Here is a 113,777-nt window from a genome sequence, read left to right as displayed (position 1 = left end):
GATGATCGACGTGGCGTTGTTCCGCAAGCCCGCGTTCAGCGGTGCGGTGGGCTCCAGCATGATCGCGATCTTCGCGCTGACCGGCCTGGTGTTCTTCCTGTCGCAGTACTTCCAGAACGTGCTGGGCTACTCACCGCTGGAGGCAGGCCTGCGCGAGCTGCCGCTGGGCCTCGCCGGGGTGCTCGTGGTCGCGGCCATCGGTCCCGTCGTCCGCCTGCTCGGCACCGGGCGCGCGATCGCGCTCGGTCTGCTGGTCAGCGCGGGTGGGTTGACCATCGTCGGTTTCTCGTCGGGCTATGGCGGGATCGCGGTGGCGCTGGTGGTCCTCGGCGCCGGTGTTGGCCTCGCGCTGACGCTCACGACGGACGCGGTGGTGTCAGCCGTGCCCGCGGACAAGGCGGGCGCGGCGTCGGCCGTGTCGGAGACGGCCTACGAACTGGGTGCGGCGCTGGGCATCGCGGTGCTCGGGACCGTGCTCTCGGCATGGGCGGCCACCGGCACGTTCACCGAGGCCATGCAGGGCACGGCGTTGCTGGCGGCCGGACTGCTGGCCGTCGCGTCGTTCGTGGCCTACCGGCTCATCCCGTCCCAGCACACCAAGGAGGTTGCACCCTCCACAGTGGACGCGTGAGGTCAGTCCTTGCGCGAGGACTCGGCCAGGCGTTCGTGCAGGCGCTCCCGGATCTGGTCCGGGGTGTAGGCGGCACGGCGGCGCTGGTTGCGGGCCACGACCACGCCGCTCGTCGCGACACCGGCGAACGCGGCCAGCCCGATCAGCTTCCAGAGCTTCATGTGCCTAGGCTACTGGGCCATGGCGACAACACTCGACAAAGCCGTGGAGATGACCCGCACCGGTGACGTGTGGGTGTTCCGCGGGCGCAGTGCGGCGGACCGGGCGATCCAGGCCATGACGAACAGCCCGGTCAACCACGTCGGCATGGCGATCGTGGTGGACGACCTGCCGCCGCTGATGTGGCACGCGGAGCTCGGCAAGTCCCTCAAGGACATGTGGAGCGGCACCCATCAGCGCGGGGCCCAGCTGCACGACCTGCGCGACGCCGTGGTGACGTGGCACGACAAGTACGGGCAGCGGGCGTGGCTGCGGCAGCTCGACCACGAGGTGACGCGGGAGATGGAGGACGCGGCGCTGCGGACGGTCGCGCGGCTGGACGGCACGCCGTTCCCCTCGACGGCCAAGCTCGCCTCGCGGTGGCTGCGCGGGCGGGTTCCGCTGGGCCCCAAGGGGGACGCGACCATCGAGAGCGCGTTCTGCGCGGAGATCGTGGCCGTGACGTACGAGGAGATGGGGCTGCTGCCCAAGCGCAGGCCCAACTGGTACGACCCGGGCAAGTTCTGGAGCGGCGACGACCTCGACCTGCTGAACGGCGCCAAGCTGGGCAGGGAGATCGAGATCGTCGTCATGTGAAAAGACTGTCCGCAAGAGGACTGATAACTATCAGCCACTTGACCGGGAACAGACGGCCCCCACACGATGGGAGCGGTCTCACCCCGGGAGCTGACAACGATGTCACGACTGCTCGTTCTGGTGCTCGCCCTGCTGTTGCCCGCCGTGCCCGCCGTCGCCGCCCCGGCCGGCTGGACCGTCACCGGTCCAGGCCAGGTCACCGCGGAAGTGGCCCTGAGCAGCGGAAATCTGACACTCGCCGTGCGCAGGCAGGGCAGAACGGTGCTTCAGCCCGCTGCCGTCGGCCTCACGACGACCACTGCGGATCTCACCAAAGAACTGACTTTCACCGGACGCAGTGACCGCGTTGTCATCGAGCGGTACACGATGACGACCGGCAAACGGTTGCAGCGCACGAGCCGCATGACCGAGACCAGGCTGGGCTTCCGGAACGCCTCGGGCGCCTTCGACCTGGTCGTGCGGGCCGCGGCGGACGGCGTCGCGTACCGGTACGTGCTGCCGGGAGCCACGGCGGTCACGTCCGAGGCGTCGAGCTTCAGCCTGCCGGCCGAGTCGAAGGCGTGGCTGCTCCCCTACAACGCCTGGTACGAGGCCAATCGCGTGCGGACGACCGCGGGTGAGGCCACCGGCGAGTTCGGGTACCCGTCGCTGTTCCAGAACGGCCAGGACTTCGCGCTGCTCACCGAGTCCGATGTGGACGGCCGGTACGCGGGCAGCAGGTTGCGCAAGAGCGGCAACGGTTTCCAGGTCGCGCTCGCCGACGCACAGGTGGCGTCGACCGGCACGACCCCGTGGCGCACTGCGATCGTCGGCGACCTCGGCACGGTCAGCACCTCCACGCTCGTGGACGACCTCTCCAGTCCCGCGAAGTACACCGACACGTCGTGGATCAAGCCCGGCAAGGTCGCGTGGTCGTGGCTGAGCGAGCACTCCAGTCCGAGCGATTTCGCGCGGCAGAAGCAGTACGTGGACTTCGCCGCCCGCAACGGCTGGGAGTACGCGCTGGTCGACGAGGGCTGGAGCGCCGCGTGGGTGCCCGAGCTCATCCGGTACGCCCGCGCGCAGGGCGTGGAGATCCTGCTGTGGCTGCACTGGAGCGACCTCGACACGCAGCAGGAACGCGACACCGTGCTGCCCAGGATCAAGCAGTGGGGCGCGAAGGGCGTGAAGCTCGACTTCATGGAGTCCGACTCGCAGGACCGTTATCGCTGGTACGACGCGGTGCTGCAGAAGACGGCCGACCTGAAGCTGATGGTCAACTTCCACGGCTCCACCATCCCGCACGGCCTCGCCCGCACCTGGCCGCACGTGCTCACGATGGAGGCCGTGCGCGGCGCCGAGAACTACCCGCCCGCCGCCAACAACCCCGTGCAGTACTTCACCCGCAACGTCGCCGGCTCGATGGACTACACGCCCGTGTCGCTCGAAACCGGCACGAAGGAGGCGTCGATCGCGCACGAGGTCGCGCTGCCGGTCGTGTACGAGTCGGGCTGGACGCACTTCGCGGACAAACCCGAGGCGTACGAACGGCATCCGCAGGCGTTGCGCTACCTCGACCAGATCCCGACGGTCTGGGACGAGTCCCGGCTGCTCGACGGCGATCCGGACTCGCACGCCGTCGTGGCGCGCCGCAACGGTGACCGGTGGTTCGTCGGCGGCATCGCCACCCAGGAGCGCACTCTCCGGGCACCGCTGGGGTTCCTCGGTGGCGGGCAGTGGCTGGTCGAGACCGTCCGCGACCCCGCCATCAGGGCCGACGTCGTCCGCGACACCCAGATCCTGCGCAACACCGACACCCTCGCCGTGCCCGCCCAGCGCAACGGCGGTTTCGCGGCGGTGATCTGCCGCTACCGGCCGGGTCTGCGGACGTGCGACCAGCCGATCCGCCAGGTCCCGAAGACCACGCTGACCGTGACGCCCACCGGACAGGTGGACACCCCGGCAGGTTCGACCGTCGAGGTGGCCGGCACGTTCACCAACGGCGACGAGGAGATCCGCGACGTCCGGCTGACGGCGACCGCGCCGGAGGGCTGGTCGGTGTCGGGTCCCGCGATCACGCGCGCCAGGCTCGCTCCCGGTGAGTCGATCAGCGGCCGCTGGCAGCTCCGGGCGGGCACGCAGGCCGGCCCGGTGGACGTGCCGATCGTCGCCACCTTCGGCGGTGTGCACGTCGAGCAGGCCGTCAAGGCGTTCGTGCCTCCCCCGACGCCGGCGAACGGCGCGCAGGTCAGCGACCTGCCGTTCATGAGCGAGACCAACGGCTGGGGCCCGGTGGAACGCGACAGGTCCAACGGCGAGAACACCGGCGGTGACGGCAACACGCTGACCATCGGCGGTGTCACCTACGCCAAGGGACTCGGCACGCACGCACCGTCCGAGCTCTCGGTCTACCTCGGCCGCGGCTGCGAGCGCCTCACCGCGAAGATCGGCCTCGACGACGAGACCGAGCAGCCGGGCTCCGTCGCGTTCCAGGTCTTCGGCGACGACAAACCGTTGTACGACGGCGGAATCATCCGCGGCAAGGGCGCGGCGGTGCCGATCGACGTCGACGTGACCGACGTCCGGATGCTCAGCCTCCGCGTCACCGACGGCGGCGACGGCCGCAACTTCGACCACGCCGACTGGGCGGAGGCCGCGCTGACGTGCTGATCAACCGCAGGACGTTCCTGGTCGCCACGGGTGTGCTGGCGGTCGCGCCGAAGGTCTCGGTCGCCCAGCTGAACGACACCTACTACGAGGTGCTGCTCAGGCACACGAGGTGGGCAGAGACGCAGTACGACGCCACGGCAGGACGGTACCGGCGCACGGACTTCGGGTTCGCGGTCGTGCTCGGCAACGCCGTCCTGCTCACCAGGGGCAGCTACGACGCGGCGCCGGCGGGCGTCGAGAAGGACGTCCTGCGCGAGCACACCCTCGCCACGATCAAGCACTTCGCGGCGAGCAACGTCCTGGCGGGCGGCACGGAGTGGGGCAAGACCCTCTTCTGGGACACCACGTTCCAGTCCTACTTCGTGCTGGCCGCCCGCCTGCTCTGGCCCGACCTCGACGCGGCGACCCGCGCGAACGTCGAGGCGATCGCCCGCGGCCAGGCCGACTACACGACCTCGCTCGGCACCGGGAACGACCCGCGGTCCGGCAGCTGGACACCGAACGGCCTCACCGGCGGGCACCGGGGCGACACCAAGCTGGAGGAGATGGGCGTCTACGCCCAGGCGCTCGCACCGGGACTGGCCTGGCACGGCGACGGGCCGGGCTGGCGCGAGGCGTTCGGCCGCTGGAGCCGCAACGAGGCAGGCCTGCCCGCCGCCGACCTCGCCAACCCCTCCACAGTGGACGGTGTGGCGATCTCCGCCAACACCGCGACGAACCTGCACGACACGTTCGTCGTCGAGAACCACGGCTCGTTCGGCCCGCACTACCAGGAGGAGCTCTGGCGCACCTCCGGCCGCAACGCCGTGCACTTCCTGCTCGCCGGACGGCCGCTGCCCGAGGTGCTGACCAAGCAGCCCAACGGGGAACTGTTGTGGCGCACCATCCTCGCCACCATGAGCGACGCCGGCGAGCCGTTGATGCCGATGGTCAACGACCGCGAGCACCTCTACGGCCGTGACGTCATCCCGCTGGCCTTCCGCTCCACCGTGCTGCGCGACCCGATGGCCGCCCGCGCCGAGGCCGCGCTCGCGTCCCGGCTGCTCGCCTACCAGGCGCACCCGCCGGTCCACCGGCTGGCGAAGTTCTCCGGCGAGGCCAAGTACGAGCCGGAGGCACGCGCGGAACTAGCGATCAGCTACCTGTTGCACGAGCTGCGCCCCGCCCCGGAACCCGTGTCCGAACAGGAGTTCTTCACCCGCGCGGCGATCACGATCGACCACGGCGCCGACCCCGGTCTGCTGACCCACCAGTCGGTGGCCGCGTGGGCGGGCACGGTGACCAAGCCGGGCTTCACGAAGCTCGCCTGGCAGCCGTCGCACGACGACTGGTTGTTCAAGATCAGCGGCTCGACCCCGATGCTGCTCCCGTCCGCAGCCGTCACCGGACGCAATGTCGTCGCCTACCAACAGGTTCGCGACGGCTTCGAAGCGACGGCGAGCCTGCTGCGGTTCGCGGACGGGTTCGCCGGCACCGCCACCCTGCCGACGGGCACGATCGTGTGCGCACTCCCCCGCCCAGGCCGGGTCGACGTGCACAACCTGGCGCTGGCCGGGATCCTCACCGGTGCGCGCACCTACACGGGCTCGGCGGGCCGCGTCACGGTCCAGGCGCGCGAAGGATTTCGGGTCGACGAGCTGACGTTCCCGGCGACTTCCGCCCGTCACGTCCGCATGGTCGGCATCACCCCGCACCCGACCTACGGCTACTCGTTGTTCGACTTCGAGGTGGGCCCAGGGGTGACGACGGCGTCGTCGTTCGATCCCGGCTACGAACCGGCGAAGGCCACGGACGGCGATCCGGCCACGCGCTGGGCCGTCGCCCGAGCCGAACGCGGCCGCGCGGACAGCTGGATCGCGGTCGACCTGGGCACCGCCACGACCGTGCAACGCGCGCGTTTGCGTTGGGAGACAGCAGCTGCAGGCGCGTACCGCGTCGAGACGTCACTGGACGGCGCCACGTGGACGACGGTGGCCACCTACCCGCGTCCGGACCTCAGCACGCCGGGCTGGCTCGACGTGGACGGCAAGGCGGGGTTCGTCGCGCGCTCCGCCGAGCCGATCACGGTGCAGGGCGACACGATCACCGTCCCCGCCGGGCTGGTGGAGGGGTACGTTCGCGCTGATCTGCGCAAGATCGCGGCGGAACCCGTCCCCGAGTGCCCTCCGGGAGTGCGGGCGAGCACCGCGGACGGGTTCCTCAGCCTCTTCAACCTGTCCGGCGCCGACGTCACCGGAACCGTCCGTCTGCGCGGCACCAGGCTCTACCGCGGCACGCAGGTCACCACCCGCGACGGCACCGACTACGCCCTCACCCTGCCCGCCGCCACCGCGCGGGTCGAGGCACCGTGGTTCACCGCCCGCGGCATCCCACCCGGCATCACCGCCGTCGTGCACAACGCGCAGCGCGTCACCTTCCGCGGCGGCCCGGCCATGTTCGTGCTGGTCCACCGCGACGGCCGCAGCCTGCCGGTCGTGCTGGGCAAGGCCGAGCGCACGGTGAGCATGCCGCTGGCCACACCGTTCCCGATCGACGACCTGGCGCTCGGCCGCGTCACGTTCCCGAACTCCGTGCTCCCTGCGGGCATGGGCGATCCGGCAGCCGCGGTCGACGGCCGGCTGCACACCGCGTGGAAACCGGGACGGGACGGCCGCATGGTGGTGGACCTCGGGTCGGTGCACGACGTCCAGGTCGCTCTCAAGTGGACGGCCGGGGCGGTGCCGCCGCACACCGTCACGTACAGCGTGGACGGCAGGACCTACGGCTCGGCCACGGTCGCGCGGTACGTCGCCGTGTCGACCGGCTGGCGTCCGGGGCAGGCCTCGCTGCAGAGCGTCGTGGTGCAGGCCCGCTCGACCTGACCGCGGTCAACGCCCCAGAAGCGGGATCACCCGATCCGGCGACCTCACGTCCTGCCCAGGCGTGCCGCCTCGTCCGATGTGGACACAGCGGGCAGGCTGTCAGCACGTCATCGCCGAAGCACGGGGAAGGAACGACGAGCGGATGATCCGAATCGTGCCTGCCAAGGATCAGCACGTGCGGGTGACCTGGGCGCTGCCCCGCCACGAGCCGCCGGGACCGGTGAGCGTGGTCGGCGACTTCAACGGCTGGACGCCGGGGGCGACCGAGCTCCGGGCCCGTTCCAACGGCCGCCGCACCGCCGCGGTCGTCGTTCCCCGTGGCACGACGCTGCGCTTCCGCTACCTCGGCTCGGACGGCCACTGGTTCGACGACTCGGACGCGGCGGCGCAGGACGACCACGGCTGTGTGATTACCGTCTGAGGTGGTTACAGCGCTTTGAGGCGCTTGCGGTTGACCGTCAGGACCTCGTCGGACAGTGCGGGGTCCGCGTCGGCCACCGCGCGGGCGACCATCATCGACCCGACCATCTGGCTGAACAGCGCGATGGCGCGTTCGCGGGCCTCGGCGGGTGTGAGCTCGGCGCCGGTCTGGCGCGCCCGCTCTTGCAGCATCTCGGTGATGGCGGCGAAGTAGCCGTCGAGTCCGCGCTTGTACTCGGCCTGGGCCTCGGTGCCGTGGCGGCCCACGTCGGAGACGAGGGCGGCTGAGGCGCACCCGATCTCCGGGTGGTCGCGGTGGTCTGGGCTGACGTAGCTGTCGAGCATGTCGTGCAGGGCCGCTCGCGCCGAGCGCGGGTGCGACTTGCGGATGGCGTCCAGGGACGCGAGCGAGTCGGTGAAACCCTGGTGGAGGACGGCCAGAGCGAGGTCGTCCTTCGAGGCGAAGTGGTTGTAGAAGCCGCCGTGGGTCATGCCGGCGGACTTCATCAGCTCCTCGATGCCGATGCCGTCGATGCCGCGCAGCCGGAAGCCCTCGCCGGCCGCGCCGACGATCTTCTCGCGGTTGAGCCGTTTCTGCTCCTGTGTGATGCGGGGCACCTCGACCACCTCCCTGGCTGGGCGCGGCACCTCGTGACCTGGGCCGACCTCCGCCTGACTGCGATGTTACCCATCATCAAAACGGGTGTCCACGGACGACCGCGCCTTGACAAGGCAACGATGTCGAGCATCATCATTCTTATTAATGTCGCTCGTCATCAATAAGCGGAGGGAGCTCGTCGTGCGCTTCGGAACGATCGGCGCGGGGACGGTCGCGCAGGCCATCGCCGGTCACCTCGTCACAGCCGGGCACGAGGTGGTGCTCAGCAACAGCCGCGGCCCGGAGACGTTGCTCGACGTCGTGTCCCGGCTCGGCCCGCTCGCCCGCGCGGGCACGGTCGAGGAGGCCGCCGCGGCCGACATGGTGTTCCTCACCGTGACGTGGCCGCAGGTCGGCGACGCGCTGGCGGGTCTGTCCCCGTGGGACGGACGGATCCTCGTCGACACCACCAACTCCGGCTTCGCCCCGCCCGCGGTGGAGGACCTCGGGGTGGAGACCTCCAGCGAGTTCGTCGCCCAGCGCGCTCCGGGTGCGCGGGTGGTCAAGGCGTTCAACACCCTCTACGCCCAGTACATCGCCGCCGATCCCCGGCACGCGGAAGGCAGGCAGCTGCTGTTCCACGCAGGCGACGACGATGCGGCCAAGGCCGAGTTCCGTGCGGTCTTCGAAGGCATCGGCTTCGCCCCGGTCGACGCCGGGTCATTGCGCGAGGGCGGGCGGCTGATGCAGCTGGGCGCCGTGCTCTCCGCACTGCACGCCGTGAAGCTGGACTGAGCATGAAGGCTCTCGCCTACGAGCTGGCTCATCCGCTCGACGCGTTCGCCATCGAACTGGTCGACGTCGCGGAGCCGCGGCCGCGTGACGGTGACGTCGTGGTCGAGGTCGCCGCGATCGGCATCAACCCCGGTGAGGCCGCGATCCGGAGGATGCGCAGCGCCGCGCCCGGTGGCCGGGTCGTCCTCGGCTGGGAGTTCGCCGGGGTGGTTGTCGCCACGGGCAAGAGCGCCACCGGTTTCGCGATCGGTGACCGTGTCACGGGGACCGGCGACGTCACCCGAGACGGGGCCTGGGCGGAGCGCGTCGCGGTCGACCACCGGGTCGTCGCGAAGATCCCGGACGAACTGTCGTTCACCGACGCCGCCTCTCTGCCCATCGGTGTGCTCACGGCGTGGGAGGCGTTGTTCCGCGATCAGGACTCCCTGCCCGCGGGCGTCGACCGCGTGCTCGTCATCGGAGCGGCGGGAGGCGTCGGGTCCATGGCGACCCAGCTGCTGAAGGCGAGGTCCGCGTTCGTGATCAGCACGGCATCACGGCCCGAGTCGGCGCGGTGGGTCACGGCGATGGGCGCCGATCTGGTCGTCGACCATCACGGTGACCTGCCGGGGCAGCTTCGCGCGGCGGGCATCGGCTCGGTCGACGCGGTGCTCTCCACCGCGGGGACCGGCGGTCACCTGGGATCCATCGCGGAGGTGCTGCGGCCGTTCGGCCACCTGGCCTTCGTCGACGCCGCCGGGCCCGTCGACCTCGGCGCGTTCACGGGCAAATCCCTGTCGCTGCACACCGAAATGGTGTTCAGCAAGATCACCGCCGGCGGCGATCCGAGCAGCCAGGGCCGGATCCTCGCCCACGTGGCGCAGGAAGTCGTCGCGGGCCGCATGCGCCCGATCGTCACGACAACGCTGCACGGGCTGACCGCGGAGACCATGCGGACCGCCCACACGCTCGCCGAAAGCGGCCGGACGGTCGGCAAGACCGTGCTCGTTACCCCCAACTGAACCACCACCGGAAGGACTGCTCCCCCATGGGAAAGCTTCTCGTCACCGGCGCCACGGGCAACCTCGGGCGCCTGACCCTGCAAGCCCTGCTCACCCAGGTGCCGCCCGACCGCCTCGCGGGACTCGTCCGTGACCCGTCCCGCGCCGCCGACCTGGCCGAGCAGGGCGTGGACATCCGCAAGGGCGACTACTTCGACCACGACTCGCTCGTCGAGGCGTTCGCCGGTGTGGACCGGCTGCTGCTGGTGTCCGCGGAGGCCTTCACCGACCGCGACACCCAGCACGCCAACGTGATCACGGCGGCGAAGCAGGCAGGCGTCCAGCACGTGATCTTCACCGCCGTCCAGCGCCGCGAGGACTCCGACGCCCGCCAGGTCGGCGTCACCGACGGCGACATCTTCGCCGAGAACGCGCTGAAGAACTCGGGCCTGACCTACACGATCCTCCGCCACCCGGTGTTCACGGAGGTCCTCGGCGGCCACCTCGGCGCCGACCCCTACGACAACGGTGTGCGAGTCCCCGAAGGTGACGGCACGGTGGCACCGGCGACCCGGCACGACCTCGCCGCCGCGAACGTCGCCGTGCTCACCCAGGACGGCCACGAGAACGCCACCTACACCCTCGGCGGCAGCGAGGCGGCCTCGTTCCGCGACATCGCGAACGCGCTGACGGAGATCCACGGCTCCGAAGTGCCGTACGTGCCCATCACCGCCGAGGAGTACTCCGAAAGCTATCTGGCACAAGGTGTTCCGCGCGAGGTCGCGGAGTTCCTGACCGCCTGGGTCACCGCGATCGCCGATGGCGCGTTCAGCGAGAACACCGGGGATCTCGAACGGCTGATCGGCTACCGGCCCACGAGCTACCGGGAGTTCCTCGCCCAGAACCATCCGCGGCTCACCCAGGAGGAAACCCCCTGATGCCGCAAGGGCCATGCGCCTAGACGCCGGTGTCGCCGAGGAAGTTCAGGATCGCGGCGAGGGTCTGCTGGGGGAACTGGACGTGCGGGTAGTGGCCTGCCCCGTCGATCATCTCCAGGGTGCCCAGTCCGGCGGGCAGGCCGGCGATGATCGCCTCGCCCTCCGCGCGCGGTGAGGCCCAGTCGGGGTCGAGGGTGCCCTGCACGACCAGGACCGGGCGGGTGACGCGGGCCAGGTGCTCACCGGCGTCGGCGGGCGAGATCTTGCCCATGGCCTGCAGGACCTTCATCCGGCCCGGCTCCTCCAGCTTCGCGGTGATCTGGCGCAGGCGGGCGTCCCAGTCCGCGGGCTTGGGGCCGGGGTAGGCGACGTCCAGGTACTTGGCCCACTGGCGGGTGCTGCCGAGGATCGCGGTGCCCATCAGGTGGGTCATGCCGCGACGGAACGCGGACACGCGCAGGTCGCCGAGGCTCATCTGCTGCTTGCGGGTGAAGGGCGCGAGCTCGACCACCGCGGTGACCAGCTCAGGGGACTTGGCGGCGGCGATCGTGACCGCACCACCGGAGATCGAGTGGCCGACGAGCACTGCCGGTCCGCCGAGGTGCTTCACCAGGGCGATCAGGTCACCCGCGAGGTCGGTGCGGGTGTAGTCCGGCCACTCGACGCTGGACTCGCCGTGGCCGCGCAGGTCGACGGCGGCGACCCGGTACCCGGCCTGCACCAGGCCCGGAGCCAGGAACCGGTAGGCCTCGCGGCTGTCGCCCATGCCGTGGGCGAGCACGACGAGCGGGCCCTCGGTCCCGGTCACCTCGTAGGCGAGGGTTCCCCCGTCGACACTCAGGAACTCGGTCATCTCACTGCCTCCAGGCGACGTTAGCTAATCGGGTTAGCCAAAAGCTATCACCTTTAGCTAATCCGTCAAACCCCTTAGCCAACACGTTGCACCCGGTGGCTAACTCCACTAGCTTGAAGCTACTGAAGTTAGCTATCTCGAGGTGAGCCATGAACCGACACAGGACGCCGAGTGCCTAGGGCCGGGCTCACCGCCGCCGCGGTCACCGAGGCCGGGGCCGCGCTCGCGGACGAGATCGGGCTCGCGCAGCTCAACATGGGTCTGGTCGCCGAACGACTGGGCGTGAAGACCCCCTCGCTCTACAAGCACGTCACCGGTCAGGCCGACCTCCTGCACCGCATCGCGATCCAGACGGCCAACGAGATGGCCGACACCCTCCGCGACGCGACCCAGGGCCGCGCCGGCGGTGACGCGCTCACCGCGGGCGCGCACGCGATGCGCGCCTACGTCAAGGAACACCCAGGCCGGTACGCGGCGGGCAACGCCGCACGCCCGTCCGGTCCCGACGACCCGCTCGCCGCCGCGGCAGGCCGGGTGCTCGAGTCCTGGACGGCGATGCTGCGCGGCTACCGGATCGGTGCCGGCGAGGAGATCCACGCCCTGCGGATGGTGCGCAGCGTGCTGCACGGGTTCGCGACGCTGGAGGCGAACGGCGGGTTCCAGATGGACACCCCCGTCGAGGACAGCTTCACCTGGATGATCGACTTCATCGACCACGGCCTGCGGTCGCTGGAGAGCGCGCCGGTCGACGAGTGACGCGCACCTCGACGATCAGCGGGTGACAGGCACGATCCGGGCGTCGAGCAGCACGCCGTCCTCGATCTCCAGCAGCCCGAGGGTGCCCTGCGGCTGACGCCGCTTGTCGGTGGGCGAGCCGGGGTTGAACACCCGGACCCCGTCCTCCTGCTCGTCCCACGGGATGTGCGAGTGCCCGAACACGACGAGGCGGGCGGCGGGGAACCGGCGGCGCATCCTCGCCATCCGGCCGGCCTTCTGGCCGCTGTCGTGGATCATCGCGAACGGCAGCCCGCCGATCTCGGCCTCGACCACCTCCGGCGCGCCCCACGCCACCACGTCGGGCCCGTCGTTGTTGCCGCACACGGCGATGACGGGCGCGTACTGCGCCAACTCGTCCAGCACCGGCGCCACACAGACGTCTCCCCCGTGCAGGATCAGGTCCGCCGACCGCAGATGTGACGCCACAGCAGCAGGACACCGCTTCCAGAACCGCGGCGCGTGCGTGTCGGACAGCACGACGACTCTCACGGCTCCGACCGTAGCAACCCCCGACACATATCTGTATCGATAGAAATATCGTCGACATCTAGCGATAGGTATCTAGATACACGTATGGTCCGACCCCATGAAGTCACGTGAGGTCGAAGAGGACCTGCTGGACGCGGCGCTGACCACCGCACACGCCGGGCTGGTCACGGCGTTCGGGCACGTGTCGGCGCTCGCCGGCGAGCGGGTGCTGATCACGCCGCCCCAGCCGCTGGGATCGCTCACCGGCCGTCCGGTCCCGCTCGACCTCGGCGCGGACGACCTGCCGGAGGGCACGCCCAAGGAGGCGTGGATCCACCTCGCGATCTACCGCGCGCGGCCGGACGTGCGGGCCGTCTGCCGGGCCCAGCCCGAGACCGCCACCGCGCTGGCCTCGGCGGGCGTGCCGATCAGGCCGTTGCACGGGCAGGGCGCCTTCCTCGGGCCCGAGGTGCCGGTGTTCGACGACCCGCGGCTGGTCCGGGACCGGGAACGCGCCGGGGAACTCGCCAAGGCACTCGGCCAGGCGCCCGCGGTGCTGATGCGGGGCAACGGCGCGATCACCGTCGGCGCCGACCTCGGTCAGGCCGTGGCGCGGATGTGGCTTCTCGAGGTCTCGGCGCGGATCAACGCGCAGGCTGCCGCCGCCGGGCGCCCCCGCGCGTTGTCCGCGGACGAGCAGGCGGCCTGGCTCGCCGCCGAGACCGAACTGCTGAGCCGGCTCTGGGCACACCTGCGTGCCGACCGAAGGGGACAGTCATGATCACGTTGCACGACATCGCGTACGTGCGTTCCGGTACGGCGGACAGCGACGCGGCGGTGGCGTTCGCCGTCGACGTCGTCGGCATGGAACTGGTCGCGCAGGAGGACGGGGTCTCCTACCTCCGCGCGGACCAACGGCACCACTGCCTGGCGTTCGAGGAGGGCGAGGCGGGGGTGCTCGCCTCCGGGTTCAGCCTCCGAGGTCACGACGAGCTCGAAGCAGCAGAGAAGGAACTCGAAGCGGCGGGCGTGCGAGTCGCGCGGGGCACGCCGAAGCAGGCGCGGAGCCGGCGCGTCGAGGACTTCATCGCGTTCGACGACCCGTTCGGCAACCGCGTCGAGCTCGTGCACGGCCAGGTCCAGCTCGCCCGTCCGGTCCACTTCGGACGTCCGGCGGGCATCACCGAGTTCGGCCACCTCTGCTTCGACGCCCCGGACGTCAAACAGGCGTACGCGTTCTGGTCGAAGCTGTTCAACGTCAAGGTGTCCGACTGGATCGGCGACTGGGCGTGCCTGATGCGGTTCGACCCGGTGCACCACAAGCTCGCGGTGTTCCGCGGCAGCGAACCGGGTCTGTGCCACATCAACTTCCAGGTCGACTCGCTCGACGACGTGATGCGCAACTGGCGGTTCCTGCAGGCGCGCGGCGTGGAGATCGAGATGGGGCCGGGCAGGCACCCGCAGTCGACCGCGATCTTCGTCTACTTCAAGGGGCCGGAGGGCCTCACCTACGAGTACTCCTACGGCGTCCGGAACCTCGACGACGACTGGGTTCCGCGGGTCTTCGACCCCTCCGAGCCGGACGCGATCGACCTGTGGCACGGACCGACCCGGCGCGTGCAGACCCAGCCCCAGCTCCGCCGTCCCCTCACCGCCTAAGGAAGCGCCATGCGTTCGCTGATCATCGTTTTATGTGGTCTCGCCCTCGCGTTCGACGGTTATGACCTCGTGGTCTACGGCACCACCATCAAGGCGTTGCGCGAGGAGTGGGGCATCAGCGCGGCGCAGGCGGGCACGATCGGCAGCGCCGCGCTGGTCGGCATGCTGGTCGGTGCGTTGCTCGTCGGGACGCTGACCGACCGCTGGGGCAGGCGCAGGACGTTCCTGTTCAGCGTCGCGTGGTTCTCGGTGCTGATGGCGGCCTGTGCGGCTGCCACGTCCCCCGACATGTTCCTTGCGCTGCGGTTCCTCGCGGGCATCGGGCTCGGCGGGCTCATGCCGACCGCCGCCACGCTGACGATCGAGTACGCGGCCGAGAAGCACCGCGCTTTCACTTACGCCGCAATGCAGTCCGGGTACGCGATCGGTGGCATCATGGCCGCGACGCTGGCGATCCCGTTGCTGCCCACGGCGGGCTGGCGGGTGATGTACCTGATCGGTGCCGCGCCGCTGGTCGTCGTTCTCCCCCTGGCGTTCCGCTACCTGCCGGAGTCGTTGGAGTACCTGGTCTCGCGCGGCCGCCACGACGAGGCGAAGGCTCTCGCCGCACGGATCGGCGTGCCGGTCCCGGCTCCGTCCGAACAACCGAGCAGCGGTGTCCGCACGCTTATCCAGCGGCCCTACCTGCGTCGCACGATCCTGTTCTGGGTGGCGTCGTTCTGCGGGCTGCTGCTGGTCTACGGCCTCAACACGTGGCTGCCGGAGATCATGCGGGCGTCCGGGTACCCGCTGGGTTCGGCGCTGAGCTTCCTGCTGGTGTTCAACCTCGGCTCGGTCGTCGGCGCGCTGGTGGGCGGGCGCCTTTCCGACAAGCACGGCGCGAAGCCGGTCATCCTCGGTTCGTTCGCCCTCGCGGCGATCTGCGCGGCGGCACTGAGCACGAACCCCGGCCAGGTCGCGATCTACGTCCTGATCGCCATCGCCGGCTACGGCACGATCGGCACGATGCACCTGATCAACGCCCACGTGACCAGGTCGTACCCGACCGGCGTGCGGGCGACGGGCATCGGCTGGGCGCTCGGGGTCGGCCGTCTCGGCGCGATCCTCGGCCCCGCGGTCGGCGGCCTGATCATCGACTCGAGTCTCGGTGCTGGCTGGAACTTCTACTTCTTCGCCGTGGTAGCCGTGCTGGGCGCGGCCGCCGTCGCCGCCTTCCCCCGCACCCGTGAACTCGCTGGAGCCCCCGCGTGAACTGGACTGTCGAGAGCGCCGCGGCGGAACTGCTGCGGCGCGAGGAAGAACGCACCGACGGCGAGCCGTTGAGCGACACCTGGCCCGAACTGGACCTGGACACCGCCTACGCGATCCAGGACGAGACGCTGCGGCTCAGGCTGGAGCGCGGCGAGACCCTGATCGGCGTGAAGCTCGGCCTGACCTCGCGGGCCAAGCAGCAGCGGATGAACGTCGACTCACCTCTCGTGGCGTGGCTGACCGACGCGATGGTGCTGCCGCAGGGGGTTCCGGTGCCGGAGCTCATCCACCCGCGGGTCGAGCCCGAGATCGCCTTCGTGATGGGCCGGACGCTCTCCGGCCCTGGTGTCACGGCGGCGACGGCGATCTGCGCGGTCGAGAAGGTGTTCGCGGGACTGGAGATCATCGACAGCCGGTACCGGGACTTCCGCTTCACGCTGCCGGACGTCGTGGCGGACAACGCTTCCTCAGGCGCGTTCGTGATGGGAGGCGTCGGCCGCTCCCCCGACTTCGACCTCGCGTTGGAGGGCTGTGTGCTCTCGTCCGGCGGGTCGGTGGTCTACACGGCGACCGGTGCGGCCGTGCAGGGTCACCCCGCGGAAGCGCTGGCGTTGGCGGCGAACACGGTGGCACGCCGGGGAAAGCGGATAGAGGCCGGCTGGATCGTGCTGACCGGCGGTGTCACGGACGCGGTGCCTTTGGAGTCGTCGGTGTCCGTGGAGTTCACCAACCTCGGCCGGCTGACGGTGGGGAGCTGACATGCCGATCGTGCGCATCGAGGTGGCGCAGGGCCGCGATCCCGAGACGTTGCGCAAGGCGCTGCGGACCGTGCACGAGGCGGTCCGCGACGGCTTCGGCGTCCGGGACGAGCAGGTCCGCGTGCTGCTGACCGAGATCCCGCCGCAGCACTGGAGCGCGGGCGGGAAAACGTTGCTGGAACGGGAGTGGGAGCGATGAAGAGCATCAAGCACGTCATCGGGGGCGTCGAGACCGGCTCCGCGGACGGGGCGACGTTCGAGGACGTCGACCCGTACACCCAGGAGGCCTACGCGACCGTTTCGCTGGGCGGCGCAAGGGAAGCGGACGACGCCGTGCGGGCCGCGCGCAAAGCGTTCGACGAGGGTCCGTGGCCGCGGATGTCGTTCGAGGAACGCGGAAAGCTCCTCCACCGGCTCGCCGACCTGATGGACGAGCACACCGAGGACCTCGCGCTGGCCGACACCCGTGACATGGGCAAGCCGATCACCGCGGCGAAGTCCAAGGACGTGCCGCGCTCGGCGCTCAACTTCCGCTTCTTCGCCGACCACGCCAGGCTTTCCGAGTCGCAGCACCTGCCGTCGGCGACCGGCCACCACACCTACGTCCAGCACGCGCCGGCCGGTGTCGTCGCCGCGATCGCGCCGTGGAACTACCCGCTGATGCTGGAGACGTGGAAGGTCGCGCCGGCGCTGGCGTGGGGCAACACGGTGGTGCTCAAGCCGGCCGAGGACACCCCGCACTCCGCCTACCTGCTCGCGAAACTCGCTTTGGAGGCGGGGATCCCGGACGGCGTGTTCAACGTCGTGCACGGTTTCGGGCCCGGTTCGGCGGGCGAGGCACTCACGGTCAACCCCGCCGTCGACCGCATCACGTTCACCGGCGAGTCCGGTACCGGCAAGGCGATCGCGCGGGCGGCGTCGGCGAACCTGACCCCGGTGAGCTTCGAACTGGGCGGCAAGGGCTGCAACCTGGTCTTCGACGACGCCGACCTGGACGGCGCGGTGTCGTGGGCGGTCGAGGCGGCGTTCGGCAACGCGGGCCAGGTGTGCCTGGCGGGCTCACGGCTTTACGTCCAGCAGGGCGTGCACGACGAGTTCGTCGACCGTTTCGCCCAGGCCGCAACGGCTTTGCGGCTCGGCGACCCGAAGGACCCCGCCACCCGGATGGGCCCGCTGGCGAGCCAGGAGCACTACCGCAAGGTCACCGGCTACCTCGACGCCGAGGCCACCGGCCACGCCAAGGTGCTCGGCGGCGGCACCGCGCCGGGCTGGTTCGTCCGGCCCACGATCGTCCTCGACCCGCCCGCGCACGCCCCGGTGCTGCGCGAGGAGATCTTCGGCCCGGTGGTGACGATCACGCCGTTCACCACCGAGGACGAGGCGATCAGGCTCGCCAACGACACCCCGTACGGGCTCTCCGCGATGCTCTTCACCGGGGGCCTGCACCGCGCCCACCGCGTCGCGGGCAGCCTGAACAGCGGAAACGTGTGGGTGAACTGCTTCTTCGTGCGCGATCTGCGGGCACCGTTCGGCGGCTTCGGCCACTCCGGCATCGGCCGCGAGGGTGGTGTGCACAGCAAGGAGTTCTTCACCGAGGCCAGGACCGTCACCATGCGCATCGCCGCGGGGTGAGACCGGGAACGTTAACATCGATACATGTCTCTTCCTCACGTCCTGCTGGGCGTCCTCGAAGCGCGGCCGATGAGCGGGTACGAGCTCACGCAGCTCTTCGGCGCCTCGACGCGGTGGGTGTGGTCGGCTCCGCAGAGCCAGATCTACCCGGCGCTCAAGAAGATGGAGGAGAACGGCCTGATCGAGGGCGAGGAACAGCAACGTGGCACGCGGATGACCCGCACGGTCTACGCGATCACCGCCGCGGGCATGGCGGAGCTGCGGGAGTGGATCGGCACGCCGCTGCCGATCCCTCCCTCGCGCGACGCCCTGGAGGTGCAGGCGCTGTACTTCGACCTGGTGCCGGCCGAGTCGGCGAAACGGGTGCTGAAGGAGTTCATCAGCGAGCAGGAGGACGCGCTGGAGCACGCCGAGGCGCACCGGGCCCGGCTGCTGGCCAAGGACACCGAGCTGCTCAGGGAACGCATGAGCAAGCGGCCGGTGGCCGAGCACGACCGGATGGCGAAGCTGAAGGCGCACGTGTTCGCCGGGCACGCGGCCGTGGCCAGGACGCGCATCGCGTGGGCGCAGGAGGGGCTGCGGCTGCTCGACGAGTAACCGGAGCCGCTGGTGGGTACCTGACCTGCATGGCAAGGGCGATCTGGAGCGGTTCGGTCAGTTTCGGGCTCGTGAGCATCCCGGTGGAGCTGTACAGCGCCACCGAGGACCACACCGTGCACTTCAACCAGTTCCAGCGCGGCACGTCCGACCGCATCCGCTACAAGCGCGTCAACGAGCGCACCGGCCGTGAGGTGCCCTACGACAAGATCGTGAAGGGGCACGAGGTCGACAGCGGCGAGTACGTGGTCCTGGAGCCGGAGGAACTGGACGAGATCGCACCGGGCCGCAGCCGCACGCTCGACATCGAGGCGTTCGTGGACATCGACGAGATCGACCCGGTGCACTTCCAGAAGACGTACTGGCTCGGTCCGGCCAAGCCCGAGTTCTCCCGCCCGTACCTGCTCCTCGCGCAGGCGATGAAGAAGACGAACCGGGCGGGCATCGCGCTGTTCGTCATGCGCGGCAAGCAGTACCTCACGGCGCTGAAGGAGGACAAGGGCATCCTCGCCGTGCACACGCTGTTCTTCGCCGACGAGATCCGCAAGCCGAAGGACGTCCTGGACGTGCCGCCGGAGGGCAGGGCGCCGCGCGGCAAGGAGCTCGACATGGCGGTCTCGCTGGTCGAGTCCATGGCCGACGACTGGCGGCCCAAGGACTACCGCGACACCTACACCGAGCGCGTCAACAAACTGATCAAGGCCAAGCAGAAGGGCCGCAAGGTCAAGGTCGAGGACGAGCCGGCGGAGGCCACCGGGGTCATGGACCTCATGGAGGCCCTGCAGCGCAGCGTCGAGGCCAGCAAGAAGAAGCGGAAGGTCAGCTGACCACGAGCGCCGTCGCGTTGTCGGTGCCGCGCGCGTACAGAGCCGCGCGCACCAAACGCTCCGCCGAGGCGTGCCCGGACATGATCGCCTCGATCCCGTTGTGCCCCAACGGCCCGTAGACGCCGTCGGAGACGAGGGCGAGCCGCGGCGCACGAGTCGTCGCACGGCCGATGTTCTCGGAAGTGGCGTGGCGCACGGTGTTCGTCACGACGTGCTCCATCCGCGGCTCGGCCTTGATGCCGCGCTCACGGAAGTACTCGGCGACCGTGTGGTCGCTGGTGAGCTGCACGAGGTCCGAGTCGTTCGAGGCGTACGCGCGGGCGTCGCCTGCCCACGCCACGTCGAAGCCGCCGTCAAGGCGGGCCGTGGCGACGACGATCACCGCGTCGCCTGAGTGGATCTGGAGGGCGTCGTGGGCGGCGAGGATCGCGGCGACCGGGTCGGTGAGCAGGGCGGCGGCGCGTGCGGCTGCCCAGGCGGCCTCGGCGGCGGACGCCGAGTCGCCCACTCCGTCGGCGACCACGAAGGTGCGACGGTGGTGCGCGAACGCGTCCGCGTTGTACTTGCGCGGTCCACGGTCCGACGCGCAGGTCACGGTCAGCGCGGTGCCCTGCGGCACGACGGCTAGCGGCACGGTGTGATCGATCAGCATGGCGGACCTCCCTGACCTCCACTAAGCCCTGTGCGCCTAGGAGTCTGCTGTCAGGACCCTGAGAAATTCTCTAGAACTTCGCCGCCCGGCGAAACCGGTCCGCCGCCTGCAGCAGCGCCGTGGACAGTTCCGGCGGGGAGACGACCTCGAACTCCACCGTGATGCTCGCGAGCATGAACACCACGTCGTCCATCGTCTCGCCTCCGACGCGCACATGGCACGACGTTTCGTCCACAGCTGAAACCTCGCCGTAGCTGTGCCACTCCACGGCCTCCGACGCGGGCACGCTCAGTCGCACAACGCCTTGCACGGGCCACCGGTCGGCGACACGCGCTGCCACGAACGCCCCCGCGTCACCGCCCGGAATCTCACGGGGCGTGAAGCGGGCGCCGAACGGGGTGCGCACAGTCATCCGATCGAGTCGAAAAGTCCGCCAGTCCTCCCGAAGCACGTCCCAGGCGACCAGATACCAGCGCCGGCCCCACGTCACGAGCCGGTGCGGCTCGACCTCGCGCTCCGACTCCTCCCCCGAGTGCCCGACGTACGCGAACCGGATCCGCTGCCGGTCGCGGCAGGCCGTCCCGACGAGCGTCAGCAGCGAGGCGTCCACGACCGGCCCCGAGCCCGTGTGCGGCACCGTCGCGATCTCCAGCGCCGCGACCCGGTGCCGCAGCGCCGAGGGCAGCACCTGCTCGACCTTCAGCAACGCGCGCACGGCGGTCTCACCGATGTTCTCGATGCCGCTCGCGGTCCGCAGCCCGACGGCCACGGCGACCGCCTCGTCGTCGTCCAGCAGCAACGGCGGCAACCGCGCGCCGGACCCGAGCCGATAGCCGCCACCGGACGTGCCCATCGACGCGTGCACCGGGTAGTCCAGCGAACGAAGCCGGTCGACGTCACGGCGGACCGTGCGCGTGGTGACGCCCAACCGTTCCGCGAGCTCCGCGCCGGACCACTCACGGCGCGCCTGCAGCAGGCCGAGCAACTTCAGCAAACGAGCAGAGGCCACTGTAGGACCATAACTGTCCTACAGCCCTCTTAGCGTTGCTGGCATGAAGCCGTTCGAGATCGCCATCCCCCAGTCCGACATCGACGACCTGCACCGCCGCCTCGACCAGACCCGCTGGCCCGTCGACCCGGTGGGCTCGAGCTGGGCCCAGGGCACCCCGCAGGAACGCCTCAGGGAGCTCGTGGGCCAGTGGCGGAGCTTCGACTGGCGCGAGCAGGAGCGGCGGCTCAACAAGATCCCGCAGTTCATCACCGAGATCGACGGCGCACAGGTGCACTTCCTCCACGTCCGCAGCGCCAACCCGGACGCCGAACCGCTGCTGCTGTCCCACGGCTGGCCGACGACGGGCTTCGCGTTCGAGGAGATGATCGAACCTCTCAGCCGCGACTTCCACCTGGTGGTCCCGTCGGTGCCGGGCTTCGGGTTCTCCGGTCCCACCCGGGAGCTCGGCTGGACCATCCCCCGCGTGGCGAACGTCGTCGCGGAGCTCATGCGGCGCCTGGGCTACGACAGCTACCTCGCGCACGGCTACGACTTCGGCGCCATGCTCACCCGTCAACTGGGGCTGCGGGACGAGGTGAAGGCCGTCCACCTCAACCAGATCTTCTCCGCCGGTGTCACCCAGGAGACGGCCGACATGGAGGTCGAGGCCGAGCGCAGGTCAGTGGAAAAAGCTTTCCAGTACGAGTTCGAGCAGTTCGGTTACGTGTCGATGCAGAGCACTCGGCCGCAGTCGGTGGCACACGCGCTCACCGACTCGCCGGTCGCGCAGCTCGAGTGGATCGACTGGGCGTTCCACACGTGGAGCGACCCGGAGATCGGGGTCCCCCTCGAAGCGCTGCTGACGAACGTCTCGATCTTCTGGTTCACCAGGACCGCGGGCTCGTCGGCGCGCTACTACCAGGAGGGGGACGAGACGTGGGGCGAGCTGGAGCCGATGTCCGCGACACCGACGTCGGTCGCGGTGTTCCCGCACGACGTGGGGGTGCCGATCCGGCGGATGGCCGAACGCAACCACACCATCGTGCGGTGGACGGAAATGCCTCGCGGCGGCCACTTCGCGGCTCTGGAGGTGCCGGAGCTGATGGCCGGGGAACTGCGTGAGGCGTTCCTTTTGTGAGGTCCCAGCGGGGCGACTACGGTGATCACCGTGCGGTTCACGGTCTTCGGCGGGGTCTCGGCACGCACGGGCGACCGCACGACCGAGTTCGGCCCGACCAGGCTGGGGGCCCTGCTCGGCGTCCTGCTCGTCGACGCGGGCCGCGTGGTGAGCGCCGAGGACCTGGTCGAACGCGTCCTGGGTGACGCGCCGCCACCCCGTGCCCGCGCGATGATGCAGACGTGGCTGACCCGGCTGCGGCACTCGCTGCCGGGCCTGGTCGAACGCGACGGAGCCGGCTACCGGGTGCGGGTCGATCCGCTGGAGATCGACCTGCACCTGTTCCGGCACCTCGTGCGCACCGGGAGGACGGCGGACGCGCTGGCGCTCGCACGGGCCGATCTTCTGTCCACACTGGACACTCCGTGGGCGAGGCAGCTGCGCGCGGACTTCGCGGCCGAGCTGCTCGCGGCCCGGCTCGACCACGTCGACGAGCGGCTGGCCCAGGGCGAGCACTCGGCGCTGGTCCCCCAACTGCACGCCCTCGCGGCCGAACGCCCGCTGGACGAACGGGTCGCCGCGCAGCTGATCGAGGCGTTGCACGGCAGCGGACGCACCGCGGAGGCGTTGCGGCACTTCGAGATCGTGCGCGCCCGGCTCGCCGGTGAGCTCGGCGCCGAACCGTCACGGCATCTCGCGACCACACACCGGCGGCTGCAGGCGGCCTCGGCCCCTCGGCAGCTGCCGGCCGCGCCCAAGCCGTTCACCGGCAGGGCCCTGGAGCTCGCGGAGCTCGACCAGGCGCCGACCGGGGTCGTGGTGATCACCGGTACCGGCGGCGTCGGCAAGACCTCGCTCGCCGTGCACTGGGCGCACCGGGCCATGGACCGGTTCCCGGACGGCCAGCTCTACGTGAACCTGCACGGCTTCGGCCCGAGCGGCGCGGCGGTGAGCCCCGGCGACGCCCTGCTGCGGTTCCTGTCCGCCCTCGACGTGCCGCGCGCCCAGGTGCCGCACGACCTCGCGGGCCAGTCGGCGTTGCTGCGGGACGCGCTCGCGGACAAGCGGGTGCTCATGCTGCTGGACAACGCGACGGACGCCGACCAGATCGAGCCGTTGCTGCCGCGCACGCCGAACGCGCACGTGGTGATCACGAGCCGCACCACGCTGAAACCCGCGCGCTCCCACGCGTTGCCGCTCGGATTGCTGCCGCCAGACGACGCCCGCGAACTGCTGGCCGCCCGCATCGGGCACGACCGCGCGCGGGCAGAACCGGACGCCGTCGACACCGTGGTCCGCCGCTGCGCCCGTCTGCCGCTGGCGCTCGCGGTGGCCGGTGCCCGTGCGGCCACACAGCCGGAGTTCCCGCTGGCCGCACTGGCGGACGAGCTGGCCGACCTCGACGCGTTCGCCGACGACGATGACGTCACGGCGGACCTGCGGTCGGTGTTCTCCCACTCCTGCAAGGCGTTGAGCCCCGCGGCGCTGCGGCTGTTCCGGCTGCTCGGGCTGATGCCGGGCCCCGACATCAGCCTCGCAGGCGCCGCCTCGCTCGCCGGACTGGACCTGTCGCAGACTGACGTGCTGCTCGCGGACCTGGCGGCGGCGAACCTGATCGACCAGCCGGAACCGGGCCGGTTCACCTGCCACGACCTGCTGCGCGACTACGCGGCCGAACTGGCGCTGGACAGCGAACGGGACGAGGCGCTGCACCGGTTGCTCGACCACCTCGCGCTGACGGGCGTCGAGGCCGGCGTCGTGTACACGCCCAGCCGCCACCGCCCGGCCACGCACGAACCGGCCGCGGGCACGGTTGTCCAGCGGTTCGCCACGCACGAGGACGCGCTGGCGTGGCTGATGGCCGAGCACCCGACGCTGATGGCCGCGATGCCGCACGGCACGGCGGCGCAGACGTGGCTCATGGGCTGGTCGCTCGCCGACGCACTCGACCGCCAGGCGCGCTACCGCGATCTGCTGACGTCGCAACAACTCGCGGTCGCCGCGGTCGCGCAGCTCGACGACGCCGACGGCCTGGGCCGCACGCTGATCAACCTCGGCCGCAGCCTGAGCCGCATGGGCAGGCCGGAGGAGTCCACCGCCGCGCTGCACCGGGCGTTCGACGTCTACGAGGGCAACCCGGCGGGCCAGGCAGGGGTGCTGCTGAACATCGCGATGCTGACCCCGGACGACCGGATCGGCGAGGCCATGGAGACCACCCGGCGCGGGCTCGCGTTGTTCGAGGAGTGCGGTGACTCCTACGGCCAGGCCAACGCGCTGACCGGGCTCGCGTGGGGGCACGGCAAGCTCGGCGAGTACGCGGAGGCCGTCGAGTACGGCGAGCGCGCGATGCGGATGTGGCAGGCGATGGACCACCTGATCGGCCAGGCCGAGGCGTGGGACAACCTGGGCACCGGCCACCTCGGGCTGGGCGAGCACGCGAAGGCCGCCGAGGCGTTCACCCGGTCCTCCGAGATGTTCCGGCTCGGCGGTGACCTCCCGCTGGAAGCCGGTGCGTACGAACAGCTCGGCGACACCCATGCGGACGCGGGTGACGCCGAGCTGGCTCGCCAGGCCTGGCAGAAGGCCGTCGCACTGCGCACGGAGGCGGGCCTTCCGACCGACGGCGTGCGCGCGAAACTACAGGCCGAAGGCCAGCAGCACTGATCCGTTGGGGTTCGTGAACTCCGGGTAGTAGCCGGACTGCACGTACACCATCCCGTCCGACACCACCGCTCCCGTGCCGGGCCCGGACATCGTGCCGCCGCGCCCGATCAGCCCGTTGACACCGCGAACGTCCTGCACGGTGTCGTAGGTCCAGATGATCCGGCCGGTTTTTGCTTCGTACGCGCGGAACTTGCCGTCAGCGGCACCGAGCCACACCACGCCGGGCGTGCTGGACACCGGCAGACCGTGCGCCCGCGCGCAGCTCGGCTGGCCCGCCGCCCCGCCCGTGGTGCAGCCGTCCTCCGGCGCCGGGGTCTCCCACAGCACCTGGCCGGTGCCGGGGTCCACCGCGAACAGCTTGCCGGGCTCGGCGTAGTAGGTCGCGATGTAGAGCCGCTTGCCGTCGTAGCTCGATCCCCACTGGATGCCGGAGACACCACCGCTGGGCAGCGGCACGCCGAGCTGACGACGCCACACGACCTGGCCCGTGGCGGCGTCGAACACGTGGTACACACCGGACTTCTGGCCGACACCGACGAGCTGACGGCCGCCCACGGAGAACAGGTTCGGCGTGGCACCGATGTCGTAGTCGAGGTTGGTGCCGTCCTTGAGCCCAGGGCAGTAGCCCTCGGCGTCAGGCGTGTTGCACGCGTCGCGCCAGGTGTCGGCGTCGGTGACCTGGTGGGTCCACCTCACCGCGCCGGTGCGGGCGTTGAGCGCGAGCAACGAGTCGAACTCGCCGCCCTTGCCGGTGTAGTTCTGGCCGGTGCCGACGTAGAGCGTGCCGGTCCTGCGGTCGATCACCGGCGAGCTCCACACCCCGGCACCCGACGGCTCGAACCGCTTGGCGCCGTTGGGCCACGTGCCGACCTCGACGGGTTCCGGCACCGTGTAGTGGCGCCACACCAGCGCACCCGTGTCGATGTCGTAGGCGTCGATGTGGCCGCGGAACGTGCAGCAGGCGTGCGAGATCGGCAGCGTGTTCTCCGCGCTGGACGTGCCGACGTACAGCAGTCCGTTGTGGACGATCGGCGAGCTGGTGGTGGTCGACGCGATGCCGTCGTCCATCTGCACCTGCCACCGCAGGCGGCCGGTGCGCTGGTCGAGCGCGTAGAGGCGACTCGCGTTGTCACCGAAGAACACCTTGCCCTCTGCGACCGTCGGTCCGTCGGAGTTGTAGGTGTAGTGGCCGGCCGCCGGGATCGCGAACTCCCACTTCGCCCTGCCTGTGCGCGCGTCCCTCGCGTAGAACTTCTTGTCGGGGCCACCGAAGTAGATGGTGTCCCCGACCACCGCCGGCTGGCTGCGGACGCCGTTGAACTCGCCCTTGGGATAGGCGAACGCCCACTTCAGCTTGAGCTTGCCCGCGTTGCCGGCGTTGAGCCGCCACTCCGCGGCGTTGTGCCGGGATCCGTTGAGGTCCTTCTGCCACCCCGCCCAGTCGCCGCCGGCGTGAGCCGTCGCGGGTGACGCGGTGAGCACTACTAGCGCCGTGGTGAGCAGCGCTGTGGTCTTGAGCATGAGTTTCCCCCTTCCACCAGCAACCCTGACAGCGGAGGAAGGGGGAAACACCCAAAGAAGGTCTGTTTGAAATTAGCCGATCGGTTGATGCGTCACGACGCTCACGCCGGGAAAGCCCTTGCCGACGATCGGGTTCTGCCTTCCGTTCAGGTACTGCCGGAAGAACGCCGGGATGTAGGTGGTGGCGACCCTGCGCTGCTGTTCAGGCGTCAGCGCGGTGGCCGGGCAGCTGCTGTCGTTGTCGTAGGACCATTCGGTATTGAAGTAGTTGTGGTTCGCGTTCTTCGGTGTGACGGCGTGAATCGGGACGACGTTGCGGCCCTTGGCGTTGTCGATGTACGAACCGCCGCTGACCGCGCCGTCACAGCTGCCGGTCATCACCGCGAACGGGGTCTTCGTGATGCGGTAGTCGAGGTTCTCCGGCGCTTCCGGGTCCGACGCGTAGTAGTCGGCGGGCGCGAGCGGGAGCACCGCCTTGATCCGCACACCGGCCGGCAGTTCGGCGGCGTGCTTGTCCGACGCCTGGTAGACCGCGCCACGGCCACCGCGCGAGTGCCCGAGCGTGCCGACGTTGGTCAGGTCGACGTGCCCGCGGAACCCCGGCAGCTTCAACGGCCCCTTGCCGTCGTCGAGATCGCGCCACAGCTCCAGGTGTTTGCTCATCACGGCCGCCCTGGCAACGTCCGCGATCTCGCCCATCTCCCCCGCGTTGACGCCGTTCACGCTCACCGACACGACCACGAAACCCTGCCGCGCCAGCTCCTCGGCGAGGTAGTCGTACCCGCGGTAGCTCGGGAACGCGTCCCCGGCCGGACACGGCCACTTCCACTGGTCGTCGGCACACGGCTTCCAGTAACCGTGCGCGAGCAGCACCAGCGGGCGCTTGCCGACGAGCGTGCGCGGCGCATGCACGACCGCGGTGAGTTCGAGATCGGCGACGGGGCCGTCCGGTCCGGTGTGAAAGCCGGGCACTTGAAAGGCCCGGTCACCGAGCGAGTACTCGACCTTCCTCACGCCGGAGCCGTGGTCGGCTGCGGAACTGGTCGGCGCGGCCAGCACCATCGCCATCACGACGGCGGCCGCTGCTTTTCCGATAACCATGTGCAGATCTCACCCGGAACTTGTGGTCGTCCTGTGAGGGAGCTGTCACGGTTCTGCCACAGCGAGATGGCCCGTGAACCCGCCGAACCGCAGCGCCAGCGGACCCTTGCCCACCCTGAGGTCGCGCCACAGCTCACGATGTTGTTCCAGCGCGGAGGGATCGCCGACCTGCACCACGACGATCCCCCGCCGGGCCAGGTCCTGCGCGTACGCGTCGGAACCGAGGACGTTGAACACCACGGGCCGCACGCCGACGAGCGTCCGCGGCGCGTGCACCACACCGGTCAGCTCACCGGCGTCGTAGCGCATGGTCATGATCGCGGGCCGGTAGTCGTCCTGCGAGGGTGCGGCCGCCGTGCTTTGCGCCGTCAGCATCAGGGCGCACGCCACGGCAACAAGGACTCTGCCGATTGCCATGGACACGATCTCATCGAGTCCGTGTGCGCTGAACGTCCGGACTATGTCACGGTTTTGCTACAGCGCGCTCAACACCGTCGAGCAACACTTTCAATCCGCCGCGAAAGTTCTCCACGGCGTCGTTCTCCAGATAAGGCAGTTCCGGATCAGCCGGATCGGATCTGGCAGGCTCTCGATCGTTCTCCAGCACGTGCAGCATCGGGAACTTCTTCGCGAGGTCGGGCTCGATCTCCGTCAGCACGGCCGACCGCGCGTACCACCACTCCTCGTCCGCCTCGCCGGTCGCGCCGCCCGCGGCCCGCGCCTCGGCGACGGTCTGGGCAGCGCCGCGCACGAAGTAGTTGATGGCGCCGACGATGCCGCGCAGCTCCCTGCCGGGCAGGCCGGTGGACACCATGATCGCGGCCAGCGCCTCGATCACCGCGAACTCGTGCGGGCCCAGCACCGGACGTGCCTGCGACACCTGCAGCATCCACGGGTGACGGCTGTAGAACTCCCACATGTCCTGCGCCCACGCGGTGACGGCGGGCCGCCAGCCGTCGTCGAGCGGGTAGGACACCGGCAGCTCGGCCATCGCGCGGTCGTACATCAGGTCGACCAGCTCGTTCTTGCCCGGCACGTACGTGTAGAGCGCCATGGCCGTGCGCCCGAGCCGCTCCCCCACCGCGCGCATCGAGAACGCCATGCCGTGCTCGTCGGCGACCGCGATGGCCGCATCGACGATCGCGTCCACGCTCAGTCCCGGCTTCGGCCCGGAACGCTTCTCCGCGACCGACGCCCGCCAGAGCAGTTCGATGGAACGGCGCGGGTCGCCCTGACCTGCGTAGACGACCACGGTTGCGACTCCTTACGACGTAAAGTACCCTCGTTGGTCGATACTTTACGCCATAAAGAATCAACGGGGGAAGCAGCCTTGAACGCTGTCGCAGACAGCCATGACGTGATCCAGGTCCGCGGAGCGAGGGAGAACAACCTCGCGGACGTGTCACTCGACGTCCCCAAGCGCCGCCTGACCGTCTTCACCGGCGTGTCCGGCTCCGGCAAGTCCTCGCTGGTCTTCGGCACGATCGCGGCCGAGTCCCAGCGCATGATCAACGAGACCTACACCGCGTTCCTGCAGTCCTTCATGCCGTCGATCGGCCGCCCGGACGTCGACTCGCTGCACAACCTGAGCGCGGCGATCATCGTCGACCAGGAACGCATGGGCGCGAACTCCCGCTCCACCGTCGGCACCGCCACCGACGCCCACACCATGCTCCGGATCGTCTTCAGCCGCCTCGGCCGGCCGCACGTCGGCACGTCCGGCGCGTTCAGCTTCAACCTGCCGGAAGGCATGTGCCAGACCTGCGAGGGCCTGGGCAAGGTCACCACCATCGACGTGGACGCCATCGTCGACCGGAGCAAGTCGCTCAACGACGGCGCGATCGACGCCCCGAACTACGGCGTCGGCACCTGGTACTGGCAGGTGCTCGCGAACTCCGGCCTCTACCCCGCCGACCAGCCGATCTCGACGTTCACCGAGCAGCAGCTCGACGACTTCCTCTACAAGCCGACGACGAAGCTGAACATCAACGGCACCAAGGTCACCTACGACGGCCTGATCTCCAAGCTGCAGCGCACGATCCTGTCCAAGGACCGCGAGTCCATGCAGCCGCACGCCCGCGCGTTCGTCGACAGGGCGGTCACCTTCGCGACCTGCCACGACTGCCAGGGCGCCCGGCTCAACCAGGCCGCGTTGAACTCGAGGATCCGCGGCGCGAACATCGCGGACTGCTGCGCGATGCAGATCAGCGACCTGGCGAAGTTCGTGCACGCCATCGACGACCCGTCCGTCGCGCCCCTGCTCGCCACCCTGCGCGGCACGCTCGACTCGCTGGTCGAGATCGGCCTCGGCTACCTGTCGCTCGACCGCGAGTCCGGCACGCTGTCCGGCGGCGAGTCGCAGCGCGTGAAGATGGTGCGGCACCTGGGTTCCTCGCTCACCGACATCACCTACGTGTTCGACGAACCGACCGTCGGCCTGCACCCGCACGACATCCAGCGGATGAACAACCTCCTGCTCCTGCTGCGGGACAAGGGCAACACCGTCCTCGTCGTGGAGCACAAGCCGGAGACCATCGAGATCGCCGACCACGTCGTCGACCTCGGCCCCGGCGCGGGCGTCAACGGCGGCCACCTCTGCTACTCCGGCGACGTGGCGGGCCTGCGCGCGTCCGGCACGCTGACCGGCCGCCACCTCGACCACCGGGCCAAGCTGCGGCCGGAGTTCCGCTCCCCCAAGGGGTTCCTGACGATCACCGGCGCCCGCACCAACAACCTCAAGGACGTGTCGGTCGACCTCCCGCTCGGCGTGCTGACCGTGGTCACCGGCGTCGCGGGCTCCGGCAAGTCGTCGCTGATCCACGGATCGCTGCGCGCGCGGCCGGGCGTCGTGACGGTCGACCAGTCGCCGATCCGCGGCTCGCGCCGGTCCAACCCCGCCACCTACACCGGCCTGCTCGACTCGGTGCGCACGGCCTTCGCCAAGGCCAACGGCGTCAAGGCGGCTCTGTTCAGCGCGAACTCCGAGGGCGCGTGCGAGAAGTGCAAGGGCATCGGGCTCGTCTACACCGACCTCGCGATGATGGCCGGCGTCGCCACGGTCTGCGAGAAGTGCGAGGGCAAGCGGTTCACTCCCGAGGTACTGCGCTACACGTTGCGGGGCAAGAACATCAGCGAGGTGCTCGGCATGTCCGTCGCCGGGGCCCGCGACTTCTTCCCGTCCGGCCAGGCGCACGCGGTGCTCAGCCGCCTGCACGACGTCGGCCTGTCGTACCTCTCGCTCGGCCAGCCGCTCACGACGCTGTCCGGCGGTGAGCGGCAACGACTGAAGCTCGCGATCCACATGGCGGAGAAAGCCTCCACGTACGTGCTGGACGAACCGACCTCCGGCCTGCACCTCGCGGACGTCGACCAGCTGCTCGGCCTGCTGGACCAGCTGATCGACGCCGGCAACACGGTGATCGTGATCGAGCACCACCTCGCCGTGATGGCGCACGCCGACTGGATCGTCGACATGGGCCCCGGCGCGGGTCACGACGGCGGCCAGGTCGTCTTCTCCGGCACCCCCGGCGAGCTCGTGTCCACTTCGGACACCCTGACCGCCCGGCACCTGAAGGGATACCTGTCTTGAGCCTGCTGACGGTGACCTCGGTCCAGCCGCTGACCCCGCGCATGACCCGCCTGACGTTCGGCGGCCCCGGGCTCGGTGACATCGGCACCTGGCCGGACCAGCAACTCAAGCTGCTCTTCCCCCGGCCAGGCGGATCAGCGCACGTGTCGGACGCCCCCGACGTCGGCACCTGGTACCAGGCCTACCTCGGGATGCCCGAGCCCGAACGGCCGTGGATGCGCAGCTTCACCGTCCGGTCGCTGGCCGACGGCGTGCTGACCGTCGACTTCGTGCTGCACGGCGACAGCGGACCAGCATCGCGCTGGGCTGCCACGGCCCAGGTCGGTGACGTCATCGGGCGGTTCGGGCCCTCGGCCGACTACGCCCGCCCGCTCGGCACCGCCGACCTGCTGGTGTTCGCGGGCGACGAGACCGCGTTGCCCGCGATCGGCTCGTTGCTGGAACTGCTGCCCGCGTCCCAGCAACGACTGGTGTTCGTCGAGGTCGCGGACCCGTTGGAGGAGCAGGACGTCCCCGGCGTGCGATGGGTGCACCGCAGTGCCGGGGAGGACCTGGTCTCGGTGGTGACCGCGGCCGAAGTGCCGTCGTCGGTGTGGGTGTGGCTCGGCGGCGAGGCCTCCGCGGTCCGCACGCTGCGCAGGCACTTCGTCGGCCTCGGAGTGTCCAAGAAGGACATCGAGTTCGCCGGTTACTGGCGGCGCGCGCTCACCCAGGACGACGCGCCCACCGCCGACGACCTCGCCGAGGTCCAGGAACGGATCGCCGCGCTCAGCGAGTGAACTCCAGCAGGCTGCGGCCGGGGGTCACCTGAGTCACGGACGCGAGTTTGAGTCCGTGCGCCGCCGCCAGCCGTTCGAAGTCGTGGAGCCCTCGGTCGCGCCCCCCGAAGTGCACGAGCATGACGAGGTCGAACTCCGTGCTCTCGCCGAGGGACTCCACGACGAGGACCCGCCCGTCCGGCGCCGCCTCGACGCAGCGCGCCAGGATCCGGTGCGCCTGCTCGTCGTCCCAGTCGTGCAGGATGTCGAACAGCAGGTAGGCGTCCGCCCCGGCGGGCAACGGGTCGAAGAAGCTGCCTCCGGTCACCTCTGTGCGGTCGCCGAGGCCGTACAGGCCGAGCACCGCACGTGCACCCTCCGCGGTGTCCTCCAGGTCGACGAGGTGGCCGCGCATCGCCGGGTTCGCCTCGAGGATCGCGGCGAGCAGGCTGCCATGCCCGCCACCGACGTCGACGAGCGTGCCGAACCGCGACCAGTCGTAGTTCCTGACGACCTGCGGCACCCAGTCCCGCATGCGGTCGGTCATCTGCCGGTCGAACGCGTCCCGAAGATGCCGCTGCTCGGCCAGGTCGGTCCAGAAGTCCTGCCCGTAGCGGACGGGGTAGGCGGGCCCGCCGGTGCGGACGCTGTGGATCAGGTCGATGAACGCCAGGTCGGCGCGCCCGGCGGCGGAGTCCTGGTGCAGCAGGTTGTTCAGGTTGTTGTCCGCGTCCACGCAGAGCAGTGCGCCGAAGGGCGTGGTGCGGTAGCCGGCGCCCATGGGTTCGGCCACACCGAGGGTCACCAGGTGGTCGAGGAGCAGGTCGAGAGCGAGCGGATCGACCTCGAGTTCGGGTGCGAGTTCGTGGGCGGTCGCGGGGCGATCACGCAGGCGGTCCGGCAGCCCCAGGGTCACGGCGACCCGGAGTGCCATCGGCGTGACCAGCCCGGACATCTGTCGGAGCCGTTGTACGTCGGTGTCCACGTAGACCCACCCTGCCACCACGTGCAACTTAATTTCGGTCAACACTGAAGCAATAGTGTTAACACGTTCTCAGCCAGTGGACGTGGACGATTCACTCACTCGATCGGCTTACTGTGCGGCGCGACAGATCAACACGCCCGAGAAGCAGGTCATGCAGTTGTCCACTCCCGTCGCGCGGTCCGTGCCCGCCGCGATCAGATCGGTGCTCGCCCGCGACCGCTGGGCGCTCGCCGGCACCGTCACCGTCCTGGTGATCGGCCTGGTCGCGATCTTCGCGGACGTCCTCACCGCCATCGAGGGCCACGACCCGTACACCTACGACGCCACCGCGCTCGATCGCGAGACCGGGCTGCCCGCCGGAGCGTTCGGCGGGGTGAGCACCGAGCACTGGTTCGGGGTCGAGCCGCTGACCGGGCGGGACCTGTTCGCGATCGTCGTGCACGGCGCGCGGACGTCGTTCCTGATCGGCCTCGCGGCCACGCTGGTCTCGATCGGGCTCGGGGTGCTGATCGGCGCGGCCGCCGGCTACCTCGGCGGCTGGGTCGACCGGATCATCACCTGGGGCGCCGACGTGTTCCTGGGCTTCCCGTACCTGGTGTTCATGATCGCGATCGGGGCGGTGGTGCCGGTCGAGTTCCCGCGGGCGCTGCTGCTGATCGTGGTGATCGGGTTCTTCGGCTGGCCGTCGACCGCGCGGATCGTGCGGGCGCAGGTGCTCACGTTGAAGGAACGCAACTTCGTGAAGGCCGCCCGCGTGCTCGGCGCCTCGCCGTGGCAGGTGTTCCGCACCGAGCTGCTGCCGAACCTCTGGGGTCCCGTGCTCGTCATGGCAACGTTGTCGGTGCCGGGCAAGATCGGGCTGGAGGCCGCGCTGTCGTTCCTCGGCGTCGGGGTGCTGCCGCCCACGCCGAGCTGGGGCCGTTCCATCAGCGCCGCGATCGACTGGGTGCGGGTCGACCCCGCGTACCTGCTGTTCCCCGGCCTGGCGCTGTTCGCGGTCACGTGGGCGTTCAACGCGGTCGGCGACGGCCTGCGGGACGCGCTCGACCCGAGGTCGGTGACCAGGTGAGGACGCTCAGGTACGCCTCGGCGCGGCTGGGCGGCATGCTGCTCGTGCTGCTGATCGTCGCCTTCTGCACGTTCGTCGTGTTCTACCTGGTGCCGTCGGATCCGGCCCTGCTGGCGTGCGGCAAGCCGTGCACGCCGGAGAACCTCGCGCTGGCGCGGGAGTTCATGGGCTTCGACGAGCCGTGGTGGCAGCAGTTCCTCACGTTCCTCGGCGGGATCTTCACCGGGCGGACGTTCGGCACCGGCGCGACGGCGATCCACTGCGCCGCACCGTGTTTCGGCTACTCGTTCCGGCAGAACGCCGACGTGCTGGAGCTGATCGGCGACCGGCTGCCGGTGACGTTCTCGCTCGCGATCGGCGCCGCGATCCTGTGGGTCGGGCTGGGCGTCGCGATCGGCGTGTACGCCGCGCTGCGCAAGGACTCCTGGTTCGACCGGGCCGCGCTCGCGGGGTCCGTGATCGGCGTGTCCGCGCCCGTGTACCTGGTGGGGCTGCTCGGGATCCTCGTGCTCGGCTTCCAGCTCAACGTCGTGCCGGTCGGCAACTACACCGCGTTCAGCGAGGACCCGGTGCGCTGGGCGTGGGGTCTGGTGCTGCCCTGGTGCGTGCTGGCGTTCGCGCACGGCGCCCACTACGTGAAGCTCACTCGCTCGCAGATGCTCGAGACGATGAGCGAGGACTTCATCCGCACGGCCCGCGCGAAGGGCGTGCCGGAACGGACCGTCGTCGGCAAACACGCGCTGCGCAACGTGTTGCTGCCCGTCGTGACGCTGACCGGCATCGAGTTCGGCTCGCTGCTCGGCGGCGCCGTGATCACCGAGCGGGTGTTCAGCCTGCCGGGCCTGGGCGGCCTGCTGATCGAGGCGGTGCACGCCCGCGACCTGCCGACCCTGCTCGGCTGCACCTTGTTCGCAGGTTTTCTCGTAGTCGTCGCCAACGCCGTCGTCGACCTGTCCTACGGCGTGCTCGATCCGCGAGCACGACTCACCTGAGGGGGAAAGTCCGTTGTCCAGCAAGAAACTTCTAACGATCGCGCTCGCGGGAGCCCTGGCGGTGTCGGCGTGCGGCGCGAACGACCAGAAGCCCTCCGGTGACGCCGCGGCCAAGCCGGAGAAGGGCGGCACGCTGCGCATCCTGTCCGAGTCGCGCACGCTCAACCTCGACCCGGCCAAGTCGCAGAGCCTCGCGATCACCTCGCTCGGCCTGGTGCACCGCAGGCTGACCGGCTGGCAGAACGCCGTCGGCCAGCCCGCCAAGGTCGTCCCCGACCTCTCCGACACCGGCAAGACCAGCGACGGTGGCAAGACCTGGACGTTCGTGCTGCAGGACGGCCTGAAGTTCAGCGACGGCACGCCGATCACGTCCGCGGACGTGAAGTGGGGCGTCGAGCGGTCGTACGCACCGGCGTTCGGCGGCGGCCTCGGCTACCACAAGGACCTGCTGGGCGGCGGAGACTACCAGGGCCCGTTCGAGGGCAAGGAGCTCGACTCCATCAAGACCCCGGACGAGAAGACCATCGTCTTCACGCTGACCCGCCCGTACGGCGACTGGCCGTGGATCGCCTCCACGCCGGCGTTCGCACCGGTGCCGAAGGGCAAGGGCGCGGAGGCCGACTACCACGAGCACGCGGTCGCGTCCGGCCCGTACGAGGTCGAGACCTACACCAAGGGCGTCGAGGTCAAGCTCAAGCGCAACACGAACTGGGAGCCCGCGAAGGACCAGGTCCGCGCAGGACTGCCCGACAGCGTGGTGTTCCAGCTGGGCCAGGAGGCCTCGGTCGTCTCGCAGCGCCTCGCCGCCGACTCCGGTGACGACCAGACCGCGTTCGCGTCGTCGTTCGTCTCCCCCGCCCAGCTCGCGCAGCTGCAGGGCAACCCGTCGGCGAAGTCCCGCGTGGTGACCTCGAAGTCGGGCGCCGTCGCCTACCTCGCGCTGAACACGCAGAAGGCACCGCTGAACAACGTCAAGGTGCGGCAGGCGTTCCAGTACGCGGTGAACAAGGCCGCCTACCAGGTGGCGTCCGCCGGCAACGCCCAGCTCGCCGGTGACACCGCCTCCACGCTGATCACGCAGGGCATCGAGGGCCGCGAGCAGTTCGACCTCTACCCCAGCAAGCCCGAGGGCGACCCGGACAAGGCCAAGGCGCTGCTCGCCGAGGCCGGTTTCCCGAACGGCCTCGACAACCTGTCGCTGGTGCTGAACAAGTCCAACAACCAGACCGACAAGGCCGAGGCGATCCAGGCGGCGCTGGCCCGCGCCGGCATCAAGGTGAACATCCGTTCCCTGGAGGAGGACGCGTTCCAGACCGAGACGAACCTCTCGGACAACCCGTCCTACGACCTCACCCTGTCGTCGTGGCAGCCGGACTTCCCCAGCGCGAACTCGAACATCCAGCCGCTGTTCGCGACCTCGGAGATCGGCAAGGGCGGTTACAACACCTCGCGCTACTCCAACGCGGACGTGGACAAGCTGATCGAGGAGGCGCAGTCCACCGTGGACCCGGCGGAGGCCGGGAAGAAGTGGGCCGCGATCGACAAGCGGATCCTGCAGGACTCGCCGGTCGTGCCGCTGATCTACACCCGCAACTCGTTCATCCGCGGCTCGAAGGTCGGCAACTTCTTCATCGCAGACTTCCCCGCCTACCCGAACTACCTGCAGGTGGGTATCACGAAGTGAGTGAAGTGCTGCTGTCGGTCGAGGACGTCTCGGTGGACTTCGGCTCCGGCTCCCCCGCGGTCAGCGAGGTCTCGTTCTCGCTGACCGCCGGGGAGGTCCTCGCCGTGGTCGGCGAGTCCGGCTCCGGCAAGACCGTGACCGCGATGTCGTTGCTGGGGCTCCTGCCCGCCACGGCGTTGGTGTCGGGACGGGCCCTGCTCGGCGGGCGGGACCTGTACTCGTTGACCGCCACCGAACTGCGTGAGGTGCGGGGCAATGACGTCGGCATGGTGTTCCAGGAACCCATGAGCGCTCTCAACCCCGTCTTCACCATCGGCAGCCAGATCGTCGAGGCCGTGCGGGTGCACCGCGCGGTCTCGCGATCCGAGGCTCGCGCAGGGGCGTTGGAACTGCTGCGGCTCGTCGGGCTGCCTCCCGAACGGTTCAAGGCCTATCCGCACGAGATGTCCGGCGGTCAGCTGCAACGCGTGGTGATCGCGATGGCGGTGGCGAACGAGCCGTCGCTGCTGATCGCCGACGAGCCGACGACCGCGCTGGACGTGACCGTGCAGGCCGAGATCCTCGGGTTGCTGCGGGACCTGCGCGACCGGCTCGGTGTCGCGATCCTGCTGATCACGCACGACATGGGCGTGGTCGCGGACCTGGCGGACCGGGTGGTCGTGATGAACGCGGGCCGGGTCGTGGAGACCGGTCCCGTGCGGCAGGTCTTCCAGGAGCCGGCGCAGGAGTACACGCGGACGTTGCTCGACTCGGTGCTGCGGCTGGACTCCCGCGAACTGGCCTCGCGTGCCGTGGAGGAACCGGTGCTGAGTCTCGCCGGCGTCTCCGTCACCTACGGCAAGTTCCGCGCGGTCTCCGAGGTGTCGCTGGAGATCGGCCGGGGCGAGACCCTCGGCCTGGTCGGCGAGTCCGGTTCCGGCAAGTCGTCCCTCGCCGGCGCGATCACCGGGCTCACCCGCTACACCGGGCGGATCACGGTGTCCGGCAAGGAGGTCTCGGCGCTGCGCAAGGCCGACCGCGGCCGGATCGGGCTGGTGTTCCAGGACCCGCTGTCGTCGCTGAACCCGCGCGCCACGATCGCGAAGTCGATCGCGCAGCCGTTGCTGCTGCACACCTCGCTGCGCGGCGCGGAACTGGCCGCGAAGGTCGACTCGCTGCTCGACGCCGTGCAGCTCACCGCCTCCCTGCGCGACCGCTACCCGCACGAGCTGTCCGGCGGCCAGCGCCAGCGGGTCGGCATCGCCCGCGCCATCGCGCTGGACCCCGACCTGCTCGTCGCCGACGAGCCGACGTCCGCGCTGGACGTGACCGTGCAGGCGAAGGTGCTGGACCTGGTCCGCTCACTGCAGCGCGACCTGCGGTTCGCGTGCCTGTTCATCAGCCACGACCTGGCCGTCGTCCAGCACCTCGCGGACCGCGTCGCGGTGCTCCACCACGGCCGCGTGGTGGAGGAGGGAACGTCGGTGTTCGCCGCGCCGCAGGACCCCTACACACAACGATTGCTGGCATCGGCGCTTACCGTGTCCGTATGAGCACCAACTGGGCGGGCAACGTCACGTTCACCGCGGCCCAGGTCGTCGCCCCGGCTTCAGCCGACGACCTGCGCGCGCTCGTGCGCGGTTCATCGGCCGTGCACGTCCTGGGCACTGGGCACTCGTTCAGCACGATCGCCGACACGACCGGCACGCTGGTGTCGCTGTCGGCCATGCCCGAGGTCTTCGAGGTGTCCGGCCACACGGTCCGGGTGAGCGCCGGCATGACGCTCGCCGACCTGTCCGTCCGGCTGGAGGCGGCGGGCCTGGCGCTGCACACGCTGCCGTCGTTGCCGCACATCACGGTGGCCGGCGCGGTCGCCACCGCCACCCACGGCTCCGGTTCCCGGTCGCTGGCCGGTGCCGTGCGGACCGTCGAGGTGATGCGCGGGGACGGCTCGGTCGTCGAGCTGACCTCCGCCGGTGCGGCCGTGTCGCTGGGCGGCCTGGGTGTCGTCACGACGCTGACCCTGGACGTGGTGCCGTCGTTCCAGGTCGCGCAGACGGTCTACGAGGACGTCGCCTGGACGACCCTGCTCGTCAAGCTGGAGCAGATCTTCGACGGCGCGTACAGCGTCAGCGCGTTCGTCGACTGGCAGGGCGGCGCGACGCTGTGGACGAAGCACCGCGTGGGCGACCCCGAGTTCGCCTTCCCTGGGCGTGCGGCGTCCGCGCCGGCGCATCCGGTTCCCGGCCAGCCCGCCGACCGCTGCACGGTGCAGGGCGGTGTGCCCGGCCCGTGGCACGAGCGGCTGCCGCACTTCCGCGCCGAGTTCACGCCGTCGGTCGGCGAGGAGCTGCAGACCGAGTACTTCGTGCCCCGCACCCGCGCGGTGACGGCGTTGCGGGCGCTGGCCGAGATGTCGACGGTGATCTCGCCGCTGGTGCAGACCTGCGAGATCCGCACGATCGACGCCGAACCGCAGTGGCTCAGCCCCGCCTTCGACCGCGACAGCATCGCGATCCACTTCACCTGGGTGCCGGACACCCCCGGCGTGCTCAGGATCCTCCCCCGGCTGGAGGAGGCCATCGCGCCGCGGCCGCACTGGGGCAAGCTCTTCACCGTGCCGCCGGCGTTGCTGGCCGCCCGCTACCCGCAGTGGGACGCCTTCCGGGCGCTGCTCGGCGAGCACGACCCGAAAGGCGTCTTCCGCAACGACTTCCTGACCCGCTACTTCGGGTCGGCCGGGCCCCTCTGACGCAGCGCCTCCAGCTCGGCGCCGGAGAACCCGTAGGTCGTCACGATGGTCATCTTCGAGCTGGTGATCACCAGTCCGGGGCCGAACTCCTCGACCACGACGCCGCGCTGGTTCGCCGACTCGAAGAACGGCTTGCCGTCCACGCCGAGGTCGACCTCGGACGGCCAGAAGATCGTGCGGCGCTGCTGCCCGGGGTGGTACTCGTGCGCGAACTTCAGCTGGTGCAGGAACGAGATCCAGCCCTCGGTGATGTCCTCGTAGTAGTCGTCCCACTCGGGTGAGGTGCCCTTGGGCGCGCGCGTCAGCACGACGCGGGTGCCCTCGGGGACGGCGCTCAGCGCGAACGTGTCGTGGCCGTGGACGATCAGCGTGGTGCCGTCCTCCTCGGCGTTCGTGAAGTAGATGTGGTCGATCTCCGCGTCGAGCTCGGGGATGTCCCAGCCGTGCCAGTGGCGCAGCTTCTCCTTGTCGCGGAACGACTGCCACACCTCCTCGACCGGCGCGGCCACGGTGATCTCGATCTGGATGCCCTCGTCACTCATCTGCCGCTCCGGGGTGGCCCATGGCGACCACCCGGTACGGGCGGCCTGACTCGGTGTCGTACTTCAGAGCGATCTGCCGCACCGCTTCGGCCAGGTCGCTGGTGAACTCGTGGACGTCGCCGGGCGCGCCGAAGCGGACCGTCGTCTCCACCGTGAACGTGAGCAAGCGCTTTCCCGCGTCGGCCGCCGCGTTCGACATCCGCTCGACGCCGCGCGCCGTGTCCTGCGCGACCGACACCAGGTGCGTCGCCGCGAACTGGTCCTGGACGCCGGCGGCGATCTCCCTGCCCGGCTTCGCGCGCAGCACGCGTTCGACGCAGCCGCGCCGCTGACGTTCCTCGACGAGCTCGACCAGTCCTGCCTGCTCCAGGGCTCTGACGTGGTAGTTCACCCGCTGCCGCGGCAGCTCGAGGGCCGCCGCGAGCTGCGTCGCCGAGGCCGGTGAGCGCAGCAGCTCCAGCAGCGATCGACGCAACGGGGACAGCTCCACGCCTAGCACGGTCTCATTTGACAAAATCATTTGTCAATACCGGAACACGACCGGAAACAGTTAGGTTCGTTGACGGTTGCAACAAACCACCCCCACCCTGTGACCCGTGAGAACCCCCCTGCTGGTGGCAGCGTTGGCAGCAGCGGCGATCGTTCCTGTGTGGACGGTCGCGGCGCAGGCCGACGTGGTGCCCGGAACCGCTTATCAAGTGACGAACGTCGGCAGCGGAAAGTGCGTGGAGTCGCTGGGAACGGCCAACGGCGCACAGCTCCGCCAACAAGGATGCTCAGGACAGACCTGGACCTTCACGCCCACGAGCGACGGCTACTACACGGTCGGCGACGGCCAGGTCTGGGACGTCTCGAACGTCTCCACCGCGGACAACGCGGCCGTCCACATGTGGCAGTCGTTCAACGCGAACAACCAGCAATGGCGCGCTGAGGCCGTCGGCACGGACACCTACCGGTTCGTGAACCGCAACAGCGCCAAGTGCCTCGACGTACCCGGCGCGTCGACCGGTGACGTCCAGTTGGTCCAGTACACCTGCAACGGGACCAACGCACAGCTCTTCCGCCTCACCGGCGGCACGCAGCAGCCGGGCCAGCCCGACTTCGGCCCGAACGTGCTGATCTTCGACCCGTCGATGTCCTCCGCCACGATCCAGGCGCGGCTCAACGACGTCTTCCGTCAGCAGGAAGAGGGTCAGTACGACGCGCGCCGGTACGCGATCATGTTCAAGCCCGGCAACTACAACGTCGACGTCAACATCGGCTTCTTCACCCAGGTCCTCGGCCTGGGCCTGCTGCCGGACGGCGTGACGATCAACGGCCAGGTGCACGTCGAGGCCGACTGGTTCGAGGGCAACGCGACGCACAACTTCTGGCGTGGCGCGGAGAACCTCGCGGTGCGGCCGCCGTCGGGCACGAACACGTGGGCCGTCTCGCAGGCCTCCGCGATGCGCCGCACGAAGATCTACGGCAACATGCAGCTCGACGACAACGGCTGGTCGAGCGGTGGTTTCCTCGCCGACTCCGTGGTGACGGGCCAGGTACGCTCCGGTTCGCAGCAGCAGTGGCTGTCGCGCAACACCGAGTGGGGCTCCTGGACCGGTGAGAACTGGAACATGGTGTTCGTCGGTGCCCGCAACGCACCGCAGAACACGTTCCCGGAGCCGCCGTACACCACCGTCGCGCAGACCCCCGTCGTGCGGGAGAAGCCGTTCCTGAACGTCGACGGCAGCGGCAACTACAACGTGTTCGTCCCGGCGCTGCGCTCCAACACCAGCGGCACCACCTGGGCCTCCGGTAACCAGCAGGGCACGAACATCCCGCTGTCGCAGTTCTACATCGCGAAGCCGGGCACCTCGGCCGCCACGATGAACGCGCAGCTCGCGGCCGGCAAGCACCTGCTGCTCACGCCGGGCATCCACCAGGTCTCGGAGCCGATCCGCGTCACCCGCCCCGACACCGTCGTGATGGGCCTCGGTCTCGCGACCGTCATGCCCACCAACGGCAACCTGGCGCTCGACGTGGCCGATGTGGACGGTGTGAAGATCGCCGGCCTGCTCCTCGACGCGGCCCCGACCAACTCGCCGCTGCTCGCGCAGATCGGCGCACCGGGCAGCAACGCCAACCACTCGGCCAACCCGACGTCGCTGCACGACTTCTACGTGCGCATCGGCGGTTCGGCCATCGGGCGGGCCACGACCTCGTTGGTGGTCAACAGCCACAACGTGATCGGCGACCACCTGTGGCTGTGGCGAGGTGACCACTCCATCGGCGTCGGCTGGGACGTCAACCGCGCGGACACCGGCCTGATCGTCAACGGCAACAACGTGACGATGTACGGCCTGTTCGTCGAGCACTACCAGAAGTACCAGACCATCTGGAACGGCCAGGGCGGCCGGACGTACTTCTACCAGAACGAGATGCCGTACGAGGCGCCCAACCAGGCGGCGTGGATGAACGGCTCGACCCGCGGCTACGCGGCGTACAAGGTCGCCAACAACGTCACGACGCACGAGGCGTGGGGCCTGGGCAGCTACATCTTCGCCAACGCCAACCCGAGCGTGGTGGCCGACCGGGCGTTCGAGGTGCCGAACACCCCGGGCGTCAAGTTCCACAGCATGGTGACGATCTCGTTGGGCGGCAAGGGAACCATCGAGCGCATCATCAACAACTCGGGTGGACGGGTGACCGCCGGGTCCACCGAGGCCTACCTGGCCAACTACCCGTGATGTTTCCCCAAGAATTGATGTTCCACTGAGTGGTTTTGAGTTACGCATCCCCATGCTCCGGTCCGCATAGACTGGAGCATGGGGATTCTTTCTGAGCAGTTGCGGATCATTTCCGCTTTGAACCCGGTCTACAACGCGTTGACCTCGGTGTTCGACGTTGAGAGCGAGCCTGTCGGGCCACTCGCCGGAGTCACGTTCTCGGTCAAGGACAACATCGACGTGGCGGGCGCTGCCACGACACACGGCCTGAAGTCGCTGGCGGACAACGTGAAATCCGCGGACGCGCCCATAGTGGCGCGGCTGAGAGCCGCCGGGGCAACACCGATCGGGCACGCCAACATGCCGACGTTGAACGCCCGTGGCATGCACACGTACAGCGAACTGGCCGGGCACACCATCAACCCGTGGGACAGCACGAAGTCACCTGGTGGCAGCTCCGGCGGTGACGCGGTCGCGGTGGCCACGGGCATGGTGCATCTCGGGATCGGCAACGACAGCGGCGGCTCGCTGCGGCTACCGGCGTTCCTGAACGGCGTCTGTGCCCTGAAGCCGAGCCACGGCCGCTACCCGCAGGGCAGCGTGCTCGGCCAGCCCGACCCGTCGTTCCCCACCCAGGTCATGACCGTCGAGGGCCCTCTCGCCCGCACCGTCGCCGACCTGCGGCTGGTGCACGACCTGCTGTGCGGCGCGGATCCGGCCGATCCCCGCACCGTGCCGGTACCGGCCATCGGCCCGCCTGCTCCTCGGGTGGCCGGGTTCGTGCCGGGCGACCCGGTCGTCGAGGAGGCGGCCCGGCGCCTGGCCGAGGCCGGGCACGAGGTCGAGGCCGTCGAGGTGCCCCGGCTGGACGAGGCCGCTGACCTGTCGCTGCGGATGATCGCCACGCCGATCGCGCTGGGCTTCGAGCAGTTCGCCGCGTTCGCCGGGGAGGAGGTCGCGTTGTTCTCCCGCCACCTGCTGGAGGTGCGGCCCGGTCTCGACCTCGCGGAGTTCCTCGCGCTCACCGGCACCCGGCTGGCGATCCAGCGGGAGTGGGCGCAACTGCTCGACCGCTACCCGGTGCTGGTCGGGCCGGTATCCACCATTCCGTCGTTCGAGCCGGACCAGGACCGGCGCAGTCCTGAAGCGCTCGCCGAGTACTTCGACGCGCTGAAGCTGTGCGAGGCGAGCAGTTTCGTGGGCGTGCCGTCGGTAGCGGTGCCGACGGGGCTGCGGGACGGTCTGCCGACCGGCGTCCAGGTGATCTCCCGGAGGTACCGGGAGGACCTGGCCCTGGACGCCGCCGCGGTCCTGGAAACCCCGCTCAGCCCAGCCGTTTCGGCCGGTTGACCTTCATCTCGTCCATGTCCGTGACCTTGGCCTTCAGGCCCTGGAAGTCGACGCCGAGCGAGTCGAGGGCGGTGGCCGCCCGCCGCAGCCCCGCCTCGTCCGGCTTCTCGGCGGCGGTCAGGATCACGCGGTAGCTGAAGAAGTCGAGCTTCTCGTCGTAGGTGAGCGCGCCCTCCTCGCTGAAGCCGGCGTCGCGCAGGAAGTCGAAGCCCTTCAGGCGGTCCTGCAAGGAGACGCGCTGTTCGGAGGTGAGGTCGGCGAACCGGCCGCGGACGAGTACTCGGTAGGTGTGTTCAGCCACGAGCGAAGATGCTCCCCGAACGTCCCGTGGTCTGGCGAACGATTTCCCGAGTGCGAAAGAATCTGGACCATGAACGCAAAAGAGCTGGTCACGCGCATCCGAACGGAGCTGCACCCCGGTGAGCACGACAACCTCGTGGTCAAACTGATCGAAACCGGACAGGCCCCGCGCGCTGTGATCGCCACGTTCGCCGCCGAGGAGAACCACATCGTCTCGTCGGACTGGCGAACATTCCTGGCACTGGCGGCGAAGGCCGGGGAGCCGAACGCGCGGGCGTTCTTCACGTTGCTCGCGGGCGGTGAGGAGCTCGTGCTGCCGATGCTGGAGCCGCTCGCGAAGGCCGCGGGCATGTCCGCCGAGGACTTCCACTCCTACGAGCCGTTCCCCGGCTGCCAGTCCTACCCCGCCTACCAGGCGTGGATGGCGCTCAACGGCGAGACGACGGACGTGATCCTCGCGATCCTGGCGAACTTCACCGCGTGGGGCGGCTACTGCGCGCGGATGGCCAAGGGGCTGCGCGAGCACTACGGGTTCGACGACGAGGCGTGCGCGTTCGTGGACTTCTTCGCCACGCCCGCACCGCAGCTCGAGGACCGGGCGGTCGCCGCGATCCAGGCCGCGCTCGACGCCGGCTGGCAGCCGAAGCACGCGTGGCGCTACGGCCGCCTGCTGCAGGCGTACGAACTGCAGTTCTGGTCCACGCTGGCCTGACAGAGACGGGGGCGGCTCGGGAAAGCCGCCCCCGACCCGTTATCGGGGCAGGTAAGCCCGGTGGGCCTTGGAGAACTCGTAGTTGTTGTACTTGTCCCAGTTGATCGACCACGTCATGAGGCCGCGCAGGTTCGGGTAGACGCCCTTCGGCTTGTAGCTGCCGCAGCGCGTGCCCTTGGTGAGGCAGTCCAGCGCGGTCTGGACGTCCGCGACGGACGTGAACCCGTTGCCCGCGTACTGCGCGGCGGGCAGGCCGATCGCGACCTGGTCCTGGCGCAGGCCCGCGAAGAACTTCGACGCGTCACCGCGCACCGGGAACCCGGCGAGCACCATGTCGGTCATCGCCACGTGGAAGTCCGCGCCACCCATGTTGTGGTACTGGTTGTCCAGCCCCATCACGGGTCCCGAGTTGTAGTCCTGCACGTGCAGCAACGTCAGGTCGTTGCGCATGGCCTCGATCACCGGCAGGTACGCGCCCGTGCGCGCGTCGCCGGTGCCCGTGCCGCCGTAGAACTGGTAGCCGACCTGCACGAAGAACGTCTCCGGTGCCATGGTGAGCACGAAGTTGGCTCCGTAGCGGGACTTCAGCTGCCGCAGCGCCGAGATCAGGTTCACGACCACGGGGGTGGTCGGGTTCTTGAAGTCGAGGTCACCGGGGTTCAGCGACAGCGAGTGGCCCTCGAAGTCGACGTCGAGACCGTTGAGGCCGTACTTGTCGATGATGCCGCCGACCGTGCGCACGAACGCGTCGCGCGCCGCCGTGGTCTCCAGCCGCACCTGGCCGTTCTGGCCGCCGATGGAGATGTTGACCTTCTTGCCCTTGGCCTGCTGGGCCCGGATGCCGGCGATGAACTCGGCCTCGGACTCGACGTTCGGGCACTCCGCGACCGGGCACTGGCTGAACCGCAGGTCACCGGACGTGGCGCTGGTGGGCTCGGCGAACGAGAGGTTGATGACGTCCCACTCGTCCGGCACGTCCTTCATGCGGATGTAGCCGGAGCCGTTGGCGAAGCTGGCGTGCAGGTAGCCGACGAGCACCTTGCGCGGCAGCTGACCCGTGGGCGGCTGACCGGTCGTGGTCGTCGTCGTGGTGGTGGTTGTAGTCGTCGTGGTCGTGGTGGTCGAACTGGTGGTCGGTCCCGTGCCACCCGTGCACGCCGCACCGTTGATCGTGCAGTTCGCCGGGTCGGCGGTGCCGGCGGCGTTGAAGCCGAACGTGACGCTGGCGCCGGGCGCGACCGTGCCGTTGTACTCCCGGTTGACGAACGCGTGGTGGTTGCCGCTCTTGGTGAGCAGCGAGTCCCAGTAGGCACCGACGGTGGTCGAGGCCGGGTAGTCGAACTCGACCTTCCAGGAGCTGATCGCCGCGCTGGTCTCGTTCTTGATCGTCACCGTCGCGGTGTACCCGGTGTCCCAGCCGTTCTTGGAGAACGTCGCCGTGACTCCGGCGGCGCTGGCGGGGGCGAGGCTCACGATCACGGTGCCGAGCACCAGTGCGGCCACCGCGGATATTCGTGCGAACAACAGCATGGGTTCCATCCCTCACGCGTTGGCGGCCGGCAGGGGGTCACCCCGAATTGGACTAGACCATCTATCGGGAAGTCAAGGTTCTAGACTTCTCGCCGTGCCCCACGCTCGTGCCGCCGACGGAACCGGTCTCTTCTACTCGGTCGAGGGCTCCGGGCCTCCGCTGCTGCTCATCGCGGGCCAGGCGAACTCGTCGAAGTGGTGGTCACAGGTCCGCGAGGACTTCTCCGCGCGGTTCACGACGATCGTCACCGACCACCGCGGAACCGGTTCCAGCGACAAGCCGGACGTCCCGTACAGCACGCGGATGTTCGCCGAGGACTGCGTGGCGATCCTGGCCGACGCGGGCATCGACCGGGCCCACGTCTACGGCACCTCGATGGGCGGCCGGATCGCGCAGTGGCTCGCGGCCTCGTCCGGCGACCACGTGGACCGCCTCGTGCTCGGCTGCACCTCCCCCGGCGGCCCGCACGGCATCGAACGCAGCGCCGAGGTGCGCAAGTCACTGGCCCAGGTCGACGCGATGAAGGCGCGCAGGGCGTTGGAAGAGCTGATGTACACACCGGCCTACCGCGGCCCGTACAACACGCTCGGCGACCCGCAGATGCCGCCCTACGCGCGCAAGCGCCACCTCTTCGCCAGCGCCGAACACGACGCATGGGACGTGCTGCCGTCGATCACCGCACCGACCCTCGTGGTGCACGGCACGGAGGACATCTTCAACCCCACGGCCAACGCACCCCTGATCACCGAACGGATCCCGGGCGCACGCATGCACCTCATCGAAGGCGCGCGCCACGGCTACTTCGAGGAGTTCCGCACCGTGGCGTCGCCTCTGGTGATGGACTTCCTCAGCCCGTGACCCACCGAAGGCCGCGCATCAACGCATGCCCCGCGAACCGCACGCCGGTGGCCTCCGCGATCGGCAGGTAGGGCAGCCCCAGCGGAATCCGCGCCCACGCCGGCAACGTGGCGACCGCGGTGGCGCTCAAGATCGCGTACGGCCCGCGCGCCAGCACCGGCAACGGAGCCTTGAACAGCAGGAACCGGGCCGCCTGCCGCGCCTCGTGCGTCCCTTTCAGCTCGACCCGGTAGGAGTCCAGCTTCGCTTCGAGCTCGGCTGTGGTGCGCGGCGGGTCGGGAATGCCCATCTCGTCGGCGATGACGGCCATGTCGGCGACGTACCCGTCGTAGTCGTCGAGCGGCTTCTCGCCGTAGCGCTGGTGGCAGCGCAGGAAGCTGTCGACCTCCGCGACATGCACCCAGCCCAGCAGATGCGGATCGTCGGCACGGTACTGCCGGCCATCGGGCGCGGTGCCGTGGATGTGCTGATGCACGCGCCCCAGCCGTTCAACGGCCTTGCGCGCATCCACGGCCGTGCCATAAGTGGTGACGCCGACGAACAGGCTCGTGCGATGCAACCGGCCCCACGGATCGTTGCGGTAGTCGGAGTGCTGCGCGACGGCCGCCATCGCCAGCGGATGCAACGACTGCAACAACAACGCCCGCAGCCCGCCGATGAACATGGCGTGGTCGGCGTGCACGTGCCGGATCGGCCGGTCCGCCGAGAACAGGCGAGGGCCGGGCGCGTCGTGGATCCGGCGGGCGTGTTTCTCCCGCTCCGGACCCGCGACCTTCTCGAAGAGTCCCTCGCTCAGCTGACGCCGCAATGCCTCCAGCATCGCTCCATCATGCGTCTCAACTGGTGGGTTCGGGAAGACGCAGCCACAGATCAGGTGCGGTGAACGGCTTGTCGTTGCGAGGGCGCACGCCCACGTACGCACAGCAGTAGGCAACGGCCTTGCTCACGTACAGGTGCGACAGCAGCACCTCCGCCGTGGAGTCCTCCTCGTGAGGCCCGCCGCCGGGATGCAGATCCCACCCGATGATCTCGCCGTCGCGGTGGATCGCGCCCTGGTTACCGCTCTTGGGGTTCGCGTACATGGTGTAGGCGACGGTGCCCGCGGACAGCAGCCTGCCCACCGCGGGCGTCTTCAGCGCGTAGCTCCAGGGCTGCATCAGGACGCAGCCGCCAGGCACATCGGTGACGCCGACGGTGCGCTCGGTGTGCTCGCCGAACGGACCTTGCCACCACTCCCCCGTCATCACCGAGTCCGGGACCTCATCCTCGGGCACTACCTCGGCGTTCAGCCTCCGGACGGCCTCGGCCGCGTCGACGTCCGCGACACAGGCCAGGCTGAAGCCGTCGTAGTCGGGGAACCCGTTCAGCGCGGCCGTCAACCTGCCGCTCTCCGCTGCCGCCGCCCACTCGTCCGCGGTCAGCACCTCGTCCGACGGGATCACGTGCGCCGTGGTGAGGCTGAGACGGGCGGGCGACCAGCCGGACATCATGGGGCGCACCGGATCCGCGCCCGCGGCGAGCAGCACCTGGACGCTGTCGGCCTTGCCCTTGTGCACGGCCCGCCACAGCGCGGTGCGGCCCTCGACGACCTGGTCCAAGTCGGCGACGCGGGCTGCCACCTCCGCCACGACCTCGGCCGTGCCCCGTTCCGCCGCCAGGTGCAGCGGTGTCATCCAGACCGTGCCGCCGTCCGGGTCCGCACCCGCGTCGAGTCGCGCGCGCACGACGGCGAGGTTCTTCCAGTCGTGGTACGAGATTCCTTGCCAAGCACGTTCCCCCATGGACGGCACCCTACCGAGGCAAGATGCCGTCCCACCTGGAGATCAGCCGATCGCGATCTGGTCCAGATCAGGCGCACCCGCCGTGTCGTTGCCGAACCTGATGGTGTTGGCACCGGCGTTCAACGCCACCGGAATCTCGGCCACATAAGGCGTGTTGTTGCCGATCCCGTCGAGTTTGACCTCGACCGCCGCACCACCGTTGACCGAGACGAAGTACGACCGCGGCCCGTTCACCGTGAACTGGATGAACAGCCGGTAGGACCGCGTCTCGGGCACCGTCACGTTCGGGAAAGTCACCGCCGCACCAGCGCTGCCGCCGATGTTGCGCACCTTCTCCGCGCCGGAGCACGCCCCACAGCCCGTCAGTCCGGTGCTGCCGAACTGGTTCGCCGAGTCCTCCGCCTCGCGCACGAACACGCGGTCGGCGGGCCGGGTGCGCACCGGCACCGTGCCCGAGACCTTGCGGCCGGTGCCGAGCAGCTCGAACGACGCCGTCACCGGGATGCTCACCGAACCCACGTCCGCGGGCGAGGTGGCAGTCCAGGTGCCTTCCAGCAGCCCGGCCAGGCGCATCGACGCGCGGGTGGCCGGCGCTCCGGTCAGCGTCCAGCCGGCGGGCAGCACCGGGGCGAGCGAGACGTCGTCGATCTGGTCGTCGGCGTCGAGCCGCAGCCGTGCGGTGATCTTCACGGACTGCTGGCCAGGCCCGACCCATTGCACGCCATGGGGTTCCACGGTCAGGGTCGTCTTCGGTGTGTAGGTCGAGGGAGGCAGGCCGCCCACCGAGATCCGGTCCAGGCCGAGCCGGCTGCCGGACACCTTCACCGTGTTGCGGCCCGCGTTCAACGGCACGGCGACGAACGCCGGTGCCGGCACGTCCGCGCGATCACGAGGTACGGCAACGGAAATCGGCGCCGCGTCGTTCACGGAGACCGAGACGCTGGACGCCTCGGCGGACGTCATGTCGAGCTGCAGGCGGTAAGTGCCTGCCGCGCCAACGGAAACATCGCGGAACGTCACGCCGCCGAGCCCGGTCACCTGCCGAGTTCCCGAACAGGCCGCGCAGAACTCGCTGCGCGCCGAACCCGACCGGACCGCGTCCTCGGCTTCCAGCGCGTTGGACCGGAGACCGCGCGGATAGCTGTGGCCGACCCGGATCTCGTCGATCCGCAGCTCCTTGAAGTAGACGGGAGCCTGCGGCCCGCCCCAGGTGTTCAGCACGGTCAGCTTCAGGAACCGCGCGGACTGCGAGCCGATGTCGATGAACTGGGTCCCGCGCGCCGACGGCAACGCGCCGCTGCGGACGTGCCACCAGTTCCGGCCGTCGACGGAGGCCGTCACCTGGTAGTCCTTGATGCGCGAGGAGTCCTCCGGCCTGCCGAACGACACGCGGGCGTGCGTCGGCGACGACTCGCGCTGGTTGACGGCGAGGAACGCTGCCTCCTTGCGGCGGCCGAGGTCGAGCGAGATCGAGACGGGCTGAGCGGCGCCGGCGTCCCAGAAACTCTCGTAGCTGCCATCGGTCAGGTTGGAAGCCGGGAACCCAGCGGCCGAAGATGTCGCCGAGGCCTTCACGCCGGTGTAGAAGCCTTGCTGCCCAGCGGTTTCCACGGCGAACACCGTGTCGTACTCGTCCCACTGAGTAACACCCTGGATCGTCAGGTGCCCGGCCGACTGCGCGAACCGCATCCGTTCCCCGGTGCGCAGATCACGAACACCGGTGACCCGGTACCCGTTGTCCCGCAGGCGAACGAAGTCGGCGCGCGGACGAGAGACCACGTGCACGTACTGCTTGCCGGACCGGGGGTTGATCGTGATCACGCCGTGCGCGCCGTCGTTCCAGAACCCCGGCTGCATGCCGCCGTACAGGTACCCGGCGCCCTCGACGCCCTGGATCGACTCGCGGATCGGCGGCACCCACGAGGCCATGAAGTTGTTGTAGGCCTCTTGTTGTGCGGGCATCCGGCCGTTCACCATCGGTGTCTCGGCCATCAGCGACTTGATCGACGAACCCGCGTTGGTGATGTAGCGGCCGGTGTTCAGGCGGGTGTCGACGGCGTGGTTCCCGCCGTCGTACCACCAGTCGCCGGTGGTCGGCAGCTTGTAGCAGGCCTCGGACAGGCGCGGCATCGGCGTGAACGTCGCCGCCGGGTAGTCGTAGGACGGGACCATGCCGGTCTTCTGCTCGTTCGAGACCGTGTCCATGATCGGTGTGTCCTCGTTGTTGTTGCTCAGCAACCACGTCGGGCGCAGCTGCCGGATCTGTTCGTAGAGCTTGTTGCGCTCCCAGTACTCGTTGTCGTTGTCGATCCAGAAGCCCGCGAGGTCGTCGTAGTTCTTCATGACCTCGAAGAAGAGGTCGTAGCTGTACTTGCCGAAGCCCTCGCGCGTGGTGAGGTCGACCTGCTCGCCGCGGTAGGCCGAGTAGGCGGCCGAGTCGAGCATCTGCACGCCCTGCTCGCTGTGCCACTGCGGGTCGTCGGTCATGTAGAGGATCACCTTGACGCCCTTGGCCTTGCCCGATCGGACGAGCTCGCCGAGCAGGTCGCGTTCGGTGGCACAGCTTCCGGGGACCTTCGACGGCCACGGCCGCGCGTAGCCCAGCCGCGAGTGGAACGTCGCCAGCACGACGTAGGAGGCGCCGAGCTTGCGGGCCTCGTCGATCCAGTAGTCCGGTGTCCAGCCGCCACCGGTGACGTCGCGCTCCCACTCGGCGCAGTTCAGGTGCTTCGGGGCGGTGAACATGCCCCAGTGCAGGAACAGCCCTGCGGTCGACTGGCGCAGCCACTCCTGGCGAGGATGCGTCACCTCGGCCTGAGCGGTTCCTTGAGTCATCACGAGCAGACTTGCGAACAACGCGGCCACCACGGCCAGACACCAACTGCGCTGTCTCATGACCATCGCCTTCTCGTCGAGGGCGGCGGCGAGAAGATCCGATGATTGCAACCGGAACACGTGGGGTCAAGCCCCGGAAAGGCCAGAAACAGGAGGACTCATCGGATCATTCGGTTTCAAGATCGCCAGCGTGGTAATCAAGGCCCGTCACGATCAACTTGCCGCACGAGGGGAGAGAGAAGCGGATGGACGAGACGCACCTGCCCGGCTTCTACCACGACGCGGAGGCGGTCTCCCGGCTCGGACAGCGGCTCACGCTGCTGTTCAGCCGCGTGAGGCTGATCGGCGCGGTGGTCGCGGCGGTGGGCGGTGCGTTCAAGTGGCAGATCGGCGGCAGCGGCGTCGACGTCTGGGCGTGGGTGGCGCTGGGCGGGTTCCTCATCGCCCTGTTCGGCGAGCTGCTGCTGTGGGTGATCCACCCGGAGCTGAAGTGGAACGCGGGCAGGACCGTCGCCGAACGCGTGAAGTCGCTGGCGTGGCGCTACGCCGTGGCGGGCGACCCGTTCCACGGCGGTGCCCCCGACCCGCGCAAGGACCTGGACCTCGCCATCGCCGACGCGATCAAGGACCACCGCAGGGAGGTCATGCTCACCAGCGCGAACGCAGAGGGCGAGCAGTTCATGACCGAGCTGCGAGCCAGACCGTTCGACGAGCGCAGGACCATCTACCGCGACTCCCGCGTCCAGCCGCAGCTGCAGTGGTACCGCGAGAGGTCCGCGATGAACGAGACCCGCGCCAACGTCTTCCGCGTCCTGCTGATCGCGGGTGAGCTCGTCGCGATCCTCTTCGCCATCCTGCGGATCAACGGCGTCTGGGACGTAGACCTGTCCGGCGTCATGGCCGCGGCCGTCGCGGGCGGCGCGGCGTGGATCGGGCTGCGCCAGTACGAGAACCTCAGGGTCTCCTACGCGGCGGCGGCCGGCGAGCTCGCGGACATCTACCACCGCCTCCCCTACGCGCGGGAGAGCGACTGGGCCGCCACCGTCGCCGAGACCGAGGCCGTGATCAGCAAGGAGCACACCGCCTGGCTCGCGTCACGCCCCAGCGCGACCTGAGCCAGGCCGGCGTTCGCTCAGGCCAGTGCCTCGACGACCTTCGTGACCATCGCCCGTTCCGCCGCGGCCACCTCGCCGTCCGCGCCCGCGACCGAGCGGCACATCTCCGACACGGCGGCGCGGAAGATCGCCACGTCCCGCGGCTCGTGCGCGTTGATGATCGCCACGGACTCCCGCAGCGCGGCCAGGACACCGGACTCCACATCGGACGCGGAGCCCTTCGGCAACGAGGGCGGCGCCGCGGCGATGATGGCGCGCAGGTCGTCCGTGAGCAGGGTGATGGCCCTGACGCCCGCCTGGCTCTCCTCGTCGACCGAGCCGGGGTCCGCCGTGGACACCAGCACCATGGCACCGAAAACGGCCGTGCGGAGGGTCTGCCCCTCCGCCTCCGTGTACGCAGTCATGGGCGCAAGCCTATGCAACGATCAGTGGCTATGAGTGCGGGTCAGGTGCTTGGCGCCAACATCAGGGCGTTCCGCGAGCGACGCGGGTTGTCGCTGTCGGAGCTCGCGCGGCGGTCGTCCATCGCCAAGGGCACGCTGTCGCAGCTGGAGAGTGGCGCGGGCAACCCGACGATCGACACAGTGTTCAGTTTGTCGAACGCTCTGGACGTGCCAGTGTCGGAACTGGTGACCGAGCGGACGCCGCCGGACGTCGTGCTGGTGCGGGCCCGCGACGTGGAGGTGCTCAGCAGCAACGCCGTCGACCTGAGGCTGATGCGGCGGATGGACATCGGGGACACCGTGCTGGAGATCTACGACCAGCGCGTCCGGCCCGGCGCGACCCAGACCAGCGAAGGTCATCCTGGCAAGGAGCACGTGCTGGTCACGAGCGGCCGGCTGCGGGTGGGCCCGGCGGACGAGCCGTACGAGCTGGGACCGGGCGACTACGTGTGCTTCCCCGGCTCGACGCCGCACTCGTACGAGACCGTCGACGGTGAGGTCAGTTCGGTACTGGTGCTGGAGTATCCGAAGCACTAACGTTCATTCTAATGAACGGAGGTGGCGATGAACCCGGACGTCGTGGTCATGGGCGCGGGCATCATCGGGGCCGCGTGCGCCCAGGCCCTGCGGGCGCGCGGGCTCCACGTCGTCGTCCTCGACCGGCACGGACCGGCGTCGGGCACCAGCGCGGCCGGTGAGGGCAACGTCCTGGTCAGCGACAAGGAACCCGGCCCGGAACTCGACCTCGCCCTGGCGAGTCGCGACCTGTGGCCGGAGCTCGCGGAAAACGCCGAATGGGAGGAAAAGGGCGGACTGGTCGTCGCCACGACCCCCGAGGCCGTCGAGCCGCTCCACGCCTTCGCCGCGAAACAACGGGCCGCGGGCATCGACGCCTGCGAGATCACCACGGCGGACGCGCTGAGCTTCGAGCCGCACCTCAACCCCGGGATCACCGCCGCCGTCCACTACCTCCAGGACGCTCAGCTCAACCCGGTCAAGGCCACCCGCGCCCTGCTGCGCGGCATCGAGGTCCGGCGCGCCGAGGTGTCCACAACGGACGGGCGTTCGGTCACCACGTCCGACGGCGTCATCAGCTGCGGCGCGGTCGTCAACGCCACCGGACCGTGGGCGCGGAGCTTCGGCGTCAACGTGCTGCCCCGGCGCGGCGTGGTGCTCGTGACCACCCCGATCCCCGGCACGATCCGGCACAAGGTCTACGACGCGGACTACGTCGGCGCGGTCGCGAGCGGCGACGCGGACCTGCAGACGTCCGGCGTGGTCGAGTCGACGCAGGCCGGCACGGTGCTGATCGGGTCGAGCCGCCAGCGCAGGGGCTTCGACGACACGATCGAGAGCCGCGTGCTGAAAGCGTTGGCGCTCAAGGCGATCGCGCTCTTCCCGATGCTGACGAACGTCCCGGTCATGCGCGCGTACGGCGGCTTCCGCCCGTACGCGCCGGACCACCTGCCGATCATCGGCGAGGACCCGCGCACGCCGGGCCTGTGGCACGCCACCGGGCACGAGGGCGCGGGTGTGGGGCTCGCGCCGGCGACCGGACGCCTGCTCGCCCAGCTCCTCACGGGCGACAGCCCGCTCGTGGATCCCCATCCGTTCCGCGTCGACCGGCCCGAGGTGATGGTGTGAAGGTGACGTTCAACGGGCTGCAGCGCGACGTCGCGCACGTCGCGGAGTTGTTGCCCGGCAGGTTCTTCTGCGGCATCGGCGTGTGCTTCGGCTGCGTCGCGGAGATCAACGGCGTGCCCGAGGTCCGCGCGTGCCGCCACCCGTTGCGCGACGGCGACGTGATCAGGACGACGTCATGAGGGTCGTGGTCGTGGGGGCGGGACCGGCCGGGATGGCCGCCGCGCGCACCGCCGCCGACGCGGGCGCCGAGGTGGTGATGGTCGACTCGGAACCGGACGCGGGTGGGCAGTACCTGCGCGGCCGCGTCAAGTTCAGCCATGCCGGGGTCACACACCTCAAGAACACCGAGGTGTGGATGGTGGAGGGAAACACCCTTCATCTACGCGGGCCGCAGCAACTGCGGTTCGACTCGCTGGTCATCGCGACCGGCGCCTACGACCGGCCGCTCCCCTTCCCCGGCTGGGACGGCCCCGGCGTGATCACCGCGGGCGCCGCCCAAGCGCTCGCCAAGCAGGGCGTGACGCTGGCCGAACGCGTGATCATCGCGGGCACCGGCCCGTTCCTGCTGCCCGTCGCGACCGCGTTGCAGGACCTCGGCGCCACGCTCGTCGGCGTCTACGAGGCCTCCTCCCCTGCCCGGTGGCTGCGCGAAGGCAAGGCGATCGCCGCGAACCGGCACAAGATCGGTGAGCTCGCGAGCTACCGGAAGGTGCTGCCGCGCCTGGAGACCCGCACCGCCGTGATCGCCAAGCACGGTGATCGGGTGACCGTCGCGAAGCTCGACAGCCGGTGGCGCCCGGTCAGCCACCGCACCGAGCGGGCCGACCTCGTCTGCATCGGCTACGGCTTCCTCCCGCGCACCGACCTCCTGCCGAACGCCAGTCGCACCAACGACTTCTACGACGTCGACGAACACCAGCGGACCTCGGTCGAGCACGTCTACGCGGCCGGTGAGGTCACCGGCATCGGCGGCGCCGACCTCGCCGAGGCCGAGGGCGTCATCGCCGGTGCCGCCGCGGCCGGGCAGAAACCTCCGCAGAAGGCCGTGGAAGCCGTGCGCAAGGGCCGTTTGTTCGCCCAGGCCCTCGCCAGAGCGCATGCCGTGCAACCGGGCTGGCAGACGTGGCTGGATCCGGACACCACCGTGTGCCGCTGCGAGAAGGTCAGTCTCGAAGACCTGGCCGACGCGACCAGCATGCGCGAGCTCAAGCTCACCTGCCGCGTCGCGATGGGCCGCTGCCAGGGCCGCATCTGCGGCCGCAACGCCAGCGAACTGACCGGTGTCCCGTTCGACGGCCAGCGCCGCGTGATCGCGGTCCCGATCCCCCTAGGCGAACTCGCCACGCTCCCAGAGGAGATGTCATGACCGAACGCCTCGACGGCGTCATCGTCGCCACCGCGCTCCCCTACGCGGAGGATCCCAGCGCACCGGCCGGACTGCGCCCCGACCTGGAGAAGTTCGCCGAGCACTGCCGGTGGGTCGTCGAGAACGGCTGCCGCGGCGTCGGCCCGAACGGCTCGCTGGGCGAGTACTCGTCGCTGACCGACGCGGAACGCCGCGAGGTCGCCCAGACCGCCATCGCGGCGGTCAAGGGCAGGGGCATCGCCGTCATCGGCGTGCACGGCGTGGGCGCGCACCAGGCCCGGCACTGGGCCGAGCTGGCGGCCGAGGACGGCGCGGACGGCGTGCTGTGCCTGCCACCGACGATGTACCGGGCCAACCGCGGCGAGGTCGTGCACCACTTCCGCGAGGTCGCGAAGGCCGGGCTGCCGATCATGGTCTACAACAACCCGATCGACACCAAGGTCGACCTGACGCCGGACCTGCTGGCCGAGCTCGGCCAGATCGAGAACGTCGTGGCGGTCAAGGAGTTCTCCGGCGACGTCCGGCGCGTGCTGGAGATCCGCGCGGCCGCCCCGCACCTCACCGTGGTGGCGGGCGCGGACGACGTCGTGCTGGAGAGCCTGCTGATGGGCGCGACCGGCTGGTTCGCGGGCTACCCCAACGTGTTCCCGGCCGAGAGCGTCGAGCTGTACGACCTGGCGCTGGCAGGCGAACTGGACAAGGCCAGGGCGTTGTACGAGAAGCTCGTGCCTGCGTTCCGCTGGGACTCGCGCACCGAGTTCGTGCAGGCCATCAAGCGTTCGATGGACTACGTCGGCCGCTTCGGCGGTCCGTGCCGTCCCCCGCGCGGCCCGCTGAGCGCCGAGCAGCTCGCCCAGGTCGACGCGGACATGAAGCTGGCGACGTCATGAGGTTCGCGAAGTACTACAGCGCCGTCGACTCGCACACCGAGGGCATGCCGACGCGGGTGATCACGGGCGGGGTCGGCGTGATCCCCGGCGAGACCATGGCCGAGAAGCGGCTGAACTTCATCAAGAACCACGACCACATCCGCAGGTTCCTGGTCAACGAGCCGCGCGGCCACGCGGCCATGAGCGGCGCCATCCTGCAGCCGCCGACCCGCCAGGACGCGGACTGGGGCGTGCTGTTCATCGAGGTCTCCGGCCTGCTGCCGATGTGCGGGCACGGCACGATCGGCGTCGCCACCGTGCTGGTCGAGACCGGCATGGTCGAAATGACAGAACCTGTCACGACCGTGCGCCTGGACACCCCCGCCGGGCTGGTCCTCGCCGACTACGACACCCGCACGAAGCTCGTGACGATCCGCAACGTCCCGGCGTACGCGCACGAGCTGGACGCCGTCGTCACGGTGCCCGGACTCGGCGAGGTCCGCTACGACATGGCATACGGAGGCAACTTCTACGCCATCGTGCCGCTCGCGGACCTGGGCATCCCGTTCGACCGGGCGGAGAAGGACCGGATCCTGGCCGCCGGTCTGTCCATCATGGACGAGATCAACGCGGCGAACCGGCCGGTGCACCCCGTGGACGCGGCGATCAGCGGCTGCAAGCACGTCCAGTTCACCGCCCCTGGCCAGGACGGCGCCCACTCGCGCAACGCGATGGCCATCCACCCCGGCTGGTTCGACCGTTCCCCCTGCGGCACAGGCACTTGCGCCCGAATGGCGCAGCTGCACGCCCGCGGCGGGCTGGGCATCGGCGAGGACTTCGTCAACGAGTCGTTCATCGGCACGAGGTTCATCGGCCGGCTGCTGGAGGAGGTGCCGCTCGGCGACCGCACTGCCGTCGTGCCCACAGTGGCCGGACGGGCGTGGATCACCGGCATGGGTCAGTATCTTCTGGACGCGACCGACCCGTTTCCTGAGGGATTCGCGCTTTAGGGCCTGTGTCGAAGTCTCGTTCGATGAGAGTCGAGCCTGAGGTGGTTTCTGGTGGTGCGGCCGAACGGCCCGCGTACCGGTGTTGTACGTGGGCCGTTCGGCCGTGCCGCCAGGGGCCGCCTCGGGCCCGGCTATCGCGAACGAGACTTCGACACAGGCCCTGAGTCACTAGAGTCAAGTTCGTGACAACGACGCCCAGTCTGGAAGCGCTGCTGCGCATCGGACCATTCCACGCAGCACTGCGCGCGGCCATCCGCCGGCGTGGCCTGACGCTGGAGCGGCTCCGGCTACGCCTCTCGCAGCAGGACGTCGCGGTGGCGTTGTCGACGCTGAGCGACTGGCAGCAGGGCCGGGTGCGGCCGGTGTCCCCGAAGTCGCTCAGGGCCGTGTCGGTGCTGGAGGAGCTGCTGGAGGTACCGCCGCGCTCGTTGCGGACGCTGCTGGAGCACACCGGCCCGAGCGGCTGGCCGGACGTCGTGCCCGGCATGATGCCCGGCTTCAACGCCAACGACCTGGAGATCCTCTCCCGGCACGACAGGGTGTTCGTCGACGCCGCCCGGCACGCGTCGCGGGTCGACGCGCAGGTGGTCGTCCGTGCGCGCCGCGACGGCGTCGACCGCTTCCACGCGCACTACTTCTGCGACGACTCGGTGGAGACGGCGGAGGTGCGGCAGGAACCCGTCCGCAACTGCCGTCTCGGCCGGACCACGCGCGACGAGACCGAGCGCGTGGTCGTGGACGAGCTGCTGTTCGACAAGTCGCTGGTGGAGGGCGAGACCTGGGTCTTCGAGTACACCGCGCACGACCCGACGCGGCTGGACAGCATCGAGTACGCGCACGGCGTGCGGTGCTTCCTCGCGCAGAGCCTGATCGAGGTGCACTTCGACCCGGCCGCGCCGCCGGTCGACCCGCACGTCTACCTGCAGGACTGGGAGGAGCAGGAACCGCACCGGACGATCGACCTGGAACCCGACCACACGAACTCCGTGCACCACTTCGAGACTGACGTGTCGGTGAACTGGGTAGGTATCCGCTGGAGGTGGGCGTAGATGATCACTACCGACTTCGTGCCCGGAGCGCCTGCCTGGATCGATCTGGGCACGTCCGACGAGGCCGCCGCTGCGGAGTTCTACGGGCGCGTGCTCGGCTGGGACTACCGGCCGCTCGACAGCCCGGGCAACGGCGTGTTCACCCACGACGGGCGGACGGTCGCCGCGCACGTGCCGTCGCAGTCCGGCTCGTGGACCGTCCACTTCGCCGCCTCCGGCGCCGAGGCGGTCACGGACGTCCGGCTGACGGATCCGCACGGCGGGGAGTTCGGGCTGTGGCGGGATCTCGCCGGCCTCGACGCGGTCTCGGTGCCGGGGGCGCTGACGTGGCTCGAGCTCCACTCCCCCGCGCCGTCGGTCTCGGCGGCCTTCTACCGGTCGCTGCTCGCGTGGGAGATCGAGATGATCCCCGGTGCGCCGGGGCAGTTCCTGCGGCCGGCGGGTACGGGCGAGGGCCGGTTGTTCGGCGCGATCGTCGCGGACACGCAGGCTTTCTGGCTGCCTTACTTCGAGGTGGCCGATGTGGATCGGATCGCGTCGTCCGCGCCGGTGCTCCTCGCACCGCATGACCTGGACGGAGTCGGCCGGATCGCGGTGCTCGTGGACCCGTTCGGGGCGCGGTTCGGGGTCATGCGTTCCGTTACCGTCGAAAGCCTCCCGAATTCGGGAGTCGCCGGTTAGCGTGCGCAGGTGCAGTTGCCGTGGAGAGCCGCGCCCAGGGCGGCGCTGTCGAGTCCGCTCACGCTGGTCGTGAGCATCGCGACGACGTTGCTGCTGGGCTTCGTGGTGGCCGCGGCCGCACTGCACTCCTCCGCCGCGGGCAGTGCCGCTCTCGCCTACCAGCTGGGCCGGATGTGCCCGCAGTCCGTGCACCCGTCGCTGGACGGGGACGGGATGCCGCTGGCCGCGGCCGCCGACCTGGCGGCGCGCAGTGATCTGGGCGCCGCGTACACGTCCATCGGCCGGCCCGACTTCAACGGGCTCGCGACCTACGGCCGGTTCGGTTACCGGCCGGACGCGTTGTCTCACCTGACCGTGGTCCAGGGCGGTGGCACCGGGTTGTGGGTGCCGCAGACGATCGCCACCGCAGCGAAGGTGCGCGTCGGTGACCGGCTGACCGGGTCGCCGCTGGTGGTGAGCGCGATCTACGCGGACCTGGCGCACCCGGTGTCCGGGTGGTGGTGCTCCGAGGCGAAGCAGGTCGTGCCGAACCCGCTCGGCGCCGACGGCGCCAGCACCTCGGTGATCTGGGTGGCACAGGCCTCCGACCTCGCGTCGCTGCCACCGGAGTTCACGGGACGTGCCTCGGTGTCGTTGCGCTTCCCGGTGGAGCCGCCGACGACGCTCGCCGAGGCGGAAGTGCTGCGGGACAACGGCAACGCGCGGCTGGCGTCGCTCGGACTGTCGCTGACCAAGACCGACCTGCTGTCCGGTGCCATCACGGCGGCGCGGACCTCCGAGCGCAACGTGTCGTCCGCGCTGCTGCCGTTGGTGATCATCAGCGTGCTGGTCGGGCTCGCGGGTGTGGGCACCGTGACCGTGCAGTGGGCGCAGCGCCGGCATTCCGAGCTGCGGCTGCTGTGGGTGCGCGGCGCCAGTCCGTTGTCGCTGGGCCTGCGCGGTGTTCTCGAACTCGGGGCACCGCTGGTCGTCGGCGGTCTGCTGGGACTGCTGGCCGCCCGGCTGCTGCTGCCGCTGTACGCGCCAGGAGTGGTGCTGGCCTCAGGGACGCTCTGGGTGGCGCTGGGGTTCGTGCTGGCCGTGGTGGTGCTGAGCCTGGCCGTGACGGTGCTGGTGGCGTCCTGGCGGACGCACCGGACGTTCCAGACCCAGGTGAAGGCACGGCGGCTCGCGCTCGTGCCGTGGGAACTGGTCGTCGCCGGCCTGGCCGTCCTGGCCTGGGTCCGGCTGTCCCACAACGGGCTGGGCACGTCGCTGAAGTCCGGTTCACTGCCGCGCATCGACGTGGCCGCGCTCGCGTTCCCTCTGCTCGTGGTGCTGGCGGTCGCGTTGTTCGCGACACGGGTGCTGCGCTGGTCGCTGGGGTGGTCGCACCACGTGCAGTGGTGGCGGGTCCCTGCCGCCCAGCTGGCGGTGCGCCGTCTGGCCGCCGCGGCCGGACCCGTGACCGGCGTGCTGCTCGTGGGCGTGCTGGCGGTCGGCACCATCGCCGTCGGCAGCGCGGTCGCGGGCGCGCAGCAGTCGGCGCTCGACTCGAAGTCGGGGGTGTTCGTCGGCGCGAACAGCACGGTCCAGGTGTCGCAGGAAGTCGCGCTCGGCCGGGTCGCGCTGCCGTCGGTGTTGCGGGGCAACACGACCCTCGTCGGGGTGAGCACGGGCGCGCTGGTCGTGGACCCCGCGACGTTCACCGACGCGGCCGTGCTGGACGACGCCCCCGCGGTGCGGACGCTGCTCTCCGGATTGAAGCGCAACGGCGAGGTCGCGCCCGCGTTGCGCATCGGCCGCTCGGCGAACCAGGAGATCCAGATCGCCGGCCTGCCGCTGCTCAAGCCCGTGGCGGCGCTGCCGTCGTTCCCGAAGCTCGGCACGCGCGGGTACGTCGTGGCCCGCGACTCGGTACCCGCAGTCGAACAGGTCGGCTCGTGGCACCTGTGGTCGACGCTTCCGTTGTCCGCCTTGACCTCCGCACTGCAGGCAGAGGGCATCCACTACACGAACGTCGCCGACCGCGCCCGCGTGCTCGACGGCCTGCCGTTCCTGACCGTCGAGTGGACCTTCGGCTTCGTGGCGGCGATCGGCGTGGTCCTGGCCGTGGTGGCGGCCGTGGCGTTGTTGCTGGCCATCGAGGTGCGGCGTCGGCAGAACGCCGTCTCCGGTGCCCTGTCGACCCGCATGGGCATGCGTCCGTCCGTGCTGTGGTCGAGTCATCTGCTGGAAGTGGGCGCGTTGGCGTTGCTGGCACTGGGGATCGGTCTGGTGGCCTCGTTCGCGAGCGCCGGAGCGGCCGTCCCGCGCCTGGACCCCGCGCCCTGGATGAACCCGGCACCGGTGCTGCCGGACCTGCTGCCGTTGCTGGGGTCGATGATGACGTGCGGTGCCGTGGTGGTCGTCGTGGCGGCCTGGCTCGCGTTGCGCGGTGTGCGAACCGCGCGGATGGGAGAGTTGCTCAGGTGATCCGCGCTTGTGGCGTAGGGGTTTCCTACGGTTCCGTGCGCGCCGTCGCGGACGTGTCGCTGTCGATCGCGCCCGGCCTCACCGTCCTGTCCGGCCCCTCCGGTGCCGGCAAGTCGACGCTGCTGCGGGTGCTCTCGCTGATCGAACGCCCGTCGCTCGGCGAGGTGTTCGTGCACGACGTGCCGACCTCGTCGCTGTCGTGGGCGGAGCTGCGCGCGTTGCGGCGCAAGGAGATCGCCGTGGTCTTCCAGAACCCGGCGGACAACCTGATCTCGCACCTGACCGTCGGCGAGAACCTCCGTGCGGCCGGTGCCGACGACTTCGAGCTGCTCGACCAGCTCGGCCTGGGCGGGTCCGCGACCTGGCGGATCGGCGCGCTCTCCGGTGGGCAGCAACAACGTCTGGCGTTCGGGTGCGCGCTGGCCCGTGGCGCCTCGGTCGTGGTGGCCGACGAGCCGACCTCGCAGCTCGACGTGCGGTCGGCCGACCTGGTGCTGGAGATCCTGGGGTCCCTGCCGGTCCCCGCCGTGGTGGCGTCGCACGATCCGCGCCTGGTGTCGCTGGCGGACCTGTGCATCCCGCTGGCCGCGTCGTGATCCGGGCGGCCGGGGTGCACCGGGCGTTCGGCGGGGTCTCCGTGCTGCGCGGGGTGGACCTCGCGGTGTCGGCGGGTGAGCTGGTCACGCTGAGCGGGCCGTCCGGGTCGGGCAAGACCGCGCTGCTGTCGTTGTTGTGCGGCTTCGACTTCCCGGACAGCGGGTCCGTGCTGCCCGGCCTGGCCTCGTGGTCGGCCTGCGCGGTGCTGCCGCAGTCGCTCGGGCTCGCCACCGAGCTGACGCTGGAGGAGAACGTCGCCCTGCCGTTGCGGCTGGCGGGACGCGAGATGGCCGGGGTCGCCGAACTGCTGGCGGAGCTGGGGATCTCTCGCCTGGGCCGCCGGTATCCGGGGCAGGTGTCGTTCGGGCAGCAGCAACGGGCGGCGCTGGCACGGGCCGTGGTGGCCCGGCCCGCCGCGTTGCTCGCGGACGAACCGACCGCGCACCTGGACGCCGTGAGCGCGGCCGCGGCCGTGGGACTGCTGCGGCGGGTCGCCGACGAAGGCGCCGCGGTGCTGATCGCCACGCACCACGACGCCGTGCACGCCGTCGCCGACCGCGTGCTGCTGCTGGCCGACGGACAGGTTCAGACCGCGGGCGGCCTGTCCTCGTAAGGCGTGGAGAGCACCACCGTCGTCCGCGTCGACACGTTCGCCGACTCCCTGATCTTCTGCAGGAGCTCCTCCAGCGCGACCGGCGAGCCGACGCGGACGCGCAGGACGTACGACGCGTCGCCCGCCACCGAGTAGCAGGCCTCGATCTCCGGGAGGTGCTCGAGGCGCTTCGGGTAGTCGTCCGGCTCGGCCGGGTTGATCGGGAACAGCGAGATGAACGCGGACATCGGCAGGCCGATCTCCGCGCCGTCCAGACGGGCCGCGTAGCCCTTCACGATGCCGCGCTGCTCCAGGCGCTTCACGCGCTGGTGCACGGCCGAGACGGACAGGCCCACCCGCTCGGCCAGGTCGGTGAAGCTGCACCGGCCGTCCGAGGCGAGCTCCTTCAGTATCGCTCTGTCGATCTGCTCGAGGGTCAAAGCACCACCAGGTCGTGAGGTCGGTTGTTGAAGGACTCGACGCCGTCCGCGGTGGCGACCACGATGTCCTCGATGCGCGCGCCCCAGCGGCCGGGCAGGTAGATGCCGGGCTCCACGCTGAAGGCCATGCCCGCTTCGAGCGGCAGGGAGTTGCCGCTGACGATGTAGGGCTCCTCGTGCACGTCCAGGCCGATGCCGTGGCCGGTGCGGTGCACGAAGTACTCGCCGAAGCCCGCGTCGGTGATGACCTTGCGGGCGACGGCGTCGATCTCCTCGCAGGTGACGCCGGGCTTCACGGCGTCGACCGCGGCCTGCTGCGCCGCCTGGAGGACCGCGTACGTCTCGCGGACGTCGTCGTAGGAGGGCTCGCCCATCACGTACGTGCGGGTCGAGTCGGAGTTGTAGCCCTCGGCGACCGGGCCGCCGATGTCGATGACCACGACCTCGCCCGCCTGCACCACGCGGTCGGAGTCGCGGTGGTGCGGGGACGCGCCGTTGGGGCCGGAGCCGACGATCACGAAGTCGGCGATGGTGTGGCCTTCCTCGACGATCGCGGCGGCGATGTCCTTGGCGACCTCGCGCTCGGTGCGGCCCACCCGCAGGAACTCGCCCATCCGCGCGTGCACCCGGTCGATCGCCTGTCCGGCCTTGCGCAGGGCGTCGATCTCGGCGGCGTCCTTGCGCATGCGCAGCTCGCGGATGATCGGCCCGGCCAGCGACTGCGCGCCGCCGATCGCGTGGCCGAGCTTGATGGTGTGCAGCGCGGGCATCATGTCCGCCACGGCCGTGCGGTCGCCCTTCAGCGCGTCCTTGACCAGCGCGTACGGGTCCTCGCCGTCGACCCAGGTGACGACCTCGACGCCGAGTTCGTCCGTGGGGATGGCCGCGTACCCCGGCTGCTCCAGCTTCGGCACGACCAGCCGCGGCGTGCCGCCCACCGGCAGCGCGAGGCAGGTGAGGCGCTCGAACGAGTCGCCACCGGCACCGATCAGGTACCGCAGGTCCGAGCCGGGCGAGATGAGGAGGGCGTCGACGCCCGCCTGCTCGGCGGCGGCGGTTGCGCGGTCGAGCCGCGCGCGCAGCGCGGACACGTCGATGGGCCCGGTGATCGTTGCCATGCTCGAAATCCTAGTGCGTGGACCGCGTCGCCTGCCTGTCGCCTGACGGCACGCGGGGACCTCCCGTACTGCATGACGGTACGAAAGGTCCCCGCGTGGCCTTGAGCCTCGGCGGACTTGCGGGGCGGGAAGCTAGTAGCTTGTCCGTTCGTGAGCTCTCCCCTGGTGCTGCTCGACTCCGCGAGCCTCTACTTCCGGTCGTACTACGCGCTGCCGGACTCGATGACCGCGCCCGACGGCACGCCGGTCAACGCCGTGCGCGGCTTCGTCGACACGATCGCCCGCGTCATCACCGAACGCGGCGCCGCGCGCCTGGTCGCCTGCCTGGACGCCGACTGGCGCCCCGAGTTCCGGGTGAAGGCGCTGCCGTCCTACAAGGCGCACCGCGTGGCCGAGAACGCGACGGACGGGTCCGAGGAGGTCCCGGACACGCTGACGCCGCAGATCCCGATCATCCTCGACGTGCTCGACGCCGCCGGCATCTGCACCGGCGAGGCGGCGGGCCACGAGGCCGACGACGTGATCGGCGCGCTCGCCCACCACGAGAAGAAGTCACGCGTCGAGGTCGTCACGGGCGACCGCGACATGTTCCAGGTCGTGCGCTTCGAGCCCACGCCCGTGCACGTCGTCTACGTGGGCCGCGGCTGGAACAAGGCCGAGGTGCTGGGCCCGCAGGAACTGGCCGCGAAGTACTCTCTGCCCGTCGAGAACGCGGGCTCCGCGTACGCCGACATGTCCGTGCTGCGCGGCGACCCGTCCGACGGCCTGCCGGGTGTCGCGGGCATCGGCGAGAAGACCGCGGCGAAGCTCATCACGGAGTTCGGCTCGCTCGACGCCGTCCTGAAGGCCGTGACGGACCCGATGGACCGCAAGCTCACCACCAAGGCCCGCAACGCGCTCATCGCCGCCGAGGACTACCTGGCGGTGGCGCCCGTGGTCGTCCGCACCGCGCTGGACGCCCCGGTCGTGCTGGACCGGGCCGACGACGTGCCGCGGGTGCCCGCCGACCCCGAGCGGCTGCGTGAGCTCACGCAGCGCTGGGGGCTCGGCAGTTCGGTGCCGCGTCTGGTGAACGCGATGGAGCGGCGTCCTTAGAAGAACGTCGAGCAGAGCGGTGCGACGGGGACGGCGAACAACGCGTCGGCCTCGTCGAACCGCGAGCCCTCGATCCGTTTCGCGGCCGCGAGGTCCGAGAACCTCGTGTCGCCGAGGTAGACGGCCCCGAGCAGGTCGGCGGGGATCGTGATGTCGGCGGGTGCCTCGACGCGTTCGGCACCGTCCGGCGAGACGCGGTAGCGGCCGTCGTTGGCGGGCAGCAGCTTGTCCTGCACCTCGATGACGACGGGCTCGGCGCTGCCGTAGCTGCGGGCGGCGAGCATGCGCGGGATGTCCACCAGGCGCAGCCAGATCTGGTCGAAGACGTCCTTCGTGTACACGACGCGCGGGTCCTCGAACAGCCAGTTGACCGGGTCGTCGAGGGCGGCGTCGACGTGGATCTCGTCGACCAGGTCCAGGCGCGTCAGGTAGATCCAGAGGTCGCGCCACGCGTCGTCATTGGCCCAGGCGAAGTCCTCGACCTCCATGGTGTGCTTGAAGTCCTTGTCGTCGGACACCTTGTAACAGACGTAACCGTCGTCGCCGTCCGGTCCACTGTGGACGACCGTGACCCGGTTCTCGGCCTCGGTCTTGCGGTCGAGCGCCCTGGTCCACCAGCCGGGCCAGCGCGAGATCTGCCCCGGCCGGTCGAGCCCGAACGCCGCGTGCAACTCCGGGAGCAGCTTGTCCGAGGTGTCCGGGTCCACCATCCGCACCCGGCCGACCGGCGAGCCCGGGATCACGGCCTTGCGCGCGTCGACCCGCAGGAACCGCACGCGTCCGGCCAAGCCGTAGCCGAAACGGCCGTAGATGCGCCCCTCCGACGCCCGCAGCGTCGCGACGGGTTCCGGCAGCGTCGAGAGTTGTTCCTGCATCAGGGCGCTCACCACGCCACGGCGCGTGTAGTCCGCACGCACACCAACGCGCGACACGGCCGCGTGCGGCACAACCGCGCCGCCAGGCACCACCATGGAGCCGCCGAACGACTGGGTCGTGCCGATCATCTCGTCGCCCTCGAACGCGGCGAGCACCCGGCCGGGCTCGTAGGACGGCAGCACGATTGACCATTGCTCGTCCGTGGGCGGGCCCCAGTGCATCGCACGGCGGAAGAGCGTGCTGTGGTCGCGGTACTGCGCTTCGTCGGTGAGAACGCGGATCTCCGTCACGCCCGCGATCGTCGCTCAGGCCGACGGCGAACGCACCTCAGTTTCCCCGCGACGCGAAAGGCGCCCGCCGGGACCGTGAAGTCCTGGCGGGCGCCTCTGCGAGACAACGGTGATCAGCCGGTGGGCTGACCGACCTCGTACTCGCCGTCCTCGGTCTTGACGACGATCTTGACCTTCTTGTCCTTGCCGCCGACCTGCACCTTGCACTCGAACGAGGTGTTGGGCTTGACCTCGTTCTCACCGGAACAGGTCGCGGCGCCGACGTCGGAGATCTTGTACTCGTCCTTGAGGATCTGAACGATGCCGGTCTGCACGGCGGTGTTGTCGAAGATCTTCTTCTTGAAGAAGGCCGGCGACACGAACCCCGCGAACAGCACACCACCGACGAGCAGGACGACGACCACCGCCGCCACCCAAATGGCGGCGCTGGACTTCTTCTTCGGCGGCATCGGCGGGCCGTAGCCCGGCTGCTGCCCGTACGGGTTGGGCTGCTGTCCCGGCATGCCGTACTGCTGGGTCTGCTGGCCGTACGGGTCCTGGGCAGGGGTGCCGTACGGGTTGGACTGCGGCTGCTGTCCCGGCACGCCGTACTGCTGGGTCTGCTGCTGCGACGGGTCGAAGCCCGGATACGGCTGCTGCTGGCCCGGCTGGGGCTGACCCTGCTGGGGCTGCGGCGGGCCGTACGGGTTCTGGGCCGGGAAGCCGCCGGACGGCGTGCCGGGAGGGAAACCGCCTCCGTAGGGCTGCTGCTGCGGCTGCTGCGGCGGCTGCTGGCCCCATGGCTGCTGCGGATCGTTCCCTCCGGACGGTCCGTACGGGCTGCTCATCTGTCGACCTCCGTGTGTACGACGTTGCGGCGAAATCCAATCACACCGTTGACGTCAGTCTTTACTCCGACTCGCAAAACCTTCGTCAGGCTCATGTCACATCATCGCCACAACTCCGCGCCGCAGCGCGTCGACGGCCTTGGCGGCGGCCGCGCCGACCGGGTCCTGTCGGCCGACCACCTCACGGATCTGGTCCAAAAGGTCGATCACCTGGCGGCACCAGCGCACGAAGTCGCCCGCGCCGAGCTCGTTGCCACCGGCCTCCGCGGCGCTGAGGACCTTCTCCAGCGACTCCCCGCGCGCCCATCGGTACACCGGCCAAGCGAACCCGGGGTCGGGCTGGCGGGTGATGCGTTCGAGCTTGTGGCGGCGCTCGTCGTCCTCGATCTCCGCCCACAGCCGCACTGTCTTGAGCATCGCGTCGGCGACCGGGCCCTGCGGCAGCCGAGCCTCGACCGGGCCGTCCCTGCGCGCCTCGTAGACCAGCGACGACACGACGGCGGCGAGCTCGTCCGGCTTGAGGCCCTTCCACACGCCGTTGCGGATGCACTCGGCGGCGAGCAGGTCCGACTCGCTGTAGAGCCTGGTCAGGCGCTTGCCGTCGGCGGTGACCTCCTCGGCCTCGCTGAGGTAGCCGCGTTCGCGCAGCAGCGCGCGGATGCGGTCGAACTGGCGCGCGAGCGAGTGCGTCGTCGCCGCGACCTTGCGCTCCAGCTGCTGGTTCTCGGCCAGCAGCCGGTGGTACCGCTCGCCCCAGCGGGCGTGGTCCTCGCGCTGGTCGCAGCCGTGGCACGGGTGGGCGCGCAGGGCACGGCGCAGCGTCGCGAGCTCGGGGTCGTCGTCCGCCGTGGTCTGCCTGCGGCCGCGCGACGGCACGGTGATGCCCGTGTTGCGGATCGTGGACGCCAGGTCGCGCCGCGACTTGGGCGAGCGCACGTCGACCTGCTTGGGCAGGCGGATGTGGCCCAGCACCTCGACCGGCGACGGGAAGTCCGCCGACGTCAGGCGGCCGGACCAGCGGTCCTCCGTGACGACCAGCGGCTTCGCCTCGCCCATCGGTTCGAGACCGGGGTCGACGACCACGGCGAGACCGCTGCGGCGCCCGGACGGCACGGCGATCACGTCGCCCTTGCGCAGCCGGTCGAGCGACTTGGCCGTCTCGATGCGGCGCGAGTTCGTGTTCTGCTTCGCGAGCTGCTTCTCCCGGTCGCCGATGCGGCGGCGCAGCGTCGCGTACTCGCTGAAGTCGCCCAGGTGGCACGTCATCGCCTCGGTGTAGCCGGCGAGCGCCTCCTTGTTGCGCTCGATGCGGCGCGCGAGCCCCACGACCGAGCGGTCAGCCTGGAACTGCGCGAACGACTGCTCCAGGATCTCGCGCGCGGCCGAGGCGCCGAGCTGGGCCACGAGGTTGACGGCCATGTTGTAGCCGGGCCGGAACGACGAGCGCAGCGGGTACGTGCGGGTGGACGCGAGCCCGCCGACGGCCTTGGGGTCGATCCCCGGCTGCCAGACGACGACCGCGTGCCCCTCCACGTCGATGCCACGACGGCCGGCGCGGCCCGTGAGCTGCGTGTACTCCCCCGGCGTGAGGTCGACGTGCGCCTCGCCGTTGTACTTCACGAGCTTCTCGAGCACGACAGTCCGCGCGGGCATGTTGATGCCCAGCGCGAGCGTCTCGGTCGCGAACACGACCTTGCACAGCCCGCGGACGAACAGCTCCTCGACCGTCTCCTTGAACGCGGGCAGCAGCCCGGCGTGGTGCGACGCGATGCCCCGCTCCAGCGCGTCCCGCCACTCCCAGAAGCCGAGCACCGTCAGGTCGGCCTCCGGCAGGTCGCGCGTCTTCTCGTCGATGATCCGGCGGGCCTCGTCGGTCTCCTCCGGCGAGTTGAGCCGCAACCCGGCGCGCGCCGTCTGCGCCACCGCCGCGTCACAGCCGGCGCGGCTGAACACGAACACGATCGCGGGCAGCAGGTTCGCCGCGTCGAGCCGCTGGATCATGTCGGTGCGCGACGGCGGCTTGAACCCGCTGTTGCGCGACGGCCTGCCGGGACCGCCGCCCCCGCCGCGGTTGCGGCCGCGGCTGAACGGCACGTGGTAGCGCGCGAGCTCCTCGGTCTTGCGCAGCACCTGGGTGTTGATCCGCGCGTGCGTCTCGTCGCCCTCGAACAGGTCGAGCATCTGGTTGCCCACCAGCATGTGCTGCCACAGCGGCACGGGCCGGTGCTCGTCGACCACGACGGACGTGTCACCGCGCACCGCGACCAGCCACTCGCCGAACTCCTCGGCGTTGCTGACCGTCGCGGACAGGCCGACCACCTGCACGTGCTCCGGCAGGTGCAGGATGACCTCCTCCCACACCGGGCCGCGGAACCTGTCCGCCAGGTAGTGCACCTCGTCCATCACGACGTACGCGAGTCCGTCCAGAGTGGACGAACCCGAGTACAGCATGTTCCGCAGCACCTCGGTCGTCATGACCACGACCGGCGCGTTGCCGTTCACGCTCGTGTCGCCGGTGAGCAGGCCGATGCTCTCGGCCCCGTACCGCGCGGTGAGGTCCGCGAACTTCTGGTTGCTCAGCGCCTTGATCGGCGTCGTGTAGAAGCACTTGCGGCCACTCGTGAGGGCCAGGTGCACGGCGAACTCGCCCACCACCGTCTTACCGGCGCCGGTGGGGGCGCAGACGAGCACTCCGTGACCGTCCTCCAGGGCCTCGCAGGCCTGGCGCTGGAACGGGTCCAGCTCGAACGAGATGACGGAGCCGAAGTCGGTCAGCTTGGGCCGTTCGGCACGACGCCGGGATTCGGCGTAGGCCTCGGCCGGGGACCGCGAAGCACTTGACACTCCATCAGGCTTTCACATCACACCGACAATCGCCGCCGAGATAGATTAACTTCAATCGACACTGAAACAACAGAGGGCGATGTCCCTCGGACATCGCCCTCTGCCTGCGGTTTCGTCAGAACGAGCGCTGCACCCGGTCCGCCACCAGCTTCACGAAACGGGACGGGTCCGCGAGCTCACCGCCCTCCGCGAGCAGCGCCAGCCCGTAGACCAGCTCCGCGGTGTCGGCCAGCGAGTCGCGTTCGCCGCTCGCGAACGCCCCGTGCAGCCCCTCGACCAGCGGGTGCGACGGGTTGAGCTCCAGGATGCGCTTGATCTTCGGCAGCTCCTGGCCCATCGCCTTGTACATCTTCTCCAGGGTCGGAGTGATGTCGTGGGCGTCGCCGACCACGCACGCGGGCGAGGTCGTCAGACGGGTCGAGAGCCGCACCTCCTTGACGTCGTCGGCCAGCGCCGTGCCCATCCACGTCAGCAGGTCCGAGAACTCCGCCGTCTTGGCCTCGTTGGCGGTCTTCTCCTCGTCGGTCTCCAGGTCCACCTGGCCCTTGGCGACGGACTGGAGCGTCTTGCCGTCGAACGACGGGACCGAGTCGACCCACATCTCGTCGATCGGGTCGGTCAGGATCAGCACCTCGAAGCCCTTGGCGCGCAAGGCCTCCATGTGCGGCGACTTCTCGACGGCGACACGGGAGTCACCGGTCATGAAGTAGATGTGCTCCTGGCCGTCCTTCATGCGGGCCACGTACTCGGCCAGCGTCGTCAGCTTGTCCTCGGACTCGGTGGACGCGAACGAGCAGACCTCGAGGATCGCGTCGCGGTTGTCCGAGTCGGAGAGCAGGCCCTCCTTCAGCGCCGCGCCGACCTCGCCCCACAGCTTCGCGTAGTCGTCGGGACGCGAGGACTGCAGCGACTTGATCGAGGAGAGCACCTTCTTCACCAGACGGCGGCGCATCAGCTGGATCTGGCGGTCCTGCTGCAGGATCTCGCGCGAGACGTTCAGCGAGAGGTCCGCCGCGTCGACGACACCCTTCACGAACCGCAGGTACTCCGGCATCAGCTCGGCGCAGTCCTCCATGATGAAGACGCGCTTCACGTAGAGCTGCACACCGCGCTTGCCGTCGCGCATGAACAGGTCCATCGGCGCCTGCGAGGGCAGGAACAGCAGGGCCTGGTACTCGAACGTGCCCTCCGCCTGCATGCGGATGGTCTCGAGCGGCGCGTTCCAGTCGTGGCTGATGTGGCGGTAGAACTCGGCGTACTCCTCCTCCGTCACCTCGGAGGCCGGGCGCGCCCACAGGGCCTTGCGCGAGTTGATCTCCTCGCCGCCCAGGCGCACCGGCCAGGTGATGAAGTCCGAGTAGCGCTTGACGATCTCGCGGATCTTCGCCGGCTCGGTGTAGTCGGGCAGGCGGTCCTCGTCGTCGGACGGCTTGAGGTGCAACGTGACCGAGGTGCCCTGCGGCGCGTCGTCCACGTCGTCGATCGTGTACGTGGCCTCGCCGCTCGACTCCCAGCGCACGCCCTTCTCGGCGTGCGGGTACTTCGTCACGAGGGTGACCTTGTCCGCCACCATGAACGACGAGTAGAAGCCGATGCCGAACTGGCCGATCAGGTCGGACGCGCTGCCCGACTGCTGGTCCTTGAGCTGCTTCAGGAACTCCGCGGTGCCGGACTTGGCGATCGTGCCGATCAGCCGCACGACGTCCTCGCGCGTCATGCCGATGCCGTTGTCCCGCACGGTCAGCGTGCGTTCCGCCGGATCGGACTCGATCACGACGTGCAGGTCGTCGACGTCGACGACCATGTCCTTGTCGCGGAACGACTCCAGTCGCAGCTTGTCCAGCGCGTCGGAGGCGTTCGAGACCAGCTCGCGCAGGAACGTGTCCTTGTTCGAGTAGATCGAGTGGATCATCAGCTGCAGCAGCTGACGTGCCTCGCTCTGAAACTCCAGCGTCTCCATGCATCCCTACCGAAAAACGAAACGAACCGAACAGCCCTAGAATTTAGCGACCCAGGACTGTGAGAGCGCCTGGAACCGTCCGAACCGACACCGGCAAGGCCTCCTGGCGTTCTCCGTCGGCGTAGGCGATCCATCCGTTACCACCGGACAGAGTGACCTCGCGCGCGCGGAACGTCCGCACGGCCGGATGCTCGGTGTGCTTGCCCGTGCGCAACGTCGGCAGCATCCGCATCAGCATCGTGCGGCTGCCGTGCTCCACGACCGTCACGTCGAACAGCCCGTCACGAGCGTCGGCACCGGGGCACACGGGGATGCCGCCGCCGTAGTTCGGCGTGTTGCCGATCGCCACGAGCGTCGCGTCCAGTTCGAACGACTCGGACTCGGTCGTCACGACCAGGGGCGCCGACCTCAGCGACGCGAGCTCGGCCACGATCGCGAGGTCGTAGCGGCGCGGACCGGCGGGCCAGCGCATCGCGTTCGCCCGCTCGTTGACCGCGGAGTCGAACCCGGCGCACAGCACCGTCGCGAACCACTGCCCCGTCGACAACCGGCCCAGGTCGAGCGTCTTGCGGGTGCCGTGCACGACGTCCTCGACCGACCGCGACCCCACGGCCGCGGCCAGGTCGTTGCCGGTGCCCGCCGGGACGATGCCCAGCGCCGTGGACGTGCCCGCGACCGCCTGGATTCCCAGGTGGGCGGCTCCGTCACCACCGAGGACGACCAGCAGGTCGACCCCGTCCGCGACGGCCTCGCGGGCCATCGCCAGCGTGCCCTCGGCGTCGTGCGCGACCAGTTGCCGCAGATCGGAGACGTGCGGGCGCAACGCGGCCGCGGTCGACCCCGCAATCCGGGCCGCCCGTCCCTTGCCCGACGCCGGGCAGACCAGCAATGCGGCCCGCGTCACGTGGCGTCGTCGTAGTTCACGCGCTTCGGGGGCTCCGAGGCGAGGACCTTCTCACCGGGGTCGTTGCCGTCGGCGTCGGACGCGACGTAGTGGAACGGCGCCGCCTCGTTGTCGTCGAGCTCGTCCAGACCCTCCGCCGCGCGGAGCTTGGCCTTGCGCTTGTCGTGGACGCGGGCGATCTGGGTCGCCATCTCGAACAGCAGCACCAGCGCCAGCGCCAGCACGACCATCGAGATCGGGTCGGTGCCCGGCGTCGCGACCGCGGCGAACACGAACAGGCCCATCATCAGGCCGCGCCGCCACTTCGCCAGCCGCTCGTAGGAGAGCACGCCCGCACGGTTGAGCATCACCACGACCAGCGGGATCAGGAAGCTGACGCCGAAGATGAAGAGCATCGTGATGACGAAGTTGATGTACTTGCTGCCGGTGAGCGCCGTGACCCAGTTGTCGCCACCGAAGCCGAGCAGCACCTTCAGGCCCTCGGGCACGACCAGGTACGCGAGCACCGCACCGGCCATGAACAGCAGCGCGCCGGCGCCGACGAAGACGCGCGCGAACCTGCGTTCCTTCAGGTAGAGGCCGGGCGTGATGAACGCCCAGATCTGGTAGAGCCACAACGGGCTGAGCAGCACCGCGCCCGCGGCCGTGCCGACCTGCAGCTGCACCATGAAGATCTCGAACGGCTCGGTCTGCAGCAGCGCGCAGGAGCCGTCGTTGGTGATCTTGGCCCGGTACTGCGCCAGGTCCGGCTGGCAGTACGGCCCCGTCAGGATGTCACCCAGCGACGGGATCGGACCGAGCCTCACCTGGAACCAGATGAAGCCGAAGATGGCGCCGACGGCGATGACCAGCATCGCCATTCCGAGCCGGTACCTCAGCTCGTACAGGTGCTCTTTGAGCGACATCGTGCCGTCGGCGTTGCCCCGACGGCGCCTGCCGCGTTCCCGGCGTTCAGCCACCCACCGGAACGGACTTGCCACCGCGTCGACCGTCCTTACAAGTCAGGAGACCGGAAGGTCAGTTGTTCGCCTTGTTCTGCGTGGTCTGCTCGATGGGAGGCGCGACCTGGGGCTGCTGGACCGGCTGCGGCTGGGCCGGGGGGAGCTGCTGGACCGGCTGCTGCACGGGCTGCTGCTGCACCGGCGCGTCGTCCGCGTCCTGGTCGCGCAGGCCCTTGGTCTCAGCCTTGAAGATCTTCGCCGACTTGCCGAGCGAACGGGCCATGTCGGGAAGCTTCTTCGCACCGAACAGCAGAATGATCACCACTGCGATGATGATCAGCTCGGTGGGTCCGAGGTTACCCATTGGTGATCCTCCTGTCTCCCCCGCCACGACGATCGTACGCGGGGTTGGCCCTGGTACGGGCCTGTTCCTGGGGGCGCCGTTCGGCGAAGGCCACCTTCAGCGCTGCGGACCGCGCCTTGAGCAGGCCGACGCCGTCCCCGACCCTGTCACCCACCAGAGTGCGGGCACGGGCGAATCGACGCAAGGATCGGATGACTCGGACCGCGATCGCAACGAGTGCGACGAGGCCGAGCGCGATCGTCACGAGGGTCGGTGTGGACGGCACAAGCACACGTTATACGGCTTAGGTGGACAGCAGGTGATCTGCCCGGCGCAACGCCTCGCCCGCCTGGCGCACCACCTCGTCCGCGAGCTCCGCCGGCTGTTCGACGTGCACGTCACCGCCCAGCCCGAGGAGCAGGCGGACCATCCAGGACGGGTCGTCGTAGCGCATGAGGACACGCGTGCGGCCGTCCGAGAGCTCGGCTGAGTGATCAACGGGGTAGTACTCGGCGACCCAGTGCGCGTCCGGTTCGAGAAGAAGGACCGCGATCTTCTGATCGTCCCTCGGATGGAACAACCCCTCCGATGTATCGGTCAGCTGGGCGTGCGGAGGAGGCGACGACGGCTCGTCGAGCACCTGCACTTCGTCGATGCGGTCGAGCCGGAACAGTCGCACACCGAGCGCGGAGCGGCACCATCCTTCGAGATAACCGCGCCCCTCCACGAGCAGCAGCCGCATCGGATCGACCACTCGGTCGCTCATCGCGTCGTGCGACTGCGAGTAGTAACGGATGTGCACGGCCCGTTCACGCTTCACGGCGTCCTGCACGGCGGCGCGGACCTCCGCTGTCTCGCCGCGCTCGAACGCGCCGAGCCCGACGACCATGCCCGCCGGCTGCGCCTTGCCGACCGCCGCCTCGATCTTCGCCAGCGCCCGCTGCACCGCGTCCGTCTCGACCACGCCGGGGGTGTCGGCCAGCGCCCGCAGCGCGACCAGCAGCGACGCCGCCTCGGCCGCGGTGAGGCGCAACGGCCGGTCGAGGCCCGCGTCGAACGAGACGGTGATCGTCTCGCCCTCGAACGACAGGTCGATCAGGTCGCCGGGGCCGTAGCCGGGCAGACCGCACATCCACAGCAGCTCGAGGTCCTTGCGCAGCTGCTTGGGCGTGATGCCGAAGTCGGCCGCGGCCTCCTTGACGGTGATGGCGGGCCGGTTGAGCAGGTACGGCACGAGTGCGAGCAGCCGCGGCAGCCGTTCGTTCGACGCGGTCACCGCGCTCCTTCCAGTGCGCCCTGCAGGCGGTCGCGGACCGACTTGGCCAGGACCTCGGGCTCCAGCACCACGACGTCGGGCCCGAACCCGGCGAGCCACTTGGCCGCGGAGTCGGGGAACTTCAGGTCGATCTCGACGACGTCGCCGCCGTCGCGTTCCTCGACGACCTTCGCGTGCCGCCGCACCCCCTGGGCCCGGTCCTTGGCCACCCAGATCCTGGCGGGCGCGGTGTGGTGCGGATCGGCCTCGGTGCGCGCGATGAGACTCATCAGGTCTGTGCCCTCGGGCACGGTGAAGGCGTTGGGCTTGCCCACAGGCCGCACCTGGCCCACGACGCGGGAGAGCCGGAAGCAGCGCGTGTCGTCGCGCTCGCGGTCCCAGCCGACCAGGTACCACTTGCCGCGCCAGGCGACCACGCCCCACGGTTCGACCGTGCGTTCCTTCTGCCCGCCCGGCGGCGGCTTGCGGTAGTCGAACGCGACGACCTGCCCCGCCTGCACGGCCTGCAGCAGCGGCGGGAACGCGGGTTCGCTGGCCCGCACCTTGGGCTCGACGGTCGCGGGCGCGTCCTGGTCGACGTCCACCCCTGCGGCCCGCAGCTTGATCAACGCCCCGTGCACGGCGCCCGTGAGCTGCGGCGAGTCCCACAGCCGGGCGGCCAGCGCGACGGCGGCGGCCTCGTCGGGTTCGAGGTCGATGTCGCCCAGCTCGTAGTCACGCCGCGCGATCCGGTACCCGTCCTCCGCACCCTCGGCGTTGGACTGCCTGCCGGTCTCCAGCGGCACGCCGAGATCCCGCAGCTCGGACTTGTCCCTTTCGAACATGCGGAAGAACGCCTCGTCCGTCGGCGCTTCGTGATAGCCGGGGACGATGGCGCGGATGCGCTCCGCTGTCAGGTACTGACGGGTCGACAGCAGGCACAGCACCAGGTTGACGAGGCGTTCGGCGCGTGCGATGGCCACGGGCAAACCCTAACGCGTGCGCGCGCCGAAACCTCATCACCACCTGTCGTCAACGGTCCGTTCAGAAGAAGGAGCGCAGTTCCCGCACCAGTTCGACCGGTGCTTCCTCGGCCATGTGGTGTCCGCAGTCGAGAGAACGCACGCGCACGTCATCGGCCCAATCGGCCCAGATTTCCGCTAAGTCGCCGTACAGCTCACCGAGGTCGTCCTTGGCCGACCAGAGCGCCAGCACGGGACACGCGATCTTCCTGCCGGCGGCCCTGTCCTCGTCGTCGTGCACGCGGTCGACCTCCAGCCCGGCGCGGTAGTCGCCGCACATCGCGAGCACGGTCGCGGGGTCGTGGATCGCCCGCTGGAAGTCCGCCCAGTTCTCCACACCCATGGCGAGCGGGGTGTCGTGGTAGCGCCCGCCGTACCAGAGGTCCGGGTTCTGGTTGATCATCGCGGCGGCGAGCTCCTGCCGCGCCAGGAAGAACCAGTGGTACCAGGACTGGGCGAACCGGGCGTCCGCCCTCGCGAGGTGGGCGCCGATCGGCAGCCCGTCCAGCACAGCGAGCTGCGTGACGCGGTGGGGGTGGTCGAGGGCCAGCCGGATCGCCGCGGCGGCACCGCGGTCGTGCCCGACGACGGCGAACCGTTCGTGCCCCAGCTGCTGCATGAGGTTCACGAAGTCGCGCGCCATGGCACGTTTCGAGTAGTCGCCGGGTTTGCTGGATTGGCCGTAACCGCGCAGATCCGGGCACACGACCGTGTAGTCGTCGGCGAGCAACGGCGCGACGCGGTGCCATGTCGTGTGGGTTCGAGGATGGCCGTGCAAGAGGAGGACCGGCGGCCCTGCACCGCCGGTCCTCACTCGCAGATTGGCCTCGCCAACGTCCCTGCAACGCAACGAGAATCCGTCGAACACCTGCATCGGCTACCCCGATGGGGAACTGCCGACACGTCCCTTTTCGCCACAGGCCCGGCCGGTGTTACACCGCGACGACCTCGGTTTCCGGGTCGTGGCGGAGGTCACTCGTCCCGGCCACGACGACGGTCGCCCTGCGCCACGGTTGTTCGCGCAGGAGGAACGGCAGTTCCTCGGCCAGCCACGCGGCGACGTGCCGCCGTTGCTCCGCGGAGTCGCCGTCGCGGGCGGTCAGCCGGCGTTCCTGTTCGTCCAGGTCGCCCTGCACCCAGATCGAGGCGTCGAGCCACGGCGCGCACTGCTCCCGGATGATCCCGGTGCCCTCGACCCACACGACGCCCACCCCGGCGGCGACCTGGATCGCGCCGGGACGGCCGTGCTCGGCCCAGGCCGGTGGCCGGAACGTCACGGCCTCGCCCCGGTGCAGAGGCCGCAGGACGTTCTCGACCAGCAGGCCGCCCCAGTCGAAGTACGCGTGGTTCCAGGCGACGTCGTCGGTGTGCACGACCTCGGAGCCGGGGACGGTCCTGCGCAGCCGTTCGGCGAGGGTGGACTTCCCGGCACCGCCGCGGCCGTCGACGGCGACGACGAGGGGGCGCCCCGTGATGCCGGGCGCCTCCTCGCGCAGCCGCCGAACAACCTCGGTCAGCCGTACGACCTGACCGGTGGCCTCGGGCTCACCTGGGTGCAGCCTCATCAGGTGCGCCCGACCCGGCCCTTCTCACCGGCCGCCCAGCACGTGAAGCCGACGCAGTCCACCGTGTCGAAGCTCCCGGTGTCCGCGATCTTCCAACTCTTGCCGTCCCTGCTCACGTCCGTGCCCGACGGACCGACCGCGACCAGCCCGTCACCGCGGTAGGCGATGCCGGACCGGTACCCGACGGGGGCCTGTGTGCCGGCCTTCCACCCACGGCCGTCGTTGGTGGCGAACGCCGGCGTCGGGTCGGTCGGCTTGAGGTAGTCGCCACCGATCGCCACCCCGCGCCACGGCGTCTTGAACGCCACCGCGAACACCCCGGCCGCCTCACCCGAGGGCAGCGGCACCTCCGAGGCCTTCCACGACCGGCCGCCGTCGCGCGACTCCAGCACCCGTGCCTTCGCGCCGCCGCCGGTCGCGATCCACGCGTGGTTGCCGCTGGTGGTCACGCACTGCCCGGACGCCGCGAACGCGAACTCGCCCGGCAGCGCGTCCGGCATGCCCTTGGGGTCGTTGACGTGCCACGACCTGCCGCCGTCCCACGTCCGCAGCACCCGGAACTTCCCGTCGACCGGGTCGGTCAGCGCGAGGCCGCGGAACCGGTCGAAGAACGCCACGCAGTCGTAGAACGCCTTCGGGTCGGTGTTGCGGAACTCCTCCTGCCAGGTCCTGCCGCCGTCGGACGTGCGGTAGATCCGCGACGACTCGCCCTCGCCGATCGACAGCGCCACGGCGTTGCGCGCGTCGAAGGCCTCGATGTCGCGGAACTCCAGCGCCTCCGTGCCGGGCGGGCCGACGGAGTCCCACGTCCTGCCGCCGTTCGTCGTGCGCAGGACCGTGCCCTTCGAGCCGCTCGCCCACGCGACCTGACCGGACACGGCGGACAGGCCGCGCAGGCGGGCGTCCGTGCCGGTCGGTTTCAGCTCCCAGTAGGTGTCGGCGGACGCGACCCCTGGCAGCATCAGGAAAGCGGCGAGTACCGCCGCGATGATCCTCATGCGACCCACTCTGGTCGAGGCGGTGATTCGTTCCTAGCCCCGATCGGCGGTCCTCACGGTGCGATCCGCGCCAGGTCCACTCGCGACTGGATGGTGAGCTTGCGGCGCTCGCGGCGGGTCGACGGCCACCGAGTCGTTGCACCTGTTCGAAGCAGTGCGCTGACATGCCACGAGGGGCGTACTCCGGTCCGGAGCACGCCCCTCGTTCGCGTTGCTAGAGCGACGAGATCAGGCGCTCGACGCGCTCGTCCACCGCGCGGAACGGGTCCTTGCACAGCACCGTGCGCTGCGCCTGGTCGTTCAGCTTCAGGTGCACCCAGTCGACGGTGAAGTCGCGACCGGCTGCCTGCGCGGCGGCGATGAAGTCACCGCGCAGCTTGGCCCGCGTGGTCTGCGGCGGGGTGTCCTTGGCGGCCTCGATCTCGCCGTCGTCGGTCACCCGCTCGACCTGGCCCTTGCGCTGCAGCAGGTCGAACACGCCACGGCCACGGCGGATGTCGTGGTAGGCGAGGTCGATCTGGGCGATGCGCGGGTTGGACAGGTCCATGTTGTGCTTTTCCATGTACCGGTTCATCAGGCGGTTCTTGATGGCCCAGTCGATCTCGCGGTCGATCTTGGTGAGGTCCTGCGCCTCGACGGCGTCGAGCGTGCGGCCCCACAGCTCGAGGACGCGTTCCGCCATCGGGTCCGGCGACCGCTTGGCCGTGTGCTCGACGGCCTTCTCGTAGTACTCGCGCTGGATGTCGAGCGCGGAGGCCTCCTTGCCGCCCGCCAGGCGCACGGTGCGGCGGCCCGTCAGGTCGTGGGAGATCTCGCGGATCGCGCGGATCGGGTTGTCCAGCGAGAAGTCCCGGAACTGGACGCCCTGCTCGATCATCTCGAGCACCAGGTTCGCGCTGCCGACCTTCAGCAGCGTCGTCACCTCGGACATGTTCGAGTCGCCGACGATGACGTGCAGGCGCCGGTAGCGCTCGGCATCGGCGTGCGGCTCGTCGCGGGTGTTGATGATCGGGCGGGACCGGGTGGTCGCGGACGACACGCCCTCCCAGATGTGCTCGGCGCGCTGCGAGAGGCAGTACACGGCGCCGCGCGGGGTCTGCAGCACCTTGCCGGCACCGCAGATCAGCTGGCGGGTGACCAGGAACGGCAGCAGCACGTCCGCGATGCGGGAGAACTCGCCGGCCCGTGCGACCAGGTAGTTCTCGTGGCAGCCGTAGGAGTTGCCCGCCGAGTCGGTGTTGTTCTTGAACAGGAAGATGTCGCCGCCGATGCCCTCGTCGGCGAGCCTGCGCTCGGCGTCGACGAGCAGGTCCTCCAGGATCCGCTCACCCGCCTTGTCGTGCGTGACGAGCTGCGCCAGGTCGTCACACTCGGCCGTCGCGTACTCCGGGTGGGAGCCGACGTCGAGGTAGAGCCGGGAGCCGTTGCGCAAGAAGACGTTGGAAGAACGCCCCCACGAGACGACGCGGCGGAACAAGTACCGCGCGACCTCGTCCGGGGACAGACGACGCTGCCCGTGGAAGGTGCAGGTCACCCCGAATTCTGTCTCAATGCCGAAGATCCGCCGCTGCATGCCTCAACAGTAGGCGACTCTCAGGCGGAGCAGGGTGATCCGTTCGGGCGGCACGCCGGTTGCGGTTTAGTGTCGGTGGTGTGTGGAAACGGGTCAGCGCTCTCGACAAGAAGCTCATGGGCTCCTCGGCCGGACTACGTCCGAGCAGGCTCGACACTGGTTTGAAGAGACTTTCGAAAGCCGCCAACCACAGTCTGTTGTGGTTCGTCATCGCGGCGATTCTGGCAACCGGTAAAGGGCCGTTCCGGCGTGGTGCGTTGCGGGGCCTTGCGGCCATCGCCGGGGCCTCTGCCAGCGCGAACCTGGTCGGGAAGTCACTTTTCCCGCGCCGCAGGCCCGCCGCGGATCTGATCGCGATGGACCGCCGGTTGTCCAAGCGGCCGACGTCGTCGTCATTCCCGTCCGGTCACTCCGCGTCAGCGGCCGCTTTCGCCACGGCGGTGGCGATGGAATCACCCAAAGCAGGCGCGGTGGTCGCGCCGATAGCTGCTGCGGTGGCCTATTCACGCGTGCACACCGGTGTTCATTGGCCGACGGATGTCGCGGCCGGAGCCGCGGTCGGTGTCGGTGCCGCGATCCTGACCCGCCGCTGGTGGCCGCTCGGGCGCACCGAGCCCGCGTCGGCCTACGAGCACGCCGACCTGACGTCGTTGCAGGACGGCGACGGGCTGGTCGTGGTGGTGAACCCGCACTCGGGCATCGGGCCGGACCCGACGCCGCAGATCACCGAGGAGTGGCCGAAGGCGCAGATCGTCTCGGTCGAGGAGCTCGACGACCTGCCGGACGCGAAGGCGCTCGGGGTGGCCGGGGGCGACGGGACCGTGGCCGCGGTGGCGTCCGCCGCCGCCGAGCGCGATCTGCCGATGGTGCTCATCCCCTCCGGCACGCTGAACCACTTCGCCCGCGACGTGGGCATCACCGGCCTGCACGACACGGCGCAGGCCGTCGCGGACGGCGTGGGCGTGCGGGTCGACCTGGCGCAGGTCAACGACCAGTGGTTCGTCAACACGGCGTCGCTGGGCGGCTACCCGGACATGGTCAGGATCCGCGAGAAGCTGGAGAAGCGCTGGGGCAAGTGGCCCGCGGCCGGGATCGCGCTGTTCCGCGTCCTGCAGCGCGCAAAGCCGTTGCACATGACCATCGACGGCGACAAGCACCTGGTGTGGATGCTGTTCGTGGGCAACGGGCCGTACCGCCCGAAGGGCTTCGCGCCGACGATGCGCCCCCGGCTGGACGACGGGCTGCTCGACGTGCGGTACGTCCGGGCGGACCGCAGGTACTCGCGGACCAGGTTCTTCCTGGGCGCCCTGCTCGGGGCGCTGGAGCACTCGCGGATGTACACCCACCTCGAACTGGCCTCGTTGAACGTCGAGGTGCACGGGCCGCCCATCTCGATCGCGACGGACGGCGAGGTGCGCGAGCGCGGCAACCACTTCAAGTTCCGTTCGCGGGCGGCAGCGCTGGGCATCTATCGGCCGTAACGGCACGCGGGGCCCTTTCGTACTGTCATGCAGTACGAAAGGGCCCCGCGTGACAATTGGCGTTCGACATTGTCGAACGAGCGCAGCTAGAGTGAGATGCGTGCCCGGACCCATTCAGTCCATCCAGCGAGCAGCCGAGGTCCTGAAGCTGCTCGCACACGGCGGCGCGCACCAGCTGAGCGTCGGCGAGATCGCCCGCGCCCTGGACCTCGCGAAACCGACGGTGCACGGCATCCTGCGGACGTTGCAGGAGGTCGGGTTCGTCGAGCAGGAGGTCGAGGGCGGCAAGTACCGCCTGGGGGCCGCGCTGTTCCAGATCGGCACGTCGTACCTCGACGGCAACGAGCTGCGCGCCAAGGCGTTGAACTGGTCGGACACGCTGGCGATGCGTGCGCGCGAGTCTGTGCGCATCGGCGTGATGCACGGCAAGCACGTGCTCGTCGTGCATCACGTGTTCCGGCCGGACAACAGCCGGCAGACGCTCGACACCGGCGCGTTGCTGCCGTGGAACGCGACGGCCCTGGGCAAGGCGCTGGTGGCGTTCGGCGAGTGGCCGGAGGGCGACCTCCAGCGGTTCACCCGGCACACGCTCAACCCCGAGCAGCTCGCCGACTCCATGAACGTGGTCCGCGACCGCGACTGGGCCTACGACCTGCACGAACTGGTCGAGGGCGAGGCGTCGGTGGCCGCACCGATCCGGGACCGGCGCGGCGTCGTCGTGGGCGCGGTCGGCATCTCCGGGCCGGTCGAGCGGCTGTGCGACTCACCCGATCAGCCGCCGCGTCTCGAACTCGTGTCCTACGTACGTGAGGCAGCTCGCAGCATCTCCAGGGAGCTCGGCGGGCTCTCCTGGTAGTAGTGTGGAATCGTTCGACATTGTCGAATGGTTCGCACAAGGGAGTGTGCACGTGGCTTACATCGCGGCGATCGACCAGGGCACGACGTCGTCCCGGTGCATCGTGTTCGACCAGTCCGGCGGGATCGTGTCGGTCGCTCAGCGCGAGCACCGCCAGATCTTCCCGAGGCCGGGCTGGGTGGAGCACGACGCGACCGAGATCTGGACGAACGTCCAGGCCGTCGTGCGCGACGCGCTGGCCCACGCCTCTCTCTCGTTCGGCGACATCGCCGCGTTCGGCATCACGAACCAGCGCGAGACCACGGTCGTGTGGGACAAGGCGACCGGCGAGCCCGTGCACAACGCGATCGTCTGGCAGGACACGCGCACCGACGCGTTGATCAAGGCACTGGGCGACCAGGACCGGTTCCGTGAACGCTCCGGTCTCCCCCTGGCCACCTACTTCTCCGGCCCGAAGCTGCGCTGGCTCCTCGACAACGTCGACGGTCTGCGTGAGAAGGCCGGGCGCGGCGAGGTCCTGTTCGGCACCATGGACACCTGGCTGATCTGGAACCTGACCGGCCGCCACGTCACCGACGTCACCAACGCCTCGCGCACCATGCTGATGAACCTGGAGACCCTGGACTGGGACCCGGAGCTGGTGGCCGCGATGGACGTGCCGCGCGAGATGCTCCCCGAGATCCGGTCCTCCTCCGAGGTGTACGGCAGCTACGAGGGCGTCCCGGTCGCGTCGGCGCTCGGCGACCAGCAGGCCGCGCTGTGGACGACGTGCTGCGCCGCCGCACCACCGTGATGGTCCGCGGGCTCGACTCGCCGGAGGTCCGCACGCGGGTGTCGGAGCTGCTCGCTTCCTAAGACCTGGCCAGAAGTTCTGTCCCCAGCTCGCCGGGCCCACACAAGGGCCCGGCGAGCGCTCTTCTACGGCACGCGGGGACCCCGCGTGTGCTCTGACAGTACGAAAGGTCCCCGCGTGCGGTTCCAGACTTGAGCCAGGCACGCTCAAGTCCAGGGCTGTAGCCCATCGTTTCGGACACGACATCCGGCAAGTCGCTCAGAGGGCCATGGCGCGTTCCACGAGGTATTCGGCCAGTTCGGGTTCCGAGTGGAACGCGCTGCGCACGGCCAGCGTCCCGTCGCAGCCGAGCACGACCTCTTCCCGTGACACAGCACGATGTTCGAGCCGCAGCCCGTCGAGGTAGGCGTCGATGATCGCCTCGCGCACGGGTGGCAGGTCCGCGACGGCCATCCGCCCGGCCTGGGCGAGTCCCACGAGCAGCTGACCGAGGTCCGCGCCGACCGGGTTCGGGCACTGCCAGGTCACGTCGATCACCACGAACGACTCCGGATCGTCCTGCGGCACCAGCAGGTTCTGCGGGCAGGCGTCGTTGTGCCCGTTCGCCTGGGGCAACGCCTCCAGTCGCGACAGGAGCCCCGGCAACCGTTGCGCGAGGGCCGAGCAGTGCGGCCGCCGGAACGCGTCCCGCACGAGTCTTCCCTCGTACAGCACCCGCAACGCCCTGCCCGGCGCGCCACCCCAGCGGCGACCGGCCCAGCGCCCGAGTGCCAGCGCGGCCCGCCGGAAGCGGGGCAGGTCCCACTCCACGTCGGCGCAGCGCACGTCCTCCAGCCACAACGCGATCCGGTCGCCGAAGTCGTCCACCCTCAGCACACGCGGCCGGCGCATCCCCGGCGGCAGCACGAAGTCCGACAGCAGGAACTCCGCCTCGTCACGCCACGGGAGATCGCCCACGACGTCCTTGACCTGGTCCGGAATGTGCGGTCGGCGCAGGATCTTCACGAACGCCGGCTCTCCCGCCGACACCACCCGGTAGACCGCGGCGGTCGTCGGCGCGACCGGGTCGAACGGCACCGGCACCACGCGGGTCAGCGGTACGGATCGGTGATCTCGCCGAGCATCTCCAGCGCCTCGCGCAGCTGGGCCATGCGGCGCTTGCCGATGTGCTGTTCCCATTCCGCCTCGATCCTGGCCAGTTCCTCGTTCGCGACGGGCACAGCCCCCAGCGCCTTCTCGGTGACCTTCACCAGCCGCGCCCTGCCGTCTTCGGGGTCGGGCACGCGTTCCACGTAGCCGGACTTCTCCAGCTGGTCCACCAGGAACCCGGCGGTCTGCTTGGTCACCTGGGCCGCCTCCGCGAGCACGGTCAGCCGCGTCCCCTCCGGGTCGACGCGCATCAGCACGCGCGCCTGGGCCTGGGTGACGCCGAAGCCCGCCGCGTTGACCGCCGCCAGGACGCGGTTCTCCACGTCCCGGTTCGGAATGAAGAGCAGCAGCCCGATGTTCACACGAACCCCCGTTGCATTTGGTCAGATACTCTGATTAAAGTAGTCAGCCTATCGAACTAAATCAAGAGGAGAGGGCGATGGACGAGACGAGGATCTGGCAGACGATCGACGCCGAGCGCGCGGCGACCGCGGACCTGCTCGCGGGCCTGACCGACGTCGAGTGGACCTACCCGTCGCTGTGCGCGGGCTGGACGGTGCGCGAGGTCGCCGCCCACCTGTCGCTCGCGAACCGGGTCAGCGCCGGTATGGCGTTCAAGGCGTTCGTCCGTGCTCGCGGGAGCTTCAACCGCATGGTCGACCAGACCGCCCGTGACGAGGCCCGCAGACCGACCGCCGAACTGGTCGCGGACCTGCGCGGTGCCGTTGGGCTGCACCGGCTCGCGCCCGGCCAGACGCTCAAGAACGCGTTGATGGACACCATGGTCCACACGCAGGACATCGCGCTGCCACTCGGCATCGAACGCCACATGCCGGTCGACGCCGCCGTCGTCGCGGCCGACGACCTGTGGCGCATCGGGTTCCCGTTCCACGCGCGCCGCCGCCTGGCGGGACACCGGCTCGTCGCCACCGACACCGACTGGACCGTCGGCGAGGGCGCCGAGATCAGCGGGCCGATCGAGGCGCTGGTCATGCTGCTCGCCGGGCGCACCGCCACGATCCCGCGCCTCACCGGCATCACGGTCTGAGTTCGCGCACCATCCTGCGGCACACGTGCACGCGCTCGAACCGCTGCCGCAACTCGGCCTCCCGTTCGATCCTGGCGTGCAGGAACGCCCCGACGGGCTCCAGCCCGTACTTCACGCTCAGCACCGTGCCCACCTCCGCGGGCGACGCGTACACCTGCAGGTAGCGGCGGTCCTCCACGAACCCGTTGCGCGCGAACCATCCCAGCGCCGGCTCGTCCTCGCGGGTCCAGGCGTCGACCTCGCGCACACCGCACCGTTCCAGCCGCCGCACCGCCTCCGCGAGCAGCGCCGTCGCGATCCCCCTGCCCTGGCGGTCGGGGTGCACGACGACGGTCTCGATCGTCGCCCGCGTTCCCGGCACCGACACGTCCAGCACGCCGGTCACGTCACCGTCGGCCACGACGAGCTCCAGGTCGGCGCGGCGCTTGGCGGGCCACACGTCGTCGTAGCAGGTCGTGGCCAGCAGCCCGAGCACCCGGCAGCGCAGCCACGACGGCTCGTCGCGCGGCTCGTAGTCCCGGACGACGGGCGGATCCGGTTCGTGCCGCACCCCTGTTCCGCCGGAAGCCCCCAGCAGGCTCACCTTGCCCGTTCTCCCCCGCGCGGCGCCGACCACGCTTCCCACCCCACTCCGGCCAGTGCCATCAGGGTTCCTGATGGCGGGGCCGGGCGCACTCCTGTTTCCGCGTCACCGTTTGCCAGGGACATACTCAGTATGCATACTCAGTAGGTATGTCGGTCAAACACGGTCTGCTCGCGCTGCTGCAGCGCGGGCCCATGTACGGGTACCAGCTGCGGGCGGCGTTCGACTCGGCCACCGGCGGCACGTGGCCGTTGAACATCGGGCAGGTCTACACGACGTTGTCGCGCCTGGAGCGCGACGACCTGGTCACCGCACTTCCCGAGAACGAGGGCCAGCGGCCCTACGAGATCACCGCGGACGGCCGAACCGAGCTGGGGAAGTGGTTCGCCACACCCGTGCAGCGCGGTGACCGGCCGCGCGACGAGGTGGCGATCAAGCTCGCCCTCGCGATCACCACACCGGGCGTGGACGTGGCCAAGGTCGTGATGACCCAGCGCACGGCCACGATGCGCACGTTGCAGGAGTACACCAGGCTCAAGACCCAGCCGGGCGACCTGCCGTGGCTGCTCGTGCTGGACGCGATGATCTTCCAGGCCGAGGCCGAGCTGCGCTGGCTCGACCACTGCGAGACGAGCCTCGTCCGCTACGAGCCCAAGCCCCTCCCCACCACGACGGACGTCGAGGTGCCGAGATGACCGTCCTCGAACTGCGCGGCGTGCACCGCGTGCACGGCACCGGCGAGACCGCGGTCAACGCCCTCAACGGCATCTCCCTCACCGTCGAACCGGGCGAGCTGGTCGCCGTGATGGGCCCGTCCGGCTCCGGCAAGTCGACGTTGCTGAACCTCTGCGGCGGCCTGGACAGCCCGACCAGCGGCCAGGTGCTGGTGGACGGCACGAGCCTGGGCTCGTTGTCCCGCAAGCAACTCGCCGCCTGGCGCCGCAAGCGGATCGGCTACGTCTTCCAGGACCTCAACCTGATCGCGAGCCTGACCGCCGCCGAGAACGTGGCGCTCCCCCTGGACCTCGACGGCGTCCGCAAGTCCCGTCAGCAGGCCGAAAAGGCACTGTCCGAAGTAGACCTCGACGGCTACGCCGACCGCTTCCCCGACGAGATGTCCGGCGGCCAGCAACAACGCGTGGCCATCGCCAGAGCCCTGATCGGCGAACGCCGCCTGGTGCTCGCCGACGAGCCCACCGGCGCCCTCGACTCCCACACGGGAGAAACAGTCCTACGCCTCCTGCGATCCAAAGTGGACGCAGGAGCGGCCGCCGTCCTCGTCACCCACGACGCCCGTCACGCCGCCTGGGCGGACCGCGTCGTCTTCCTGCGCGACGGCTCGATCGTCGACGTCTCGTCCCGCGACCAGCCAGAAGAACTGCTGAGCACCCCGTGACCGGATGGCGCGCAGCACTGCGCATCGCCTCCCGCGAGACCCGCAGGTCAGCGGGCCGTTCGGCCCTCGTCGTGGCCCTGATCGCGGTCCCGGTGGCCGCACTGACGTTCACCGCGATCGTCCACGACTCGACCACCCTGACCCCGGACGAGGACGCCGCACGACGCATGGGCGCCGCCGAGGCCCTCGTCAGCTGGCCCTACCGCGGCCCGGTGATCCAGGAGCCGACCAGGGACAACGCGATCCCGACCACCAACGCCGAGGGCGAGCCCCCGTCCGAGGACCGCCTCCGCGCCCTGCTCCCCGGCACCGACCTGGTCCCGGTGGAACGCGGCGGCGTCAGCATCCGCACCACGGCGGGCGTGGGTCGCGCGGGCGTCCGCATGCTCGACCTGAACAACCCGCTGACCAACGGCATGATCACCGTCCTGGAAGGCAGGGCGGCCACGACCACCACCGAGATCGCGTTGTCCCGCAAGGCGATGGACCGCACCGGCACCACGCTGGGCGGCACCCTCACCATCGAGGACGACCGCAGGTTCACCGTGGTGGGCGTCGTCGAGGAACCGGACCGCCTGGACAACACCACGGTCGTCGCACTCCCCGGCACCTTCGACCACACCGACCGCTCCTGGCTGGTCACCACCCCGCTCCCGTGGTCGAAGGTCAAGGAGCTCAACAAGTCCGGCGTGGCAGCCCTGTCCCGCAATGTCCTGCACAACCTGCCGCCGGCCTCGGAGCGCTACCCCGAGTTCCCGGACTCCGACCAGCTGGGCGCCGAGGTCCTCGCCCTGGTGGCGGGCCTGGCCGTGCTGGAGATGTCACTGCTGGCAGGCTCGGCCATGGCGGTGGGCGCCCGCCGCCGCAAACGCGACCTGGCCCTGGTGGCGGCGGTAGGAGGCTCCCCGGCCCACGTCCGCCGCGTGGTCCTGGCGGACGGCGTGGTCCTGGGCACGCTGGCCGCACTGGGCGGCGTGGTCCTCGGCATCGCGTCCGCGACGGCAGGCCGCCCGGTGGTCGAATGGCTCCTGGCCGAACGCTTCGGCGCCCTGCGTCTCTTCCCGCAGGCCCTGACCGCCCTGGCACTGCTGGCGTTGGTCACCGGCGTCCTGGCGGCCCTGGTCCCGGCCTGGATCTCGTCCCGCCAGGACGTGGTGACCGCCCTGGCAGGCAGACGAGGCATCACCCGCTCCCGCCGCCGCTGGCTGCTGCTCGGCCTGATCCTCACCGCCGCGGGCGTGGCCACCGGCATCGTCAGCGCGATCCAGATGCAGTTCACCGGCATCCTCATCGCCCTGATCCTGACCGAGGTGGGCCTGGTCCTCTGCACCCCGTCACTACTGGGCCTGCTCGCAAAGACCGGCCGCTGGCTCCCGGTCGCACTCCGAATCGCCCTGCGAGACGCCTCCCGCAACAGAACAGCGGCAGCCCCAGCGATCTCAGCAGTCATGGCCGCCGTGATCGGCGCGGTGGCGGTGAGCGTCATGCTGACCTCCCAGTCCCAGCAGGAGGCAGGCCAGCTGGCAGGCAACATGGGCGACGTGAGCGTCTTCCGCCTGGACGACCTCTCCAAGCTCAGCACCACCCCGATCGCCCCGTCGGTGGCCACCGCGATCCGCACCACCACCCCGGCAACCGAGACCCACGAACTGAAACTCCTCGCGTGCGACGGCGGCCAGTGCTTCGCCCACATCCGCCCACCAGCGGACCGCGAATGCCCTTACACCCACGACGTCCTGCGCAGAGAACCCACAGAGGCAGAACAAAAGTCGGCACGAGCCGACCAGCGCTGCACCGGCGTGGGCAAGTCCCACCGCTACTTCGGCACCTACACCACTCCAGACGGCTTCCTGGTCGTAGCAACCCCAGAAGCCGTCCAGTCCCTCCTGCACCTGACCGAGGCAGACGTCCCCGCAGCCCAAAAGGCCCTCCGCGAGGGCAAGGTGGTCGTCAACAACCCAACCCTCGTCGCCAACGACAAGGTCCTACTGGCCACAGGCACAAAAGCCACCACAACCCCGGTCCCGGGCTACGCGACCCCACAACGCCACCCGGCCCCACTGGCCGTGATGACCGAGGAAACCGCACGCTCCCTGGGCTTCGACCTAGCCACGTTCACCATGTACGCCACCACAACCCGCATGCCCACAGAACAAGAACAAGACGCACTGACAGCAGCCCTGGGCGGCGAGTACGAGGTACACGTAGACCGCCCAACGGAGTCAGACGTACAACAGGCCCTCAGCATCCTCGGCCTGGTGGCAGGCATCATCACCCTCGCAGCAGCAGCCCTGGCCACAGGCCTGGCGGCAGCAGACGGCAAGCGAGACCTGACAACTCTCGCAGCAGTAGGCGCAACCCCAGGCCTGCGCAAACTGCTGTCGTTGAGCCAGGCAGGAGTAATAGCCGGCATAGGCGGCCTACTGGGCACAGCGGCAGGAGCAGGCTCGGCCCTAGCACTGCTAGCAGCCCTGAACGTGGGCTACGAAGACCTCTGGCCCCAACCAGAACTGAACCCGCTGACCATCCCCTGGCCCAACATCGCCATCTCACTCCTGCTCGTCCCCGCAGTGGCAATGCTGGGCGCGGCCCTCTTCACCCGATCCCGCCTACCGATTGAACGCCGAGAATAGGCTCCCTCCATGACGACCTTCGCGATAGCGCACGGAGGCGGCGACGTGGGCTGGTCCTGGCACCTGGTAGCACAAGCGCTAGAAGCCAAGGGCCACACCACAATCGCCCCGGACCTCCCCATCGAGGACGAGCAGAAGGACCTGACGGACTGGGCGTCCGCCCTGGTGGCCGCCCTCCCGTCCGCTGAGGACGTGGTGGTCGTAGGCCACTCGTTCGGAGGCTTCGTAGCCCCGATCGCCGCAGCCGAAGTCAACGCCAAAGCCCTGGTCTACGTGACGGCGATGCTCCCGGCCCCAGGCGAAACGCCAGGCGACTGGTGGGCCAACACCGGCTACACCGACTCGGGCCTGGACGACCAGTTCTTCCACGACGTCCCACCAGACCTGGCGGCAGAAGCCCAGAAGCGCGAACGCGGCATGTCCGAAACCTGCATGTCCAAGCCCTGGCCACTAGCAGCACTGCCAGACGTGCCAACACATTTCATCCTGTGCACAGAGGACCGGTTCTTCACGCCGACCTTCATGCGCAAGGTGGTGGCAGAGCGCCTGGAGAACGTAGAACCAGTAGAACTGGCAGCGGGCCACTGCGCTTCGCTGAGCAAGCCGACGGAGCTGGCAGACCTGCTGGCAACCTACGCAGGCTGACGCAGGGGTCCCCTTCGAAGTTGGATCCCCCGCGACCCAACGTACTCAGCGGGTCTGACAGTCCCGCGAGGCAGAGGCGAGAGCGGGCTGGACATCCGGGCTGGGCGACGGATGGTCCGCGATGCCGCAGGCGAGCCGTCCTTACCAATGCGGTCTGGGTGGGGTGGCGCGCCCCACTACGCAACGCCACTTCGCCCAAAGCAACGGGCGTGCCATCAACCTGCGCGTGGCGTGGACCCCGGCTTTTGATCAGATTGGCGGGGTTCGGGGCGGAGCTCCGAGCAAGTCTCGCAACAGGAAGGTCACCGCACGCAAGGTGACCACCTACGAACTCTCAACCACAGGCCGACGCAACAGGGAGACGACCCACCCAACCAACGCGACAACAAACAAAAGGCCCCCAGCCAACCGGCCAGGGGCCCCGCCAAAAGCCAACCCTACTTGGACTCACCCTCCGACGAGTCCCCATCAGGCAGCTCAACATCCTCAACAGCCTTCCCACCCTTGGTAGGCGCAGGCATAAGAGAATCCAAGGCCGCCCCAGCAATCCGCCGAAACGCCCTCCGCGGCCGAGCCCTCTCCAAAACCGCAACCTCCAGCTTGGCAGCAGGAAGCAGCTCAGCAGACCCGTTCCCAGTAGAGGGAGACCCAGCAGACAACGCCTTGACAGCAATGGGAACAGCCTCAGCCAAGGTCAGCCCATCAGCAAAGGCTTCCTTCAAGGCCGTGTTGGGCGCATCAACGGCACCACCCATCACGATGAACTGGGGCTCATCCACAATGGACCCGTCGTACGTCAACCGGTACAACGTGTCGGTAGCGGCGGAGTCCCCAACCTCAGCCACACAGATCTCCACCTCAAACGGCTTGATCTGCTCGGTGAAGTAGGTACCAAGCGTAGTGGCGTACACGTTGGCCAACGACCGGGACGTGACGTCGCGCGGATCGTTCTGATACCCGCGGACATCGGCGAACCGGATCCCGGCCTGCCGAAGGTTCTCGAACTCGCTGTACCGACCCACGGCGGCGAAGCCGATGCGGTCGTAGATCTCCGAGACCTTGTGCAGCGTGCTGGAAGGGTTCTCCGCGACGAAGAGAATGCCGTCGGCGTACTTGAGCACGATGACGCTGCGACCCCTGGCGATGCCCTTGCGGGCGTACTCCGAGCGGTCGCGCATCACCTGCTCTGCCGATGCGTACAGCGGCATCGTCATGGGTGGTGCTCCTGACGTCGAACCTGCGGGGGACTCAGCCTGCGGGGCGGGACCTGCGGCCTTCGACGACCGCGTCGGCGATCGTGGCGACCTGGGGTTCCGGCACCTCTACGGCACCGTCGGCGCCGTTGATGGTGACCACGATCGGGTAGAGGCGGCGGACCGGGTCCGGGCCGCCCGTGGCCGAGTCGTCGTCGGCGGCGTCGTACAGAGCCTCTACGACGGAGCGGATCGCGGCCTCGACGTCCGCGTCGGGGTCGTAGAGCTTCTTGAGCGCCGACTTCGCGAACAGCGAGCCCGAGCCGACGGCCTGGTAGCCCTGCGACTCCTCGTAGCGGCCGCCGGTGACGTCGTAGGACACGATGCGGCCGGCGCGCTCCGAGTCGGTGGCCGAGGTGTCGTACCCGGCGAACAAGGGCACCACGGCGAGGCCGGCCATGGCCGCGTCGAGGTTGCCCCTGATCATCGCCGAGAGGCGGTTCGCCTTGCCGTCGAGCGACAGCGGCACGCCCTCGATCTTCTCGTAGTGGCGCAGCTCCACCGTGTACAGGCGCACGATCTCGATCGCGATGCCCGCGGTGCCCGCGATGCCGACGGCCGAATGGTCGTCGGTGACGAAGACCTTCTTCATGTCGCGCTGGGCGATCACGTTGCCCATCGTCGCGCGCCGGTCGCCGGCGATCACGACACCACCCTTGTAGGTGGCCGCGACGATCGTCGTCCCGTGCGGGGCCTGAACGGTCCCCTCCGGGAGCTTCCGGGCACTAGGCAGCATGTCGGGTGCCTGGGCCCGCAGGAAGTCCGTGAACGACGACGAGCCGGGCGTGAGGTACGCCGAGGGCAACGCCGCGGCCGGGTAACGCCCGGTCGAGCTGTGGTCCATGTGTTGGTTGTTCTCCCGTCCCCGGAGTGGTCAACAGGCCCCCGAAGGCCTACTGACCACCCTTCTGCACGTATGCGCGGACGAAGTCCTCCGCGTTCTCCTCGAGCACGTCGTCGATCTCGTCGAGGATCGCGTCCACGTCCTCGCCGAGCTTCTCGCGGCGTTCCTGACCGGCTCCGGCAGCGTCGTCCGCGCCGTCGTCTCCGTCGCCACCGCCCTGGCGCTGCTTCTGTTCCTGGGACATCTCGGCCTCCCGCTCACTCGCCTGACAAGAACACTACCCAGCGGCACCGACAAAAATCCTGAGCCACTCGGGTAGACGATCACCCGCGAGTCAGCGCGTCCACCAGTTGCTCGGCGGTGTCAGACGCCTCCAGAAGGGCTCCGACGTGCGCTTTCGTCCCGCGCAGCGGCTCCAGGGTGGGGATTCGCACGAGGGATTCTCGACCGAGGTCAAAGATCACCGAGTCCCACGACGCAGCCGCGACCGAGGTCGGGTAGCGCTCCAGACACCGGCCGCGGAAGTACGCACGCGTGTCCTCGGGCGGCGCGGTGATGGCGGCGCGGACCTCGTCCTCGCTCACGAGGCGCTTCATCGAGCCGCGCGCGACCAGGCGGTTGTAGAGGCCCTTGTCGAGGCGGACGTCGGAGTACTGCAGGTCGACCAGGTTGAGCCTGGCCGCGCCCCACTCCAGGCCGTCGCGCTGCCGGTAGCCCTCGAGCAGCCGCAGCTTGGCGACCCAGTCGAGCCGGTCGGCGCACTCCGCCGGGTCGCGGGCCAGCGCCTCGAGCACCTCGCCCCAGATCCGCAGGACCTCGCGGTCGCCGACGCCCTCCTTGTCCACGAACGCCAGCGCGCGCTCGTGGTAGGCGAACTGCACGTCGAGGCCGGTGAACTTGCGCCCGCCGGTCATCTCGACCTTGAACTTCAGCGTCGGGTCGTGGCTGATCTGGTGCACCGCGCGCACCGGGTCGACCATGCGCAGGTCGTCGAACCGCTGTCCGGCCTCGATCATGTCGAGGACGATCGAGGTGGTGCCGACCTTGAGGAACGTGGAGTACTCGGCGAGGTTCGCGTCGCCGATGATGACGTGCAGGCGGCGGTACTTGTCCGCGTCCGCGTGGGGCTCGTCGCGCGTGTTGATGATGCCGCGCTTGAGCGTGGTCTCGAGGCCGACCTCGACCTCGATGTAGTCGGAGCGCTGCGAGAGCTGGAAGCCGGCCTCCTCGCCGGACTGCCCGATGCCCACGCGGCCGGACCCGGTGATGACCTGGCGCGACGCGAAGAACGGCGTGAGGCCCGCGATGACGGCCGTGAACGGCGTCGAGCGCTGCATCAGGTAGTTCTCGTGCGTGCCGTACGACGCGCCCTTGCCGTCGACGTTGTTCTTGTACAGCTGCAGCCGGGGCTGGCCTGGCACGGACGCCGCCTTGATCGCGGCCTCCTCCATGATCCGTTCCCCGGCCTTGTCCCAGATCACCGCGTCGCGCGCGTTGGTGACCTCGGGCGCCGAGTACTCGGGGTGCGCGTGGTCGACGTAGAGCCGCGCGCCGTTGGTGAGGATGACGTTCGCCGCGCCCAGGTCCTCGACGTCGGAGTCGGCGGGGTGCCCGCCGGGCGAGCCCAGGTCGAACCCGCGCGCGTCGCGCAACGGTGACTCCACCTCGTAGTCCCAGCGCGCCCGCCTGGCGCGCGGTATGTCCGCCGCCGCCGCGTACGCGAGCACCACCTGTGTCGAAGTGAGCACCGGGTTCGCGGTCGCGTCGCCCGGCACTGAGATGCCGTACTCGACCTCGGTTCCCATGATCCGCCGCATAGCTCACACCTTATGACCTGACCCCGACAACAGCGTGAGGGGAGCTTCGCGTTGAAGCTCCCCTCACCCTATTCACCCGGATGCCAGTCCGGCGGCAGGACGGATCCTCGATGCGCCGCGAGAAGGCCCGAAAGCGGCGACCACGGCGAGCAGAATCACGATCACCGCGCCCGTGACCAGCGGCAACACCACCTTGAGGCCCGGCAGGGTCAGCGGCACGCCGATCGAAAGAAACGCGACCTCCGCGTAGGCGAACCCGAGCGCGCCTCCACCGATCACCCCGACCAGGGCCAACATGATCGCTTCAGCGATGACCCCGCCCTGCAGTCCGCCCTGAGTGACGCCCAAGGCGCGCCTGAGCGCGAGCTCCTTGCGGCGTTCCTGGACGGAGATGGTCAGCGCGGTGCCGATGCCGGTCACGGCGACCGCCACGGACAGTCCGAGCAGCACCATCATCAGCACGGTGCCCAGGTGCATGTACCGGGCGGCCTCTGCCCGTTCGTCCGCGTCCGTCTGCACGATCACGGTCGGGTTGTTCGGCAGCGCGGCCTGCAGCTGCGAGCGGAACTCGGCGGGGTCGACACCGGGCTTCAACGCGACCAGCACCTTCTCCGCCGGTCCCGACGTGGCGCCGGCGATGATCGGCGTGTAGCCGGTGATGCTGCCCGGCACCGTGCCGACGACCTTGTACTGCTTGCCGTCGGCCTCGACGAACGGCCGGTCCTCCCAGTGCGGCGGCACGATCGCGGTGCCGGCGACGAGCTGCTCGGCACCGGACACGTTCTGCGCCTTGAGCCAGGTCCTGAACTCCTCCGGGTCCACGCTCGCGGCGCCGTCACCGGTCTTGTGCAGCACGACGCTCGCGGCCACGCCCGGCTGGGCGGGGATCTCCGGCAACGGGCGCTCGCCCGCGTCCACCACGGTCGCGTCCGGGCGTTCCTCGTTGGCGTACTGGAACGTCAGCTCCTCAGCCCCGCCCAGCACGACCAGGAAGAAGGTCACCATCGAGCTCGCCAGGAGCAACGGCAGCGCCACCGAGGCCGACCGCTGCGGCATCCTGCGCACCTCGGCGCCGGCGAGCTTCCACTGCGTGCCGCCGATCCGGCCGAACAGTCGCGCGATGAGCGGGACCGTGACCGGGCCGAGGATCCAGAACAGGCCGGTCACCGCGGCGATCGCGGAGAACGTGACGGCCAGCGGGGCTGCGGACGTGCCCTTGGCGGCGATCGCCGCCATCCCGAGCAGCACGGCACCACCGGTGAACAGCACGCCGAACACGAGCCGAAGGCGACGCACGGAACGAGGCGGCACCTCGTTCTCGGCGTCACGCAGAGCGGCCAACGGCGAGACGCGCGCGGCGTTGATCGCGGGACGCACAGCCGCCATCACGCTCAACAGCGCGGCGACGACGACTCCGAGGATCACGTAGCCGAGCGACGGCAGCAGCTCCGGGCTGAGCTCCACCGCGCCGAACAGCACGGAGATGCCCGTGACGTCGAACGTCCTGGCCAGCAGCCACGCCATCGGCCCGCCCAGCAACGCACCGGCGACACCCGCCACCGCACCCGTCACGAACGCCTCGAACAGGCTCCTGCGCACCAACGGCCCGCGCTGGGCGCCGATGCACCGCAGCAACGCCGTCTGCCGCTGACGCTGCGCGTAGACCGCGCGGAACGTGGCCGCCGCGACGAACACCGCCGTGGCCAGCGCGAGCACGCTGAACGGCAGCAGGAGGAACGTCAGCTCGTTGCCGATGCTGTCCGCGTCCGGCGCCGGGTCCCACACGACGTAGGCCGCGCCCGCCGCGCTCGCGACGGCGGCACGGGTACCGCCGAGCACCCAGATCTCCTTGGTGAACGGCTGCGGGTCGAGCTTCTTCGCGAGATCGGGACCGGCGACCAGGATCGGCCGCGCGTCCATCCCGCCCTTCTTCATGATCCCGCTGACGGTCACCTCGACCGGCTTGCCGTCGGCGGCGGCGAGCTTGATCTTGTCGCCGGGCTTGAGGCCCCGCTCGTACGCGGTGATCTTGTCGACGGCGACCTCGCGGTCCGCCGCGGGGGCCGTTCCCTCCGCCAGCGGCCAGCGCGCGAGGTCGGGCTGCTGGACGTGCACCTCGGCGCGGTGCTCGCCGGCCCGGCCGGCCGCGTCGAGGAGGTCGGCCTGGGCGACCTGCACCGGCACGGCACGGCCGACGGAGGACAGCTTGGCCAGCAACGCGTCGTCGAGCTTGGGGCGGTTCGCCTCGGTGACGCCCGAGTCGTACTCGACGGGTTTGGTGTCCACCACGTGGCCCACCGAGGACGGGGTGAGGGGCGCGCCCTCGTCGACCGACCGGGTGAGCGCGTCGCTCAGCACCAGGGCGGCCAGCAGGCAGGCCACGCCGACGACGAGCGCGACGCCGGGCAGCAGCGCGCGGCCCGGCCGGGCGCGGAACTCGGCGACGCCGAGCCGCAGGGAAGTGGACACGAATCCTCCTCGGTGACGTCTGACGTCCACGAAGGTAGGAAGGAAGGCGATCAGCGGGCGTCGGACTGGGGTAGCAAGCTCGCGTACGACCACAGGAGGACACCGGGATGATCAACCTCTACGACGAGGACGCGAACGTGATCGGCGAGGTGACCCGTGAACGGATGCGCGCCGAGAACCTCTGGCACGGCTGCGTCCTGACCGTGGTGTTCTCCACCGACGGCGAGTGGATCTACGTGCACCGCCGCACCGACACCAAGGACATCTTCCCCGGCCTGTACGACTTCGCGGCGGGCGGCGTGATCGACGCGGGCGAGACCCCGGACGAGGCGGCGGCCCGCGAGCTGCGCGAGGAGCTCGGCGTCGAGACCCCGCTCACGCCGCTCTTCCGGACCACCTACGTCGACGAGCTCACGCGCTACCACGCGTGGATCTACGAGACGCGCAGCGACGGCCCGTTCACCCACCAGCCCGAGGAGGTCGCCTGGGGCGGGTGGATGGGCGCCGATGAGCTGCGCGGCAAGATCGAGGACCCCGGCTGGCCGCTCGTCCCGGACGGCCGCGTGATCGGCCAGGAGTGGCTGAAGCTCTAGGGCCGCTTGAAGGTGTGGCTGCGCTCCACCTTCGCCACGTGGATCGTGTAGCTCTGGTACCAGTGGGCGCGCCCGCGCTGCTGTGCCGCCTGGTGCTCGGCGTTGGTCCGCCACTGGGTGAGGGCGTCGGCGTCGCGGAAGTACGCGACGGTGATGCCGAGCCCGCCGGGGTTCTGGGCGTGGTCCATCCCGAGGTACCCGGGGACCTCCCGCACCAGCTCCTCCATGCGCGCGTTGGTCTCTGGGTAGCCGCTCTGCTCCTGGGTCCGCACGGTGGTGAAGACCACCGCGTAGTACGGGGGTTCGAAAGCCTCGACGGGCGCATCGCTCACGGCGTCACGGTAACTAGTTCCAGCTGAGCCCGGAACGGATTTTCCAGTACTGCTCGGCGGGCTCGGCCAGGTCGGGCAGGTCCACGTCGATCCGCAGCGCGTCCACATTGGACCGGAGCTGGGCGGGGCTCGCCGCACCGGACAGCACGACGTCCCCCCACGGCTGCCGCGCGATCGCCGCCAGCGCGACCGCGTCCGGCCCGACGCCGAGCGCCTCCGCCTGTGCCGCAACCGCTTGCGGAGGCTCCACGACGAGCCTGCCGTTGGCCACGCCCTCCTTGACGATCACCCGCAACCCGGCGTCGTGCGCCTCCCGCAGCGCCTCCCCCGCCGAGGTCTCCAGCACGTTCCAAGTGGACTGGACGGAACCGAAGATCCCGAGCCCCACGGCCTTGCGGATGGCGTCGGCCTGCCGCGGCCCGGACGTCGAGAAGCCCAGCGGCACCCCGATCGCGACCATCGCGTCCTGCAACGCGCGATCCTCGAACAACGGGCTGTCGGCCGTCAGCGAGTGCACCTGGTAGAGGTCGACCCGCGGCAGCAACGCCGAGGTCTCCTGCCACTGCCGGGTGAAACGGGCGAGCGAGTGCTCCTTGACCTCGTGCACCTCGGCGTCGGGCCGCCAGTCCGCGGTGTAGGCGTAACCCCACTTGCTGGAGATCGTCACGTCGTCGTGGCCGGGCAGCCACGACGACAGGAAGTCCTCCGACAACCCGTACGAACGGGCCGCGTCGACCCAGCGGATGCCCAGCTCGTAGGCCGCGTCGAGCACGAGGTGGCACTGCGCGCGCATGGACTCGACGTCGCGCACGGCCGGCAACGCGTCCTCCCGGCCGAGGTTGATGTAGGCGGGACGACCGAGGGACGCGAGGCCGAGCGCGAGGTGAGCCATGCCGTCAACGGTAGGTCACCACTGGTCGGGCGCGCGCACGATGTCCCGCACCCAGGCACCGGCGGGCTTGAGCCTGCTCGTGCCGCTGAACGACGTGCCCGAGCAGGTGCCGGGCTTGAACACCGCGCCGGAACGCGGGTCGTCGGAGAAGTTCCAGTTCGCCCAGGAGATCTTCTTGCGGGCCATCAGGTCGACGTACTTCTTCGACATGGTGAAGTCGTTCGGGCCGTCGCCGGTGGCCTCCTGCGTGCCGAACTCCGTCACGAAGACCGGCACCTGGCTGGACACCCGGTCGAGGACCGCGAGGTGCGAGTCCCGGTGCTCCTTGGCGTAGAAGTGGAACGAGTACATGAAGTTCGTGGCGTTGACCTTGTTGTTCAGCACCACCGCCGGGTCCTGCTTCTCGGAGTGCCCGAACGTCGACCAGCTGTTCGTGCCGGAGATGATCAGGCTGTCCGGGTCCTCCGCGCGGATGACCGGGACCAGCTGCTCCGCATAGGACTTGATCCGCGCCCACGACACGTTGTTCGGCTCGTTGGCGATGTCGTAGATGATGTTCGTCTTGTCCTTGTGCCGCTGCGCGATCTCCTTGAAGAACGTCTTCGCCTTGGCCGTGTAGACGTTCGGGTCGCCGGGGTCGAGCTGGTGCCAGTCGACCAGCACGTAGAGGCCGCGCCTGGTCGCCTCCTCGATGTAGCCGTGCATCAGGTCCGTGAACTTGCGCGGGTTCGTCTCGTAGCCGCCCTCCTCCTGGGCGACGTACATCGCGACGCGCACGAAGTCGGCCTTCCAGTCGTTCTGCAGCGCGTCCCACCACTGGGACTTGTTGCAGCCGTTGAACCACTGGATGCCGTGCGTGCTCATGCCGCGCAACTGGATGGCCTTGCCACTGCTGTTGCACAGCTGGACGCCGCAGACCTTCAGCTGACCGTTGACCGCGGCGGGCGAACCGGCCGGCAACGCGGCCGTCGCGGTGGAGGCACCCACCGCGAGACCGCCCAACGGGAACACGACCACCGCGGCCAGTGCCAGGACAGACCTCTGCCAAGCCATTCGAGCATCCCCTCTGGACCTTTGCGGCGGCGTACACGCAAACTCCCGCAAACGTGCCGAAGCGGTCAACGAACGGTGCCCGAACTGCACCAAAGGGCAAGCGGCACAACGACGAGCGGCGGCCCCGAAGGACCGCCGCTCACGTGACCCGCCGGGGTCGGCCGAACAGGAAGATCAGAAGTCGTCGGCGGTGCGGATGTGGTTGCGCACCCACTTGCCGGCGTCCTTCAGCGGACCCTCACCCGAGAAGCTGCTGCCGGAGCACGTGCCGGTCTTGAACACCGCACCGGTCCGGTGGTCGTCGGAGAAGTTCCAGTTGGTCCAGGAGATCTTCGCCTCCTTCATGAACGTGATGAACTTGTTCGCCATGGTGAAGTCGTTGGCACCGTCACCGGAGGCCTCCTGCGACCCGAACTCGGTGACGAAGACCGGCACCTGGCTCGAGACCGTGCGCAACGCGTTGAGGTACGAGTCGCGGTGGTCCTTGGCGTAGAAGTGGAACGTGTACATCAGGTTCGAGGCGTTGACCTTGTTCTGGCTGACCTCGTTGATGTTGCGGCCGTCGGACAGGCCGAACGTCGACCAGCCGTGCGTGCCGACCAGCACGAGGCTGTCCGGGTCCTCCGCGCGGATCGTCGGGATGACGGCCTCCGCGTAGGTCTTGACCCGTGCCCACGTCACGCCGTTCGGCTCGTTGGCGATGTCGTAGATGATGTTCGTCTTGTCCTTGTGCCGCTGCGCGATCTCCTTGAAGAAGGTCTTGGCGCGCGCGGTGTTGTGGTTCGGGTCGCCCGGCGAGAGCTGGTGCCAGTCGACCAGCGCGTACAGGCCGCGCTTCGTGGCTTCCTCGATGTAGCCGTGCACCATGTCGGTGAACTTGCGGGGGTTGCTCTCGTAGCCACCCTCCTGGATGTACATCGAGATGCGGAGGACGTCCGCCTTCCAGTCGTTCGCGAGCGCGTCCAGGGACGCGGTCTTGACGCACTGGGAGTACCACTGGATGCCGTGCGTGCTCATGCCGCGCAACTGGATCTGCTTGCCGTTCTGGTTGCACAGCTTGACGCCGCACACCTTGAGCTGACCGTTGACCGCCGCGGGCGAACCCGGCGGCAGCGCGGCGGCGGCGAAGGTGCCCTTCGGCGCGTCGGCGACGGAACTGCCCGCCATCACACCGGTCAACGGGAGCACGAGTGCCGCGGCGAGCGCCACCACAGACTTCTGCCAGGACATACAGCGTCTCCTCTCGGACTGTCGGCGGCGGATTAGTTAGGTAAGTTTCCTTACCGATTAAAGGTATAGATGACCTTAAGGCCGCCCCAAGAGCGAGTCAAGCGTCTCGTCGCAGGAGAGTCACAGTTCCGGTACCCAGAGTCACCAGTACGTAAATGCCCAAAACCGCAACGGCCGCCAACGGACCCAGCGGCGCGTCGTTGACGACCCCGGCGACCTCCCACACCAGGTAGGGCACCATCACCGAGGACGCGTCCATGTTCCAGGGCTCCGGCAGCATCGGCGTGATGGCGGGCAGACCCCACAGCAGCACGCCCACCACCACGATCGTGACCGCCGTCGACCTCACCGCGAGACCGATCCCGAGACCGGTCAGACCGGTCACCAGGATCGACAACACCGCCGCGCCCGCACACGGCAGCACGTCGCCGACGCCGTCCCACGGCGCGATCGGCGGCGGCCGGTCCCCCATGAACAGCCAGCTGGTTCCGATGCTCAGCGCGAGCGCGACGGCGCCGACCACCACGGCCGTAGTGGCGACGAGCACGGTCTTGGCCGCCAGCAAGCGTTTCCGGTCCGGAACGGCGGTCAGCGCGGTCAGCCGCGGGTCGGAGGTCGCGACCAGCGCGCCGAGCGCGGCGACGAGGAACTGGACGACCGGGGTGATCACCACGCTGCTGTCGGCGGAGGCGAACTTCGCCTGTTCCGCGGCGGGCGACTTGTCATAGTCCTGGACGATCAGCCACGACAGCAGCGCGCCCGCGACCACCATCAGGCCGACGGCGATGACCAGCCCGTACGACGACCGGACGGTGCGGAGCTTGAGCCACTCCGCGGCGAGCGCGTTCTTCACAGTCCCCTCCCTGAGGTGAGTTCGAGGTAGGCGTCCTCCAGCGAACCGTTGCGGGTCAACGCCTCCATCGGCGTCTCCTTGACCAGCTGTCCTCTTGCGACGATCACGACGTGGGCGGCGGTCAGCGCCATCTCGCTCATCAGGTGGCTGGAGACGAACACCGTGCGGCCCTCCTGCGCGAGCCCGCGCATCAGGTCGCGGATCCACCGCACGCCCTCGGGGTCGAGGCCGTTGACCGGTTCGTCGAACATCAGCACACCGGGGTCGCCCAGCAACGCCGCCGCGACGCCGAGCCGTTGCTTCATGCCGAGCGACAGCGCCCTGATCCGCTTGTGCCGCACGCCTCCCAGGCCGACCTGTTCCAGCAGTTCGACCGCGCGCTTCCGCCCGATCCCGTTGCTCGCGGCGATCCAGAGCAGGTGGTCGAGCGCCTTGCGGCCGTGGTGCACGGCCGCGGGGTCGAGCAACGCGCCGACGTACAGCAACGGCCGGTCCAGGTCCCGGTAGCGCCTGCCCCCGATCAGCGTCTCGCCGCCCGTGGGCCGGTCCAGGCCGAGGATCATCCGCATGGTCGTGGACTTGCCGGCGCCGTTCGGGCCGAGGAAGCCCGTCACCAGTCCGGGGTGGACGGTGAACGACAGGTCCTGGACCGCCGTCGTGTCGCCGTATCTCTTCGTCAGGTTCCGCACCTCGATCATGCGCAAGAGGTTGGCCCGACGAGGCTTCCGGCGGATCGGCCCGTGCTCCGATCCCGGGAATCGGACCGTGGTCCGAGGCGCGGCGGCAGGCGGCTCGTTACCGTCGACGCCGTGATCGCGAAACTGCACCTCTACCTGGTCGACGCCACCGCGGCGCTCGTGATCTGGATCCTCGTCACCTACGCGATGCTCGAACCTCAAGTCCACGTGTCGCCGTGGATCGCGGTCCCGATGGCCGGGCTGACCGCCGTCCCCGTCGCGGTGCGCCGGTGGTGGCCGGTGACCGCGCTGGTCGTCACGACGCTCGCGACCGTGGTGATCGTGATCGGCCAGGTGCTGCCGGTGGTGGCACTCGGGGCCCCGGTCGGCGCGGTCGGCTTCACGCTCTACACCGTGGCGGTCGAGCGCCCGCGTGCGTGGTCCCTGGCGGGCCTCGTGGTCACCGTCGTCGCCACCTCCGGTGTCTCCGGCGGGGAACCCGAGACCGTGCTGGTCGGCATCGCCGTGCTCGGCGCGGTGTGGGTGATCGGCTACACGACGCGGTTGCGGCGTTCGTTCCTGGAACGCGAGACCACCGGGCGCACCGAGCAGGCGGTGGCCGACGAACGCCTGCGCATCGCCCGCGAACTGCACGACGTGGTGGCACACAACCTGTCCCTCATCGCCGTGCAGGCCGGCAACGCCGCACACGTGCGCTCACCCGAACACGCCTACGAGGCGTTGCAGGTCATCTCCGAGACGAGCCGTGCGGCGTTGACGGAGATGCGCGGCCTCCTGGGCGTGCTGCGCGCCGACGCCGACCTCGCGCCCTCCCCCGGCCTCGGCGGCCTGGCGGATCTCGCCGACCGCGCGTCGCTGGCAGGCGTCCGCGTCACGCTGGACGTGCGGGGCGACACCGCGGTGCCGGAAGGAATCGGGCTGTCGGCTTACCGGATCGTGCAGGAGGCGCTGACGAACGTCGTGAAGCACGCGGCACCCGCGTCGTGCACCGTGCTGGTAGAGGTGACACCGGAAGCCGTCCGCGTCGACGTGGCGGACGACGGACCTGGGGTGAGGGAGCTGGGAGTGGGACACGGGTTGATCGGCATGCGCGAACGCGTGGCCGTGTACGGCGGCACGTTCAGCGCGGGCCCCGGTGAGTCCGGCGGTTTCCGGGTCGTCGCGGAACTGCCGCAGCGATGACCCGCGTGCTGATCGCCGACGACCAGGCGTTGCTGCGCGCCAGCTTCCGCCTGCTGGTCGACAACGAGCCGGACCTCACCGTCGTGGGCGAGGCGGGCACCGGCGCCGAGGCCGTCGCGCTGGCCGCCTCGCTGGCACCCGACGTCGTGCTGATGGACATCCGCATGCCCGAGATGGACGGCATCGAGGCCACCCGCCTGCTGGACGGCCCGCGCGTGCTGGTGCTGACCACGTTCGACCTGGACGAGTACGTCTTCGGGGCGTTGCGGGCAGGGGCCTCGGGTTTCCTGCTCAAGGACACACCGCCCGCCGAGCTGCTGGCCGCCATCAGGGTCGTGGCGTCCGGCGAGTCGCTGCTGTCGCCGACGGTCACGCGGCGGCTGATCTCCGAGTTCGTCCGGCAGCCGGCCTCGCCCGTGGTGCGAGGGCTGGACCGGGTGACCGAGCGGGAGAAGGAAGTGCTGCTGCTGATCGCCCGCGGCCGGTCCAACGCGGAGATCATGGCCGAGCTGCACGTCAGTCCCGGCACGGTGAAGACGCACATCGGGAACCTGCTGGCGAAGCTGCACGCCCGCGACCGCGCCCAGCTGGTGATCGCGGCCTACGAGTCCGGCCTGGTCTGAGACGCGGAACCGCCCCGGCCGTGTGCAGCGACCGGGGCGGTTCTCGTCGATCCGACTTACAGGTACGTGCCGGTGTTCGTGGCCGTGTCGATCGCGCGGCCGGCGTCCTGGTTCTTCCCGGTGACGAGCGTGCGGATGTAGACGATCCGCTCGCCCTTCTTGCCCGAGATGCGAGCCCAGTCGTCCGGGTTCGTCGTGTTCGGCAGGTCCTCGTTCTCGGCGAACTCGTCGAGGATGGCGGCCTGCAGGTGCCGGACGGAGAGTCCGGGCTGCTTGGTGTCCAGCAGCGACTTGATCGCCGCCTTCTTGGCCCTGTCGACGATGTTCTGGATCATGGCGCCGGAGTTGAAGTCCCGGAAGTACAGGACCTCCTTGTCACCGTTGGCGTAGGTGACCTCCAGGAACCGGTTGTCCTCGGACTCCTCGTACATGCGCTCCACGGTGTGCTGCACCATGCCCTCGATGCAGGCCTTCGGGTCCCCGCCGAACTCGGCGAGGTCGTCGGCGTGCAGCGGGAGGTTGGGCGTCAGGTACTTGTTGAAGATGTCCTTCGCGCCCTCGGCGTCCGGTCGCTCGATCTTGATCTTCACGTCGAGTCGGCCGGGGCGGAGGATCGCCGGGTCGATCATGTCCTCGCGGTTGGAGGCGCCGATGACGATGACGTTCTCCAGGCCCTCGACGCCGTCGATCTCGGCGAGGAGCTGGGGCACGATCGTCGTCTCGACGTCGGACGACACACCCGAACCACGGGTGCGGAAGATCGAGTCCATCTCGTCGAAGAACACGATCACGGGGGTGCCGTCGGACGCCTTCTCGCGAGCCCGCTGGAAGATCAGGCGGATGTGCCGCTCGGTCTCACCGACGAACTTGTTGAGGAGCTCGGGGCCCTTGATGTTGAGGAAGTAGGACTTGGCCTGCTTGTCGGTCTCGCCGCGGATCTCCCGCACCTTCTTGGCCAGGGAGTTCGCCACCGCCTTGGCGATGAGCGTCTTGCCGCAACCGGGAGGGCCGTAGAGCAGCACGCCCTTGGGCGGGCGCAGCTCGTACTCGCGGAACAGGTCGGCGTGCAGGAAGGGCAGTTCCACGGCGTCGCGGATCTGCTCGATCTGCCTGGAGAGGCCACCGATGTCGCTGTAGTCGATGTCCGGGACCTCCTCGAGCACGAGGTCCTCGACCTCGGCCTTGGGGACCCGTTCGTAGGCGAAACCCGCCTTCGAGTCGACCAGCAGCGAGTCGCCGGGCTTCAGCGGCGAGTCGAGCAGTGGCTGGGCGAGCCAGACCACCCTCTCCTCGTCCGCGTGGCCGACGACCAGCGCGCGGGAGATGGTGTCCAGACCGTCGTCGTCGGTCAGCACCTCCCGCAGAGAGCAGACCTCGCCTGAACGCTCGAACCCGCCGGCCTCGACGACCGTCAGCGCCTCGTTGAGACGCACGGACTGGCCGTAGGCGATCTTCTCCGGCTCGACCGCGGGGGACACGGCTACGCGCATCCTGCGGCCAGAGGTGAAGACGTCCACGGTCCCGTCGTCGAAACGCGCCATGAAGACGCCGTACCCGCTGGGCGGTTGCGCCAGCCGGTCGACTTCCTCACGCAGCGCGAGCAGCTGGCTTCGTGCTTCGCGGAGGGTGTCTATGAGCTTCGTGTTTCGCTCGGTCAGCTGGCTGACGCGCTCTGTCGCCTCAGCCAAGCGCTGCTCGAGCAACCGCGTGTGCCGCGGCGACTCGGTCAGCTTGCGACGCAACGACGCGATCTCGTCCTCGAGGAACCTGATCTGCGCAGTCAGCTCAGCAGAATTGTTGCCCTGGTTCAGCTCGCCACCCTCATCGGGTTGGCTGCCGGGATGACCGTGCTGCATGTCGGCACCCTCCTCCCGTGTTCGTACCGATTACGGTACCGGCGATCACCGACAAAATGGGGTACTCACAACATCATCTTCGCTCGTGTGGTGCAACGGTGAACCCTCCAACTGAGGTCAACTGCTCCATCTCGGTGTCCGGTCCGGCCGTCAGACCGCTACCGTGCGTCTCAGAAACCACCATCGGCGTTTCGCGCCACGACACGCCAGACGACCTGCGAGAAGTCCGAGGAGAGGGTCATGGGAGCACCTGTGCGGGCACCCGGCCCCTACGGTCCGCGACCACCCTCGGACGACCGCGAGCACACCTGGTATGGGCCGCGCCCCGGCGACGGGCGGCAATCCGCCGTCGTCCCACCAGGTGGACCAGTGGTTGATCCGTTCGGTGGTCACGCACCGCAACCCACCTCGTTCGTGCCCGTCGGAGCGCCCGCCCGCGCGGGGCTCCGGTGCGACCGGTGGGCGTGCGGCCAACCGGGTGGTTCCACCGACGCGACCGGCGCACCACCCCGACAGCGCAGTGCATCGCACTCGAATCCCGGTGGAGTTGCCACAATCGTTATCAGACACGACCTTTGCGCGGCCAGATCGCGGGTACAGGGCGTGTGCATAACCACTCGTGCGTGTCGATAGCCCCCATTCGCCCGCGAGTTACCCGGCGAAGTACGACAATGTCCAGCGAAAGATCACCTCATCCGCATCGAGGGAGTTTCGATGACCTACCCGCCGCAGCAGCCCGGGCCTTACGGGCAGCAGCCGCCGCCCGGTGGGCCGTACGGGCAGCAGCCGCCGCAGCAGCCGGGTTACGGCCAGCAGCCCCAGCAGCCCGGTTACGGCCAGCAGCCGCCCCCCGGCTACGGCCAGCAGCCCGGCCAGTACGGCCAGCCCCAGCAGGACCCGTTCGGCCAGCAGGGACCGCCCAGCGGCGGCTTCCAGCAGCAGGGCCCCTACGGCCAGCAGCCCGGTCAGCCCTACGGCCAGCAGCCGTACGGCCAGCCCGGCGGGTTCGGTGGTCCGCCGCCGCCCAAGAAGAGCAACACCGGCCTGATCATCGGCGTCATCGTCGGCGTCCTGGTGCTCGTCGGCGGTGGCATCACGGCGGCGGTCATGCTCACCGGCAACAGCTCCAGCTCCTCGTCGTCCAGCTCGAACAGCGGCACGGACCCCGGCAGCTCCTCCGACGAGGCGGCCGAGGTCAAGAAGGTCGCGCAGGAGTACTACGCGGCCGGTGTCGCCGGGGACACGGCCAAGGGCAAGTCGATGGCCTGCCAGGAGGTCCTCGACGAGGCCAAGGCGGCGGAGAAGCAGCTCGAGAACCTCACGCCGGAGCAGCGCAAGCAGGCCGAGGAGCTGGCCAAGACGCTGAAGCCCAAGGTGACGGTCAAGGACGCGACCGTGTCCGGTGACAACGCGACCGTCAAGGTCACCATCGCCATGACGGTCGGCGGCCAGAGCTCCTCCGTCGACACCGAGGTCAAGTTCAAGAAGATCTCCGGCGACTGGAAGTTCTGCACGCTCACCAAGGACATCAAGATCCCGACCACCAGGTGAGTCGCCGGATCCGTTCATCACCATCGGGGGAAGTTCCATGACCTACCCGCCGCAGCAGCCAGGGCCCTACGGGCAGCAGCCGCCGCAGCAACCCGGCTATGGCCAGCAGCCGCAGCCGGGTCAGTACGGCCAGCCCCAGCAGCCCGGTTACGGCCAGCAGCCGCCTCCGGGGTACGGGCAGCAGCCAGGGCAGTACGGCCAGCCGCAGCAGGACCCGTTCGGCCAGCAGGGACCGCCCAGCGGCGGCTTCCAGCAGCAGGGCCAGTACGGGCAGCAGCCGGGCCCGTACGGGCAGCAGCCGTTCGGTCAGCAGCCGTTCGGTCAGCAGCCGTTCGGCCAGCCAGGCGGCTTCGGCGGTCCTCCGCCCAAGAAGAGCAACACCGGCCTGATCATCGGCGTCGTCATCGGCGTCCTGGTGCTGGTCGGCGGCGGTGTCACGGCCGCGGTCCTGCTCTCCGGCGACGACTCGCCGAGCAACACGAACACGGCGTCGTCGAACACCGGCTCGGCGCCGGCGGACGGCAGCACGAAGCCGACCGCGCCGTCGTCGAAGAGCTCGTCGAGCGGCGGTGACAGCGAGGCCAAAGAGGTGGCCCAGGAGTTCACCGATCGCATCCTGAAGGGCGTCCGGGCGGGCAGCAGCAACCCGGACGACGTCAAGGACCTGGTCTGCACGGCGGAGTTCCCCAAGCTCAAGACCCAGAGCACCACGCCGAACCCGACCGTCAAGGCCACCGTGTCGGAGGTCAAGACGTCGGGCAGCACGGGCACGTTCCGGCAGAGCCTCACCGGGCTCGCCGATCCGGGCAACCCCGGCAAGACCGCGTCGGGCGCCATCATCTACAAGCTGTTCAAGGAGAGCGGCAAGTGGACGGTGTGCGGGATCGACAAGCTCGAAGGCAACTGAGCTGACGTGAAAGGGCCCGCACTCCACGGAGTGCGGGCCCTTTCACGTGGGGATCAGCCCTTGCTGGGGCGGCGCTGCGGCCTCGGCGCCGTGACGCCGTCCGCGAGCTTGCGCGTGGTCAGCAGGAACGCGGTGTGCCCGATCATGCGGTGCTCCGGCCGCACGGCGAGACCGACGACGTGCCACGGGCGCACGAGCGTCTCCCACGCGTGGGGCTCGGTGAAGCACGTCATCTCCCGCAACGCCTCGGTGACCACGGAGAGCTGCGTGGTGGTCGCGACGTAGACGACCAGGACGCCGCCGGGGATCAGGTTCTTCGCGATCGACGGCAGCACCTCCCACGGCGAGAGCATGTCGAGGATGACCCGGTCGACCTCGCCCTCGTGGTTCTTCACGTCGTCGACGGTGATCGACCAGTTGCCGGGGCGCTCGCCGAAGAACGTCTCCACGTTGCGGATGGCGTGGACCGCGTGGTCCTCGCGCACCTCGTAGGACTGGACGCTGCCCTTCTCCCCCACCGCGCGCAGCAGCGAGCACGACAACGCGCCGGAGCCCGCGCCTGCCTCCAGAACGCGCGCGCCCGGGAAGATGTCGCCGTACATGCAGATCTGCGCGGCGTCCTTCGGGTAGATCACCTGCGCGCCACGCGGCATCGACAGCACGTAGTCCGGCAGCAGCGGGCGCAGCGCCAGGAAGTTCGTGCCGCCCACCGACGCCACGACCGAGCCCTCGGGCTGCCCGATCAGCTTGTCGTGCGGGATGGCGCCGCGGTGGGTGTGGTACTCCTTGCCGGGCTCGAGGACGACCGTGTAGTGCCGGCCCTTGGGGTCGGTCAGCTGAACCCGGTCACCCGGCTGGAACGGTCCACTTGCGCTAATCACCGCGCAATGGTGTCAAACGCCCTTCTCAATGGCCGCACGCAGGTCCTCCCTGCGCAGCACACCCGCCGGGCGGCCCTCCAGATCGACGACCAGGAACTGCCACGCGGCGGTGCCCTGGACGCGTTCGACGATCTCCTCGCCGGGCTCGTCGGCGAGCAGCACCGTCTCGGGCAAGATCGGCTCGGCCGCCTGCTCCGCGGGCGCGAACGGACTCGACGCGGCGAGCTTCTCCGCGGCCACGGTGTCGAGCAGCCCGGCCGCGACACCGTCCGCGCGCACCAGCACCACGCCCCGCCCGGCCGAGGTGCTCAGCGCGTCCGCGACGGGACTTTCCGCCGGGAGCTGGAGCACCGGACGGATGAGGTCGCTGAGGGTGACACCGGCGGGCCACGTGCGGCGGCGTTCGCTCGCCAGCTCGCCCCTCGCACCGGCGACGACGCCCCACGCCGTCAGCACGCACACGCCGAAGCGCAGCCACCGGTCTTCCGCGCCTTCCGCGACGCCGTACAGCGCCCACGCCACCAATGCGATGGCCACGGCGATACCGCCGACCACGGCGACACGCGTGCCCATCGCCCGTTGCCCGGTCACGGCCCACACACCGGCCCTGACGATGCGACCGCCGTCCAGCGGCAGTCCGGGCAGGAGGTTGAAGACCGCGACGGCGGCGTTCGCGATGGCGAGCTGGAAGACCAGCACCCACACGACGCCGTCCTGGTTCATCACCGTCGCGCCGATGCCGAAGACGGCCGCCAGCGCGACGGACACGACGGGCCCGGCGCCCGCGACCAGACCCTCGTGGCTGGGTTTGCCGGGCGTGCGCATGATCTCGGTCGACCCGCCGAGCAGGAACAGGTGCAGTCTTCTGACCGGCAGGCCGAGCCGCAGCGCCGCGACGCAGTGGCCGAGCTCGTGCGCGAGCACCGACAGACCCAGGAAGATCGCGAGCAGTGCCGCCATCAGCAGCCCGACGCCCGGTGGCGTGCCGGGGGCCAGGTCGTCGACGAACGGCGCGTAGAACGCGACCACGATCGCCGAGCCGATCCACCACGACGGCGCGAGCAGGACCGGGATGCCCGCCACCCGGAACAGCAGCAGGCCGCCTACTCGATCACTGATCCGCGCGGCCACGGGTGCACTGTAGAGCGGTGGGTGTGATCCCGCGGTCTGGTGCCGCCGCAGGTCCCTTCTCCGGTGGCGCGATCAGGCCCGGGATCGACGAGAGCGGCCTTCCTGCGTGCGAGCCTCGTCGAACACGGCTCTCGTCGGCTTCGGGCAAGCGGTTCTCAGGTGGCGCGAACAAGAATGTCAGACCCCTGTCCTAGGGTGCGAACCATGAGCACCACGTTGCGCAGGCCCGCGCTCTCGCCTTCCCGGGCAGGGGACTTCAAGCAGTGCCCGCTGCTCTACCGGTTCCGCGCGGTCGACCGCCTGCCGGAGAGGCCGACGAAGGCGCAGGTGCGCGGCACGGTGGTGCACGCGGTGCTGGAGGACCTGTTCGGGCTGCCCGCCGCCGACCGGGTGCCGGACCGCGCGCGTTCGATGATCACGCCGGCCTGGGAACGGGTGAAGGCAGAGCGCCCGGAGTTCTCGTCGTTGTTCGAGGTCGAGGGCAGCGAGGAGGAGGCGGAGTGGCTGGCGTCCGCCACGAAGCTGCTCGACGGCTACTTCGGCCTGGAGGACCCCCGGCGCCTGGAACCGGAGTCGCGCGAGCTCCTCGTGGAGTCCGAACTGCCCTCCGGCGTGCTGCTGCGCGGCTACATCGACCGCGTGGACGTCGCCCCGACGGGTGAGATCCGCGTCGTGGACTACAAGACCGGCGCCGCGCCCCGCGAGGTGGGCGAGGCGAAGGCGTTGTTCCAGATGAAGTTCTACGCCCTGGTCCTGTGGAAGCTGCGCGGTGTGGTCCCCCGCCAGCTGCGCCTGATGTACCTCGCCGACGGCCAGGCCCTCGCCTACACGCCGGACGAGTCGGAACTGGCCCGCTTCGAACGGACGCTGGACGCGATCTGGCAGGCCATCATGCGCGCGGCCCCGACCGGCGACTTCCGCCCCAACCCGAGCCGCCTGTGCGACTACTGCGACCACAAGGCCTTCTGCCCGGCGTTCGACGGCACCCCGCCGCCCTACCCCGGCTGGCCTGAGCCCGACGACACCGAGCCCCTCCAGGACCGGGACTGATGCAGGCCTTCTACCAGCCGCTGGGCGACGACACGTACCGCTCCACGTCGCACACCGTCGGCCCGTGGGGCCCGGACAGCCAGCACCTCGGCCCGCCCTCCGCGCTGCTGGTGCGTTCCCTGCTGGCACTGGGCAACCCGTCGTCGGCCC

At 69.7% G+C, this 113,777-nt stretch carries 106 protein-coding genes and 4 pseudogenes (2 of these 110 only partly in view); 58 read left to right on the top strand and 52 right to left on the bottom strand.

Features of this window, described 5'->3' with window-relative positions; all coding sequences use genetic code 11:
- Positions 1–631, top strand: partial view of an MFS transporter gene (locus ACSHWB_RS29990; RefSeq protein WP_439656622.1) — the 3' end only. Its footprint begins 740 nt before the window's first position; the window shows 631 of its 1,371 coding nt (coding positions 741–1,371); its start codon lies beyond the left edge, outside the window; it ends in the stop codon at positions 629–631.
- Positions 632–633: 2 nt separating this feature from the next.
- Here the strand turns inward: ACSHWB_RS29990 and ACSHWB_RS29985 are convergent, their stop codons facing one another.
- Complete coding sequence (locus tag ACSHWB_RS29985) at positions 634–792, bottom strand: hypothetical protein (RefSeq protein ID WP_439656621.1); 159 nt, start codon at positions 790–792, stop codon at positions 634–636.
- 19 nt (positions 793–811) lie between these two features.
- Between ACSHWB_RS29985 and ACSHWB_RS29980 the strand changes: the two genes are divergently transcribed.
- From ACSHWB_RS29980 to ACSHWB_RS29965, 4 genes are all read left to right on the top strand, one after another.
- Positions 812–1,426, top strand: coding sequence for a hypothetical protein (locus tag ACSHWB_RS29980; protein WP_439656620.1), 615 nt, complete (start codon positions 812–814; stop codon positions 1,424–1,426).
- Positions 1,427–1,525: 99 nt separating this feature from the next.
- The gene (locus ACSHWB_RS29975) at positions 1,526–4,075 is read left to right on the top strand and encodes a glycoside hydrolase family 97 catalytic domain-containing protein (protein WP_439656619.1); all 2,550 of its coding nucleotides are present in this window, start codon (positions 1,526–1,528) and stop codon (positions 4,073–4,075) included.
- On the top strand, positions 4,069–6,936 hold the full coding sequence (locus ACSHWB_RS29970; protein WP_439656618.1) for a discoidin domain-containing protein: 2,868 nt from the start codon (positions 4,069–4,071) through the stop codon (positions 6,934–6,936). Before ACSHWB_RS29975 ends, ACSHWB_RS29970 begins: the two co-directional genes overlap by 7 nt.
- Before the next feature lie 154 nt (positions 6,937–7,090).
- A complete protein-coding gene (locus ACSHWB_RS29965; protein ID WP_401024885.1) occupies positions 7,091–7,357 on the top strand; it encodes an isoamylase in 267 nt (88 codons plus the stop codon).
- 5 nt (positions 7,358–7,362) lie between these two features.
- On the opposite strand, the gene ACSHWB_RS29960 is transcribed toward ACSHWB_RS29965, so the two are convergent.
- The gene (locus ACSHWB_RS29960; protein WP_439656617.1) at positions 7,363–7,974 is read right to left on the bottom strand and encodes a TetR/AcrR family transcriptional regulator; all 612 of its coding nucleotides are present in this window, start codon (positions 7,972–7,974) and stop codon (positions 7,363–7,365) included.
- Between the two features lie 181 nt (positions 7,975–8,155).
- Here ACSHWB_RS29960 and ACSHWB_RS29955 point away from each other — a divergent pair, with 181 nt between their 5' ends.
- Genes ACSHWB_RS29955 through ACSHWB_RS29945 form a run of 3 tightly spaced genes read left to right on the top strand, consistent with a single transcriptional unit; the run spans position 8,156 to position 10,667 of the window.
- Entirely contained in the window at positions 8,156–8,749 is a 594-nt protein-coding gene (locus tag ACSHWB_RS29955) for an NADPH-dependent F420 reductase (protein ID WP_439656616.1), read from the top strand.
- 2 nt (positions 8,750–8,751) lie between these two features.
- Positions 8,752–9,750, top strand: coding sequence for an alcohol dehydrogenase catalytic domain-containing protein (locus ACSHWB_RS29950; RefSeq protein ID WP_439656615.1), 999 nt, complete (start codon positions 8,752–8,754; stop codon positions 9,748–9,750).
- 26 nt (positions 9,751–9,776) lie between these two features.
- Complete coding sequence (locus ACSHWB_RS29945) at positions 9,777–10,667, top strand: SDR family oxidoreductase (protein ID WP_439656614.1); 891 nt, start codon at positions 9,777–9,779, stop codon at positions 10,665–10,667.
- A 19-nt stretch (positions 10,668–10,686) separates the two neighbouring features.
- Here the strand turns inward: ACSHWB_RS29945 and ACSHWB_RS29940 are convergent, their stop codons facing one another.
- Complete coding sequence (locus ACSHWB_RS29940; protein WP_439656613.1) at positions 10,687–11,520, bottom strand: alpha/beta fold hydrolase; 834 nt, start codon at positions 11,518–11,520, stop codon at positions 10,687–10,689.
- A gap of 171 nt (positions 11,521–11,691) precedes the next feature.
- Between ACSHWB_RS29940 and ACSHWB_RS29935 the strand changes: the two genes are divergently transcribed.
- Positions 11,692–12,276 carry a TetR-like C-terminal domain-containing protein gene (locus tag ACSHWB_RS29935; RefSeq protein WP_439656612.1) on the top strand — a complete coding sequence of 195 codons (585 nt, stop codon included), beginning with the start codon at positions 11,692–11,694 and terminating at the stop codon, positions 12,274–12,276.
- A gap of 15 nt (positions 12,277–12,291) precedes the next feature.
- Here ACSHWB_RS29935 and ACSHWB_RS29930 read toward each other — a convergent pair whose 3' ends face one another.
- Positions 12,292–12,786, bottom strand: coding sequence for a metallophosphoesterase family protein (locus tag ACSHWB_RS29930; protein ID WP_439656611.1), 495 nt, complete (start codon positions 12,784–12,786; stop codon positions 12,292–12,294).
- A gap of 97 nt (positions 12,787–12,883) precedes the next feature.
- Between ACSHWB_RS29930 and ACSHWB_RS29925 the strand changes: the two genes are divergently transcribed.
- The 8 genes and pseudogenes from ACSHWB_RS29925 to ACSHWB_RS29890 form a co-directional block, all read left to right on the top strand.
- Complete coding sequence (locus ACSHWB_RS29925; protein ID WP_439656610.1) at positions 12,884–13,546, top strand: class II aldolase/adducin family protein; 663 nt, start codon at positions 12,884–12,886, stop codon at positions 13,544–13,546.
- On the top strand, positions 13,543–14,424 hold the full coding sequence (locus ACSHWB_RS29920; RefSeq protein WP_439656609.1) for a VOC family protein: 882 nt from the start codon (positions 13,543–13,545) through the stop codon (positions 14,422–14,424). The genes ACSHWB_RS29925 and ACSHWB_RS29920 overlap by 4 nt, the downstream gene beginning before the upstream one ends.
- A gap of 9 nt (positions 14,425–14,433) precedes the next feature.
- Positions 14,434–15,675 carry an MFS transporter gene (locus ACSHWB_RS29915; protein ID WP_439656608.1) on the top strand — a complete coding sequence of 414 codons (1,242 nt, stop codon included), beginning with the start codon at positions 14,434–14,436 and terminating at the stop codon, positions 15,673–15,675.
- Complete coding sequence (locus ACSHWB_RS29910) at positions 15,672–16,433, top strand: 2-keto-4-pentenoate hydratase (protein ID WP_439656607.1); 762 nt, start codon at positions 15,672–15,674, stop codon at positions 16,431–16,433. The genes ACSHWB_RS29915 and ACSHWB_RS29910 overlap by 4 nt, the downstream gene beginning before the upstream one ends.
- A 1-nt stretch (position 16,434) precedes the next feature.
- Entirely contained in the window at positions 16,435–16,632 is a 198-nt protein-coding gene (locus ACSHWB_RS29905) for a tautomerase family protein (protein WP_439656606.1), read from the top strand.
- On the top strand, positions 16,629–18,065 hold the full coding sequence (locus ACSHWB_RS29900) for an aldehyde dehydrogenase (protein WP_439656605.1): 1,437 nt from the start codon (positions 16,629–16,631) through the stop codon (positions 18,063–18,065). Before ACSHWB_RS29905 ends, ACSHWB_RS29900 begins: the two co-directional genes overlap by 4 nt.
- A 24-nt stretch (positions 18,066–18,089) precedes the next feature.
- Positions 18,090–18,662: a PadR family transcriptional regulator gene (locus ACSHWB_RS29895; protein WP_439656604.1), complete on the top strand. Its 573-nt coding sequence runs from the start codon at positions 18,090–18,092 to the stop codon at positions 18,660–18,662.
- 29 nt (positions 18,663–18,691) lie between these two features.
- A pseudogene (locus ACSHWB_RS29890) lies at positions 18,692–19,471 on the top strand (Ku protein); the annotation flags it as partial.
- A 10-nt stretch (positions 19,472–19,481) separates the two neighbouring features.
- On the opposite strand, the gene ACSHWB_RS29885 reads toward ACSHWB_RS29890, so the two are convergent.
- Both ACSHWB_RS29885 and ACSHWB_RS29880 read right to left on the bottom strand, forming a co-directional pair.
- The gene (locus ACSHWB_RS29885; RefSeq protein WP_439656603.1) at positions 19,482–20,141 is read right to left on the bottom strand and encodes a PP2C family protein-serine/threonine phosphatase; all 660 of its coding nucleotides are present in this window, start codon (positions 20,139–20,141) and stop codon (positions 19,482–19,484) included.
- A gap of 70 nt (positions 20,142–20,211) precedes the next feature.
- A complete protein-coding gene (locus ACSHWB_RS29880; RefSeq protein WP_439656602.1) occupies positions 20,212–21,150 on the bottom strand; it encodes a helix-turn-helix transcriptional regulator in 939 nt (312 codons plus the stop codon).
- A gap of 43 nt (positions 21,151–21,193) precedes the next feature.
- On the opposite strand from ACSHWB_RS29880, the gene ACSHWB_RS29875 reads away from it, so the two are divergent.
- Both ACSHWB_RS29875 and ACSHWB_RS29870 read left to right on the top strand, forming a co-directional pair.
- Positions 21,194–22,270: an epoxide hydrolase family protein gene (locus ACSHWB_RS29875; protein WP_439656601.1), complete on the top strand. Its 1,077-nt coding sequence runs from the start codon at positions 21,194–21,196 to the stop codon at positions 22,268–22,270.
- A 30-nt stretch (positions 22,271–22,300) separates the two neighbouring features.
- On the top strand, positions 22,301–24,913 hold the full coding sequence (locus ACSHWB_RS29870) for a BTAD domain-containing putative transcriptional regulator (protein WP_439656600.1): 2,613 nt from the start codon (positions 22,301–22,303) through the stop codon (positions 24,911–24,913).
- Here ACSHWB_RS29870 and ACSHWB_RS29865 read toward each other — a convergent pair.
- The 4 genes from ACSHWB_RS29865 to ACSHWB_RS29850 all read right to left on the bottom strand — a co-directional run bounded on the left by ACSHWB_RS29865 (position 24,887) and on the right by ACSHWB_RS29850 (position 28,787).
- Entirely contained in the window at positions 24,887–26,434 is a 1,548-nt protein-coding gene (locus ACSHWB_RS29865) for an outer membrane protein assembly factor BamB family protein (RefSeq protein ID WP_439656599.1), read from the bottom strand. The two genes, ACSHWB_RS29870 and ACSHWB_RS29865, sit on opposite strands and share 27 nt — an antisense overlap.
- A gap of 72 nt (positions 26,435–26,506) precedes the next feature.
- Positions 26,507–27,535, bottom strand: a complete 1,029-nt coding sequence (locus ACSHWB_RS29860) for an alpha/beta hydrolase family protein (protein WP_439656598.1) — start codon at positions 27,533–27,535, stop codon at positions 26,507–26,509.
- Between the two features lie 45 nt (positions 27,536–27,580).
- Positions 27,581–27,952 (bottom strand): hypothetical protein, encoded by a 372-nt coding sequence (locus ACSHWB_RS29855; protein ID WP_439656597.1) that lies wholly within the window; start codon positions 27,950–27,952, stop codon positions 27,581–27,583.
- A gap of 46 nt (positions 27,953–27,998) precedes the next feature.
- Positions 27,999–28,787, bottom strand: coding sequence for a TetR/AcrR family transcriptional regulator C-terminal domain-containing protein (locus ACSHWB_RS29850; protein WP_439656596.1), 789 nt, complete (start codon positions 28,785–28,787; stop codon positions 27,999–28,001).
- Between the two features lie 78 nt (positions 28,788–28,865).
- On the opposite strand from ACSHWB_RS29850, the gene ACSHWB_RS29845 reads away from it, so the two are divergent.
- Together ACSHWB_RS29845 and ACSHWB_RS29840 are read left to right on the top strand one after the other, a co-directional pair.
- A complete protein-coding gene (locus tag ACSHWB_RS29845) occupies positions 28,866–31,124 on the top strand; it encodes an ATP-binding cassette domain-containing protein (RefSeq protein WP_439656595.1) in 2,259 nt (752 codons plus the stop codon).
- Positions 31,121–31,903, top strand: a complete 783-nt coding sequence (locus ACSHWB_RS29840) for a siderophore-interacting protein (protein ID WP_439656594.1) — start codon at positions 31,121–31,123, stop codon at positions 31,901–31,903. The genes ACSHWB_RS29845 and ACSHWB_RS29840 overlap by 4 nt, the downstream gene beginning before the upstream one ends.
- On the opposite strand, the gene ACSHWB_RS29835 is transcribed toward ACSHWB_RS29840, so the two are convergent.
- Positions 31,893–32,867 (bottom strand): methyltransferase, encoded by a 975-nt coding sequence (locus ACSHWB_RS29835; RefSeq protein ID WP_439656593.1) that lies wholly within the window; start codon positions 32,865–32,867, stop codon positions 31,893–31,895. The genes ACSHWB_RS29840 and ACSHWB_RS29835 overlap by 11 nt on opposite strands.
- A 151-nt stretch (positions 32,868–33,018) precedes the next feature.
- Between ACSHWB_RS29835 and ACSHWB_RS29830 the strand changes: the two genes are divergently transcribed.
- Genes ACSHWB_RS29830 through ACSHWB_RS29810 form a run of 5 tightly spaced genes read left to right on the top strand, consistent with a single transcriptional unit; the run spans position 33,019 to position 39,343 of the window.
- Complete coding sequence (locus ACSHWB_RS29830; RefSeq protein WP_439656592.1) at positions 33,019–33,936, top strand: ABC transporter permease; 918 nt, start codon at positions 33,019–33,021, stop codon at positions 33,934–33,936.
- Positions 33,933–34,928 carry an ABC transporter permease gene (locus tag ACSHWB_RS29825; protein WP_439656591.1) on the top strand — a complete coding sequence of 332 codons (996 nt, stop codon included), beginning with the start codon at positions 33,933–33,935 and terminating at the stop codon, positions 34,926–34,928. The genes ACSHWB_RS29830 and ACSHWB_RS29825 overlap by 4 nt, the downstream gene beginning before the upstream one ends.
- A 13-nt stretch (positions 34,929–34,941) precedes the next feature.
- A complete protein-coding gene (locus ACSHWB_RS29820; RefSeq protein ID WP_439656590.1) occupies positions 34,942–36,612 on the top strand; it encodes an ABC transporter substrate-binding protein in 1,671 nt (556 codons plus the stop codon).
- A complete protein-coding gene (locus tag ACSHWB_RS29815; protein ID WP_439656589.1) occupies positions 36,609–38,144 on the top strand; it encodes a dipeptide ABC transporter ATP-binding protein in 1,536 nt (511 codons plus the stop codon). The genes ACSHWB_RS29820 and ACSHWB_RS29815 overlap by 4 nt, the downstream gene beginning before the upstream one ends.
- A complete protein-coding gene (locus ACSHWB_RS29810; protein WP_439656588.1) occupies positions 38,141–39,343 on the top strand; it encodes an FAD-binding protein in 1,203 nt (400 codons plus the stop codon). The genes ACSHWB_RS29815 and ACSHWB_RS29810 overlap by 4 nt, the downstream gene beginning before the upstream one ends.
- Here the strand turns inward: ACSHWB_RS29810 and ACSHWB_RS29805 are convergent.
- Both ACSHWB_RS29805 and ACSHWB_RS29800 read right to left on the bottom strand, forming a co-directional pair.
- Complete coding sequence (locus ACSHWB_RS29805) at positions 39,316–39,885, bottom strand: SRPBCC family protein (protein ID WP_439656587.1); 570 nt, start codon at positions 39,883–39,885, stop codon at positions 39,316–39,318. The two genes, ACSHWB_RS29810 and ACSHWB_RS29805, sit on opposite strands and share 28 nt — an antisense overlap.
- Entirely contained in the window at positions 39,878–40,375 is a 498-nt protein-coding gene (locus tag ACSHWB_RS29800; RefSeq protein WP_439656586.1) for a helix-turn-helix domain-containing protein, read from the bottom strand. The genes ACSHWB_RS29805 and ACSHWB_RS29800 overlap by 8 nt, the downstream gene beginning before the upstream one ends.
- Before the next feature lie 106 nt (positions 40,376–40,481).
- On the opposite strand from ACSHWB_RS29800, the gene ACSHWB_RS29795 reads away from it, so the two are divergent.
- Complete coding sequence (locus ACSHWB_RS29795) at positions 40,482–42,611, top strand: RICIN domain-containing protein (protein ID WP_439656585.1); 2,130 nt, start codon at positions 40,482–40,484, stop codon at positions 42,609–42,611.
- Between the two features lie 78 nt (positions 42,612–42,689).
- Positions 42,690–43,940: an amidase family protein gene (locus ACSHWB_RS29790; RefSeq protein ID WP_439656584.1), complete on the top strand. Its 1,251-nt coding sequence runs from the start codon at positions 42,690–42,692 to the stop codon at positions 43,938–43,940.
- On the opposite strand, the gene ACSHWB_RS29785 is transcribed toward ACSHWB_RS29790, so the two are convergent.
- A complete protein-coding gene (locus ACSHWB_RS29785) occupies positions 43,915–44,241 on the bottom strand; it encodes a DUF6204 family protein (protein WP_439656583.1) in 327 nt (108 codons plus the stop codon). The two genes, ACSHWB_RS29790 and ACSHWB_RS29785, sit on opposite strands and share 26 nt — an antisense overlap.
- Positions 44,242–44,310: 69 nt before the next feature.
- Between ACSHWB_RS29785 and ACSHWB_RS29780 the strand changes: the two genes are divergently transcribed.
- A complete protein-coding gene (locus ACSHWB_RS29780) occupies positions 44,311–44,952 on the top strand; it encodes a transcriptional regulator (RefSeq protein ID WP_439656582.1) in 642 nt (213 codons plus the stop codon).
- 39 nt (positions 44,953–44,991) lie between these two features.
- Here the strand turns inward: ACSHWB_RS29780 and ACSHWB_RS29775 are convergent, their stop codons facing one another.
- Positions 44,992–46,482 (bottom strand): chitinase, encoded by a 1,491-nt coding sequence (locus ACSHWB_RS29775; RefSeq protein ID WP_439656581.1) that lies wholly within the window; start codon positions 46,480–46,482, stop codon positions 44,992–44,994.
- Between the two features lie 94 nt (positions 46,483–46,576).
- Here ACSHWB_RS29775 and ACSHWB_RS29770 point away from each other — a divergent pair, with 94 nt between their 5' ends.
- Positions 46,577–47,341, top strand: coding sequence for an alpha/beta fold hydrolase (locus ACSHWB_RS29770; RefSeq protein ID WP_439656580.1), 765 nt, complete (start codon positions 46,577–46,579; stop codon positions 47,339–47,341).
- On the opposite strand, the gene ACSHWB_RS29765 is transcribed toward ACSHWB_RS29770, so the two are convergent.
- Genes ACSHWB_RS29765 through ACSHWB_RS29755 form a run of 3 tightly spaced genes read right to left on the bottom strand, consistent with a single transcriptional unit; the run spans position 47,331 to position 52,023 of the window.
- Positions 47,331–48,161 carry an oxygenase MpaB family protein gene (locus ACSHWB_RS29765; protein WP_439656579.1) on the bottom strand — a complete coding sequence of 277 codons (831 nt, stop codon included), beginning with the start codon at positions 48,159–48,161 and terminating at the stop codon, positions 47,331–47,333. The genes ACSHWB_RS29770 and ACSHWB_RS29765 overlap by 11 nt on opposite strands.
- Before the next feature lie 16 nt (positions 48,162–48,177).
- Positions 48,178–49,122, bottom strand: a complete 945-nt coding sequence (locus ACSHWB_RS29760) for an ankyrin repeat domain-containing protein (protein ID WP_439656578.1) — start codon at positions 49,120–49,122, stop codon at positions 48,178–48,180.
- Between the two features lie 42 nt (positions 49,123–49,164).
- Complete coding sequence (locus tag ACSHWB_RS29755; RefSeq protein ID WP_439664692.1) at positions 49,165–52,023, bottom strand: alpha-L-fucosidase; 2,859 nt, start codon at positions 52,021–52,023, stop codon at positions 49,165–49,167.
- A 179-nt stretch (positions 52,024–52,202) separates the two neighbouring features.
- Between ACSHWB_RS29755 and ACSHWB_RS29750 the strand changes: the two genes are divergently transcribed.
- Positions 52,203–53,072, top strand: a complete 870-nt coding sequence (locus ACSHWB_RS29750; protein ID WP_439656577.1) for a DUF4231 domain-containing protein — start codon at positions 52,203–52,205, stop codon at positions 53,070–53,072.
- Positions 53,073–53,089: 17 nt separating this feature from the next.
- Here the strand turns inward: ACSHWB_RS29750 and ACSHWB_RS29745 are convergent, their stop codons facing one another.
- Positions 53,090–53,476 (bottom strand): hypothetical protein, encoded by a 387-nt coding sequence (locus ACSHWB_RS29745; RefSeq protein WP_439656576.1) that lies wholly within the window; start codon positions 53,474–53,476, stop codon positions 53,090–53,092.
- Between the two features lie 30 nt (positions 53,477–53,506).
- Here ACSHWB_RS29745 and ACSHWB_RS29740 point away from each other — a divergent pair, with 30 nt between their 5' ends.
- From ACSHWB_RS29740 to ACSHWB_RS29690, 11 genes and pseudogenes are all read left to right on the top strand, one after another.
- Positions 53,507–54,052 carry a helix-turn-helix domain-containing protein gene (locus ACSHWB_RS29740; protein ID WP_439656575.1) on the top strand — a complete coding sequence of 182 codons (546 nt, stop codon included), beginning with the start codon at positions 53,507–53,509 and terminating at the stop codon, positions 54,050–54,052.
- 27 nt (positions 54,053–54,079) lie between these two features.
- Positions 54,080–55,159, top strand: coding sequence for an NAD(P)/FAD-dependent oxidoreductase (locus ACSHWB_RS29735; protein ID WP_439656574.1), 1,080 nt, complete (start codon positions 54,080–54,082; stop codon positions 55,157–55,159).
- Positions 55,156–55,338 carry a 2Fe-2S iron-sulfur cluster-binding protein gene (locus ACSHWB_RS29730; RefSeq protein ID WP_439656573.1) on the top strand — a complete coding sequence of 61 codons (183 nt, stop codon included), beginning with the start codon at positions 55,156–55,158 and terminating at the stop codon, positions 55,336–55,338. The genes ACSHWB_RS29735 and ACSHWB_RS29730 overlap by 4 nt, the downstream gene beginning before the upstream one ends.
- Entirely contained in the window at positions 55,335–56,525 is a 1,191-nt protein-coding gene (locus ACSHWB_RS29725) for an FAD-dependent oxidoreductase (RefSeq protein WP_439656572.1), read from the top strand. Before ACSHWB_RS29730 ends, ACSHWB_RS29725 begins: the two co-directional genes overlap by 4 nt.
- Positions 56,522–57,415 (top strand): dihydrodipicolinate synthase family protein, encoded by an 894-nt coding sequence (locus ACSHWB_RS29720; protein WP_439656571.1) that lies wholly within the window; start codon positions 56,522–56,524, stop codon positions 57,413–57,415. Before ACSHWB_RS29725 ends, ACSHWB_RS29720 begins: the two co-directional genes overlap by 4 nt.
- The gene (locus ACSHWB_RS29715; RefSeq protein WP_439656570.1) at positions 57,412–58,404 is read left to right on the top strand and encodes a proline racemase family protein; all 993 of its coding nucleotides are present in this window, start codon (positions 57,412–57,414) and stop codon (positions 58,402–58,404) included. Before ACSHWB_RS29720 ends, ACSHWB_RS29715 begins: the two co-directional genes overlap by 4 nt.
- Positions 58,405–58,586: 182 nt before the next feature.
- Positions 58,587–59,453, top strand: a complete 867-nt coding sequence (locus ACSHWB_RS29710; protein ID WP_439656569.1) for a hypothetical protein — start codon at positions 58,587–58,589, stop codon at positions 59,451–59,453.
- Positions 59,454–60,134 (top strand): hypothetical protein, encoded by a 681-nt coding sequence (locus ACSHWB_RS29705; RefSeq protein WP_439656568.1) that lies wholly within the window; start codon positions 59,454–59,456, stop codon positions 60,132–60,134.
- Positions 60,135–60,143: 9 nt separating this feature from the next.
- Positions 60,144–62,588, top strand: coding sequence for an ABC transporter permease (locus tag ACSHWB_RS29700; protein WP_439656567.1), 2,445 nt, complete (start codon positions 60,144–60,146; stop codon positions 62,586–62,588).
- A 56-nt stretch (positions 62,589–62,644) separates the two neighbouring features.
- Positions 62,645–63,184 (top strand): annotated as a pseudogene (locus ACSHWB_RS29695) (ATP-binding cassette domain-containing protein); the annotation flags it as partial.
- Positions 63,160–63,798, top strand: a complete 639-nt coding sequence (locus ACSHWB_RS29690; protein WP_439656566.1) for an ATP-binding cassette domain-containing protein — start codon at positions 63,160–63,162, stop codon at positions 63,796–63,798. The pseudogene ACSHWB_RS29695 and the gene ACSHWB_RS29690, both read left to right, overlap by 25 nt.
- Here the strand turns inward: ACSHWB_RS29690 and ACSHWB_RS29685 are convergent.
- Together ACSHWB_RS29685 and ACSHWB_RS29680 are read right to left on the bottom strand one after the other, a co-directional pair.
- Positions 63,771–64,217 carry an Lrp/AsnC family transcriptional regulator gene (locus tag ACSHWB_RS29685; RefSeq protein ID WP_090070266.1) on the bottom strand — a complete coding sequence of 149 codons (447 nt, stop codon included), beginning with the start codon at positions 64,215–64,217 and terminating at the stop codon, positions 63,771–63,773. The genes ACSHWB_RS29690 and ACSHWB_RS29685 overlap by 28 nt on opposite strands.
- The gene (locus ACSHWB_RS29680; RefSeq protein ID WP_439656565.1) at positions 64,214–65,335 is read right to left on the bottom strand and encodes a M24 family metallopeptidase; all 1,122 of its coding nucleotides are present in this window, start codon (positions 65,333–65,335) and stop codon (positions 64,214–64,216) included. The genes ACSHWB_RS29685 and ACSHWB_RS29680 overlap by 4 nt, the downstream gene beginning before the upstream one ends.
- Positions 65,336–65,485: 150 nt before the next feature.
- Here ACSHWB_RS29680 and ACSHWB_RS29675 point away from each other — a divergent pair, with 150 nt between their 5' ends.
- The gene (locus ACSHWB_RS29675) at positions 65,486–66,430 is read left to right on the top strand and encodes a 5'-3' exonuclease (RefSeq protein WP_439656564.1); all 945 of its coding nucleotides are present in this window, start codon (positions 65,486–65,488) and stop codon (positions 66,428–66,430) included.
- Here the strand turns inward: ACSHWB_RS29675 and ACSHWB_RS29670 are convergent.
- From ACSHWB_RS29670 to pafA, 14 genes are all read right to left on the bottom strand, one after another.
- Positions 66,427–67,596, bottom strand: coding sequence for a GNAT family N-acetyltransferase (locus ACSHWB_RS29670; protein WP_439656563.1), 1,170 nt, complete (start codon positions 67,594–67,596; stop codon positions 66,427–66,429). The two genes, ACSHWB_RS29675 and ACSHWB_RS29670, sit on opposite strands and share 4 nt — an antisense overlap.
- 113 nt (positions 67,597–67,709) lie before the next feature.
- Positions 67,710–68,423: a DUF4333 domain-containing protein gene (locus tag ACSHWB_RS29665; RefSeq protein WP_439656562.1), complete on the bottom strand. Its 714-nt coding sequence runs from the start codon at positions 68,421–68,423 to the stop codon at positions 67,710–67,712.
- A 96-nt stretch (positions 68,424–68,519) separates the two neighbouring features.
- Positions 68,520–71,267, bottom strand: a complete 2,748-nt coding sequence (locus ACSHWB_RS29660) for a DEAD/DEAH box helicase (RefSeq protein ID WP_439656561.1) — start codon at positions 71,265–71,267, stop codon at positions 68,520–68,522.
- A gap of 115 nt (positions 71,268–71,382) precedes the next feature.
- Positions 71,383–73,227 carry a molecular chaperone HtpG gene (gene htpG / locus ACSHWB_RS29655; RefSeq protein ID WP_439656560.1) on the bottom strand — a complete coding sequence of 615 codons (1,845 nt, stop codon included), beginning with the start codon at positions 73,225–73,227 and terminating at the stop codon, positions 71,383–71,385.
- Between the two features lie 43 nt (positions 73,228–73,270).
- Positions 73,271–74,131 (bottom strand): diacylglycerol kinase family protein, encoded by an 861-nt coding sequence (locus ACSHWB_RS29650; protein WP_439656559.1) that lies wholly within the window; start codon positions 74,129–74,131, stop codon positions 73,271–73,273.
- Positions 74,128–75,036, bottom strand: coding sequence for a twin-arginine translocase subunit TatC (gene tatC / locus ACSHWB_RS29645; protein WP_439664691.1), 909 nt, complete (start codon positions 75,034–75,036; stop codon positions 74,128–74,130). The genes ACSHWB_RS29650 and tatC overlap by 4 nt, the downstream gene beginning before the upstream one ends.
- Positions 75,037–75,148: 112 nt before the next feature.
- Complete coding sequence (gene tatA / locus ACSHWB_RS29640; RefSeq protein WP_090070250.1) at positions 75,149–75,436, bottom strand: Sec-independent protein translocase subunit TatA; 288 nt, start codon at positions 75,434–75,436, stop codon at positions 75,149–75,151.
- Positions 75,429–75,680: a bacteriophage holin gene (locus ACSHWB_RS29635; RefSeq protein WP_439656558.1), complete on the bottom strand. Its 252-nt coding sequence runs from the start codon at positions 75,678–75,680 to the stop codon at positions 75,429–75,431. Before ACSHWB_RS29635 ends, tatA begins: the two co-directional genes overlap by 8 nt.
- A 39-nt stretch (positions 75,681–75,719) precedes the next feature.
- A complete protein-coding gene (locus ACSHWB_RS29630) occupies positions 75,720–76,691 on the bottom strand; it encodes a helix-turn-helix transcriptional regulator (protein ID WP_439656557.1) in 972 nt (323 codons plus the stop codon).
- Positions 76,688–77,653: a helix-turn-helix transcriptional regulator gene (locus tag ACSHWB_RS29625; protein WP_439656556.1), complete on the bottom strand. Its 966-nt coding sequence runs from the start codon at positions 77,651–77,653 to the stop codon at positions 76,688–76,690. The genes ACSHWB_RS29630 and ACSHWB_RS29625 overlap by 4 nt, the downstream gene beginning before the upstream one ends.
- A gap of 61 nt (positions 77,654–77,714) precedes the next feature.
- Complete coding sequence (locus ACSHWB_RS29620) at positions 77,715–78,566, bottom strand: alpha/beta fold hydrolase (protein WP_439656555.1); 852 nt, start codon at positions 78,564–78,566, stop codon at positions 77,715–77,717.
- 58 nt (positions 78,567–78,624) lie between these two features.
- Positions 78,625–79,257 carry a hypothetical protein gene (locus tag ACSHWB_RS29615; protein WP_439656554.1) on the bottom strand — a complete coding sequence of 211 codons (633 nt, stop codon included), beginning with the start codon at positions 79,255–79,257 and terminating at the stop codon, positions 78,625–78,627.
- Complete coding sequence (locus ACSHWB_RS29610; protein WP_439656553.1) at positions 79,257–80,255, bottom strand: WD40/YVTN/BNR-like repeat-containing protein; 999 nt, start codon at positions 80,253–80,255, stop codon at positions 79,257–79,259. The genes ACSHWB_RS29615 and ACSHWB_RS29610 overlap by 1 nt, the downstream gene beginning before the upstream one ends.
- A gap of 214 nt (positions 80,256–80,469) precedes the next feature.
- Positions 80,470–81,828, bottom strand: coding sequence for a Pup--protein ligase (pafA, locus tag ACSHWB_RS29605; protein WP_439656552.1), 1,359 nt, complete (start codon positions 81,826–81,828; stop codon positions 80,470–80,472).
- Between the two features lie 116 nt (positions 81,829–81,944).
- On the opposite strand from pafA, the gene ACSHWB_RS29600 reads away from it, so the two are divergent.
- The 3 genes and pseudogenes from ACSHWB_RS29600 to ACSHWB_RS29590 all read left to right on the top strand — a co-directional run.
- The gene (locus ACSHWB_RS29600; RefSeq protein ID WP_439664690.1) at positions 81,945–83,309 is read left to right on the top strand and encodes a bifunctional phosphatase PAP2/diacylglycerol kinase family protein; all 1,365 of its coding nucleotides are present in this window, start codon (positions 81,945–81,947) and stop codon (positions 83,307–83,309) included.
- Positions 83,310–83,409: 100 nt separating this feature from the next.
- Positions 83,410–84,165: an IclR family transcriptional regulator gene (locus tag ACSHWB_RS29595; RefSeq protein WP_439656551.1), complete on the top strand. Its 756-nt coding sequence runs from the start codon at positions 83,410–83,412 to the stop codon at positions 84,163–84,165.
- Between the two features lie 52 nt (positions 84,166–84,217).
- Positions 84,218–84,940, top strand: a pseudogene (locus ACSHWB_RS29590) (FGGY family carbohydrate kinase); the annotation flags it as partial.
- Between the two features lie 276 nt (positions 84,941–85,216).
- On the opposite strand, the gene ACSHWB_RS29585 reads toward ACSHWB_RS29590, so the two are convergent.
- The gene (locus tag ACSHWB_RS29585; protein ID WP_439656550.1) at positions 85,217–86,044 is read right to left on the bottom strand and encodes a hypothetical protein; all 828 of its coding nucleotides are present in this window, start codon (positions 86,042–86,044) and stop codon (positions 85,217–85,219) included.
- Between the two features lie 5 nt (positions 86,045–86,049).
- A complete protein-coding gene (locus ACSHWB_RS29580; protein WP_439656549.1) occupies positions 86,050–86,469 on the bottom strand; it encodes a MarR family winged helix-turn-helix transcriptional regulator in 420 nt (139 codons plus the stop codon).
- A gap of 77 nt (positions 86,470–86,546) precedes the next feature.
- Between ACSHWB_RS29580 and ACSHWB_RS29575 the strand changes: the two genes are divergently transcribed.
- Positions 86,547–87,155, top strand: a complete 609-nt coding sequence (locus ACSHWB_RS29575) for a maleylpyruvate isomerase family mycothiol-dependent enzyme (protein ID WP_439656548.1) — start codon at positions 86,547–86,549, stop codon at positions 87,153–87,155.
- Here ACSHWB_RS29575 and ACSHWB_RS29570 read toward each other — a convergent pair.
- Positions 87,145–87,738 (bottom strand): GNAT family N-acetyltransferase, encoded by a 594-nt coding sequence (locus tag ACSHWB_RS29570; protein WP_439656547.1) that lies wholly within the window; start codon positions 87,736–87,738, stop codon positions 87,145–87,147. The two genes, ACSHWB_RS29575 and ACSHWB_RS29570, sit on opposite strands and share 11 nt — an antisense overlap.
- Positions 87,739–87,887: 149 nt before the next feature.
- Here ACSHWB_RS29570 and ACSHWB_RS29565 point away from each other — a divergent pair, with 149 nt between their 5' ends.
- Genes ACSHWB_RS29565 through ACSHWB_RS29550 form a run of 4 tightly spaced genes read left to right on the top strand, consistent with a single transcriptional unit; the run spans position 87,888 to position 92,412 of the window.
- Positions 87,888–88,433, top strand: a complete 546-nt coding sequence (locus ACSHWB_RS29565; protein ID WP_439656546.1) for a PadR family transcriptional regulator — start codon at positions 87,888–87,890, stop codon at positions 88,431–88,433.
- Positions 88,430–89,134: an ABC transporter ATP-binding protein gene (locus ACSHWB_RS29560; protein WP_439656545.1), complete on the top strand. Its 705-nt coding sequence runs from the start codon at positions 88,430–88,432 to the stop codon at positions 89,132–89,134. The genes ACSHWB_RS29565 and ACSHWB_RS29560 overlap by 4 nt, the downstream gene beginning before the upstream one ends.
- On the top strand, positions 89,131–91,767 hold the full coding sequence (locus ACSHWB_RS29555) for an FtsX-like permease family protein (protein ID WP_439656544.1): 2,637 nt from the start codon (positions 89,131–89,133) through the stop codon (positions 91,765–91,767). The genes ACSHWB_RS29560 and ACSHWB_RS29555 overlap by 4 nt, the downstream gene beginning before the upstream one ends.
- A gap of 9 nt (positions 91,768–91,776) precedes the next feature.
- Positions 91,777–92,412 carry an alpha/beta fold hydrolase gene (locus ACSHWB_RS29550; RefSeq protein WP_439656543.1) on the top strand — a complete coding sequence of 212 codons (636 nt, stop codon included), beginning with the start codon at positions 91,777–91,779 and terminating at the stop codon, positions 92,410–92,412.
- Positions 92,413–92,849: 437 nt separating this feature from the next.
- Here ACSHWB_RS29550 and prcA read toward each other — a convergent pair whose 3' ends face one another.
- The 5 genes from prcA to ACSHWB_RS29525 form a co-directional block, all read right to left on the bottom strand.
- The gene (prcA, locus tag ACSHWB_RS29545) at positions 92,850–93,626 is read right to left on the bottom strand and encodes a proteasome subunit alpha (protein ID WP_439656542.1); all 777 of its coding nucleotides are present in this window, start codon (positions 93,624–93,626) and stop codon (positions 92,850–92,852) included.
- Positions 93,627–93,660: 34 nt separating this feature from the next.
- Positions 93,661–94,509 (bottom strand): proteasome subunit beta, encoded by an 849-nt coding sequence (gene prcB, locus ACSHWB_RS29540; protein ID WP_439656541.1) that lies wholly within the window; start codon positions 94,507–94,509, stop codon positions 93,661–93,663.
- 49 nt (positions 94,510–94,558) lie between these two features.
- On the bottom strand, positions 94,559–94,753 hold the full coding sequence (locus ACSHWB_RS29535) for a ubiquitin-like protein Pup (protein WP_030471529.1): 195 nt from the start codon (positions 94,751–94,753) through the stop codon (positions 94,559–94,561).
- Between the two features lie 79 nt (positions 94,754–94,832).
- Complete coding sequence (dop, locus tag ACSHWB_RS29530; RefSeq protein ID WP_439656540.1) at positions 94,833–96,326, bottom strand: depupylase/deamidase Dop; 1,494 nt, start codon at positions 96,324–96,326, stop codon at positions 94,833–94,835.
- Positions 96,327–96,398: 72 nt separating this feature from the next.
- The gene (locus tag ACSHWB_RS29525; protein WP_439656539.1) at positions 96,399–98,795 is read right to left on the bottom strand and encodes an FtsX-like permease family protein; all 2,397 of its coding nucleotides are present in this window, start codon (positions 98,793–98,795) and stop codon (positions 96,399–96,401) included.
- Positions 98,796–98,902: 107 nt separating this feature from the next.
- Between ACSHWB_RS29525 and ACSHWB_RS29520 the strand changes: the two genes are divergently transcribed.
- Entirely contained in the window at positions 98,903–99,388 is a 486-nt protein-coding gene (locus tag ACSHWB_RS29520; protein WP_439656538.1) for an NUDIX hydrolase, read from the top strand.
- On the opposite strand, the gene ACSHWB_RS29515 is transcribed toward ACSHWB_RS29520, so the two are convergent.
- From ACSHWB_RS29515 to ACSHWB_RS29490, 6 genes and pseudogenes are all read right to left on the bottom strand, one after another.
- Positions 99,385–99,720, bottom strand: coding sequence for an antibiotic biosynthesis monooxygenase family protein (locus ACSHWB_RS29515; RefSeq protein WP_439656537.1), 336 nt, complete (start codon positions 99,718–99,720; stop codon positions 99,385–99,387). The genes ACSHWB_RS29520 and ACSHWB_RS29515 overlap by 4 nt on opposite strands.
- 13 nt (positions 99,721–99,733) lie before the next feature.
- Complete coding sequence (locus ACSHWB_RS29510) at positions 99,734–100,612, bottom strand: aldo/keto reductase (protein ID WP_439656536.1); 879 nt, start codon at positions 100,610–100,612, stop codon at positions 99,734–99,736.
- Positions 100,613–100,627: 15 nt separating this feature from the next.
- Positions 100,628–101,665, bottom strand: coding sequence for a glycoside hydrolase family 5 protein (locus ACSHWB_RS29505; RefSeq protein ID WP_439656535.1), 1,038 nt, complete (start codon positions 101,663–101,665; stop codon positions 100,628–100,630).
- 174 nt (positions 101,666–101,839) lie between these two features.
- On the bottom strand, positions 101,840–102,895 hold the full coding sequence (locus ACSHWB_RS29500) for a glycoside hydrolase family 5 protein (protein ID WP_439656534.1): 1,056 nt from the start codon (positions 102,893–102,895) through the stop codon (positions 101,840–101,842).
- Between the two features lie 97 nt (positions 102,896–102,992).
- Positions 102,993–103,748, bottom strand: coding sequence for an ABC transporter permease (locus ACSHWB_RS29495; protein WP_439656533.1), 756 nt, complete (start codon positions 103,746–103,748; stop codon positions 102,993–102,995).
- Between the two features lie 50 nt (positions 103,749–103,798).
- Positions 103,799–104,446: pseudogene (locus ACSHWB_RS29490) on the bottom strand (ABC transporter ATP-binding protein); the annotation flags it as partial.
- Between the two features lie 111 nt (positions 104,447–104,557).
- Between ACSHWB_RS29490 and ACSHWB_RS29485 the strand changes: the two are divergent.
- Both ACSHWB_RS29485 and ACSHWB_RS29480 read left to right on the top strand, forming a co-directional pair.
- Positions 104,558–105,628: a histidine kinase gene (locus ACSHWB_RS29485; RefSeq protein ID WP_439656532.1), complete on the top strand. Its 1,071-nt coding sequence runs from the start codon at positions 104,558–104,560 to the stop codon at positions 105,626–105,628.
- Complete coding sequence (locus ACSHWB_RS29480) at positions 105,625–106,251, top strand: response regulator (RefSeq protein ID WP_439656531.1); 627 nt, start codon at positions 105,625–105,627, stop codon at positions 106,249–106,251. The genes ACSHWB_RS29485 and ACSHWB_RS29480 overlap by 4 nt, the downstream gene beginning before the upstream one ends.
- A gap of 56 nt (positions 106,252–106,307) precedes the next feature.
- On the opposite strand, the gene arc is transcribed toward ACSHWB_RS29480, so the two are convergent.
- Complete coding sequence (gene arc / locus ACSHWB_RS29475) at positions 106,308–108,107, bottom strand: proteasome ATPase (RefSeq protein ID WP_093587965.1); 1,800 nt, start codon at positions 108,105–108,107, stop codon at positions 106,308–106,310.
- 714 nt (positions 108,108–108,821) lie between these two features.
- Here arc and ACSHWB_RS29470 point away from each other — a divergent pair.
- Both ACSHWB_RS29470 and ACSHWB_RS29465 read left to right on the top strand, forming a co-directional pair.
- The gene (locus ACSHWB_RS29470; RefSeq protein WP_439656530.1) at positions 108,822–109,658 is read left to right on the top strand and encodes an Rv0361 family membrane protein; all 837 of its coding nucleotides are present in this window, start codon (positions 108,822–108,824) and stop codon (positions 109,656–109,658) included.
- A gap of 37 nt (positions 109,659–109,695) precedes the next feature.
- Positions 109,696–110,565: a hypothetical protein gene (locus ACSHWB_RS29465; RefSeq protein WP_439656529.1), complete on the top strand. Its 870-nt coding sequence runs from the start codon at positions 109,696–109,698 to the stop codon at positions 110,563–110,565.
- Between the two features lie 53 nt (positions 110,566–110,618).
- On the opposite strand, the gene ACSHWB_RS29460 is transcribed toward ACSHWB_RS29465, so the two are convergent.
- Both ACSHWB_RS29460 and ACSHWB_RS29455 read right to left on the bottom strand, forming a co-directional pair.
- Positions 110,619–111,446 (bottom strand): tRNA (adenine-N1)-methyltransferase, encoded by an 828-nt coding sequence (locus ACSHWB_RS29460; RefSeq protein ID WP_360033073.1) that lies wholly within the window; start codon positions 111,444–111,446, stop codon positions 110,619–110,621.
- 12 nt (positions 111,447–111,458) lie between these two features.
- Positions 111,459–112,577, bottom strand: coding sequence for a site-2 protease family protein (locus tag ACSHWB_RS29455; RefSeq protein WP_439656528.1), 1,119 nt, complete (start codon positions 112,575–112,577; stop codon positions 111,459–111,461).
- 204 nt (positions 112,578–112,781) lie between these two features.
- Between ACSHWB_RS29455 and ACSHWB_RS29450 the strand changes: the two genes are divergently transcribed.
- Together ACSHWB_RS29450 and ACSHWB_RS29445 are read left to right on the top strand one after the other, a co-directional pair.
- The gene (locus tag ACSHWB_RS29450) at positions 112,782–113,627 is read left to right on the top strand and encodes a RecB family exonuclease (RefSeq protein ID WP_439656527.1); all 846 of its coding nucleotides are present in this window, start codon (positions 112,782–112,784) and stop codon (positions 113,625–113,627) included.
- Positions 113,624–113,777, top strand: the start of a protein-coding gene (locus tag ACSHWB_RS29445; RefSeq protein ID WP_439664689.1) for a thioesterase family protein. The gene runs 620 nt beyond the window's last position; the window shows 154 of its 774 coding nt (coding positions 1–154); it begins with the start codon at positions 113,624–113,626; the stop codon falls past the right edge of the window. Before ACSHWB_RS29450 ends, ACSHWB_RS29445 begins: the two co-directional genes overlap by 4 nt.

Source organism: Lentzea sp. HUAS TT2, from assembly GCF_051853195.1.
Taxonomy (GTDB): domain Bacteria; phylum Actinomycetota; class Actinomycetes; order Mycobacteriales; family Pseudonocardiaceae; genus Lentzea.
Note: the sequence above shows the minus strand (reverse complement) of the source record. Positions and strands in the feature narration are given on the sequence as shown.

Bases quoted from the DNA above. Each gene is read 5' to 3' on its own strand.
- ACSHWB_RS29985 (WP_439656621.1), bottom strand. From the start codon at position 792: ATGAAGCTCTGGAAGCTGATCGGGCTGGCCGCGTTCGCCGGTGTCGCG.
- ACSHWB_RS29980 (WP_439656620.1), top strand. From the start codon at position 812: ATGGCGACAACACTCGACAAAGCCGTGGAGATGACCCGCACCGGTGAC.
- ACSHWB_RS29975 (WP_439656619.1), top strand. From the start codon at position 1,526: ATGTCACGACTGCTCGTTCTGGTGCTCGCCCTGCTGTTGCCCGCCGTG.
- ACSHWB_RS29950 (WP_439656615.1), top strand. From the start codon at position 8,752: ATGAAGGCTCTCGCCTACGAGCTGGCTCATCCGCTCGACGCGTTCGCC.
- ACSHWB_RS29945 (WP_439656614.1), top strand. From the start codon at position 9,777: ATGGGAAAGCTTCTCGTCACCGGCGCCACGGGCAACCTCGGGCGCCTG.
- ACSHWB_RS29940 (WP_439656613.1), bottom strand. From the start codon at position 11,520: ATGACCGAGTTCCTGAGTGTCGACGGGGGAACCCTCGCCTACGAGGTG.
- ACSHWB_RS29925 (WP_439656610.1), top strand. From the start codon at position 12,884: ATGAAGTCACGTGAGGTCGAAGAGGACCTGCTGGACGCGGCGCTGACC.
- ACSHWB_RS29920 (WP_439656609.1), top strand. From the start codon at position 13,543: ATGATCACGTTGCACGACATCGCGTACGTGCGTTCCGGTACGGCGGAC.
- ACSHWB_RS29915 (WP_439656608.1), top strand. From the start codon at position 14,434: ATGCGTTCGCTGATCATCGTTTTATGTGGTCTCGCCCTCGCGTTCGAC.
- ACSHWB_RS29905 (WP_439656606.1), top strand. From the start codon at position 16,435: ATGCCGATCGTGCGCATCGAGGTGGCGCAGGGCCGCGATCCCGAGACG.
- ACSHWB_RS29900 (WP_439656605.1), top strand. From the start codon at position 16,629: ATGAAGAGCATCAAGCACGTCATCGGGGGCGTCGAGACCGGCTCCGCG.
- ACSHWB_RS29895 (WP_439656604.1), top strand. From the start codon at position 18,090: ATGTCTCTTCCTCACGTCCTGCTGGGCGTCCTCGAAGCGCGGCCGATG.
- ACSHWB_RS29885 (WP_439656603.1), bottom strand. From the start codon at position 20,141: ATGCTGATCGATCACACCGTGCCGCTAGCCGTCGTGCCGCAGGGCACC.
- ACSHWB_RS29875 (WP_439656601.1), top strand. From the start codon at position 21,194: ATGAAGCCGTTCGAGATCGCCATCCCCCAGTCCGACATCGACGACCTG.
- ACSHWB_RS29865 (WP_439656599.1), bottom strand. From the start codon at position 26,434: ATGCTCAAGACCACAGCGCTGCTCACCACGGCGCTAGTAGTGCTCACC.
- ACSHWB_RS29860 (WP_439656598.1), bottom strand. From the start codon at position 27,535: ATGGTTATCGGAAAAGCAGCGGCCGCCGTCGTGATGGCGATGGTGCTG.
- ACSHWB_RS29855 (WP_439656597.1), bottom strand. From the start codon at position 27,952: ATGGCAATCGGCAGAGTCCTTGTTGCCGTGGCGTGCGCCCTGATGCTG.
- ACSHWB_RS29830 (WP_439656592.1), top strand. From the start codon at position 33,019: ATGCAGTTGTCCACTCCCGTCGCGCGGTCCGTGCCCGCCGCGATCAGA.
- ACSHWB_RS29810 (WP_439656588.1), top strand. From the start codon at position 38,141: ATGAGCACCAACTGGGCGGGCAACGTCACGTTCACCGCGGCCCAGGTC.
- ACSHWB_RS29805 (WP_439656587.1), bottom strand. From the start codon at position 39,885: ATGAGTGACGAGGGCATCCAGATCGAGATCACCGTGGCCGCGCCGGTC.
- ACSHWB_RS29790 (WP_439656584.1), top strand. From the start codon at position 42,690: ATGGGGATTCTTTCTGAGCAGTTGCGGATCATTTCCGCTTTGAACCCG.
- ACSHWB_RS29780 (WP_439656582.1), top strand. From the start codon at position 44,311: ATGAACGCAAAAGAGCTGGTCACGCGCATCCGAACGGAGCTGCACCCC.
- ACSHWB_RS29775 (WP_439656581.1), bottom strand. From the start codon at position 46,482: ATGCTGTTGTTCGCACGAATATCCGCGGTGGCCGCACTGGTGCTCGGC.
- ACSHWB_RS29765 (WP_439656579.1), bottom strand. From the start codon at position 48,161: ATGCTGGAGGCATTGCGGCGTCAGCTGAGCGAGGGACTCTTCGAGAAG.
- ACSHWB_RS29760 (WP_439656578.1), bottom strand. From the start codon at position 49,122: ATGGGGGAACGTGCTTGGCAAGGAATCTCGTACCACGACTGGAAGAAC.
- ACSHWB_RS29755 (WP_439664692.1), bottom strand. From the start codon at position 52,023: ATGGTCATGAGACAGCGCAGTTGGTGTCTGGCCGTGGTGGCCGCGTTG.
- ACSHWB_RS29750 (WP_439656577.1), top strand. From the start codon at position 52,203: ATGGACGAGACGCACCTGCCCGGCTTCTACCACGACGCGGAGGCGGTC.
- ACSHWB_RS29745 (WP_439656576.1), bottom strand. From the start codon at position 53,476: ATGACTGCGTACACGGAGGCGGAGGGGCAGACCCTCCGCACGGCCGTT.
- ACSHWB_RS29740 (WP_439656575.1), top strand. From the start codon at position 53,507: ATGAGTGCGGGTCAGGTGCTTGGCGCCAACATCAGGGCGTTCCGCGAG.
- ACSHWB_RS29735 (WP_439656574.1), top strand. From the start codon at position 54,080: ATGAACCCGGACGTCGTGGTCATGGGCGCGGGCATCATCGGGGCCGCG.
- ACSHWB_RS29725 (WP_439656572.1), top strand. From the start codon at position 55,335: ATGAGGGTCGTGGTCGTGGGGGCGGGACCGGCCGGGATGGCCGCCGCG.
- ACSHWB_RS29720 (WP_439656571.1), top strand. From the start codon at position 56,522: ATGACCGAACGCCTCGACGGCGTCATCGTCGCCACCGCGCTCCCCTAC.
- ACSHWB_RS29715 (WP_439656570.1), top strand. From the start codon at position 57,412: ATGAGGTTCGCGAAGTACTACAGCGCCGTCGACTCGCACACCGAGGGC.
- ACSHWB_RS29705 (WP_439656568.1), top strand. From the start codon at position 59,454: ATGATCACTACCGACTTCGTGCCCGGAGCGCCTGCCTGGATCGATCTG.
- ACSHWB_RS29680 (WP_439656565.1), bottom strand. From the start codon at position 65,335: ATGGCAACGATCACCGGGCCCATCGACGTGTCCGCGCTGCGCGCGCGG.
- ACSHWB_RS29665 (WP_439656562.1), bottom strand. From the start codon at position 68,423: ATGAGCAGCCCGTACGGACCGTCCGGAGGGAACGATCCGCAGCAGCCA.
- htpG (WP_439656560.1), bottom strand. From the start codon at position 73,227: ATGGAGACGCTGGAGTTTCAGAGCGAGGCACGTCAGCTGCTGCAGCTG.
- tatC (WP_439664691.1), bottom strand. From the start codon at position 75,036: ATGTCGCTCAAAGAGCACCTGTACGAGCTGAGGTACCGGCTCGGAATG.
- tatA (WP_090070250.1), bottom strand. From the start codon at position 75,436: ATGGGTAACCTCGGACCCACCGAGCTGATCATCATCGCAGTGGTGATC.
- ACSHWB_RS29620 (WP_439656555.1), bottom strand. From the start codon at position 78,566: ATGCAGGTGTTCGACGGATTCTCGTTGCGTTGCAGGGACGTTGGCGAG.
- ACSHWB_RS29615 (WP_439656554.1), bottom strand. From the start codon at position 79,257: ATGAGGCTGCACCCAGGTGAGCCCGAGGCCACCGGTCAGGTCGTACGG.
- ACSHWB_RS29610 (WP_439656553.1), bottom strand. From the start codon at position 80,255: ATGAGGATCATCGCGGCGGTACTCGCCGCTTTCCTGATGCTGCCAGGG.
- pafA (WP_439656552.1), bottom strand. From the start codon at position 81,828: ATGCAGCGGCGGATCTTCGGCATTGAGACAGAATTCGGGGTGACCTGC.
- ACSHWB_RS29600 (WP_439664690.1), top strand. From the start codon at position 81,945: ATGGGCTCCTCGGCCGGACTACGTCCGAGCAGGCTCGACACTGGTTTG.
- ACSHWB_RS29575 (WP_439656548.1), top strand. From the start codon at position 86,547: ATGGACGAGACGAGGATCTGGCAGACGATCGACGCCGAGCGCGCGGCG.
- ACSHWB_RS29565 (WP_439656546.1), top strand. From the start codon at position 87,888: ATGTCGGTCAAACACGGTCTGCTCGCGCTGCTGCAGCGCGGGCCCATG.
- ACSHWB_RS29560 (WP_439656545.1), top strand. From the start codon at position 88,430: ATGACCGTCCTCGAACTGCGCGGCGTGCACCGCGTGCACGGCACCGGC.
- ACSHWB_RS29550 (WP_439656543.1), top strand. From the start codon at position 91,777: ATGACGACCTTCGCGATAGCGCACGGAGGCGGCGACGTGGGCTGGTCC.
- prcA (WP_439656542.1), bottom strand. From the start codon at position 93,626: ATGACGATGCCGCTGTACGCATCGGCAGAGCAGGTGATGCGCGACCGC.
- prcB (WP_439656541.1), bottom strand. From the start codon at position 94,509: ATGGACCACAGCTCGACCGGGCGTTACCCGGCCGCGGCGTTGCCCTCG.
- ACSHWB_RS29535 (WP_030471529.1), bottom strand. From the start codon at position 94,753: ATGTCCCAGGAACAGAAGCAGCGCCAGGGCGGTGGCGACGGAGACGAC.
- dop (WP_439656540.1), bottom strand. From the start codon at position 96,326: ATGCGGCGGATCATGGGAACCGAGGTCGAGTACGGCATCTCAGTGCCG.
- ACSHWB_RS29520 (WP_439656538.1), top strand. From the start codon at position 98,903: ATGATCAACCTCTACGACGAGGACGCGAACGTGATCGGCGAGGTGACC.
- ACSHWB_RS29510 (WP_439656536.1), bottom strand. From the start codon at position 100,612: ATGGCTCACCTCGCGCTCGGCCTCGCGTCCCTCGGTCGTCCCGCCTAC.
- ACSHWB_RS29505 (WP_439656535.1), bottom strand. From the start codon at position 101,665: ATGGCTTGGCAGAGGTCTGTCCTGGCACTGGCCGCGGTGGTCGTGTTC.
- ACSHWB_RS29500 (WP_439656534.1), bottom strand. From the start codon at position 102,895: ATGTCCTGGCAGAAGTCTGTGGTGGCGCTCGCCGCGGCACTCGTGCTC.
- ACSHWB_RS29480 (WP_439656531.1), top strand. From the start codon at position 105,625: ATGACCCGCGTGCTGATCGCCGACGACCAGGCGTTGCTGCGCGCCAGC.
- arc (WP_093587965.1), bottom strand. From the start codon at position 108,107: ATGCAGCACGGTCATCCCGGCAGCCAACCCGATGAGGGTGGCGAGCTG.
- ACSHWB_RS29470 (WP_439656530.1), top strand. From the start codon at position 108,822: ATGACCTACCCGCCGCAGCAGCCCGGGCCTTACGGGCAGCAGCCGCCG.
- ACSHWB_RS29465 (WP_439656529.1), top strand. From the start codon at position 109,696: ATGACCTACCCGCCGCAGCAGCCAGGGCCCTACGGGCAGCAGCCGCCG.
- ACSHWB_RS29450 (WP_439656527.1), top strand. From the start codon at position 112,782: ATGAGCACCACGTTGCGCAGGCCCGCGCTCTCGCCTTCCCGGGCAGGG.